Source organism: Sphaerimonospora thailandensis (assembly GCF_016863115.1).
GTDB lineage: Bacteria > Actinomycetota > Actinomycetes > Streptosporangiales > Streptosporangiaceae > Sphaerimonospora > Sphaerimonospora cavernae.
Genome location: NZ_BOOG01000017.1, coordinates 1 through 109230, shown reverse-complemented (window position 1 = coordinate 109230; position 109230 = coordinate 1). Strand labels below are relative to the sequence as shown.

General features: G+C 69.3%; 120 protein-coding genes, 3 tRNA genes and 6 pseudogenes (1 of these 129 only partly in view). 58 read left to right on the top strand and 71 right to left on the bottom strand.

The genetic code is table 11. From position 1 onward, the window contains the following. Window positions 1–667, bottom strand: the 5' portion of a protein-coding gene (locus tag Mth01_RS10345) for an alpha/beta hydrolase family protein (RefSeq protein ID WP_204015068.1). The gene continues 617 nt to the left of window position 1, outside the view; only the first 667 of its 1284 coding nucleotides appear in the window; its start codon is at window positions 665–667; its stop codon lies beyond the left edge, outside the window. A gap of 80 nt (window positions 668–747) precedes the next feature. Between Mth01_RS10345 and Mth01_RS10340 the strand changes: the two genes are divergently transcribed. The 3 genes from Mth01_RS10340 (at window position 748) to Mth01_RS10330 (ending at window position 2376) form a co-directional block, all read left to right on the top strand. Next, entirely contained in the window at window positions 748–1302 is a 555-nt protein-coding gene (locus tag Mth01_RS10340) for a helix-turn-helix domain-containing protein (RefSeq protein WP_204015066.1), read from the top strand. A 264-nt stretch (window positions 1303–1566) separates the two neighbouring features. Beyond that, window positions 1567–1809 (top strand): hypothetical protein, encoded by a 243-nt coding sequence (locus tag Mth01_RS10335; protein ID WP_239089534.1) that lies wholly within the window; start codon window positions 1567–1569, stop codon window positions 1807–1809. A 171-nt stretch (window positions 1810–1980) separates the two neighbouring features. Then, window positions 1981–2376: a ChaB family protein gene (locus Mth01_RS10330; RefSeq protein WP_204015064.1), complete on the top strand. Its 396-nt coding sequence runs from the start codon at window positions 1981–1983 to the stop codon at window positions 2374–2376. Between the two features lie 158 nt (window positions 2377–2534). Here the strand turns inward: Mth01_RS10330 and Mth01_RS10325 are convergent, their stop codons facing one another. The 4 genes from Mth01_RS10325 to Mth01_RS10310 all read right to left on the bottom strand — a co-directional run bounded on the left by Mth01_RS10325 (window position 2535) and on the right by Mth01_RS10310 (window position 6077). Continuing rightward, window positions 2535–3542 carry an SDR family oxidoreductase gene (locus Mth01_RS10325; RefSeq protein ID WP_204015201.1) on the bottom strand — a complete coding sequence of 336 codons (1008 nt, stop codon included), beginning with the start codon at window positions 3540–3542 and terminating at the stop codon, window positions 2535–2537. Between the two features lie 39 nt (window positions 3543–3581). Then, window positions 3582–3869 (bottom strand): hypothetical protein, encoded by a 288-nt coding sequence (locus Mth01_RS10320; protein WP_204015062.1) that lies wholly within the window; start codon window positions 3867–3869, stop codon window positions 3582–3584. Between the two features lie 9 nt (window positions 3870–3878). After that, window positions 3879–5330, bottom strand: coding sequence for a D-glycero-beta-D-manno-heptose 1-phosphate adenylyltransferase (rfaE2, locus tag Mth01_RS10315; protein ID WP_204015060.1), 1452 nt, complete (start codon window positions 5328–5330; stop codon window positions 3879–3881). Window positions 5331–5495: 165 nt separating this feature from the next. After that, window positions 5496–6077, bottom strand: a complete 582-nt coding sequence (locus Mth01_RS10310; RefSeq protein WP_204015057.1) for a Uma2 family endonuclease — start codon at window positions 6075–6077, stop codon at window positions 5496–5498. Between the two features lie 192 nt (window positions 6078–6269). On the opposite strand from Mth01_RS10310, the gene Mth01_RS10305 reads away from it, so the two are divergent. Continuing rightward, entirely contained in the window at window positions 6270–7202 is a 933-nt protein-coding gene (locus Mth01_RS10305) for a TIGR03619 family F420-dependent LLM class oxidoreductase (protein ID WP_204015054.1), read from the top strand. A gap of 93 nt (window positions 7203–7295) precedes the next feature. Here Mth01_RS10305 and Mth01_RS10300 read toward each other — a convergent pair whose 3' ends face one another. Continuing rightward, window positions 7296–8336: an aldo/keto reductase gene (locus Mth01_RS10300; RefSeq protein WP_204015050.1), complete on the bottom strand. Its 1041-nt coding sequence runs from the start codon at window positions 8334–8336 to the stop codon at window positions 7296–7298. 125 nt (window positions 8337–8461) lie between these two features. Between Mth01_RS10300 and Mth01_RS10295 the strand changes: the two genes are divergently transcribed. The 3 genes from Mth01_RS10295 to Mth01_RS10285 all read left to right on the top strand — a co-directional run bounded on the left by Mth01_RS10295 (window position 8462) and on the right by Mth01_RS10285 (window position 10624). Next, the gene (locus tag Mth01_RS10295) at window positions 8462–9499 is read left to right on the top strand and encodes a DNA topoisomerase IB (RefSeq protein ID WP_239089533.1); all 1038 of its coding nucleotides are present in this window, start codon (window positions 8462–8464) and stop codon (window positions 9497–9499) included. Window positions 9500–9653: 154 nt separating this feature from the next. Further along, complete coding sequence (locus Mth01_RS10290; RefSeq protein WP_204015047.1) at window positions 9654–9899, top strand: BON domain-containing protein; 246 nt, start codon at window positions 9654–9656, stop codon at window positions 9897–9899. Continuing rightward, the gene (locus Mth01_RS10285) at window positions 9896–10624 is read left to right on the top strand and encodes a metallophosphoesterase family protein (protein ID WP_204015044.1); all 729 of its coding nucleotides are present in this window, start codon (window positions 9896–9898) and stop codon (window positions 10622–10624) included. Before Mth01_RS10290 ends, Mth01_RS10285 begins: the two co-directional genes overlap by 4 nt. A 94-nt stretch (window positions 10625–10718) precedes the next feature. Here Mth01_RS10285 and Mth01_RS10280 read toward each other — a convergent pair whose 3' ends face one another. Further along, window positions 10719–10868 carry a GPGG-motif small membrane protein gene (locus Mth01_RS10280; RefSeq protein ID WP_204015040.1) on the bottom strand — a complete coding sequence of 50 codons (150 nt, stop codon included), beginning with the start codon at window positions 10866–10868 and terminating at the stop codon, window positions 10719–10721. 70 nt (window positions 10869–10938) lie between these two features. After that, on the bottom strand, window positions 10939–11442 hold the full coding sequence (locus Mth01_RS10275; RefSeq protein ID WP_204015037.1) for a DUF1360 domain-containing protein: 504 nt from the start codon (window positions 11440–11442) through the stop codon (window positions 10939–10941). A gap of 55 nt (window positions 11443–11497) precedes the next feature. Here Mth01_RS10275 and Mth01_RS10270 point away from each other — a divergent pair, with 55 nt between their 5' ends. Then, a complete protein-coding gene (locus Mth01_RS10270) occupies window positions 11498–12094 on the top strand; it encodes a nucleotidyltransferase family protein (RefSeq protein ID WP_204015034.1) in 597 nt (198 codons plus the stop codon). A gap of 123 nt (window positions 12095–12217) precedes the next feature. On the opposite strand, the gene Mth01_RS10265 is transcribed toward Mth01_RS10270, so the two are convergent. Beyond that, window positions 12218–12598, bottom strand: coding sequence for a PRC-barrel domain containing protein (locus tag Mth01_RS10265; protein ID WP_204015032.1), 381 nt, complete (start codon window positions 12596–12598; stop codon window positions 12218–12220). A gap of 180 nt (window positions 12599–12778) precedes the next feature. On the opposite strand from Mth01_RS10265, the gene Mth01_RS10260 reads away from it, so the two are divergent. From Mth01_RS10260 to Mth01_RS10250, 3 genes are all read left to right on the top strand, one after another. After that, window positions 12779–12852: transfer RNA gene (locus tag Mth01_RS10260), tRNA-Lys, on the top strand. 380 nt (window positions 12853–13232) lie between these two features. Continuing rightward, on the top strand, window positions 13233–14627 hold the full coding sequence (locus tag Mth01_RS10255) for an APC family permease (RefSeq protein WP_239089532.1): 1395 nt from the start codon (window positions 13233–13235) through the stop codon (window positions 14625–14627). Further along, window positions 14624–15262, top strand: coding sequence for a GOLPH3/VPS74 family protein (locus Mth01_RS10250; RefSeq protein ID WP_204015029.1), 639 nt, complete (start codon window positions 14624–14626; stop codon window positions 15260–15262). Before Mth01_RS10255 ends, Mth01_RS10250 begins: the two co-directional genes overlap by 4 nt. Before the next feature lie 25 nt (window positions 15263–15287). Here the strand turns inward: Mth01_RS10250 and Mth01_RS10245 are convergent, their stop codons facing one another. The 3 genes from Mth01_RS10245 to Mth01_RS10235 form a co-directional block, all read right to left on the bottom strand. Continuing rightward, the gene (locus Mth01_RS10245) at window positions 15288–15950 is read right to left on the bottom strand and encodes a potassium channel family protein (RefSeq protein WP_204015026.1); all 663 of its coding nucleotides are present in this window, start codon (window positions 15948–15950) and stop codon (window positions 15288–15290) included. Next, window positions 15943–17301 carry a TrkH family potassium uptake protein gene (locus tag Mth01_RS10240; protein WP_239089531.1) on the bottom strand — a complete coding sequence of 453 codons (1359 nt, stop codon included), beginning with the start codon at window positions 17299–17301 and terminating at the stop codon, window positions 15943–15945. The genes Mth01_RS10245 and Mth01_RS10240 overlap by 8 nt, the downstream gene beginning before the upstream one ends. Window positions 17302–17391: 90 nt before the next feature. Further along, on the bottom strand, window positions 17392–17808 hold the full coding sequence (locus Mth01_RS10235; protein WP_204015023.1) for a VOC family protein: 417 nt from the start codon (window positions 17806–17808) through the stop codon (window positions 17392–17394). Between the two features lie 111 nt (window positions 17809–17919). On the opposite strand from Mth01_RS10235, the gene Mth01_RS10230 reads away from it, so the two are divergent. Next, entirely contained in the window at window positions 17920–18360 is a 441-nt protein-coding gene (locus Mth01_RS10230) for a pyridoxamine 5'-phosphate oxidase family protein (protein WP_204015020.1), read from the top strand. Window positions 18361–18407: 47 nt separating this feature from the next. On the opposite strand, the gene Mth01_RS10225 is transcribed toward Mth01_RS10230, so the two are convergent. After that, the gene (locus tag Mth01_RS10225; protein ID WP_204015018.1) at window positions 18408–18878 is read right to left on the bottom strand and encodes a CBS domain-containing protein; all 471 of its coding nucleotides are present in this window, start codon (window positions 18876–18878) and stop codon (window positions 18408–18410) included. 298 nt (window positions 18879–19176) lie between these two features. Between Mth01_RS10225 and Mth01_RS10220 the strand changes: the two genes are divergently transcribed. Both Mth01_RS10220 and Mth01_RS10215 read left to right on the top strand, forming a co-directional pair. Beyond that, window positions 19177–19737 (top strand): dihydrofolate reductase family protein, encoded by a 561-nt coding sequence (locus tag Mth01_RS10220; RefSeq protein WP_204015007.1) that lies wholly within the window; start codon window positions 19177–19179, stop codon window positions 19735–19737. Window positions 19738–19972: 235 nt separating this feature from the next. After that, a pseudogene (locus tag Mth01_RS10215) lies at window positions 19973–20369 on the top strand (hypothetical protein); the annotation flags it as partial. 236 nt (window positions 20370–20605) lie between these two features. Here Mth01_RS10215 and secA2 read toward each other — a convergent pair. Continuing rightward, window positions 20606–22930: an accessory Sec system translocase SecA2 gene (secA2, locus tag Mth01_RS10210; protein ID WP_239089530.1), complete on the bottom strand. Its 2325-nt coding sequence runs from the start codon at window positions 22928–22930 to the stop codon at window positions 20606–20608. A 248-nt stretch (window positions 22931–23178) separates the two neighbouring features. Here secA2 and Mth01_RS10205 point away from each other — a divergent pair, with 248 nt between their 5' ends. The 3 genes from Mth01_RS10205 to Mth01_RS10195 are packed head-to-tail and all read left to right on the top strand — an operon-like array spanning window position 23179 to window position 26120. Next, window positions 23179–23538, top strand: coding sequence for a VOC family protein (locus Mth01_RS10205; protein WP_204015004.1), 360 nt, complete (start codon window positions 23179–23181; stop codon window positions 23536–23538). A 51-nt stretch (window positions 23539–23589) separates the two neighbouring features. Further along, entirely contained in the window at window positions 23590–24567 is a 978-nt protein-coding gene (locus Mth01_RS10200; protein ID WP_239089529.1) for a DMT family transporter, read from the top strand. An 8-nt stretch (window positions 24568–24575) separates the two neighbouring features. Further along, on the top strand, window positions 24576–26120 hold the full coding sequence (locus Mth01_RS10195; protein WP_239089528.1) for a DUF2079 domain-containing protein: 1545 nt from the start codon (window positions 24576–24578) through the stop codon (window positions 26118–26120). Window positions 26121–26153: 33 nt separating this feature from the next. Here Mth01_RS10195 and Mth01_RS10190 read toward each other — a convergent pair whose 3' ends face one another. From Mth01_RS10190 to Mth01_RS10180, 3 genes are all read right to left on the bottom strand, one after another. Further along, complete coding sequence (locus Mth01_RS10190) at window positions 26154–27305, bottom strand: FAD-dependent monooxygenase (protein ID WP_204015001.1); 1152 nt, start codon at window positions 27303–27305, stop codon at window positions 26154–26156. Window positions 27306–27337: 32 nt separating this feature from the next. After that, window positions 27338–27937 carry a GNAT family N-acetyltransferase gene (locus tag Mth01_RS10185; RefSeq protein ID WP_204014998.1) on the bottom strand — a complete coding sequence of 200 codons (600 nt, stop codon included), beginning with the start codon at window positions 27935–27937 and terminating at the stop codon, window positions 27338–27340. 115 nt (window positions 27938–28052) lie between these two features. Then, window positions 28053–28646: a TetR/AcrR family transcriptional regulator gene (locus Mth01_RS10180; protein WP_204014995.1), complete on the bottom strand. Its 594-nt coding sequence runs from the start codon at window positions 28644–28646 to the stop codon at window positions 28053–28055. 181 nt (window positions 28647–28827) lie between these two features. Between Mth01_RS10180 and Mth01_RS10175 the strand changes: the two genes are divergently transcribed. From Mth01_RS10175 to Mth01_RS10160, 4 genes are all read left to right on the top strand, one after another. Beyond that, entirely contained in the window at window positions 28828–29613 is a 786-nt protein-coding gene (locus tag Mth01_RS10175; RefSeq protein WP_204014992.1) for an NERD domain-containing protein, read from the top strand. A gap of 72 nt (window positions 29614–29685) precedes the next feature. After that, a tRNA-Lys gene (locus Mth01_RS10170) sits at window positions 29686–29759 on the top strand. A gap of 95 nt (window positions 29760–29854) precedes the next feature. Next, window positions 29855–30742 carry a hypothetical protein gene (locus Mth01_RS10165; protein WP_204014989.1) on the top strand — a complete coding sequence of 296 codons (888 nt, stop codon included), beginning with the start codon at window positions 29855–29857 and terminating at the stop codon, window positions 30740–30742. Window positions 30743–30850: 108 nt separating this feature from the next. Next, window positions 30851–31306, top strand: a complete 456-nt coding sequence (locus Mth01_RS10160; protein WP_204014986.1) for a DUF488 domain-containing protein — start codon at window positions 30851–30853, stop codon at window positions 31304–31306. Here the strand turns inward: Mth01_RS10160 and Mth01_RS10155 are convergent. Continuing rightward, complete coding sequence (locus Mth01_RS10155) at window positions 31284–32147, bottom strand: hypothetical protein (RefSeq protein WP_204014983.1); 864 nt, start codon at window positions 32145–32147, stop codon at window positions 31284–31286. The genes Mth01_RS10160 and Mth01_RS10155 overlap by 23 nt on opposite strands. Window positions 32148–32414: 267 nt before the next feature. Here Mth01_RS10155 and Mth01_RS10150 point away from each other — a divergent pair, with 267 nt between their 5' ends. From Mth01_RS10150 to Mth01_RS10140, 3 genes are all read left to right on the top strand, one after another. Next, the gene (locus Mth01_RS10150) at window positions 32415–33050 is read left to right on the top strand and encodes an ABC transporter ATP-binding protein (RefSeq protein ID WP_239089527.1); all 636 of its coding nucleotides are present in this window, start codon (window positions 32415–32417) and stop codon (window positions 33048–33050) included. Further along, window positions 33047–34441, top strand: coding sequence for a DUF6297 family protein (locus Mth01_RS10145; protein WP_204014979.1), 1395 nt, complete (start codon window positions 33047–33049; stop codon window positions 34439–34441). The genes Mth01_RS10150 and Mth01_RS10145 overlap by 4 nt, the downstream gene beginning before the upstream one ends. A gap of 234 nt (window positions 34442–34675) precedes the next feature. Continuing rightward, on the top strand, window positions 34676–35242 hold the full coding sequence (locus Mth01_RS10140; protein ID WP_204014977.1) for an alpha/beta hydrolase: 567 nt from the start codon (window positions 34676–34678) through the stop codon (window positions 35240–35242). Between the two features lie 11 nt (window positions 35243–35253). Here Mth01_RS10140 and Mth01_RS10135 read toward each other — a convergent pair whose 3' ends face one another. From Mth01_RS10135 to tnpA, 3 genes are all read right to left on the bottom strand, one after another. Next, entirely contained in the window at window positions 35254–35460 is a 207-nt protein-coding gene (locus Mth01_RS10135) for a type II toxin-antitoxin system PemK/MazF family toxin (RefSeq protein ID WP_204014975.1), read from the bottom strand. 32 nt (window positions 35461–35492) lie between these two features. Next, complete coding sequence (locus tag Mth01_RS10130) at window positions 35493–36401, bottom strand: SWIM zinc finger family protein (RefSeq protein WP_204014973.1); 909 nt, start codon at window positions 36399–36401, stop codon at window positions 35493–35495. A 100-nt stretch (window positions 36402–36501) separates the two neighbouring features. Further along, window positions 36502–36930 carry an IS200/IS605 family transposase gene (tnpA, locus tag Mth01_RS10125; RefSeq protein WP_204014971.1) on the bottom strand — a complete coding sequence of 143 codons (429 nt, stop codon included), beginning with the start codon at window positions 36928–36930 and terminating at the stop codon, window positions 36502–36504. A 23-nt stretch (window positions 36931–36953) separates the two neighbouring features. Between tnpA and Mth01_RS10120 the strand changes: the two genes are divergently transcribed. Together Mth01_RS10120 and Mth01_RS10115 are read left to right on the top strand one after the other, a co-directional pair. Beyond that, entirely contained in the window at window positions 36954–37733 is a 780-nt protein-coding gene (locus Mth01_RS10120; protein WP_204014969.1) for a hypothetical protein, read from the top strand. Window positions 37734–37737: 4 nt separating this feature from the next. After that, window positions 37738–37917 carry a hypothetical protein gene (locus Mth01_RS10115; protein WP_204014966.1) on the top strand — a complete coding sequence of 60 codons (180 nt, stop codon included), beginning with the start codon at window positions 37738–37740 and terminating at the stop codon, window positions 37915–37917. A gap of 38 nt (window positions 37918–37955) precedes the next feature. Here the strand turns inward: Mth01_RS10115 and Mth01_RS10110 are convergent, their stop codons facing one another. Together Mth01_RS10110 and Mth01_RS10105 are read right to left on the bottom strand one after the other, a co-directional pair. Further along, window positions 37956–38852: a diacylglycerol/lipid kinase family protein gene (locus tag Mth01_RS10110; RefSeq protein ID WP_239089526.1), complete on the bottom strand. Its 897-nt coding sequence runs from the start codon at window positions 38850–38852 to the stop codon at window positions 37956–37958. A gap of 2 nt (window positions 38853–38854) precedes the next feature. After that, window positions 38855–40474, bottom strand: a complete 1620-nt coding sequence (locus tag Mth01_RS10105) for an FAD-binding oxidoreductase (RefSeq protein ID WP_204014960.1) — start codon at window positions 40472–40474, stop codon at window positions 38855–38857. A gap of 132 nt (window positions 40475–40606) precedes the next feature. Between Mth01_RS10105 and Mth01_RS10100 the strand changes: the two genes are divergently transcribed. The 3 genes from Mth01_RS10100 to Mth01_RS10090 all read left to right on the top strand — a co-directional run bounded on the left by Mth01_RS10100 (window position 40607) and on the right by Mth01_RS10090 (window position 44064). Continuing rightward, the gene (locus Mth01_RS10100; RefSeq protein WP_239089525.1) at window positions 40607–42196 is read left to right on the top strand and encodes a glycerol-3-phosphate dehydrogenase/oxidase; all 1590 of its coding nucleotides are present in this window, start codon (window positions 40607–40609) and stop codon (window positions 42194–42196) included. Between the two features lie 49 nt (window positions 42197–42245). Continuing rightward, window positions 42246–42533, top strand: a complete 288-nt coding sequence (locus Mth01_RS10095; protein ID WP_204014955.1) for a sulfurtransferase TusA family protein — start codon at window positions 42246–42248, stop codon at window positions 42531–42533. 181 nt (window positions 42534–42714) lie between these two features. Beyond that, window positions 42715–44064, top strand: coding sequence for a DUF2786 domain-containing protein (locus Mth01_RS10090; RefSeq protein WP_204014953.1), 1350 nt, complete (start codon window positions 42715–42717; stop codon window positions 44062–44064). Between the two features lie 15 nt (window positions 44065–44079). Here Mth01_RS10090 and Mth01_RS10085 read toward each other — a convergent pair whose 3' ends face one another. Both Mth01_RS10085 and Mth01_RS10080 read right to left on the bottom strand, forming a co-directional pair. Next, window positions 44080–44553, bottom strand: a complete 474-nt coding sequence (locus tag Mth01_RS10085) for an anthrone oxygenase family protein (protein WP_308440783.1) — start codon at window positions 44551–44553, stop codon at window positions 44080–44082. 78 nt (window positions 44554–44631) lie between these two features. Beyond that, window positions 44632–45150, bottom strand: coding sequence for a hypothetical protein (locus Mth01_RS10080; protein ID WP_239089524.1), 519 nt, complete (start codon window positions 45148–45150; stop codon window positions 44632–44634). Between the two features lie 161 nt (window positions 45151–45311). Between Mth01_RS10080 and Mth01_RS29655 the strand changes: the two are divergent. Next, a pseudogene (locus Mth01_RS29655) lies at window positions 45312–45416 on the top strand (RNA 2'-phosphotransferase); the annotation flags it as partial. 142 nt (window positions 45417–45558) lie between these two features. Beyond that, window positions 45559–45675, top strand: coding sequence for an RNA 2'-phosphotransferase family protein (locus Mth01_RS30385; RefSeq protein WP_407695929.1), 117 nt, complete (start codon window positions 45559–45561; stop codon window positions 45673–45675). Here the strand turns inward: Mth01_RS30385 and Mth01_RS10070 are convergent. From Mth01_RS10070 to Mth01_RS10060, 3 genes are all read right to left on the bottom strand, one after another. Continuing rightward, a complete protein-coding gene (locus tag Mth01_RS10070; RefSeq protein ID WP_204014949.1) occupies window positions 45672–46604 on the bottom strand; it encodes an HNH endonuclease in 933 nt (310 codons plus the stop codon). The genes Mth01_RS30385 and Mth01_RS10070 overlap by 4 nt on opposite strands. Window positions 46605–46744: 140 nt before the next feature. Further along, window positions 46745–47980: an McrC family protein gene (locus Mth01_RS10065; RefSeq protein ID WP_204014947.1), complete on the bottom strand. Its 1236-nt coding sequence runs from the start codon at window positions 47978–47980 to the stop codon at window positions 46745–46747. Further along, the gene (locus Mth01_RS10060) at window positions 47977–50019 is read right to left on the bottom strand and encodes an AAA family ATPase (RefSeq protein ID WP_204014944.1); all 2043 of its coding nucleotides are present in this window, start codon (window positions 50017–50019) and stop codon (window positions 47977–47979) included. Before Mth01_RS10060 ends, Mth01_RS10065 begins: the two co-directional genes overlap by 4 nt. A gap of 571 nt (window positions 50020–50590) precedes the next feature. Between Mth01_RS10060 and Mth01_RS10055 the strand changes: the two genes are divergently transcribed. Both Mth01_RS10055 and Mth01_RS10050 read left to right on the top strand, forming a co-directional pair. Beyond that, window positions 50591–50851 carry a ribbon-helix-helix protein, CopG family gene (locus tag Mth01_RS10055; RefSeq protein WP_204014941.1) on the top strand — a complete coding sequence of 87 codons (261 nt, stop codon included), beginning with the start codon at window positions 50591–50593 and terminating at the stop codon, window positions 50849–50851. After that, window positions 50848–51282, top strand: a complete 435-nt coding sequence (locus tag Mth01_RS10050) for a PIN domain-containing protein (RefSeq protein WP_204014938.1) — start codon at window positions 50848–50850, stop codon at window positions 51280–51282. Before Mth01_RS10055 ends, Mth01_RS10050 begins: the two co-directional genes overlap by 4 nt. 88 nt (window positions 51283–51370) lie before the next feature. On the opposite strand, the gene Mth01_RS29650 is transcribed toward Mth01_RS10050, so the two are convergent. The 6 genes from Mth01_RS29650 to Mth01_RS10025 form a co-directional block, all read right to left on the bottom strand. Continuing rightward, window positions 51371–51712 carry a DNA-processing protein DprA gene (locus tag Mth01_RS29650; RefSeq protein ID WP_239089523.1) on the bottom strand — a complete coding sequence of 114 codons (342 nt, stop codon included), beginning with the start codon at window positions 51710–51712 and terminating at the stop codon, window positions 51371–51373. 80 nt (window positions 51713–51792) lie between these two features. Continuing rightward, a complete protein-coding gene (locus Mth01_RS29645) occupies window positions 51793–52221 on the bottom strand; it encodes a hypothetical protein (protein ID WP_239089522.1) in 429 nt (142 codons plus the stop codon). Continuing rightward, a complete protein-coding gene (locus Mth01_RS10040; protein WP_204014929.1) occupies window positions 52218–52496 on the bottom strand; it encodes a hypothetical protein in 279 nt (92 codons plus the stop codon). The genes Mth01_RS29645 and Mth01_RS10040 overlap by 4 nt, the downstream gene beginning before the upstream one ends. A gap of 150 nt (window positions 52497–52646) precedes the next feature. Next, window positions 52647–52856, bottom strand: coding sequence for a hypothetical protein (locus Mth01_RS10035; protein ID WP_204014926.1), 210 nt, complete (start codon window positions 52854–52856; stop codon window positions 52647–52649). 154 nt (window positions 52857–53010) lie between these two features. Further along, window positions 53011–53586 carry an ATP-binding protein gene (locus Mth01_RS10030; RefSeq protein WP_204014924.1) on the bottom strand — a complete coding sequence of 192 codons (576 nt, stop codon included), beginning with the start codon at window positions 53584–53586 and terminating at the stop codon, window positions 53011–53013. 198 nt (window positions 53587–53784) lie between these two features. Beyond that, window positions 53785–54990, bottom strand: coding sequence for a helix-turn-helix domain-containing protein (locus tag Mth01_RS10025; protein WP_204014922.1), 1206 nt, complete (start codon window positions 54988–54990; stop codon window positions 53785–53787). A 233-nt stretch (window positions 54991–55223) separates the two neighbouring features. Here Mth01_RS10025 and Mth01_RS10020 point away from each other — a divergent pair, with 233 nt between their 5' ends. Together Mth01_RS10020 and Mth01_RS10015 are read left to right on the top strand one after the other, a co-directional pair. Beyond that, the gene (locus Mth01_RS10020; RefSeq protein WP_204014921.1) at window positions 55224–55514 is read left to right on the top strand and encodes a hypothetical protein; all 291 of its coding nucleotides are present in this window, start codon (window positions 55224–55226) and stop codon (window positions 55512–55514) included. Window positions 55515–55616: 102 nt separating this feature from the next. Continuing rightward, window positions 55617–56027 (top strand): hypothetical protein, encoded by a 411-nt coding sequence (locus Mth01_RS10015; RefSeq protein ID WP_204014919.1) that lies wholly within the window; start codon window positions 55617–55619, stop codon window positions 56025–56027. A gap of 79 nt (window positions 56028–56106) precedes the next feature. Here Mth01_RS10015 and Mth01_RS10010 read toward each other — a convergent pair. The 6 genes and pseudogenes from Mth01_RS10010 to Mth01_RS09985 form a co-directional block, all read right to left on the bottom strand. After that, a pseudogene (locus Mth01_RS10010) lies at window positions 56107–56658 on the bottom strand (type II toxin-antitoxin system HipA family toxin); the annotation flags it as partial. A 27-nt stretch (window positions 56659–56685) separates the two neighbouring features. Beyond that, a complete protein-coding gene (locus tag Mth01_RS10005; RefSeq protein ID WP_204014916.1) occupies window positions 56686–56877 on the bottom strand; it encodes a hypothetical protein in 192 nt (63 codons plus the stop codon). 46 nt (window positions 56878–56923) lie between these two features. Then, on the bottom strand, window positions 56924–57226 hold the full coding sequence (locus tag Mth01_RS10000; RefSeq protein WP_204014914.1) for a hypothetical protein: 303 nt from the start codon (window positions 57224–57226) through the stop codon (window positions 56924–56926). A 38-nt stretch (window positions 57227–57264) separates the two neighbouring features. After that, window positions 57265–58002: a hypothetical protein gene (locus Mth01_RS09995; RefSeq protein ID WP_204014911.1), complete on the bottom strand. Its 738-nt coding sequence runs from the start codon at window positions 58000–58002 to the stop codon at window positions 57265–57267. Between the two features lie 13 nt (window positions 58003–58015). Then, complete coding sequence (locus tag Mth01_RS09990; RefSeq protein ID WP_204014908.1) at window positions 58016–58906, bottom strand: HipA domain-containing protein; 891 nt, start codon at window positions 58904–58906, stop codon at window positions 58016–58018. A gap of 77 nt (window positions 58907–58983) precedes the next feature. After that, on the bottom strand, window positions 58984–59211 hold the full coding sequence (locus Mth01_RS09985) for a hypothetical protein (RefSeq protein ID WP_204014905.1): 228 nt from the start codon (window positions 59209–59211) through the stop codon (window positions 58984–58986). A 307-nt stretch (window positions 59212–59518) separates the two neighbouring features. On the opposite strand from Mth01_RS09985, the pseudogene Mth01_RS09980 reads away from it, so the two are divergent. Together Mth01_RS09980 and Mth01_RS09975 are read left to right on the top strand one after the other, a co-directional pair. Beyond that, a pseudogene (locus tag Mth01_RS09980) lies at window positions 59519–59751 on the top strand (3'-5' exonuclease); the annotation flags it as partial. Between the two features lie 89 nt (window positions 59752–59840). Further along, window positions 59841–60137: a Fe-S cluster assembly protein HesB gene (locus tag Mth01_RS09975; RefSeq protein ID WP_204014899.1), complete on the top strand. Its 297-nt coding sequence runs from the start codon at window positions 59841–59843 to the stop codon at window positions 60135–60137. 58 nt (window positions 60138–60195) lie between these two features. On the opposite strand, the gene Mth01_RS09970 is transcribed toward Mth01_RS09975, so the two are convergent. The 3 genes from Mth01_RS09970 to Mth01_RS09960 form a co-directional block, all read right to left on the bottom strand. Beyond that, entirely contained in the window at window positions 60196–60417 is a 222-nt protein-coding gene (locus Mth01_RS09970; protein ID WP_204014896.1) for a hypothetical protein, read from the bottom strand. Window positions 60418–60514: 97 nt separating this feature from the next. Further along, the gene (locus tag Mth01_RS09965) at window positions 60515–60673 is read right to left on the bottom strand and encodes a hypothetical protein (RefSeq protein WP_204014893.1); all 159 of its coding nucleotides are present in this window, start codon (window positions 60671–60673) and stop codon (window positions 60515–60517) included. Between the two features lie 80 nt (window positions 60674–60753). Then, complete coding sequence (locus tag Mth01_RS09960) at window positions 60754–61092, bottom strand: hypothetical protein (protein ID WP_204014890.1); 339 nt, start codon at window positions 61090–61092, stop codon at window positions 60754–60756. A gap of 104 nt (window positions 61093–61196) precedes the next feature. Between Mth01_RS09960 and Mth01_RS09955 the strand changes: the two genes are divergently transcribed. The 3 genes from Mth01_RS09955 to Mth01_RS09945 all read left to right on the top strand — a co-directional run bounded on the left by Mth01_RS09955 (window position 61197) and on the right by Mth01_RS09945 (window position 63247). Beyond that, entirely contained in the window at window positions 61197–62021 is an 825-nt protein-coding gene (locus Mth01_RS09955; protein WP_204014887.1) for an SDR family oxidoreductase, read from the top strand. 264 nt (window positions 62022–62285) lie between these two features. Further along, complete coding sequence (locus Mth01_RS09950) at window positions 62286–62879, top strand: hypothetical protein (RefSeq protein WP_204014885.1); 594 nt, start codon at window positions 62286–62288, stop codon at window positions 62877–62879. Next, window positions 62876–63247 carry a type II toxin-antitoxin system PemK/MazF family toxin gene (locus Mth01_RS09945; protein WP_204014883.1) on the top strand — a complete coding sequence of 124 codons (372 nt, stop codon included), beginning with the start codon at window positions 62876–62878 and terminating at the stop codon, window positions 63245–63247. The genes Mth01_RS09950 and Mth01_RS09945 overlap by 4 nt, the downstream gene beginning before the upstream one ends. 187 nt (window positions 63248–63434) lie before the next feature. On the opposite strand, the gene Mth01_RS09940 is transcribed toward Mth01_RS09945, so the two are convergent. Next, window positions 63435–64025, bottom strand: a complete 591-nt coding sequence (locus tag Mth01_RS09940) for a Dps family protein (protein WP_204014881.1) — start codon at window positions 64023–64025, stop codon at window positions 63435–63437. A gap of 223 nt (window positions 64026–64248) precedes the next feature. Here Mth01_RS09940 and modA point away from each other — a divergent pair, with 223 nt between their 5' ends. The 3 genes from modA to Mth01_RS09925 are packed head-to-tail and all read left to right on the top strand — an operon-like array spanning window position 64249 to window position 66921. Next, window positions 64249–65007, top strand: a complete 759-nt coding sequence (modA, locus tag Mth01_RS09935; RefSeq protein WP_204014879.1) for a molybdate ABC transporter substrate-binding protein — start codon at window positions 64249–64251, stop codon at window positions 65005–65007. A gap of 4 nt (window positions 65008–65011) precedes the next feature. Beyond that, window positions 65012–65806: an ABC transporter permease gene (locus Mth01_RS09930; RefSeq protein ID WP_204014877.1), complete on the top strand. Its 795-nt coding sequence runs from the start codon at window positions 65012–65014 to the stop codon at window positions 65804–65806. Next, a complete protein-coding gene (locus Mth01_RS09925) occupies window positions 65803–66921 on the top strand; it encodes an ABC transporter ATP-binding protein (protein ID WP_204014867.1) in 1119 nt (372 codons plus the stop codon). The genes Mth01_RS09930 and Mth01_RS09925 overlap by 4 nt, the downstream gene beginning before the upstream one ends. Window positions 66922–66970: 49 nt before the next feature. Here the strand turns inward: Mth01_RS09925 and Mth01_RS09920 are convergent, their stop codons facing one another. The 3 genes from Mth01_RS09920 to Mth01_RS09910 are packed head-to-tail and all read right to left on the bottom strand — an operon-like array spanning window position 66971 to window position 68295. Next, complete coding sequence (locus tag Mth01_RS09920; protein WP_204014864.1) at window positions 66971–67342, bottom strand: hypothetical protein; 372 nt, start codon at window positions 67340–67342, stop codon at window positions 66971–66973. 12 nt (window positions 67343–67354) lie between these two features. Further along, window positions 67355–67723 (bottom strand): roadblock/LC7 domain-containing protein, encoded by a 369-nt coding sequence (locus tag Mth01_RS09915; protein WP_204014860.1) that lies wholly within the window; start codon window positions 67721–67723, stop codon window positions 67355–67357. A gap of 41 nt (window positions 67724–67764) precedes the next feature. Next, window positions 67765–68295 carry a hypothetical protein gene (locus Mth01_RS09910; RefSeq protein WP_204014842.1) on the bottom strand — a complete coding sequence of 177 codons (531 nt, stop codon included), beginning with the start codon at window positions 68293–68295 and terminating at the stop codon, window positions 67765–67767. Window positions 68296–68548: 253 nt separating this feature from the next. Between Mth01_RS09910 and Mth01_RS09905 the strand changes: the two genes are divergently transcribed. Continuing rightward, a complete protein-coding gene (locus Mth01_RS09905; RefSeq protein ID WP_204014839.1) occupies window positions 68549–69064 on the top strand; it encodes a DUF523 domain-containing protein in 516 nt (171 codons plus the stop codon). On the opposite strand, the gene Mth01_RS09900 is transcribed toward Mth01_RS09905, so the two are convergent. Beyond that, on the bottom strand, window positions 69036–70262 hold the full coding sequence (locus Mth01_RS09900) for a DUF4032 domain-containing protein (RefSeq protein ID WP_204014836.1): 1227 nt from the start codon (window positions 70260–70262) through the stop codon (window positions 69036–69038). The genes Mth01_RS09905 and Mth01_RS09900 overlap by 29 nt on opposite strands. Window positions 70263–70333: 71 nt before the next feature. Here Mth01_RS09900 and Mth01_RS09895 point away from each other — a divergent pair, with 71 nt between their 5' ends. Next, the gene (locus Mth01_RS09895) at window positions 70334–70591 is read left to right on the top strand and encodes a 4a-hydroxytetrahydrobiopterin dehydratase (protein WP_204014833.1); all 258 of its coding nucleotides are present in this window, start codon (window positions 70334–70336) and stop codon (window positions 70589–70591) included. Between the two features lie 6 nt (window positions 70592–70597). Here the strand turns inward: Mth01_RS09895 and Mth01_RS09890 are convergent, their stop codons facing one another. After that, complete coding sequence (locus Mth01_RS09890; RefSeq protein WP_239089521.1) at window positions 70598–71440, bottom strand: spermidine synthase; 843 nt, start codon at window positions 71438–71440, stop codon at window positions 70598–70600. A 33-nt stretch (window positions 71441–71473) separates the two neighbouring features. On the opposite strand from Mth01_RS09890, the gene Mth01_RS09885 reads away from it, so the two are divergent. Together Mth01_RS09885 and lat are read left to right on the top strand one after the other, a co-directional pair. Next, on the top strand, window positions 71474–73144 hold the full coding sequence (locus Mth01_RS09885) for a penicillin-binding transpeptidase domain-containing protein (protein WP_204014830.1): 1671 nt from the start codon (window positions 71474–71476) through the stop codon (window positions 73142–73144). A gap of 179 nt (window positions 73145–73323) precedes the next feature. Beyond that, the gene (lat, locus tag Mth01_RS09880; RefSeq protein ID WP_204014827.1) at window positions 73324–74619 is read left to right on the top strand and encodes an L-lysine 6-transaminase; all 1296 of its coding nucleotides are present in this window, start codon (window positions 73324–73326) and stop codon (window positions 74617–74619) included. Between the two features lie 133 nt (window positions 74620–74752). Here lat and Mth01_RS09875 read toward each other — a convergent pair whose 3' ends face one another. From Mth01_RS09875 to Mth01_RS29640, 6 genes are all read right to left on the bottom strand, one after another. Then, window positions 74753–74977, bottom strand: coding sequence for a helix-turn-helix domain-containing protein (locus Mth01_RS09875; protein ID WP_204014824.1), 225 nt, complete (start codon window positions 74975–74977; stop codon window positions 74753–74755). A gap of 99 nt (window positions 74978–75076) precedes the next feature. After that, window positions 75077–75571, bottom strand: a complete 495-nt coding sequence (locus Mth01_RS09870) for a DUF421 domain-containing protein (protein ID WP_204014821.1) — start codon at window positions 75569–75571, stop codon at window positions 75077–75079. A 54-nt stretch (window positions 75572–75625) separates the two neighbouring features. After that, the gene (locus Mth01_RS30125) at window positions 75626–75748 is read right to left on the bottom strand and encodes a hypothetical protein (RefSeq protein ID WP_275408913.1); all 123 of its coding nucleotides are present in this window, start codon (window positions 75746–75748) and stop codon (window positions 75626–75628) included. 285 nt (window positions 75749–76033) lie between these two features. Beyond that, window positions 76034–76106, bottom strand: a tRNA-His gene (locus tag Mth01_RS09865). Between the two features lie 95 nt (window positions 76107–76201). Continuing rightward, window positions 76202–76798, bottom strand: coding sequence for an oligoribonuclease (gene orn, locus Mth01_RS09860; protein ID WP_204014818.1), 597 nt, complete (start codon window positions 76796–76798; stop codon window positions 76202–76204). Window positions 76799–76818: 20 nt separating this feature from the next. Beyond that, complete coding sequence (locus Mth01_RS29640; protein WP_239089520.1) at window positions 76819–77607, bottom strand: hypothetical protein; 789 nt, start codon at window positions 77605–77607, stop codon at window positions 76819–76821. 81 nt (window positions 77608–77688) lie between these two features. Between Mth01_RS29640 and Mth01_RS29635 the strand changes: the two genes are divergently transcribed. Then, window positions 77689–77910, top strand: a complete 222-nt coding sequence (locus tag Mth01_RS29635; RefSeq protein WP_239089519.1) for a hypothetical protein — start codon at window positions 77689–77691, stop codon at window positions 77908–77910. Window positions 77911–77952: 42 nt separating this feature from the next. Here Mth01_RS29635 and Mth01_RS30380 read toward each other — a convergent pair. The 3 genes and pseudogenes from Mth01_RS30380 to Mth01_RS09845 all read right to left on the bottom strand — a co-directional run. Continuing rightward, window positions 77953–78054 (bottom strand): annotated as a pseudogene (locus Mth01_RS30380) (DUF2510 domain-containing protein); the annotation flags it as partial. Window positions 78055–78073: 19 nt separating this feature from the next. Continuing rightward, the gene (locus Mth01_RS09850; RefSeq protein ID WP_204014812.1) at window positions 78074–79570 is read right to left on the bottom strand and encodes a protein kinase family protein; all 1497 of its coding nucleotides are present in this window, start codon (window positions 79568–79570) and stop codon (window positions 78074–78076) included. A 19-nt stretch (window positions 79571–79589) separates the two neighbouring features. Then, on the bottom strand, window positions 79590–81278 hold the full coding sequence (locus Mth01_RS09845) for a serine/threonine-protein kinase (RefSeq protein WP_204014809.1): 1689 nt from the start codon (window positions 81276–81278) through the stop codon (window positions 79590–79592). Window positions 81279–81488: 210 nt separating this feature from the next. Between Mth01_RS09845 and pdxR the strand changes: the two genes are divergently transcribed. After that, window positions 81489–82898 (top strand): MocR-like pyridoxine biosynthesis transcription factor PdxR, encoded by a 1410-nt coding sequence (gene pdxR / locus Mth01_RS09840; RefSeq protein ID WP_239089518.1) that lies wholly within the window; start codon window positions 81489–81491, stop codon window positions 82896–82898. Between the two features lie 8 nt (window positions 82899–82906). Here the strand turns inward: pdxR and Mth01_RS09835 are convergent, their stop codons facing one another. Then, entirely contained in the window at window positions 82907–83509 is a 603-nt protein-coding gene (locus tag Mth01_RS09835; RefSeq protein WP_239089517.1) for a hypothetical protein, read from the bottom strand. Window positions 83510–83691: 182 nt separating this feature from the next. Then, the gene (locus tag Mth01_RS09830; RefSeq protein WP_239089516.1) at window positions 83692–85518 is read right to left on the bottom strand and encodes a substrate-binding domain-containing protein; all 1827 of its coding nucleotides are present in this window, start codon (window positions 85516–85518) and stop codon (window positions 83692–83694) included. A 168-nt stretch (window positions 85519–85686) separates the two neighbouring features. Here Mth01_RS09830 and Mth01_RS09825 point away from each other — a divergent pair, with 168 nt between their 5' ends. Then, a complete protein-coding gene (locus tag Mth01_RS09825; protein ID WP_239089515.1) occupies window positions 85687–86505 on the top strand; it encodes a TrmH family RNA methyltransferase in 819 nt (272 codons plus the stop codon). A gap of 6 nt (window positions 86506–86511) precedes the next feature. Here the strand turns inward: Mth01_RS09825 and Mth01_RS09820 are convergent, their stop codons facing one another. From Mth01_RS09820 to Mth01_RS09810, 3 genes are all read right to left on the bottom strand, one after another. Then, the gene (locus Mth01_RS09820) at window positions 86512–89868 is read right to left on the bottom strand and encodes an AfsR/SARP family transcriptional regulator (RefSeq protein WP_239089514.1); all 3357 of its coding nucleotides are present in this window, start codon (window positions 89866–89868) and stop codon (window positions 86512–86514) included. A 173-nt stretch (window positions 89869–90041) separates the two neighbouring features. Continuing rightward, window positions 90042–91127 (bottom strand): lysylphosphatidylglycerol synthase domain-containing protein, encoded by a 1086-nt coding sequence (locus tag Mth01_RS09815; RefSeq protein WP_204014803.1) that lies wholly within the window; start codon window positions 91125–91127, stop codon window positions 90042–90044. A 105-nt stretch (window positions 91128–91232) separates the two neighbouring features. Beyond that, window positions 91233–92030 (bottom strand): PIG-L deacetylase family protein, encoded by a 798-nt coding sequence (locus tag Mth01_RS09810; RefSeq protein ID WP_239089513.1) that lies wholly within the window; start codon window positions 92028–92030, stop codon window positions 91233–91235. Between the two features lie 158 nt (window positions 92031–92188). On the opposite strand from Mth01_RS09810, the gene Mth01_RS09805 reads away from it, so the two are divergent. Together Mth01_RS09805 and Mth01_RS09800 are read left to right on the top strand one after the other, a co-directional pair. Beyond that, window positions 92189–93328: a glycosyltransferase family 4 protein gene (locus tag Mth01_RS09805; RefSeq protein ID WP_204014801.1), complete on the top strand. Its 1140-nt coding sequence runs from the start codon at window positions 92189–92191 to the stop codon at window positions 93326–93328. Between the two features lie 366 nt (window positions 93329–93694). Further along, window positions 93695–94672, top strand: a complete 978-nt coding sequence (locus Mth01_RS09800; RefSeq protein WP_204014799.1) for a malate dehydrogenase — start codon at window positions 93695–93697, stop codon at window positions 94670–94672. Window positions 94673–94770: 98 nt separating this feature from the next. Here the strand turns inward: Mth01_RS09800 and Mth01_RS30375 are convergent. From Mth01_RS30375 to Mth01_RS09780, 4 genes and pseudogenes are all read right to left on the bottom strand, one after another. Further along, window positions 94771–95172, bottom strand: a pseudogene (locus tag Mth01_RS30375) (DUF998 domain-containing protein); the annotation flags it as partial. Between the two features lie 422 nt (window positions 95173–95594). After that, entirely contained in the window at window positions 95595–95798 is a 204-nt protein-coding gene (locus tag Mth01_RS09790) for a cold-shock protein (protein ID WP_204014797.1), read from the bottom strand. Window positions 95799–95956: 158 nt separating this feature from the next. Then, window positions 95957–96916 carry a phosphotransferase enzyme family protein gene (locus Mth01_RS09785; protein WP_239089511.1) on the bottom strand — a complete coding sequence of 320 codons (960 nt, stop codon included), beginning with the start codon at window positions 96914–96916 and terminating at the stop codon, window positions 95957–95959. Continuing rightward, window positions 96913–98370: a helix-turn-helix domain-containing protein gene (locus Mth01_RS09780; RefSeq protein WP_204014794.1), complete on the bottom strand. Its 1458-nt coding sequence runs from the start codon at window positions 98368–98370 to the stop codon at window positions 96913–96915. The genes Mth01_RS09785 and Mth01_RS09780 overlap by 4 nt, the downstream gene beginning before the upstream one ends. A 337-nt stretch (window positions 98371–98707) precedes the next feature. On the opposite strand from Mth01_RS09780, the gene Mth01_RS09775 reads away from it, so the two are divergent. After that, on the top strand, window positions 98708–99052 hold the full coding sequence (locus tag Mth01_RS09775) for a hypothetical protein (protein ID WP_239089510.1): 345 nt from the start codon (window positions 98708–98710) through the stop codon (window positions 99050–99052). Between the two features lie 155 nt (window positions 99053–99207). Here Mth01_RS09775 and Mth01_RS09770 read toward each other — a convergent pair whose 3' ends face one another. The 3 genes from Mth01_RS09770 to dapD all read right to left on the bottom strand — a co-directional run bounded on the left by Mth01_RS09770 (window position 99208) and on the right by dapD (window position 101619). Then, window positions 99208–100221 carry a cation diffusion facilitator family transporter gene (locus tag Mth01_RS09770; RefSeq protein ID WP_239089509.1) on the bottom strand — a complete coding sequence of 338 codons (1014 nt, stop codon included), beginning with the start codon at window positions 100219–100221 and terminating at the stop codon, window positions 99208–99210. Between the two features lie 113 nt (window positions 100222–100334). Beyond that, entirely contained in the window at window positions 100335–100520 is a 186-nt protein-coding gene (locus Mth01_RS09765; protein ID WP_204014791.1) for a hypothetical protein, read from the bottom strand. A 115-nt stretch (window positions 100521–100635) separates the two neighbouring features. Beyond that, on the bottom strand, window positions 100636–101619 hold the full coding sequence (gene dapD / locus Mth01_RS09760; RefSeq protein ID WP_204014787.1) for a 2,3,4,5-tetrahydropyridine-2,6-dicarboxylate N-succinyltransferase: 984 nt from the start codon (window positions 101617–101619) through the stop codon (window positions 100636–100638). Between the two features lie 232 nt (window positions 101620–101851). Between dapD and Mth01_RS09755 the strand changes: the two genes are divergently transcribed. The 4 genes from Mth01_RS09755 to egtD are packed head-to-tail and all read left to right on the top strand — an operon-like array spanning window position 101852 to window position 106305. Further along, window positions 101852–103024: a glutamate-cysteine ligase family protein gene (locus tag Mth01_RS09755; RefSeq protein ID WP_204014784.1), complete on the top strand. Its 1173-nt coding sequence runs from the start codon at window positions 101852–101854 to the stop codon at window positions 103022–103024. A 32-nt stretch (window positions 103025–103056) separates the two neighbouring features. Continuing rightward, entirely contained in the window at window positions 103057–104385 is a 1329-nt protein-coding gene (gene egtB / locus Mth01_RS09750; RefSeq protein WP_407695931.1) for an ergothioneine biosynthesis protein EgtB, read from the top strand. 51 nt (window positions 104386–104436) lie between these two features. Continuing rightward, a complete protein-coding gene (locus Mth01_RS09745) occupies window positions 104437–105252 on the top strand; it encodes a class II glutamine amidotransferase domain-containing protein (RefSeq protein ID WP_204014781.1) in 816 nt (271 codons plus the stop codon). A 39-nt stretch (window positions 105253–105291) separates the two neighbouring features. Then, entirely contained in the window at window positions 105292–106305 is a 1014-nt protein-coding gene (egtD, locus tag Mth01_RS09740) for an L-histidine N(alpha)-methyltransferase (RefSeq protein ID WP_204014778.1), read from the top strand. On the opposite strand, the gene Mth01_RS09735 is transcribed toward egtD, so the two are convergent. Continuing rightward, window positions 106289–108064 (bottom strand): hypothetical protein, encoded by a 1776-nt coding sequence (locus Mth01_RS09735; protein WP_204014775.1) that lies wholly within the window; start codon window positions 108062–108064, stop codon window positions 106289–106291. The genes egtD and Mth01_RS09735 overlap by 17 nt on opposite strands. Before the next feature lie 150 nt (window positions 108065–108214). Here Mth01_RS09735 and Mth01_RS29625 point away from each other — a divergent pair, with 150 nt between their 5' ends. Continuing rightward, on the top strand, window positions 108215–108586 hold the full coding sequence (locus Mth01_RS29625) for a hypothetical protein (protein ID WP_308440784.1): 372 nt from the start codon (window positions 108215–108217) through the stop codon (window positions 108584–108586). The last annotated feature ends 644 nt before the right edge of the window (window positions 108587–109230 follow it).

The window sequence follows — 109230 nt, the reverse complement described above, 5'->3', positions numbered from 1 at the left end:
ACCAGGCGAGCGCGGCCCGCGCGTCGTCGACGTTGTCCTGCAGTCCGGTGGCGAGGAAGGTGCCCTGCGACTCCCCGACGCCGCGCTTGTCGTAGCGGAATGATGCCACTCCGGCGCGGGCCAGGGCGTGCGCGAGGTCACGGCTGACCCCGATGGGCAGCTTGGGGTGGTTCGCGTCCCGGTCGAGTTCGCCGGAGCCGGTGATGATCAGCGCGGTGGGGTACGGCCCCGGCCCGTCGGGGAGCGCCAGTGTGCCGCCGAAGGTCAGGTCACCGGAGCGGAACGTGACGCGCTCCTCGGCCACCTGCGCCGGCAGGCCGGCCGCCTCCCGGATGTGGGTGGCGACCCTCGGCGCCTCCGGGACGCTGACGAGCAACTCGCCGAAGTCGGCGCCGTCGGCCAGCCTCACCCTGACCGCCGGCGTCCCGCGGCGTACGACCATGAACGCCGGTCCACCGGGCCTCCGCCAGGTTCCGATCTTGGTCCGGGTCGGTATGGCCAGGCCGGGGGCGCGCAACCCGCGGGCGTTCGCCACGCCGTCCGCCACGACGGAGACGTCCTGGACCGCCGAGAGCGGCACCCGGATGTCGCCGTGCAGCCCCGCGAACTTCTCACTTTGGCTCAGCTCCAGCGTCAGCTCGCTCCCGGTCACCTTGATCGTCGCCATGATGTGTCGTCCTTTCCGCTTCGTGCGGAAGTGAGTATTCTCAACTTTGAGATTGATGTCAACTATGAGAAGGTTGGATCATGGGGATCTCGAAGACGACCACGAAAACCACGTCAGTCGACCTGCTCCTGCACCCGGTGCGCCTGCGCGTCGTCCAGTCCCTGCTGGGCGATCGCCGGATGACCACCGCCGCCCTGGCGGAGGAACTCTCCGACGTCTCCCCGGCCACGCTCTATCGCCACGTGGCCGCGCTCGCGAACGCCGGTGTGCTGGAGGTGGTCGACGAGCAGCGGGTGCGGGGCGCGGTGGAGCGCACCTACGCGCTGCGTCTGCCGGCCGCGCAGGTCACGGAGGAGGACCTCGCCGCGATGTCGCCGGACGACCACCGAAAGGCCTTCATGGCCTTCGTGGCGGGGCTGCTGACCGACTTCGACCGTTACGCCGACCGGGACGACATCGACCTGCGCCGCGACGGCGTCGGATATCGCCAGGCCGCGTTCTGGCTCACGGACGACGAACTGACCGAGTTCATGACCGATCTCCGAGGCGTGTTCGAGACATGGATGAGCCGGGGCCCGGCGGAAGGACGGGTGAGAAGGACGCTCACCACCGTCCTGATGCCGTCCACCTCATGACCTCCTCGGCCGGCCGTGGACTGTGATGCTTCGCCGCGCGAAGCGCGGACCAAGAGGAGATCACGGTGTTCAAAGGGGCGGCATGGGCCGGTGCGGGGGGCGCCCGCGGGATCAAAGCCCGACGAAGTGATCACATCGAGCGGGAGATCTTCACCTGGCGGACGGTGAGCCGGGCGCCGGGCGGGGGACACCGTCTCTCACTACCGTTCGTGTCCGGGCGATTGCTCTCGTTCCCGGCCGTCGAAGCCTGGAGGTGGTGACGAAGTGCGAGTCTCAGCCGAGGACGCGGTCTGGAGACAACTGCGCGGGGAATACGCGGGCCGCTGGTCGATCTGGCGGAGCGATGCCGGGCGCTGGTATGCGACCAGGCTGACAAGGTCCCTGTCCCGTGCGGAGATGGATCGGGGCCTGATCATGACGGCGTCCGGCGAGGACGCGGACGAGCTCCGCGAGTTGCTCGCCGCCCAGGAACAGTTGGCCGCCCACCCCCTCACCTCCTGGCCGTGATCTTGCGAATACTCGCATGCAGGGGCCAGGAGCAGGCATTTCGCGTTCGTGATCTTGCAGTTTCTCGCAAGCTGAGCCGTACCGTTCGCAGTTCCTCCCGCGGTCCCCGACGTTTGAGACACGCGGGGAGGAAAGAGCAGAAAGGAGGAGCCCTGAAGGGGGGAACCGGCCATGCCGGCACGTGAGGAACTCCCGTCGACCCTGGCGCGCTCGCCGAAGAAGGCCCAGGAGACGTGGATCAAGGCGCATGACTCGGCCGTCGAGACGTACGGCGAGGGCCAGCGGGCCCACCGTACGGCGTTCGCCGCGCTCAAGCACTCGTTCGAGAAGGTCGGCGACCACTGGGAGGAGAAGGGCGGGCGCGGCCCCTCCGATGAGCAGGCGAAGAAGGGCACGCCCAAGCCCGGCGAGACCGCCGAGGGCGTGGACGCGAACGCGTCCAAGCAGCACCTTTACGATGTCGCTTCCCGCCTCGGCATCGAGGGCAGGTCGAAGATGAGCAAGGACGAGCTGGTCGACGCCATCAAGAAGGCCAACCGCCAGGCCACCGCCAAGGCCCGCGAGTAGGGGGACGCCCCTCAGCCGGTGGCGCGCTTCACCAGGCCCTGTACGGCCAGACGGATCGCGTGCCGGTCGTCGAGTAGGCGTCGATCACGGTCACCGCGATGCCGTCCTCATCAAGCAGGTCGGCGGCGGCGAGGGCCATCCATCCCTGTCAGGTCATTTCACGGCAGCCGCTTCGCGGCGGACCACAGGGCGAGGGCCGCGGCGGTGGCGAGGCCCGCCGCTCCCGTGGTGACCAGGCGCCGGTGCCGCGACAGCCACGTCTGGACGCTGCGCGGGTGGGAGCGTTCGTCGAAGCCGCCGTGGGCGCCGTAGTCACGGTCGGTGTCCGCCGGCTCCCAGAGGTTCGACACGCCCGAGGGCGGCTTGCCGTCGACGAGCTGGGACCGCACACCGGTCCTGGCCAGATAGCGGTCGAGCAGTGCGGGGGCGATCCGCTGCCCCAGGATCGTGGCCGCCGTGCTGCCGCCGACCCAGTACTCCTTGCGCTCGGGATGCTCGGCCGCGAAGACCAGTGCCTCGGCGGCCACCTCCGGCTGGTAGATCGGCGGTACGGGCTGCGCGTGGCGCCGCATCCGGGTCAGTCCCCAGTCGAACTGCGGGGTGTTCAGCGCGGGCAGCTGCACCATGGTTATCCTCACGCCGGAGTCGTCGGCCAGCAGCTCGGTCCGCAGCGCCTCGGTGAACCCCTTGATCGCGTGCTTGGCCCCGCAGTACGCCGACTGCAGCGGGATCGACCGGTGGGCCAGCGCGGAGCCCGCCTGCACGATCACGCCGCGGTCGCGCGGCCGCATCAACTCCAGCGCCGCCCGGGTGCCCCACACGTAACCCAGATAGGTCACCCGGGTGACGCGTTCGAACTCCTCTGGGGATATCTTCATGAACGGCGCGAACACCGTCGTGAACGCGACATTGATCCACACGTCGATCGGGCCCAGCTCGACCTCGATCTGCTGGGCGGCCTGCCGTACACGGTCGTAGTCCGCGACGTCGACCTCGTACACCTTGGCGACGCCGCCCTCCACGCCGACGTCCACCGACGCGCCGGCGAGCCCGGCCTCGCCGCGGGCGATGAGCGCGACCTTCGCCCCCTCGGCGCCCAGCCGGCGGGCCACCGCCCGGCCGACACCGCCGCTCGCTCCGGTCACCACCACGACCTTGCCGTGCAGGCTCACCCCGGCATTCTCCCTTCCGGTTTCATCGGCTTGTCAGCCTCTCGACTCGGGACCGCCGCCCAGTTTCCGCTGCTTGCGTACGGCGAACGCGATGCTGATGACGACGCCCAGGGCGATCACCGCCACGACCCCGGTCAGCCAGAACTCACGGCTGGCGGCCGACAAGATCCCCACCGCGACGCAGAAGAGTAGGACGAACGACGCGATCCGGATGCGGATCACGTCCATCGGCGTCGCCTGCACCATGGCCTTCCCGGTGGGCGACACCTGTTCTTCACCCCAGCTCGGTTCCTCACCCCTACGCGTTGGTTCCTCACCCATATGCGCCCCCTACCCCCGAATCCGGTTCACTATCGCGGTCGTCGAGCGTTCCGGCACGTAGCTCAGCACGCGGACCTCGCCGCCCAGCCGCCTGACCAGCTCCGCCTCCGGCAGCAGGTCGGGATGGTAGTCGCCGCCCTTGACGTAGAGATCCGGACGGACGAGCGTGAGCAGCTCGGCGGGGCTGTCCTCCTCGAAGACGGTGATGTAGTCGACGCAGCCCAGCGCCGCCAGCACGGCCACCCGGTCCTCGCAATGGTTGATCGGCCGGCCCCGTCCCTTCAGCCGGGCCACCCCGGCATCGCCGTTCACCGCGACGACGAGCACGTCGCCGAGGCGGGCCGCCTCCTCCAGGTACGCCACATGGCCCCGGTGCAGCACGTCGAAGCAGCCGTTGGTGAAGACGATCCGCCGGCCCTGCTCTCGCTCGCGCGCCAGGCAGGCGACGAGGCGATCGGGCGGCAGCGCGGCGTCGGGGCGGAGGGCACGCCTCAGATCGTCGTGCGCGCAGACCGCCGTACCCGCCCGCCGGACCACGACGCTCGCCGCCGCCTGCGCGATGTCGGCCGCCGCCTCCGGGGCCGCGCCCGCCGCCAGGCCCAGGGCGAAGGCCGCGGTGAACGTGTCACCGGCGCCGATGCTCATCGTGTCCGGCGCCGGCGTGGCAAAGGTCCGGTACGGCTCACGCCCCCGCCGGTGCAGCAGCGTCCCCTCGCCGTCGAGCGTGGTGACCACGAGCTCGGCGCCGGTGGCCGCCAGCAGCCGATCCGAACGGGACGACAGGAAGGCCGGCCGGTCGCCGTCCCCGCTTTCGCCGAGGAGGCGCTGCACCTCCCGGTAGTTGGGCAGCACCACGCTGGGGCGGCTGTCTCGCCAACTGGCCACGTCGTGCGCGTCCACGACGAGCACCCGCCCACCTGCCGCCGATTCACGCGACGCGGATTCACGCAGGGCCTGCCGTACCGCCGGGGTGCACACGCCGCCGCCGTAGTCGCAGGCCACGACGACGTCGGCGTTCGCGACCAGCCGGGTGATCCGTTCGATGAGCTCGTGCTCGGCCGACTCGGGGATCGGCGAGCAGTCCTCCTCGTCGTACCTCGCCACGATCTGGCCGTCGGTTAACACGCGGCGCTTGACCGAGGTGCGCCGGCTCCCCACGACCACCAGGCCGTCCACGCCGAGGCCGCCGAGGATCGCGCCGAGCGTCGCCCCGGCCGGGTCGGCCCCCGTCACCCCCACCATGTGCACCCGGGCGCCGAGGGCGGCCAGGTTGGCGGCGGCGTTGGCCGCGCCGCCCGGCTGCTCCTCGATCTCCTCCACCGAGACCACCGGCACCGGGGCCTCCTGGGCCATCCGGCTGCTGTGGCCGCGCAGCCACGAGTCGAGCATGACGTCCCCGACGACGACAGCGGTGACGTCGCCGAACCTGTCCAGCGTCTCTTCCGCCCTGAAGTCCGTCATGTCGGGCCGTTACCCCGAGAAGCAGTCAAGAAACAGCCCGTGACATCCCCCCTGTCCGGCCTGTCCGCTCAACAGTGCTGCCTGGGGCTTTCCGGCTTCGCCGTGGTTCCGGCGCCGTGACCTTGCCGATTTCCCGAGGACCTTGCTTCGCGCCCGGCGGTGAGCTCAGAGGGTGTCGATTTCGGTGAGATCGAGGTCGATGTCGAAGGGGAGGGTGAGCTTGAGCCGGTCATGGTGGATGCCGGTGAGGGCGTAGGCCTTGGTGGCGGGGTCGAGCTCGTACACGTAGACCGTGGGGCGCCCGGCGTTGTTCTCCACCCGCCAGAAGTGCGGAATGCCCGCCTCGGCGTAGAGCTGCGGCTTGCGCTTGCGGTCGCGCTCCTCGGAGTCCGGTGAGACCACCTCCACTGCCAGCACGACGTCGGCCGCGGCGTAGGCGGTCTGATCGAGGGCGCGGTGGGCTGCGCTCCTGATCACGACCATGTCCGGCTCGGGACGCTGGCGTGGGCCGAGGATGACGCTCATCTCGCGCCGTGGCCGCAAGTCCGGAGGCGCGGAGTCGTGCAGCGCCCGCTCCAGCAGGAACAGAAACAGAGTGTGGAAGGAGGCTTGGGGACTCACGAACACCAAGCTTCCATCAATCAACTCTGTGTGCGCAGGCAGATCCGGAATGTGATCGAGGTCCGCCGCGGTGAACCCTTCCGGAGGTGGGAACACCCAGTCGGGCAGGCGCGGAGAGTCACTCATCGCTTCACACCGTACCTCTGCGGTCATGCGCCCACGGTAGCAACGCGGGGTCGTTTGACGCGGAGATTCCCCACAGGGCGTGTGTCCAGACACGCCCAACCGCATCTCCTGGCAAGGCTCCCTTGGCAGGGGATGCCCGTCGACCGTACGCTGCGCAGGTCGTACGGATACAAACGATTGGAGAAGTCGACTGTGACGCCGCGGATGTTGCTGATCCTCAGCGAGAACTGGACGCTCACTTCGGGCCGCGACCTGCCGACCCTGGTGCGCTGGGCCCGGGAGGCCGAGGACGCGGGTTTCGACGCGGTGATGATCAGTGAACACGTCGTGCTCGGCGAAGACGCCTGCGACAAGGGAGTGATGGGCAACCCGCGTGAGTACGCGATGCCCGGCAACCAGGATCCCCTCACGCCGTGGCCGAACTCGCTGATCCTGCTCAGCGCGATCGCCTCCGCGACGACCCGGATCCGGCTGGTGGCGGGGGCGATCCTCGCCCCGCTGCGGCATCCGCTGCTGCTGGCGCGCGAGATCGGCACGTTGGACCTGATCAGCGAGGGGCGGCTGGTCGTGCAGCCGACGGTGAGCTGGAGCCGCGACGAGTACGCCGCGCTCGGGGTGCCGTTCGAGCGACGCGGCGCCATCCTCGACGAGCAGCTGGCGATCATGGATCTGCTCTGGCGGCGGTCGCCGGTCGGCTTTCGCGGTGAGTTCTTCTCCTTCGAGGACGTCTACTTCGAGCCCAAGGCGTACCGGCCGGACGGGCCGCGGATGTGGTTCGGCGGGCAGCGGCTGCACGAGCCCCTGCTGCGTCGGCTGGTCCGCTACGGCCACGGGTTCCACCCGCTCGGCCAGCCCTCCCGGGACGACCTGCGCCGGTTGGGCGAAGCGATGGCCGCCGCGGGCCGGGACATCGCGGAGCTGGAGATGATCGGCGGCACCCGGGCGGTCTTCCCCGACGACACCTCCTGCGCCGACCTGGGCGCGGCCATGGCCCCGATCGCCGAGCAGATCGCCCAGGGCTTCGGCACGTTCTGTGTCAAGCCCGGCCAGTTCACCGACGACCCGAACGGTGTCGGAGCCCTGTGCCGCGAGGTGATGCGCCGCGCCGAGGCCCTGGCCTCCTGACGACCCGATCAGGGCGCCGACCGCTCGTCGGCCCGGATCAGTCGGCTCGGAGCAGTCGGCCCGGATCAGTCGGCCCGGATCAGTCGGCCCGGATCAGTCGGTGGGGATCACCGCGTACTTGGCGGGATCGTCGTCCGGCACCGACGACCAGGAGCTCGCCGGGTCGACCCGGCCCCGGTCGAGCCAGTACGGGGCCAGCAGCTCACGCAGCCGGTCGGCGCCGACCCGTGCCAGCAGGTCGAACGCGCCCAGGTCGTCGTTGATCTGCTCGCTCGTGCGCGCCCCGACGACCAGTGAGCACAGGTCGTCGTTGGTGAGCACGTACGACAGGCACAGCTGCGCGAGCGTGCAGCCCAGCTCGTCGGCGAGCGCTCGCAGCTTCGGCCGAGCCTCGTCGACGAGGCCGTGGATGTCGCCCGGGTCGTTGCCGGTCATTCGTTGCCCGCGCTTGCCGAGCAGGAAGCCGCCGTCGAGGGCGTCGGATGCCTGCACCTTCAGCCCGAGGTCGGCGATGACGCCGCGGTACGGCTCGCCCTCGGCGATCGAGCGGCGCACCAGGCCGTACTTCAGCTGCGCGAGCGCCGGCGGGGCGACGCCCGCCTTCTCGGCCGCCGCCGCGACCCGTCGGATCTCCGCGGCCGACCAGTTGTTCACGCCCCAGTGGCGCACCCGTCCGCTGCTCACGAGTGCCGCCGCGCCTTCGGCGATCACCTCGTACGGCACGTGCTCGCCGACCAGGTCGCCGAAGACGACGATCTCCGCGCGGTCCGTGCCGATCCGGAACACGGCCTGGTCGAACCGCGCCACGATGTCGCCGACGGTGCCGCTGGGCCCCACCCAGCTCTTCACCTGCAGCACGTAGTCGTCACGCGCGACCCCGGCGGCCTGGATCGCCCGGCCGAAGATGACGTCGGTGGGGGAGTCGAACTGGCCGGGGTGCATGGCGCGGTAGACGCCGACGTCGAAGTACGCCGCCCCGGCGTCCACCGCGGCGCGGATGACGTTGACGGTCTCCTCGAACGTCGTGCGGTCCCACGTGTGCCAGGACCCGAGGGCGAGTGCGGCAATCTCGAAGCCGTCGCGCCCCAGCGGACGGGTGAACACCTTGGCCATGTCGGCCCTTTCTCTGGTCAAGCTGGAAACAGGAGAGATCATATATAATTTCAGATATAATCACACGTCCTCGAGGCCCTGGTTTGCGAAGGAATGTGGCGGGTAATCCGCATTGACGTGTTCGCGCAGGTATGGGGATTCCGGAGATGAGCCGTCGGGCGGCGGTGGCCGCGCTGAAGGCCGAGCCGGTGAGCCTGCGGCAGAGTGATCCGAACGAGCCGGGGATCGGGCGGCGCCGTCGAGGGCGGGGGTTCGGCTACACCTGGCCGACCGGCCGGGCCGTACGGGACCGTGCCGCACTGCGCCGGATCAGGGCCCTGGCCGTCCCGCCCGCCTGGACCGACGTGTGGATCTGCGCGACCCCCGACGGGCATCTGCAGGCGGTCGGCACGGACTCGGCCGGGCGCCGCCAGTACCGATACCACGACCTGTGGCGGGTGCGGCAGGACCGGGCCAAGTTCGATCACGTCCTGGATGTGGCCGAGCGGTTGCCCCGGTTCCGCGAGCGGGTGGCCGAGGATCTGCGGGGTGAGGGGCTGCGCCGCGAGCGGGTGCTCGCGACCGCGGCCCGCATGCTCGACATCGGGTTCTTCCGGGTGGGCGGCGAGGAGTACACCGACTCGTACGGCCTGGCCACGCTGAGGGCCTCCCACATCAGACGCGGTGACGGCGAGGTCGTCTGCCGCTATCCGGCCAAGGGACGCAAGGAGCGCGAACACGTGCTGACCGACGCCGACGTGTGCGCGGTCCTGGGCGAGCTGGCCAGACGGAACCGGGGGGAGCTGCTGCGCTACCGCGCTGACGACGGTGGATGGGCGGACGTGCGCAGCGCCGACATCAACGCCTATCTGAAGGAGGCGTTCGGCACCGAGGTCTCCGCCAAGGACTTCCGCACCTGGCACGCCACCGCGCTGGCTGCGGTCGGGCTGGCCGTCTCCCGCCCGGCCCGCCGGACGGTCGGGCGCAGGCGGGCGGTGGCCAGGGTCATGAAGGAGGTCTCCGAATACCTCGGCAACACTCCGGCCGTCGCCCGCGCGTCGTACGTGGATCCCCGGCTGATCGAGCTCTACGAGAGAGGCAGGACGATCACGCTGCTGGGCCTCGGTGCGGACACCGACCGGGGGAGCCCGGCCACTCACGGCCCGGTGGAGCAGGCCGTCATCGCACTCCTGCGGGGCAGCTGACCCTTTCCGTACGGCTCACGCAAGTCACGACTGGGGCGTTCGGGCGGTGTTTCGCCGGGAAGGCGGCGGGCAGCGGTAGCCGTACGGGACCCTGCCGTACGAACTGGAGCAGGCCGGTGCCAAGTGGAAACCGGGAGGAGACCAGGGGGACGCCATGGAGACTCCGCACTATGTCGCGGCCCGCGTGCAGCGGGTGCTCGCGGAGGACGACAGGACCACAGAACTGGGTATTCGGGTGGACGTACGGGGGGAGCACGTGTTTCTCCGTGGCCAGGTGCCCTCTGAGAAGCGGCGGCGTGTGATCGAGGAGGTCGCACGTGAGGCGACCCCCGGCCTGCGGGTGCACAACGAGATCACGCTCGTCGAGGTGAGAGAGCCGGGGGAGGAGGAGCACTTGTGACGGATCTGCGGATCGCCGCCGTCGCCGACATCCATCTCGGATCGGACCTGAGCGGCCAGTACCGCAAGCGGCTCGAGGACATCGAGCACCGGGCCGACGTGCTGCTGGTGGGGGGTGACCTGACCAGGCACGGCACGGCCACCGAGGGCAGGATCGTCGCCGACGAGTTGCACGGTCTCCCCATCCCCGTCATCGCCGTGCTCGGCAACCACGACTACCACTCGGACGCCGACCGGAAGATCGTTCAGACCCTGCGGGACGCTGGGATCACCGTACTCGACGACGACGCGATGACGATCACGGTCAACGGAGTGCGGCTCGGCATAGCCGGCGGCAAGGGCTTCGGCGGAGGCTTCGCCGGCAAGTGCGCCAGCGAGTTCGGCGAGCCGGAGACCAAGGCGTTCGTCCGCCACACCCGGGAGATCGCCGACCGCTGGCGCCGGGCGATGAAAGACCTCGACGCCGACCGCACGATCGTGTTGAGCCACTATTCGCCCGTCAAGGAGACCCTCATGGGCGAGCCGCCGGAGATCTACCCGTTCCTCGGCAGCTACCTTCTGGCCGAGGCGGCGGATGCGGAAGGCGCTGACCTGTTCATTCACGGCCATGCTCACGCCGGTATGGAACAAGGCGTGACCCCCGGCGGGGTCCGCGTACGGAACGTGGCGCTCCCGGTCATCAAGCACGCCTACGCCGTGTACTGCCTGGACGGTGAAGGCCAGTAGGCCCGGCAGGTCTCCCTCACGAGCGACGACAGTGCGGTCCGAATCGAACAGCCGGGCCGCACCTTCGTCGTAATCGCGATCTGCCATGAGGGGGCTAGGGATTGAAGATGCTGACGCCGCCGGGGCCGATGAGGAAACCGAGGACGATGAGGACGATCCCCCACAGGATGTCCCGGCGGGCCAGGATGACGTAGATTCCGGAGATGACGAGTACGACGGCGATGATCCACAGTAACGTAGCCATATCCGTCAACTGCCCTGACGGTCCGCCCCGTAACATCGTCGAGCCGCGGCCCTGACCCGTGAGGGCGGCGTCACTCGTTCGCGGCCTTCATGAAGCGGCTGTAGGCGAGCTGCAGCCAGTCGGAGGCCGCCACGGCCGCCATCGTCGCGCCCGCCATACGGGTCACCCGGGGGGCGAACACCAGCCCGGCCGCGTATCCGGTGGCCACCCACTGGGACAGACAGAACGGGCAGGTGAGCAGCTCGCCGAGGGCGTGGCGCAGCCCCGACCCGCGGACTCCCTCCTTCAGCTCGGAAGGGCCGGAGACGCCTTCGTATCTGGTGAACGGCGCACGGATCGGGCTGGTGACGGTGTCCTTGGCCAGGGTCCGGGAGAGCCGGTGCGTGAACAGGCCCATCAGCGCGATGTCCATCACGCTGATCTTCTCCGGAGCGTGGCGCCGGCAGAGCCGGGCCGCCGCCAGTAACACGGAGACGGCACCGCCGTACGCCGCGAGGACCCGGGTGTACGACTCGAGCGGGCGCTCTTCTTCACCTTCGTAGGCATGCTGGATGTCCTTGAGGGTCTCGGTCATGCCCGCGCTCTACCCGGGATTGTTTGCGGCGAACATGTGCGGGCAAGCGAGATGAGTGGGCAGTCACGGTCATGCGGTCACCGACGCCATCCTGGAGACGCTGAAGCGTGCCGGCGCCGGTCTCAAGGAGGCCGGGGTCCGGTTCGCCCTGGCCGGAGGCTGCGCCGGGTACGCCAGAGGCGCCGCGCCATCGCTTCACGACGTCGACTTCGCACTCATGGAGGAGGACGTCCCGCTCGCGCTCAAGACGCTGGACGGTCTGGGCTTCCGGACCGCGAAACCGCCGGAGGACTGGCTGGTCAAGGCGTTCGACGAGGAGGGCGTGCTCGTCGACATGATCTTCTCGGTCGCCGAGCGGCCGGTCACCGAGGAGCTGATCGCGCGAGCGCAGTCGATCACCACCGCGGCGATCAGCCTGCCCGTGCTCGAGGCCACCGACCTGGTGGTCTCCTGGATCCTGCCGCTGTCAGAACACAGCTGCGACTACGGATCGCTGCTGCCGATGGTCCGGGCCATGCGGGAGCAGGTGGACTGGGACCGGGTCGCCGCCGTCGTGGCGCCGTCGCCGTACGCGTCGACGTTCGTCACGCTGCTCGAACGGCTGCGCGTCATCGCGCCGACCTCGCCGACCTCGCCGGTCCACTGGCCGTGAGTGAGCCGGGAGGCCGGTAGAGCGGTAAAAGGGCCGCGCCGTACGGCACGGCCCTTCGTGGACGTCTGTCTGCTGCTTTGGATTTTTGGATGGGGATCGGCGGTGGCGGCGGGTCCGCCCTGGCTACATGCCCATGCCGCCCTGCATGCCGCCGGGGCCCTGGAAGCGCCCGTAGTAGTCCGCCACGCGCTCGCGGTAGCCCGCCTCCCGGTAGGCCGCCGAGTCGAACTCCGGCGCACTCTTGATCTCCTGCTTGGTGCGGCCGACGAAGACCTTGCGCTCGCGCATGTCGATCTGGGTCACCACGCTGGCCGGCAGCATGACCTTCTTTCCGAAGATCCAGGGGCCGGTGTCCACGACGATGAAGCTCTGGCCGGCCTCGTTGCTCGCCTCGTCGACGGACCCGATCTTGCCGTCCGTGGCCTCCACGGCGTATCCGGCGATGTCGAGGCCCTGCCCGGTCTCCTGGATGCTGGCGGGATAAGACCAAAGGTCCGGTGTCATGATCTATCTCCCTTCGTCATCGGGATCCGTACCCGGGGCGACAGGGGGCAACATCCAGGACACGTAAGGGTCAGGACAGGCTCTGATTGCCTTCCACGGGTCTTCTCACGTCCGTCAGTGCCGTACGGCCGAGGCCCTCTGGCGTAGAGCACCTCGAGGTGCCGCTACTCTGGAGAGGACGCGCCGCTAGCTCAGTTGGTCAGAGCAGCTGACTCTTAATCAGCGGGTCCGGGGTTCGAGTCCCTGGCGGCGCACCGAAGGAGAGACCCCGGGCCGCAGGGTGCCCGGGGTTTTTCGACCGCCCGTTCAATGGCCTGTTCCTCCGCGGGGAAGTGCGTCTCGTCCGCGGATCGTGGAAGAACTCGATGGCCCCCGCACAGTCGGGAAGAACGTTTCGATCACATCGGCCGCCTGTCGAAGATTTCTACTCTCTTCACCGTGTCTCCTCGGTGGCCGGCACCGGGTGCTGCCGTTCGAGGTCGTGTCTGTTGGCCTATCTGTGGCTTGCGGCACGACGTTCCCTAGAGGAGGATCATCCCCTATGGCCCGGTCGATGGAGCGCATTCGCGTGCCATCGGCTTGCAGGCAGGACGAATTTTGCAGCTTGCGAAACAACGAAATATAGGAGGCTGCCGTGCAGCCACAGGAGACTGTCGAGCGGTTCGGATACCGCCAGGAACTACGCCGCGGTATCGGCCTGGCCGACATGGTGTTCTACGGCCTGATCTTCATGGTGCCGATCGCGCCATTCGCGATCTTCGGCGAGGTCTACCGTGTCTCGAAGGGCATGCCGGCGCTGGCGTACCTGATCGGGATGGTCGCGCTGCTGTTCACCGCGGCGTCCTATGCCCAGATGGTCAGGGCCTTCCCGCTGTCCGGTTCCGTCTACAGCTACGCGGGGCGCGGCATCGCGCCCCCGGTCGGGTTCATGACCGGGTGGGCCATCCTGCTGGACTACATCCTCGCTCCCACGCTGCTGTACCTGATGGCGTCGATCGCGATGAACGCCACAGTGCCGGCGGTCCCGGTGTGGATATGGCTGATCATATTCGTGATCGTGAACACGGTGATCAACCTGCGCGGCATCCGGATGACCGTCTCGCTCACCAAGATGATGATCGTCGTTGAGCTGGTCGTCCTGGCCTTGTTCATCATGGTCGGCCTGTGGGCGATCACACAGGGAAAGGGGCACGGGTTCAGCCTCGATCCGCTGTTCAACTCCGACAGGTTCTCCATGTCGCTGGTTTTCGGCGCGGTCTCCTTCGCGGTGCTCTCCTTCCTCGGCTTCGACGGCATCAGCATGCTCGCCGAGGAGTCCAAGGGCGGCTCGACCCAGGTGGCCAAGGCGATGCGCCTGGCCCTCCTGCTGGCCGGTGTGCTGTTCATCACCCAGGTGTGGGTCGCCGCCCTGCTGGTGCCGGATCCGGCCGCCCTGCTGAGCGGCGAAGACAACGGCACGGCGTTCTACGACATCGCCGCCATCGCGGGCGGCGACTGGCTTTCGAACCTCACATCGGTCGCGACCGCGGTCTCCTGGGGGCTGGCCAACACGTTGGTCGCGCAGGTCGGCGTGTCCCGTCTGCTCTACGCGATGGCACGCGACCGGCAGCTGCCGGCCTTCCTGGCGAAGATCTCGGTCAAGCACTCGGTGCCGGCCAACGCCACCCTGTTCGTCGCCGCGTTGTCCGTCGTGCTGGGCGTGTGGATGGCCAATATCGAGGACGGCGCGAATCTGCTCGTCAGCCTCATCAGCATGGGCGCGCTGATCGCCTTCATAGTCCTGCACGTGTCCGTTATCGTCCATTACCTGGTCCGGCAGCGCTCGACCGATCTGTGGTCCCACCTGGTCATGCCACTGATCGGGATGGCGATCCTCATCTACGTGGTGATCAATGCCAGCATCCTGGCCCAGTGGCTGGGGCTGATCTGGCTGGGCATCGGCGCACTGATCTTGGTCATTCTGTACGCCATGGGCCGGCGCCCCAACCTGTCCGGCTTCGCGCAGCAAGGGAGTACCCCGACGTCATGAACCGGCTGCCGCTCCATCAGGAGTTGTACCTCATCGCCCACGACGACGATGGCAAGGCGTTGATCCAACGGCCGTCCCTGCGCCTCGGACTCGCCGGCGCGGTGCTGCTCGATCTCACGCTGAGCGGCCGACTCAGCGTCACCCAGGGACAGCTCGCCGTCTACGATCGCACCCCTATCGGCGACACGGTCGCCGACAGCCTCATCCCCGCGATCCTGAACGATCGGGCCAACCGCGATCTCAAGATCTGGATCAAACAGATCGCCGAGGACATCTACGACCGCACCTGCGGAAGCCTGATCGCCGCCGGCGTGCTCACCAAGGTGAACAAACGCCGCCTGGGCATGCTCGCGCAGACCCGTTACCAGCCGGTCAACACCACTGCGGCCGTACGCGCGCGCGCCGGGGTGCGTGCGGCCGCCGACCGCCGGGAGGAACCCGACGCCCACTGCGCCGCGCTGTGCGGGCTGGTCGGTGTGCTGCACCTGGAGTCGGTGCTCTACATCGATCAGCCGTCGAGCCAGCTCATCGGGCGCCTGCGCACCATCGCGGGCGAGTACTCCCGGTCGGTTCAGGAGATCGTCGCGACCGTCGACCTGCTCATCGGCGAGGCCGCGGTGGCCGTCTACCGGTGAGAGCGACGGACGGCCGGATCCAGGCTCAGGGCAGCTCGGCGAAGCGTTCGACCTGCTCGGTCCGGCCGGAGACGATGATGACGTCGCCGTAGCCGAGCTCGGTGTCGGCGGTGGCGTACGTGAACTCCTCGCCCGGGCTCTTGACCGCCACGACCGTCACGCCATGCTTGCGGCGCAGGTTCGACTCTCCCAGCGGGACGCCCACGTACTCCTTGGGCGGGCGGGTCTTGATGAGGGCGAAGTTCTCGTCGACCTCTATGTAGTCGAGCATCCTGCCGCTGACCATGTGCGCGACGCGCTCGCCCATGTCGTGCTCGGGAAAGACCACGTGCTGAACGCCGATCCTGCTGAGGATCCGGCCGTGCTGGCGGCTGATCGCCTTCGCCCAGATGTCGTCGATCTCCAGCTCCACCATCAGCGAGGCGGTCAGGATGCTCGCCTCCAGATCGCCGCCGATGGCCACCACGGCCCGGTAGAAGTCGGGCACGCCGAGTTGACGCAGCGCCTCGATGTCGGTGGAGTCGGCCGTGACGACATGGGTGATGTGCCCGGCCAGGCTCTGCACGACCTTGGGCCGGCGGTCGATGGCGAGCACCTCGGTGCCGCGCCGGGTGAGCTCCAGCGCGAGCGACGTGCCGAAGCGGCCGAGCCCGACCACGACGACCGGCTCGCTTGTCCTGTCAGCCAACGATGATCCGCTCCTCGGGTAGCTCGTAACGCCTGGTGCGCTCCTTCAGGGCGAGCGCGGAGCCGAAGGTCAGCGGTCCGATCCTGCCCACGAACATGAGCAGGACGAGCAGCGCGTGCCCGGCCGGGCTGATGTCGGAGGTGATGCCGGTGGACAGGCCGCACGTGGTGAACGCCGAGACGACCTCGAACATTACCTGGTCCAGGCTGTGCGGCGTCAGCACGAGCAGGATGTAGGTGGCGACGACGATCACGGTCACGCTGATCACGGCGATCGTGACGGCCTGGCGCTGCGCCGACTCGGGCAGCCGCCGGTGGCCGATGTTGACATGGGTCTCCCCGCGCAGCTCGGACCAGATGACGAAGGCCAGCAGGCCGAACGTGGTGACCTTGATGCCGCCCGCCGTGCCCGCGCTGCCGCCGCCGATGAACATCAGCAGGTCGGTGGTGAGCCAGCTCGACGGGTACATCTGCGAGATGTCCAGGCTGTTGAAGCCGGCGGAACGCGGCATCGCGGCGGCGAAGAACCCGGCCAGCACCCGGTCGGACTCGTCCAGCGCTCCCAGCGTGTGGGGATTGCTCCACTCGGTGCCGAGGAAGAGCAGGGTGCCCAGCGGCAGCAGGACGGCGGTGACCGTCAGCGTGATCCTGGTCAGCAGAGACCACCTGCTCGGACGGCGCCAGCAGCGGAGCAGTTCGAACACCACCGGGAACCCGAGCCCGCCTGTGATCACCGCGGCCGCGATCGTCAGGCAGATCCACGGGTCGGCCACGAACCGCATCAGGCTGTCCGGCCACAGGGTCACCCCGGCGTTGTTGAACGCGGTGACCGCGTGGAAGACCCCGAGGTAGGCCGCCCGGCCGGGCGGTTCGCCGTACCCGGTGGCGAACCGTAGCGTGAGGATCACCGCCACGACCGCCTCGGAGGCCAGGCTGAACAGCACGACCCGCCGCAGCAGGTGCCGCACGTCCGCCATGCCGATGGCCTTCCGCTCCTCCTGAGCGAACAGCCGGGCGCGCAGGCCCAGCCGGCCGGAGACGAGCACGGTGAACAGGGAGGCCAGGGTCATGATGCCCAGCCCCCCGATCTGGATCAGCACGGCGATCACGACCTCGCCGAACACCGACCAGTGCGCCGACAGGTCCACGACGGCCAGGCCGGTCACGCACACCGACGAGGTGGCGGTGAACAGGGCGGTGAGCCAGTCGGCCGACTCACCCGACTCGGTCGCGAACGGCAGGGCCAGCGCGGCGGTGCCGAGCAGTACGGCGAGGCCGAAGGCCGTCACGATCATCTTGGCCGGATGTTGGAATCCGCTGAGAACGGCCGACGCCCGCCTGGTCCGCCTCATCTCGGCGACTCCCTCGGGTGTTGGGTCATCTGAGGATTATGACCCTACGCGCAGGTTGACTTTGTGCGGGGCGGGCCCGGGTTCGCGCGATCAAAGGTCGATGGACCGGCGGTCCCGGCGGAGTGGGTGGCCTTCGGGGATCTGGACGAGCACTATGGGCGTGCCGTCCGGGTCCTCGATCCACATCTCGATCAGCCCCCAGGGCTCCGTGAGAGGCGGGCGCCGTACGGGCACCCCCGCGGCCACCAGCCGGTCGTGCTCCGCCCGGACGTCCCGGACCTGGAGCCAGATCTGGAGGTGGGCCGCGTGCGAGCCTTCCGAGACCGTGTCGGTCTCAGGGGCCGGGGAGACCTCGAGAAGGCCCTGTCCGAGGAAGAACACCACCCCGGGGTCGTCGGCCGGCCCGAACTCGCGGTACACCGCCAGCCCGAGCACATCCCGGTAGAACCTTCGGCTGGCGTCCGGATCGGCCGGGCGCAGGAGCATCCGGCTGCTGAGCACTTCCATTCCGTTCGGCCTCCTCAGGAACGATGTGTGATGATCGTGCCCGGATCGGGCATGCGGATGAAGGAAGAAGCCGGAAAGTCCCGAAACGGCGGCGATCACCGGGAGGTACCCATGGCAGAGGACGCCGACTCCGGCCGGACCCGGCTGGAATGGCTCGACAAGGACGAATGCCTGGAGCTCGTCGCCTCGGGCGGCGTGGGCCGGGTGGCGTTCAACAGCCCGACCGGACCGGTGATCCTGCCGGTCAACTACACGATGGACGCGGGCACGATCCTGTTCCGTACCGCGCTCGGCGGACCCCTCGACACCGATCTCCGCACCGGGGTCGAGGGCGCCGAGTTCAAGGTCGCCTTCGAGGTCGACCGGATAGACGAGGCGCGCCGGGAGGGGTGGAGCGTGCTCGTACGGGGCGGGGCCCACCACATCACCGGCGAGGAGGAGCGCGCGCAGGCCGCCGCCACCGGCCTGGAGACGTGGGCGGGCGGCGAGCGGGAGCTGTTCATCAGGATCGCGCCCGTCGAGATCACCGGGCGTAGGATCACCCGCGGCTAGAACACGACCTGGGCACGCCGGCCGGGTGGACGGCGCCGTCGTGCTGATCACGGATGCGGCGGCAGTACCGGCTCCAGGCGGAACAGCCCGCCCTTGACGTCGGCGTCCTCGCGGCGCGGAACGCGTCCGGCGACCGCCAGCAGCACGTCCCTCGCGGTGATCAATCCCTCCAGGGTGCCCCGGGGGCTGACCACCGGAACGGCGCCCGCCGCCGAATCGATCATCTGGGCGACCACCTCATCGAGCGGCGAGGTCGGCGCCGCCTGTGGTCCGGGCCTGTCGGGCAGGAGTTCCCTCACCCGCACCCGGGACTGTTCCGCCGGACCTCCCGACCAATGAGAGGACAGGTCCTCCCGCCCCAGCACGCCGACGATCCTGGACTCGTCGTCCACGACCGGCAGGTGGTGCACACCCGCCCGCCGCATGAGCTCCCATGCCATCAGTGGTGATTCGTCCGGCTCGACCGTGACGAGGGTCCGGCTCATCACGTCTGCCGCGATCATGGTCTCGACACCCATCGCTTTCCTCTGATCATCCGTTCGTTCCGTGCCGGTCCCAGGTCGTGTTCCAGCCGGGCCGATCACGGTCTCCGCAGCGATGCGGGCAGCTGTCCTTCCGGTGCTTCTGAGTACCTATGACCCGCCCCAAGCAGGTCATTCACACTTCGCCGACCCATCTGGCTCCGCATCTCCAGCCGACAAATATTTATGCCTTGACAAAAAAAATCGTCGGATGCCATGATGGAGACCGTTCGGCCGACGAGGCGATCCGGACCCGCATTCCGCCAAGTCGGAAGCCATGGAAAGGAAGCAGCTCATGCGCAAGTTCAAGCTCCAGACCCAGGTCAGCGTCGACGGCTACATGGCCGGCCCGAACGGCGAGATGGACTGGATGACGGGCGCGTGGACCGACGACATCGGCACCTACATCAAGGGGCTGATGGAGCCGGTCGACCGCATCGTGCTGGGCCGAAAGCTCGCCGAGGGGTTCATCCCCGCATGGGAGTCCAGGCCGGAGGGCGAGCCCGAGGAGACCATCGACTGGATGAACAACACGCCCAAGGTCGTGGTCTCCAACACGCTCACCGAGTCACCCTGGAAGAACACCGTCGTCGCCGGCGGCGACCTCGTCGAGATCGTGAACAAGCTCAAGGCCCAGCCGGGCGGGGACCTGATCGCGTACGGCGGCGGCACGCTCGTGTCGAGCCTGATCGCCAATGAGCTGCTCGACGAGCTTCACCTGTTCGTCAGCCCGATCGCGATCGGCGCCGGAATGCCGGTGTTCGCGAGCGGCGCCTACCGGCGGCTCCGCCTTGTCGCCGCTCACCCGTTCGAGTGTGGGGTCGTCGCGCTGCACTACGAGCCGAAGCGCGCCTGAAGGCGAGGCGGCAGCCACGGAGTCCGTACCAACCGGGCGGGGCCGGTCGATGACCGACTCTCGCACCCGATGTCCTATTTGAGATAGATCATGGCGATATGGGCGGAAGGTAAAATTTCGTCGCTAAACGTAGTAAAAGTGCATGATCCTGACTTAGTGTCCGATTACCCATTCGTGACCACGTCAGGAGACCCCCATTTCCAGCAACGACGTCACCTGTCCCGTCGAGAACGGCGTGCAGGTGCGGTACAAGGGCAGCACGACGGCCTCGTACTTCTGGGACGACGGCTCCGGCATCAACGGTGACACGGGCGCCCCCGCGTCTGGCCTGCCGATGCAGAAAGGGCTCGCGGCCAGCCCGAGTTGGCCGATGGGCACCAAGGGTTACGTCACCTACCAGGGGAAGAAGGCCGAGTTCTTCGTCGGAGACCGCGGGCCGGGAGTGCCGTCGAACAACGGCATCATGCTCGATCTCGACGGCAAGACGTTCGCCGAACTGACGGGCGGCGAGTGGAACACCTCTTCGTACACCGTCGACGGTGTCGGCGGCATCGGTCACATCCCCGTCGAGTACGTCATCACCGAGTGGGGGGCGGGCCCGGGCAAGAAGGGCGCCCCGCAGCCGTTCTCAAGCGGGGCCTACCGCGTGGTGGACGACGCGCCGCCGCCGTGCCCCACTCCCACGGCCACCCCGGAGATCTCCGCCGCGGTGTTCGTGGGCGCGCTCGCCGCAGTCGGGGTGAAGGCGCTGTTCCGCCGCCGTCCCCGGCCGCTCGCCATGGTGAGCGACCTCCTGAGGAACAGCAGAGACTAAGCCCAGGCCAGACCCTGGTGTTGGGTGTGTTGGGTGTGTTGGGAGAGGAGGGGCTCAGCGCTTGCGGCGCTTCAGGGCGCCGGCGACCCGGCTGAGGATCCGGTCCCACTCGGAGCCGAACGGGTTGTCCTGGACGAGGTAGGTCCAGGTCGCGCTGGGCCGCCGCAGGCCCTGTTCGTCGAGATCACGCGTGAGGTCGGCCTTCTCGAAGGTCTCGATCGACCGTCGTTCGATCTCGTCGAGCATGGCGCGGTAGGCGGGGACCGACTCCTTGTTGAACTCGTCGAGCGGGTTCAGCCGGCCGAGTGCCCGCAGGTGGATGCCCTCGCGGAGGTCGGACAGGAAGCCGAGATGCTCGGTCCAGCACCGGTCCAGATGGAACAGCACGATCTGCCGGGCGGCCCGTTGGACCGCGTCTGCCCCCACCGCCTCGGTGAGCTCCCGGTAGCGCTCCGGGCAGGCGGCCAGCATCGCCCGGGCCGCCGTGTCTCCGTGCAGGACCTTGTCCCGGCGTTCCATGAGCTCCCCGCGCTGCCGCTCGAGCAGGCGGGTGTACCGCCAGGTGTTGCGATGGATCTCGAGGTTGACTCCCTCGGCCACACGTTGGGCGTGTGAGATGAGATAGGCGGCGTGCCTGTCGCGCACCACGCCGTCCGCGTCGGTCGCAGGCAGCGACTCGTCCGCGAGGTAGGCGGTGAGCAGCGTGTCCTGCCCGCTCACGAAGAACACCGAACCCCCGGGGTCGCCCTGCCGTCCGGCCCGCCCACGGAGTTGGTCGTCGAGCCGGCTGCTCTCGTGCCGGCCGGTCCCGATGACGTAGAGCCCGCCGAGCGCGGCCACCTCCCGCTCGCGTTCCTCCGCCCGGCCGCCGCCGAGACGGATGTCCGTACCGCGCCCGGCCATCTGGGTGGAGACGGTGATCGCGCCGCGGGCCCCGGCGCGGGCGACGACCTCGGCTTCCCGCGCGTCGTTCTTGGCGTTGAGCACCACGGGATCCAGCCCCTTGGCGCGCAGGGCCTCGGCGAGGCGCTCGGACTCGGCGATGTCGAGAGTGCCGACGAGGACGGGCCTGCCGGTGGCGTGCCGCTCGGCGATCTCCTCCAGCAGCGCCTGCTCCTTGTCCTCCGCCGTGGCGAAGATCCGGTCGGGCTCGTCGACTCTCACGCATGGCTTGTTCGGCGGGATGACGGCGACCCGCAGGTCGTAGAACTCGCGGAGCTGGTCGGCGACCGCAAGCGCCGTACCGGTCATTCCGCATATTTCGGGATAACGCCGGATCAGGGATTGGATCGTCAGCGAGTCGAGGATCTCCCCGGTCTCCGAAGCGGCGAGCATCTCCTTGGCCTCCACCGCGGCCTGCAGGCCGTCCGGCCATCGCTGCAGCATCGCGACCCGGCCGCGTGAGGCGTTGATGAGGTGCACCCGTCCGTCCCTGACGATGTAGTCCACGTCCCGGGTCAGCAGGGCGTGGGCGTGCAGGGCGAGGTTGACCTGGGTGACGACGCCGGGGTCGGCGTAGAGGTCGACGCCGAGCGCCTTCTCCACGGTGTCGGTGCCCTTGGGCGTCAGGAAGACGTTGCGGCCCTCTTCGTCGATCGTGTAGTGGTATCCCCTCGACAGCCGCCGGACCAGCGCTGCCATCTCCGGCAGGGCCACCCCCTGATCGGCCGAACCCGCCAGCACCAGCGGCACCCGCGCCTCGTCCACCAGCACGGAGTCGGCCTCGTCCACGATCGCGACCTGCGGGGCCGGTACGACCAGGTCGGCCGGATCGGTGCACATCCGGTCGCGTAGCACGTCGAAGCCGAGTTCGCTCACCGCCGCGTAGGTGACGTCACTGACGTACGCGGCCCGGCGCTCCTCGGGCGTCGAACTCTCGGCGATCCAGCCGACGGTCAGGCCCAGTGCGCCGTACAGCGGCGCCATCCACTCGGCATCCCGCCGGGCGAGGTAGTCGTTCACCGAGACCACGTGCACCCGCCTGCCGCGCAGCGCGAACCCGGCCGCGGTCAACGCCCCCACCAGCGTCTTGCCCTCGCCGGTGGCCATCTGGACGACGTGGCCGTCGAGCATGGCGAGCATGCCGGCGAGCTGCACGTCGAAGGGACGCTCGCCGAGCGCGCGGCGGGCCGCCTCGCGTACGACCGCGCAGAACTCGGCGCTGCCGATCCGATCCGCGCCGATCCGATCCGCGCCGATCCGATCCGCGCCGATCCGATCCGCGCCGATCCGATCCGCATCGCTCGGCATGATCTCGGTCCGGTCGCGCAGACCGGCCTCGAGTTCTCCGGCCTCCGCCACGATCCGCTGGAACGGCGCCAGATCGACGCTCCCCGGCTTGTCGAGGAGGCGCCTGATCCAACCGGTCACCCGCGCCATGCCCACGCCCTCCCGCCAATCTTCGCCCGTCGCTCCAGCCTGCTATGCCGGTCACCTCGCGCCGGTCGACATGAACTGGGCAGGGCACTCGCTTCAACGTCCGGGCCGCCGGACTGGTTCCGTCTGCCCGAGTTCCGTCGGCCAGAGTGCCATCTGCCCGGTTCATGGTGCCACCACCCCGTGACTGCTCACGCCGCGCCCGCCGTACCTGACACGCTCTGACAGGTACGGCGGGCAGCATGGCGGGCATGACAACGATCGCGAAGTTCCTCGCCGTGACCATCGACTGCGCCGAGCCGAAGAAGCTCGCCGAGTTCTACTCGAAGATCACCGGGTTCGAGGTGCAGTACGCCGAGGATGAGTACGCCGGCATCGGCGACGGCACCGTCAGCATCTACTTCGGGCGGGTGCCGGACCGGAAGCCGGCCGCCTGGCCCGGCCCGGACAAGCAGTTCCACCTGGACTTCCGGGTGCCCGACGTGGAGAAGGCGGTGGAGGAGTACCTCGAACTCGGGGCGACCAAGCCGGAGTTCCAGCCAGGCCAGGGCTGGATCGTCCTCGCGGATCCCGAGGGCCACCTCTTCTGCGTCTGCCCCGAGCGTTCCTGATCGCCGCCGACCCCCGGCCTCCGGCTGCGAGGATCGCCTGGGGACCTAGTCTTGGTCGGTGACTTCTTCCGCAGAAACCGGTCGGCGCCCATGATGTGGGTGGGAGTGCTGATCGCCCTCGTCGGGGCGCTGGGGTACGCGCTGGGCGCCGCCATCCAGCAGTTCGAGGCCGTAAGAGACGGTGCCACGCTCACGCTGATGAAACGGCCGCGCTGGTGGATAGGCGGCTGCATCGGCTTCGCCGGGGCGTGCCTGCACGCCGTGGCGCTGAGCATGGCACCGCTCGTCGCCGTGCAACCGGTGAGCGTCACGACGCTCGTCTTCGCGGTGCCGTTCGCCGCGCTGCTGCATGGCAGACGACCCCGGCGGCCCGAGATCATCGGGTCGGTGGCGGTGGCAGCCGGGCTGCTTGGCCTGATGCTGCTGGTCCCCGCGCACGACACGACCCCCGTGCTGTCGGACGGATCCGCCCTGGGCCTGATCGGGTGCGTCGGCCTGGTGGTCGCCGTCACGTTCCTGGTGGCGCGATGCCTGCGCGGCCCGCTCAAGGCGCTGTTCATGGCGATCGGCGCGGGCTCGGTCACCGCGACCGTGTCCACGTTCGTCCGGGTCGTCGGCGGCGGTCTCAACGGGGACCTGAGCCGTCTGCTGCACTGGTTCACGCTGGTGATCCCGGCGCTGCTGGTCTTCGCCGTCGTGCTGCTGCAGAAGTCGTACGCCGTGGGCTACTTCGGCATCGCCTACGCGGGGGTCCAGGTGATCGATCCCATCACGTCGGTGGCCGCGGGAGCCGTACTGCTGGGAGAGTCGCTGCCGACCGGCGCGGGCAACGTGATCCCGGCGCTGCTGGCCGCCGGCGTGCTGATCGGCGGCACGATCACGCTGGGCCGCCTGACCCCCGATCACACCCGTGCCGCCCCGAGCCCGACCGATGAGCCGCCGGTGCCTGTCGGCAGCCAGGTGGACAGTCAGGTGGACGGCCAGGTGGACGGCTCTGTCGGCGGCGCGTTGGGCGCGGGGCGAGTCTGAGTGCGCCGGTGACAGAGCAGACGCGGACGATCGACCGCGAGCCGGCCGGCCCGACCGAGCCGACCGGCTCCCCGCCGAGAGCCGGCAGAGCGGTGCGGCGGCTGGATCGGCATGTCGTCGGGGTGGCCGCGATCACCGTGTCGGCCATCGGGGTCTACACGCTGCTCGGACTCGTCCGCTTCTACCTCTACCGGGCGACCAGCCTCGACCTCACCCTGTTCGATCAGACGATCCGCGGGTTCGCCCGGCTTGGAGCGCCGACCAGCCCGCTGCGCGGGGTGGACCTCGGGGAGGGCGTCGACTTCGTCCAACTCGGCGAGCACTTCTCGCCGATCCTCGCGGTGCTCGCCCCGTTCTACTGGCTGCACGACGGCCCCGAGACGCTGATCGTCGCCCAGGCCGTGCTGTTCGCGCTGGCCATCCCCCCGATCTGGGTGTTCACCCGGCGGGTGCTCGGCACGGCGCCCGCCTATTTCGTCGCCGTCGCGTACGCCCTGTCCTGGCCGGTGGCGCAGGCGGCCAACTTCGACTTTCACGAGGTCGCGTTCGCGCCCGTGCTCACCGCCCTCGCCATCGAACGGTTCCACGCGGGCAGGCGTCTCGCCGCGGCGGTGGCGATCTGCGCGTTCCTGCTGGTGAAGGAGGACACCGGCCTCATGGTCGCCGGGTTCGGCTGCTGCCTGCTGGTGACGCGCGGCCGACGGCTCGACGGGCTCGGCTACCTCGGGCTCGGCATTCTCTACACGGGCCTCGCCAGGGGGATCCTGATCCCGGCGGTCGGCGGCGATCCCGGCCTCTACTGGGCCTACGACCACCTGGGCAGGAGCGTGCCGGAGGTGCTCGCCACGGCCGCCGGTGATCCGACGCGCGTGCTGGAGATGCTCGTCGGCCCCCAGGTGAAGATCGACACTTGGGCGTTCCTGCTCTGGCCCGCCCTGTTCACCTGTCTGTTCTCGCCGCTGACGCTGATGGCGCTGCCGCAGATCCTCGAGCGGATGCTCTCGGACCGGGAGATCTGGTGGGGCGTCGACTTCCACCACAGCGCCTTCACCGTGGCGGTCCTGCTGTGCGCGGGGGTGGACGGCGCGTCCAGGTTGCTGCGGTGGGTCCGGCGCGTGTGGCCGGATCCGCGGGCGGGTGCGCTCGCCTGGGCGGCCGGGGTGTGCGTGGTCGCGCTCACGCTCGTGCCGCGCTTCCCGCTCGACCAGCTGATCCGGCCCGAGTTCTACGAGACTCACCCGGACGTGGTCGCCGCCGGGCAGGCGGTCAGGATGGTGCCCAGCGGTGTGGCCGTCGAGGCGGTCAACCACGTGGGACCGCACCTGTCCGCCCGGACGACCGTGCTGTTGTGGAACGACCGCCCGCCGGTCGCCCAGTGGATCGTGGCGGACACGGCCAGGGGAGCCTACCCGTGGGGGTCGGTGGACCGGCAGCGGGAGCGGGTGGAGGAACTGAAGACGATGGGCTACGAGGTCCTGTTCGACCGCGAGGGATACGTGGTGCTGTACCGGAGTGCTCCGCCGCCGGGCGCGGCGGCCGAGTTGGCCAGGTGACCGGGGCCTGGCTTCCGTGCCGATCCCTTATGGTCAGCGGTCGGGGCTCGCCGGACGGTTGAAGACGTCGTCGAACTGGCGGAAGGCCACATTCGTGCCGAGCGCGCCGATGGCCAGCAGCATCGCGTCGCGTACGGCCACGGCCGGCCCGCGGCGCCATCGGGTGAGGCGGCAGATCGCCCGAGACCTGCGGACGATCCGGGTGGTCCGCGCCACCCTCGCCCGGCTGTAGGCGGCCAGATCGACGGCGGTGCCTGCCTTGACGGCCGCGCCCGCGTTCCGAGCCAGCACGACGGCGTCCTCGATGGCCTGGCAGGCGCCCTGTCCGAGATTCGGCGTCATCGGATGCGCGGCGTCGCCCACCAGCGCGGTCCTGCCCCGGTGGAAGGCGGGCAGCGGCGTGTCGAGGCTGTAGATGTCATGGCGGAGCACCGCGCCGGGATCGGCCGCGGCCAGCAGTGCGGGGATGGGGGCGTGCCAGTCACCGAACAGCCGGATCAGCTCGTCCTTCTCACTCGACGCGCGCAGGCCCGGCGGCACCGTCGCGGTGGCGTAGCAGTACACCTGGCCTCCGGCCAGCGGCATCACGCCGAAGACGGTGCCGGCGCCCCACGTCTCGGAGGCTCTCGGCGAGTCCGATCCCGGGCCGACGACGCGCCAGCTCGTCACGCCCGCGTAGCGCGGCTCCGGATGCCCGGGGAACAGCGTTCTCCTGGTCGCCGACCGGATGCCGTCCGCGGCGACGATCAGGTCGCCCTCGATGGTCCCCTCGTTCGTGACGACCCGGCCCGCCGCCGGATCGACCGACTCGACCCGGCGGTTCAGGTGCAGCGCGCCGGCGGGCAGCCGTACGGCCAGCAGGTCGACGAGCGTCGCACGCAGGAGCAGCACGACCGGGTCGCCGTACCGGGCCATCATGGCGTCGGTGTCGGAGCGGGAGAGCCATCGGCCGTCCGGGCGGCGGATGCCGCCCTCGCCCTGGATCGCGGACAACTTCCGGACCTCGTCGCCGATCCCCATCGTGTCGAGCGCCCGCAGCGCGTTCGGGGCGATGGCCAACCCCGAGCCGATGGGATCGATGGCGGCGGCCTGCTCCAGGACGGTAACTGTCCAGCCCTCCTGCGAAAGGGCCACCGCTGAGGTCAACCCGCCGATGCCCGCCCCGATCACCACCGCGTGCGACATGCCGTGCTCCCTGCCTCTCGGACGGAACGCGCCTACTCTAGATCGGGAACCGGGCGGTCGAGGAGGCGGGCCCGGTGGGGCGGCCACTCATCGTCCAGGATGGAGTAGCAGGGGCTGTCGCGCCAGGTGCCGTCGGGCCGCCGATACTGCCGCCTGAGCACGCCCTCCCGGACGCCCCCGATCCGCTTGATGGCGGCCTGCGACCTCAGGTTGAGGATGTCGGTCTTGAACAGAACGCGGGTGAGGCCCAGAGTGTCGAAGGCGTGGTCGAGCAGCAGGATCTTGCACTCGGTGTTCACCGCGCTTCGCCAGTAGGCCCTGCCGTACCAGGTCGAGCCGATCTCCACGCTCTCGTCGAAGCCGGAAACGTCCCAGTAGCCGGTGGAGCCGACGGCCCGCCCCGTCTCCTTGAAGACCACGGCGAACTGCGTGGTCGCCGGTCGGGCCAGGAGCGCGGCGACGTGACGCCGCATGTCCTCCTCCGAAGCGGGAGCGGGGGCGGGCCGCCACCGCCACACCTCCTCGTCCCCTCCCAGCGCGGTGAACAGGTCGGGCACGTGGTCGAGGGTCAGCGGCGCGAGCCGTACGACCCGGCCCTCGAGAACAACGGGTTCCGGCATCTTGGCGGTCATGCGCCCGACGTTATCCGGCGCGTACGGCACCGCCGTATGGCCACTTCGAGGTGATCCACGGGGACCACTTGGCCGGTGGAGAGGCGATGTCGACACCCATACCGGCTGGTATTTGTCAGGCATTCCCCAGCGACCTGAGGAGGAGGTCGGCGAAGTGACGGCCGATCTCGGGGCCGGACAGCGGGCCGTCGGGGTGATACCAGGTGCCGAGATGGTGGACCGAGCCGAAGAAGAAGCCGACCACGATCTCGGCCGGGATGTCGTCGCGGAACACCCCGGCCCGCTGACCTTCGGCCACCAGGTCACGGAAGCGCTCGTGATAGCGGCGGCGCTCGGCTCTGACGGTCTTGTATACCTCGGGCGAAAGCTGGTGCATCGACCGGAAGAAGACCTTGGAGTCGTCGAGGTTGTCGACCGTGGTGACGACGACGTCCGTCGCCGCCGCGTGCAGACGCTCGGCGACCGGGCCGGCCGCGTCGGCGAACATCGTCAGCCGTTCCGTCTGCATGCGCAGCACACGCCCGTAGATCTCGTGCAGCAGATCATCTTTTGAGGCGAAATAGTGGTACATCGCACCCTTGGTGACTCCGGCCGCCGCCACGATCTCCTGTACCGACGTGCTCTCGAAGCCGCGCTCGGCGAACAGCCGGGTCGCCTCGGCCACCAGGCGCTGCCGTACCGGCTCCTCGGTGGTCGTGCCCCGCGCCATCCGTGCCTCCTCGTGTGTCGCCGACAAGCGTACCGACTGGTCGGTCAGGACAGTGTCGACTGGCGGAAATGCGCTACTTCCATCACCTTAGGAGAGCTGGGATTCCCGATCGGGTATCCCTGGAGAAACCGCCGCCGGGGCCGGGCGCCACCGCCGGCGGCGACGAGTGGGGGGAGTTCGCGTGCCCAGTGGGTCGATCTATGTCCCGCAAGACGAGAAGTTCACCGGGGCCTCACCGCAGAACCTCTATGTGACCTTCTGGTATGCCGGACGCAAGAACAGGCTGCGCATCCGTGCCGCCATCGCCGTGGCCGGGTTCGTCGCGGGGAACCTGCTGGCCGCCCGGTTCGGGCTCGACGCGTTCGCCACCGGCCTGGTGCTCGCCGCCGCGGCGGCCCTCACCGACTTCCTCATCGCCTGGCGGTCGTACGAGCGCACGGCCGTGTGGCGCGGCAAGCGCCGGGGCGAGGTGCGCACCGGCCGGCTGCTGCGCAGAGGCCTGCGCAGGTACGGCTACCGCGTCATGGACGGCCGGGCCGTACCGGGCGAGGCGTCGATCGACCACCTCGTCATCGGTCCGGGCGGCCTGTGGATCGTGGACAACGAGGCCTGGTCGCCGGACACCGTCATCGCGCGATATGGCGAGCGGCTGTTCTTCGACGAGAAGTTCGGCACCTCGGCCGCGAAAGGGCTCATCGACGCCGCGTCGTCGATGGCGGCGCTGCTGAGCAGGGAGACCGGCATCGACGTGTCGATCTCGCCCGTGCTCTCCGTACACAGCGGCAAGATCGTGCGGGACGGTGCGATCTGGGGACGCGGCGGCACGATCACGGGTGAGGGCCTGACCGTCGCCCATCCGCGCCGGATCGCGCGCTGGATCCGCTCGCAGCACGACGCCGAGCTGACGGAGGAGCAGATCGAGCTGCTGGCGCGTACGGCGGCCCGCATCCTCCGCCGCATGTCGTGACCGGATCGAGTCCGGGTGCTCGCTGATCCGATTTTGAGTGGTCTGGGCGGTGCGATACTCTCTAAGAGCTCTGCGCCGCTAGCTCAGTTGGTTAGAGCAGCTGACTCTTAATCAGCGGGTCCGGGGTTCGAGTCCCTGGCGGCGCACAACATGAAAGCCCAGGCCACCATGGCCTGGGCTTTCTTTGTCGGTCGCGGTGTCTATCGTCGGTCCCCTCCTGAACGCGTGGAAAGGACGGGGCATGGCAGAGCCGCTGCGGAAGTTCAAAGACTCGATCACCGTGGAGTACGGGAGCTTCGAACTGGCCGACTCCGGATTGGACCTACAGGGTGAAGAGCTGGACGATGAATGCCTGGAGACGATCGGCCCCGGCTGGATCCGCGTCCGCTGCCACGTGAATCACGGCTCGGCCAATGTGTGGATGGAGGCCTGGGATGCCGAGCCGCCCGTCGCCCAGGCGCCGTGGGCCGAGGCGGGAAAAGGCGCCTACCTGAGCGGCTCGGGGATCGTCGGACTGCACGACACCGATGGGGGCCGGTCCACCGACCGCCTTGTGCTGGGGCCGTCGTTCTTCCTGTACGGCGTGCACGCCTACCTGGTCCCGCCGGCCTGGAGGGCAGACCATGAGTTCTGGGAGGATCCACGAACAGTGAATGTTCTGCTGCGTTTCTGGCCGATCAGGGATGCGTTCGACCCGATCCCGCATGCCCGGCCTGATTCATGGCGAGGAACGCCCCCATCCGATTCGGCCCCATATCGCCCCTCGACGGACTGGCCGCTCCTGCGTCGTCCACTCGCCGGAGCACCCGGTGAAAACGGGAGGTGCGGCCGGGAGGAAAACGAGGACGAGGCAGCCTCCGCGTGGGCCGGCGACCTGTGGAAGGAAGCCGAGCGCAGGGTGCGGTCGCGTATCGCCACAGAGCTCAACCCCGGCGGAGCGCCCACCTTCACAATCCGCAGGGAGGAGTTCGCCGCGCCATGGCGAGCCGCTCCCGGACTGAGCGGCCGAGCAAAGGGTCTGTCCGAGGTCGTCACCATCCTCGATGAGGAGGACGGTCTCCTGACGGTCCGTGACGCCACTGCTGCCGAGGCCGCCCGAGTGATAGCCGCCGACCTCACCTGGCGCTAACCCGCCCTTACAGAAACAGAGATGTGTCTTGGCCATCGCCGCGGGCACGGTCGTCCTCGGCCTGCGCGTTTGCGTGACGTCCACGACCAGGCGTGGGAGAGTCAGAGCATGCTTATGATCGAGCAGCCTGTGCGATTGACCGGAATCGGCTACGAGGGGTGCGACCTCGACGAGTTCATACGACGGCTTCGCCGTGAAGGTGTCAGCCTGCTGGTCGACGTGCGCCTGAATCCGATCTCACGCAAGCGCGGTTTCAGCAAGACCGCGTTGAAAAACGCACTTGCCGATGCGGGGATCGCCTACGAGCACATGCGTGAGCTCGGCAATCCCAAATGGAACAGGGCAGGGTTCGGCGGCGGAGCGGCAGACTTGAGAACGGCCCGTGGCGTCTACGCCGAACGGCTCTTGGACACCGGTGCCCTTGAATGTCTGGACCGAATCGCCGACTCCGCTCGTTGGCAGGTGGTGGCGGTGATGTGCTTCGAAGCCGATCAGTATCGCTGCCATCGTGATCTAGTGATTGAGGGCGTACGAGAGCGGCTCAGGTCTGCGGTGTCGGCTTAATCCGCTGGGGATAGACCACGCCCAGGACGATAAAACTCTGGGGATGGGCCTGCTGGTTGCCTACGTAAAAGATGGTATCGCGATCAGGCGCGCACATCAGATCCCAGAACTTTTCACGGATGACCTGCTTAACGCTTTCATCGTCGCGGGCCCCAACGGTGCGCTGCAGGGCGACCAACTCCCAGTCGTAGATCCCTTGACGATGGCCGTTGCAACCCGAGGCGTGGCACCGGTAGCGATACCAAGCCTTGAAGCGGGGTGCTTGAAGCGCGGTGCGAGGTGTGTTGTCGAAGAGGCCGAGTTGCTGGACGTACTGATCGATCTTCCTTTGCTCCGCAGGTGTCCATCCGGGATGGGATTCGATGTCGAGCGTCAGAATCTCCCTGGGACGGATGGCCGCCAGCGACTGGGCCGAGGGTCGCTCACGGACGGCGGCGATGAGATCGCACATGGACAACTCGATGTAGTCGTCGATGTAGGCCATGCGTTTCGGCCAGCCGCCGAGGTGTTTCTCCACCCTGAAGCTGTCGATTCGGGGTCGCCAGCTCTCTGCTCGGGGATCACTCGGACTTGGCTTAGCTTCCAGTGTGACGACATCATATTTCCGGAATTGGCTATCGCCATCTAACTCTCGGAAGTTGATCGGATAGAGCCGTATCCAACCCGCTTGATCCAAGTCGAGGCGCAACGCCGCTACGCATACCGTTTCCCCGTAAGTATCCGAGGGGTTGGGGGCTGCCTTGACCGTTATAAGTACTTTCATCCGCTCGAAGTGGGTTCCATGGGGCTTAGTTTGGATCGCTCCAAGTGTGGGGCCAAACAGGGAAGGCTGTTGTGTCATGGAACCTCCGCGCCGATCGCCTTGCCGCTTCCGAGCTTAGCTTTACTCGGACATTAGATCTGTGTATCGCTGCTAGATGTCCATAATTGGACGAGTTGCCGTAGGGTGATCAGGACATCTGTGACCTGGCCCTGGCCTGGAGGTGGTGCTGGTCGTGTTGGGGCTCACTGGTTCGGCCGGTCCAGCGTCCACGTCATCGAACTCGACCCGGCAGCGCTCACGTGGATGCACGATCACCATGACCGCCGGGGTGGATATCGTGACGGGGTGTCGATAGCCGTAGCCAAGGGCGTCCGCGTTGTAGTGGGCGCGACAACGGTGCTGGATCACACTGACCTCGACGTGGCTCGGGGCGAAATCGTCGCGCTGATGGGCGAGAACGGGATCGGGAAATCCACCTTGATCCGCTGCCTCGCCGGACTTCAGCGGACGACGGAGGGCGTGATCCTGGTCTTCGGCGCCCCGCCGAGCGGTGATGCCGCGTTCTGGCGTGATGTCGGTCTGGTCACCGACGATCAGGCGTGGTACCCGTGGCTCACGGTTCGGGAACATCTGGAGTTGATCAGAAAGATTCACGAGCCCGCCGACGACCCGCGCATGGAACCCGACGCGTTGCTTGAGGCGTTCGGTCTGCTCGATCGGGCCGATGCCGCGCCGGCGACTCTCTCGACCGGCCAGCGGCAACGCCTGTCCATCGCGAGCGTGCTGGCCCGGCCCAGCCGCCTCCTCCTGCTGGACGAACCCGAGCATGGGCTCGACGCGGACTTCCGCGAACGACTCGCCGTGATGCTGGGGAACTACGCGAGTGACGGTGGCACCCTCATCATGGCCACGCACGACCGTGAGTTGGCCAGTGCGACCGAGGCTCGCGTGATCGCTCTCGAGGCCGGGACACGCGCGTGACCACGATCGCGCAGATGACCCGGCGTCGCGGCCGCGACCGGGAATCGGGCTGGCAGCGCGCCTATTACCGTCTGGTGGCCGCGGGTCTCACCGCGGCGATCGGCGGTCCCCAGATCGCCCGGCTCACCTCCTGGCTCTTCGACGGATCCGGCATCGGGAGTCATCCCCTGGGGCTTGCCCTGCTGCTCGCCGCCTTCGCCGGTGTGATGATGCTCGTCTCCTGGGCGGGGCCGATAGTGGTCTCGCCGGCCGACGTACGCTGGCTGGTCCTTTCCCCGCTGAATCGCCGCCGCACTCTCGCCCGTAGCGCCCTCATCCTGCTGACGCTGCTGACGGCGGCGGGAGCGACCATAGGAGTCCTCGGCGCGGCGGTGTTCGGACGACCCGGGGAGTTGCTCTTCGGCGTGCTGCTCGGCAGCGCCGCCATGGCCGCCGCGGGTTCGGCCGCCGTCCTCCTGCAGGAGGCCGAGGCAAAGCTTGACTGGATCCGCCTCGCCGCGATCTCCCTGGTCGCGGTGGCGGGTGCGCTGATCTGGCTGCGTCCGGAACTGCCCGGCCTGTCGACGGCGCAGGTCGCGGGCGCGGCCCTGATCGCCGCCGGGCTCCTGATGCGCCTCGCCTGGCGGGCTCTGGCGAGCTTCCCGGCGCGTGTGCTGGTGAACGCCTCCGCGCGGATGGTCACTGCGGCCGCGGCATCCCTCGGCCTCGAACCCGCGCTGCTGGCCTCCGTCGCCGAGGAGCGCTACTGGCGGCACAGACGGCTGCGGTCCCGGAGGTGGCCGCGCGACGGCCGGTGGCTGATCGTGCGATCGGACCTGCGGATGCTGAGCCGCCGTCCCGGCAGGCTCACCGTCCTGGCCGGCCTGACCGCACTGCCCACCATCGTCTGCCTCGCCGGGGGAACCCTGAGCATTGCCGTGGCCGTACTCCTCGCCGGAGGGCTCTCTGCGGCGACCACGGCGGCAGCCGGGGCCCGATGGGAGGCGCAGAACCCCGAGATTCCCCGCATGCTCGCCATGCGCGGGCTGTCCGCCAGAGCCGTCGTGCCCGCCGCCCTCGTCGCCCTCTGGGTGGGTACGGCCTTCGCGATCCTGTCTCTTGCCGGTTTTACCCCTATCTGGTGCATTCTGTATGGCCTCGCGGCGGCTCCCGGGTTGACGGCGGGAGCGCTGCGCATGGCCCGGCGTGGCCCCGTGAATCACGCGATGCCGGTCATCGATCTCGGTCTCGGAGGGATCCCCACCGGTCCCTTGTTCTGGGCGATCGCGGGGGTGGACATCGCCGCTCTCGGCAACGCGCCCCTGCTGTTCGGCATGACCCCGCTCTCGCTGGCGGTCCAGGCGATCCTGGGCGCCGCCCTGCTGGCCGCGTACCTGAACCACAACCGGTGATCGGCAGGACTGCGATGAGAGAAAACCCGTTGGCCGGGTTGTGAAAGTAACGAGACTGAGGCCATGGAGCCTGTTTTCGTGTTGCTGCACAGTCCTTCGGTCAGTCCCACGACGTGGCATCCGGTCGCCGAGGCGTTGAGGTCACGTGGCCGCAGAGCGGTGGTTCCATCCCTTACGCGGCTAACCGAGGGAGACCCGCCCTACTGGTCACGGGTGGTCGAGATCGTCACAGCCGTGCTTCCACAGGAACCGCTGGTGCTCGTACCGCACAGCAACGCGGGCCTGTTCATCCCGCTGCTCGTCGAGGCACTGGGCGAACGGGTGACAGGATGCCTGTTCGCGGACGCCGCGCTGCCACCTTCGCACGGCGCGGTTCAGGCGGCCGAACCCGAGTTCCTGCCGTTTCTGCGGGGTCTCGCCGACGATGCCGGACTGCTTCCCAGGTGGACCGACTGGTGGGACGAGGACGCCGTGGCCGCCCTGCTCCCCGACGAAACCGTCCGCCGGTCGGTGGTAGGCGAGCAGCCTCGGCTCCCGCTCGCCTACTACCTGCAGGAGGTCCCCGTCCCCTCCGGCTGGGACCGGGCCCCCTGCTCCTACCTCTGGTTCAGCACGCCGTACGGAAAGACCGCGGCGGAGGCCGCCCGGCGAGGCTGGCCGACGCACCGGATCCCCGGCGAGCATCTCCACCAACTCTTCGCCCCCGAAGCGGTGGCCGACTGGCTGCTGACCTCTTCGCCCGCTGATGCCGCTTCCGCCTCCCAGAAGGGGAGCCCTACCAGCGGAGCGGACGAGAAGTGAAAGGGGACAAATCACCAGAGCGGGCCGAAGACGATGCGTAGAGCCGCATCGACTTGGCTGATCTCTTCAGGCGGCAAGCGCCCGGCGAAGTCGCCGAGACGTTGGGGATCCACCGCGGTCGTCTGGTCGAGGAGGACTCTGGTGTCCTTGTCGTTGATCTCAACGGTGGGCCGGAAGTCGGCCTCTCTCGCGCTTGTCGAGGTGGGGGCGATCAGCACTGTGGAGAAGATCTTGAGTAGATCGGATTGGACTACTCGCGAGCGAGGGATTCGCGTAGAGTGCGCAGCTTGTAGTCAGCGATCTTGTTTCCGTCCATCAGTTCGCGACAACGGCGCAGGCCCTGATCCCCGAGGACGGGGGAGTAGTCGGCCAGCGAGCGGTCGAAGGAGCACCAGCCGCTGGTCAGCGTCTTGCCGATCAGCCATTCGGCGAGCCGTACCGGATCGGGGGATCCGGTCAGGCAGGCGTCCAGATGCATGCCCTGGACGCGGGTGAGAGCGTTGAGGAGTTCTTCGCCGTAGACCTTCTCGGTGTCCATCGCCTGCTCGATCAGGTCGATCGCCCGGACGATCAACTCCAGGGCGATGTCGGGCTCCTCCGCGATGAGCTCGTCGATATCGTCGAGGATCTCTTCCAGGTCCCCGGTGTCGGGATACCACGCATCGCCGTACCAGTCGTCGTGGTCGTGCTGCTCGGCCTCCTCCAGGAGATCGGCCATGACCTGTTCCAGATCGGCGCGTAGGTCGGCCAGTTCGTCGACGGCGCTGACCTGTTCGGCCTCGGCCAGCAGCCGGACGGCGAGTGCCTGGTCGTTTTCGGCCAGTTGGACGAGCCGGCGGGCCAGCCAGTCTGCGTCGCGAACTCTCAACGCGGCGTACAGGTCGGGAGCGGGGCGTTCTTCGCCGGTGCGGACCCAGGTCAGCGCGGTGGCGACCGCGTGTGGGCAGGGCGAGGGCGCCTCGCAGGCGCAGGTGCCTTCGATGCCCGTCTTGGTGATGACGACGGTGACCGCACGGCCGTCCACCATGGCGGATATGGACGCGCCCCGCTCGTTCAGGGCGGTCACCAGACCCTGATCGGCCAGTGCCAGCGCAGCGGTGAAGATGGATTCGCCGGCCTGCCGGCGCAGGGAATCTTCGGTGACTTCGACGATCGCCATGCGTTGATTGTCCCGCGATGCCGCCCCTGCCATGACCAATCCTGCGTGCCTGTTAGGGCGCGAGCGTGCCCTGGCCTTCCGCGCCTGTGAGCAGGTCGGCTCACACGGGTCGTTTCTGCTGTTCGATGTACTGCTTGAGTACCGTGAGCGGTGCGCCGCCGACTGATCCGGCGAAGTAGGACCCGGACCAGAAGTGTCCACCCCACAGGTACTGGCGGACGTGCGCGGCGTACTCCTTGCGCAGGAGCCGTGCCGAGACGCCCTTGAGACTGTTGACCAGTTTGGACAGGGCGACCTTCGGCGGGTAGTGGATCAGTAGGTGGACGTGGTCGTGTTCGCCGTTGAACTCACGCAGCTCGACCTCGAAGTCGGCGCACACCTCCCGCATGATCTCCTCGCAGCGGGCCAGTATCTCGTCCGTGAACACCCCCCGCCGATATTTCGTGACAAACACCAAATGCGCGTGAAGGTGCGAGACGACATGACGTCCCGTCCGGACGTCAGGGTTCGGTTCCCACCGCGGTGACATAAACCAAACGATACGATCAGCGGGTGGAGTTGGTGAAGCAGACCCGGGCGCACGTGGCGCGACTCGACCTCAGCGCGGCCCAGGTGGCGGTGCTGGACGGTCAGGCGCACACCGCCCGCGCGCTGTGGAACCTGCTGCACGAGTACTTCACCTTCCGGCAGGGCCGGTTCGCGACGTTGAAGGACTGCGATGAGGCGATCCGGGCGGCCCGCCGCGAGATCGACTGGATGGGCCGGCTGCCCGCCCAGGCGGCGCAAGCGGTACTGAAAACGTATCGGCAGGCATGGGCGAACTTCTTCAACCCCGACCACCCTGCCGGACGCCCCACGTTCAAGGCCCGGTTCCGGACCCGGCCGGCCGTAGACGTGCCCCAGGCCCGCGACCTGCAGATCACGCGGGTCAACCGGCGGTGGGGCGCGGTCAACCTGCCCAAGGCCGGGCGGGTCCGGTTCCGGTGGACCAAAGACCTGCCCGGCGTCACCAGGGGCGGCCCCGCCGGGCGGATCACCGGAGCCCGCCTGGTCAAAGAAGCCGACGGCTGGCACATCGTGTTCCGGACCGAAACCCTGGTCGCGCCGGCCCCGCCCGCCCGCCCGGGCCGCACGGTAGGGCGGCCCGTGGCAGGAGCCCGACCTGCCGGACCTCGGCTTCGCTCCCGAGGACACGATCGCGGTCCTCTTCGACGAGGAGGACGGGCTGAGCTTCTACCCCGGATTCGACATCGCACAGGAGGCCTTCGCCAATCCCGATCTCGTCATCCGCCAGCGGTACCGCGATGTGGTGTCCGGTTATCTGCGGGGTGACGAGGTGAGCCCCGCACCCCTGCGCCGTCTGACCGCGCGGGATCCGGAGCAGGCCAGTCAGGTCTTCCGTAAGCTGCTGAAGAACCCCGGGTTCTCCTGGAAGCGGGACGGCGAGGCCCTGTTGCGTAAGCACAAGCCCGGCTGGTTCGATTCCCCGCGGCTGCCCAGGGTCATTCCCGTCTGAGACTGCGATCACCTCGGCCGAGCAGGGGTGAGCCCGTTTCAACGGGGTGCGATCAGTTTCAGCGCGCCGGGGAGGAGCCGTACGGTCGCCGGCAACGACGTGCAGACCTCGTCTCCGTCGGCGTACAGCGGCACGGGCCGGTCGGCGTCGATGGTGACGGTCGTGGCGGTGGACAGGTCGACCTCCGGCCGGTGGATATGGGTGCCTTTCTTCGCCTCGGTCATGAACCTGCCGATCGCGACCTTCGGCGTTTCGGCACGCACCACCATCACGTCGAGCAGGCCGTCGTCGAGCACGGCCACCGGTACGATCCGCAGGCCGTGGCCGTACGCCCCGGAGTTCGCGATCACCACGCTGTTGGCCGAGACCCGCCGTGCCACGCCGTCGATGGTCACCGTGAACGTCGGCGCGTGCCAGGTCGCGATCGCCAGCACGCCCGAGAGCCGGTAGAGCAGCAGCGCGGGCATCCGGCGATATCGGTTGATGATCTGGTTGGCGCGTGAGTCCACGCCGGCATAGACGTTCCCCGGCACGATCACGCCGTCGACCTCCAGGACGTCGATGATCCTGGTGGGGCCGTCCAGGAGGAGCCGCGCCAATCCGGGGAGCGCGGCGTGACCCGGCAGGTCGGCGGGGAGGCCGAGGGCGCGGGCGAGGTCGTTACCCCGACCGGCGGGCAGGATCGCCATCGTCCCGCCGCCCGGGACCACCCCGGTGGCCACGTCCCTGACCAGCCCGTCGCCGCCGACGGCGACCACGACGTCGCCGCGCCCGGCCGCCTCGGCGGCGAGTTCGATCGCGTGCGTCCGGCTCCGCGTCTCCTCGGTGGTGACGCTCACGCCCGCTTCGGTGAGCAGCGCCGCCACCGGCTCCCAGAGCGTACGGCTCGCGCGCCGCCCGGAGATGGGGTTGAGCAGGGCGGTGAAGGAACGCATGGTCAACCTCCAGGTGGGGGGAGCAGCACCCCGGGGTTGAGGATCCCGGCGGGATCCAGCGCCTGCTTCACCGCGCGCAGCGCCGCCACCGCCAGCGGGCCGATCTCCTCCGCATAGGCGGCCCGATGGTCGGTCCCGACACCGTGGTGGTGGGTGATGGCCGCCCCGCAGGAGCGGATCGCCCGGTTCGCGGCGGTCTTGGCGGCCGCCCACTGGGCGAGGGGATCGGCCGCCTGGGCGCAGACCACGGTGAAGTACAGCGAAGCGCCGGTCTCGTAGACGTGCGATATGTGACAGAGCACCACCGGCGGCGTCCCCCGGCCGGTCAGCTCGGTGGTCAGCGCCTCGCTCACGGCGGCACGCAGCCGGTGCAGGCCGGACCAGAACGTCGCCGTCTCCAGCGTCTCCACCAGGCCGCCCGCCGCGAGGATCGGGTCGCGCAGGTACGGCGCGCGGAAGCGGCCCTCGCGCCAGGACTCGCCGGGCCCCGGCCCGAGGGCCGTGCCGCCCGCGGCCAGGAGCGCCTCGGTGGCGGCGGCGCGCCGGGCCGCCACCTCGGCGGCGCCGCCTTCGTACCCCGTGATCGCCAGGCAGCCGCCGGGGCCGTCGCCGAACCCGGCGGCAGCGGGGTCGGCGAGGTTGATCGCGGTCTCGAGCTCGTCGGAAAGCCGCAGCACGGTCGGCAGCGGACCATCCTGAGCGAGTTGGCGCAGCGCGTCCGCGCCCGCCTCGAACGACGGGAACCGCCACCCCTCGAAGACCCGCTCGGCCGGCACGGGCCGTACGCGGACCCGGACCGAGGTGATGACGCCGAGCACGCCCTCCGAGCCCAGGACGAGCTGGCGCAGATCGGGACCCGCGGCGGACTTCGGCGCGGTGCCGAGCTCGACGGTGCCTCGCGGGGTCGCCAGCACGAGACCGACCACCATCTCGTCGAAGCGGCCGTATCCGGCGGAGGACTGCCCGGCCGACCGGGCCGCCGCGTAACCGCCGATGCTCGCGCCCTCGTACGACTGCGGGAAGTGGCCGAGGGTGAGGCCGTGCTCGCGCAGCAGCCGCTCGGCCTCGGGCCCCCGCAGACCGGCCTGCAGCACGGCGGTACGGGAGACGGGGTCGACCTCCACGAGCGCGTCCAGGCGGCGCAGGTCGAGCGTGACGACTCCGGCGAATCCGGCCCGAGCCGGGGCGAGGCCGCCGACCACGGAGGTGCCACCCGAGTAGGGCACGACCGCGATCCGGTGCTCGGCGCAGACGCGCAGCACCGCGACCACCTCGTCGTGTGAGCCGGGGAACACCACGGCGTCCGGCGCGTCGGCCGCGTCGCCGCCCCGCAGCCGGAGCAGATCGGGAGTGGACCAGCCACGGGTGTGCGCGAGACGGGCGTCATGACCGGAGTCGACGTGCTCGGCGCCGACCAGCGACTCCAGCGCGGCGCGTGCGGAGTCGGGGAGCGCGACCGGCGGCAGCGGCACGGATGCGGGTTCGGCGGCGGGCCGGGCGGGGGCGGTCACCCCCAGGGCGGACAGCGCCGCGAGGATCGCGGGGGACAGGCCGCCGTGGTGCGCGGGGTCCCCCCACAGGTACGGATGGAAGCCGACGACGGGCAACTCGGTTTCAGGCACTGAAGGTCCGCAACTTTCACCGGGAAAGGTCGCGGTCGAGCTTAGACGTCGCGGTCGAGCTTGAACATGGCCGGACCACGGAGTGTCCCTCTGGACAAGGTGTCACATAAGGGAGGTACTACCCTGGCCAACGTGACCGACGGCGCCAAGTCCACCTCCCTGAACGCGCGACGCCGTACGCGCGACCTCGATCACCTCAGCGGCGCGCCACGGGTCGACCTCCTGGTCATCGGGGGTGGTGTGACCGGGACGGGGGTCGCGTTGGACGCCGCGTCCCGAGGCATGTCCGTCGCCCTCGTCGAGAAGCACGACCTCGCCTTCGGCACGAGCCGGTGGAGTTCCAAGCTGGTCCACGGTGGGCTGCGCTATCTCGCCACCGGTCACGTGTCGGTCGCCTACGAGAGCGCGGTCGAGCGCGGCATCCTCATCGAACGCACCGCGCCGCATCTGATCCGGGCGCTGCCCAACATCTTCCCGCTCCTGCCGTCGTTCGGCGTCAAGGGCGCGGCGATGATCCGCGCCGGACATCTGGCCGGAGACCTCCTGCGCGCCGCCGCCGGCACCTCGCCGCACACGCTGCCGCGTTCGCGCCGCCTGTCGCGGGCCGAGGTCCGCGCGTACGTGCCCACCGTCCGGGAGGCCGGACTGCGGGGCGGTCTGGTCTTCTGGGACGGCCAGCTCGTCGACGACGTACGCCTCGTGGTCGCGCTGGCCAGGACCGCCGCCCGGCACGGCGCCCGGGTGCTCACCCGGTGCTCGGCCGTCGAGGCGACCGGCCGGGGCGCGGTGCTGCGTGACGAGCTGACCGGCGCGACGTTCGAGCTGGACGCCGAGATGGTCGTCAACGCGACCGGGGTGTGGGCGGGCACATTGACCGCCGGTGTCGCCATGCGGCCCAGCCGGGGCACCCACCTGGTCCTCGCCCAGCAGTCCTTCGGCGGGTCCACCGGGTTGACGGGGGCGCTCACGGTGCCCGTGCCGGGTGAGACGAGCCGGTTCGTGTTCGCGCTCCCGGCCGCGGGCGGCCGGGTCTATGTCGGTCTCACCGACGAGGAGGTCGCCGGCGAGATCCCCGACGTGCCGGCGGCGACCGAGGGAGAGATCGACTTCCTGCTGAACACCGTCAACGCGGCGCTGCGCGTCCCCCTCACCCGTGCGGACGTGCTGGGGACGTTCTCCGGACTCCGGCCGTTGATCGACAGCGGCGACTCGGGCGCCGGCGGGTCGCGTACGGCGGATCTCTCCCGCGACCACCTGGTGCTCACGGGCGCGGACGGCCTGGTCACCGTGGCCGGCGGCAAGCTCACCACATATCGGCGGATGGCGCAGGACGCGGTGGACACGGCGCTGGCGGTCGCCGGGGCGCGTTCCGGCCGGCGGCAGGTGCGGGCCGGGCCGGTGCGCACGCGGCGGCTGCCGCTGGTCGGCGCGGCGAGCCGGGCCGCGCTGGCCGCCGTCCAGGCGCCGCCCTCGATGGTCGGCAGGTACGGCACCGAGGCCGCCGGCGTGCTCGCCGAGATCGAGGGCGATCCGGCGCTGCTCGAACCGATCGCGCCGGGCATCGACACGACCATGGCCGACCTGCTGTTCGCCGTACGCCACGAGGGCGCGCTCGACGTCGACGACCTGCTCGACCGGCGTACCCGCATCGGTCTGAGCGCCGCCGACCGGGCCCGTGCCGTACCGGCGGCCGAGGAGGCGCTGGCCCGCGCCGCCGGCTGAGCCGTACCGAGATCGATTGAATGGACTGACGAGAAGGGAGCTGGGTCCGATGAGCGAGGTGGGAGGTCCGGTGGTGCTGGACGGCGGCGACCGCCGCTGTGTCCAACTGCTCATCGAGCTGCGCCGCCTGGTCGACGACCTGTCACCGGGCACCGTGGTGCACGTGATCGCCACCGACCCGGCCGCGCCGATCGACCTGCCCGCCTGGTGTCACCTGACCGGCCATGCCTACCTCGGTCCCGTTCCCGCCGGCGACCGCCCGGCGTATGCGGTGCGGGTGGAGGCCGGCGCCCGCGCCACGCGGGCCCAGGCCCCCTGGCACGTCGCCGACCGGTGAACGGTCATTGCGTCAGTACGGCTCGGGGCCTGTGGATAACGTCATCTCGGTGGTCGGCTCGCTGGAAGAATCGCTCCATGACCAACGGCCCCCCGTCCGCACTGCCATACACCCATGAGGTGCCGTGGAGCCTTCCCGGCGGTGGTCGCCCGTTACGAGTGATTTACGAGGAGCGAACCTGATGGGCAAGGCGAACCGGGAGCGGCGCAGGGCCAAGGAGAAGGAGCGCAAGCGCCGGCGGCAGGGTCCGAGCGGTCAGACCGGGGACGCCTGGGGGTTTCCCGGCTGGCAGCCCCAGCCCCAGCCTTCGGCCGAGGAGATCGTCGCCGGATTGCTGTCCGCCGCGCTGGACGCTCGGCTTGACGGGGACGACGGGCAGTTCTCGCGGTATGCGGCGGCACTGGCCGAAACCCCGGCCGAGCTGCGACCGGCCGTCGACCGGATGCTGCTCGGCGTGCTGAACCAGAACGTGACGTTCGCCTGGCGCAACGGCTGGCAACCCACCGATGTGATCAGACTTGTGGGGCGGGAGCTCGGAGCTCGGCACGTGCGTCTGGCGACCGACGCCATCGCCTCGGAGATGTGCGCCTATGCTCCGGCGACCGTGGACGAGCGCTGGCTGGACCAGTTGGCCGCGTTGGACGCGAAGGTCTGGTGGCAGCGAGACGACGAATACCTGCGCGAGGACGGAGACCGCCTGGGGATGGTCACCTGCGCCCTGCAGGTCATCTCCCTGCTGGCCGGCCTGCCCCGGCTGGAGCGGCTGTGCCCGCTGCCCGGCACGGCCCGCCGTACGGCCAGGCCCGCGGGCCGCGCGGTCGATGAGCGGATGCTGGCCCGGGTGCGGGCACTGCTGGCGAAGGCCGAGTCGACCGAGTTCGAGGCCGAGGCTGAGACGTTCACGGCCGCCGCCCAGTCGTTGATGAGCAGGTACAGCATCGACGCCGCGCTGCTCGCCGCCGAAACGGAGGACCGGTCGGCGGCCGACGGGCCGGAGGGACGCCGGTTGGGGATCGACGCGCCCTACGAGGCGCCCAAGGCGGTGCTGCTGGACGTGATCGCCAAGGCCAACCACTGCCGGTCGGTCTGGAGCAGGCGCCTCGGGTTCGCGACGGTGCTGGGCTTCCCGGCCGACCTCGCCGCGGTGGAGGTGCTGTTCACCTCCCTGCTGGTGCAGGCCACCACGGCGATGCGGCTGGCCGGCTCCCACCGGGACGTCCTGGGCAGGTCCAGGACACGCTCGTTTCGGCAGTCGTTCCTGGCCGCTTACGCGCAGAGGATCGGGGAACGGCTCAGCGAGGTCGCCGGAGAGGCGGTGCAGCAGGCGGCGGCCGAGACCGGCAAGGATCTGCTGCCGGTGCTGGCGGCCAGGGACCGGGTGGTCGAGGAGAAGGTCGAGAAGATGTTCCCCGATCTGAACATGGTCGGCGCGGGTTCGATCAACAACCGCGAGGGCTGGCTCTCCGGCCGGGCCGCCGCCGATCAGGCCGTCCTGGACGTACGAACAAAGATCGCGGAAGCGACCTCCTGAACCGGGACGCCCCGCTCAGACCCAAAGGGATAGAGCCCAGCACAGGCAGCCGAAGGCGGCGACGGAGGTGAGCGTTCGGGCGAGGTTCCAGCGCACCCAGCGCATCTCGAAACCCCGGCGGACCAGGGCCGGGTCGGCGAGCTGGCCGGGATCGCCGGCGGCGTCGAGCCGGTTGTTGAGCGGGATGTTCACCGCGAAGGTGATGACCAGCGTCAGCACGTGGAGCACCAGCCCCGCCACGATCAGCGGCATGACCGGGCCGCCGTCGAGGTTCAGCACCAGGGCGACAGCGGTGAGCAGCGGCCCGCCGACGAAGCCGAGGGCGAACCAGCCGTTCTGGATCGCCGCGTTGATCCGCCGCATCACCTCGATGAAGGCCCGGTCGTCGACCCGGCGCAGCGCGAGCATGACCGAGCAGGAGTACGCGTAGAACAGCCCCGCGATCAGGCCCGTCGCTACCGTCGCGAGCACCAGCACAAGACCCGCCATCGATGACATCCGTCCTCCGGCTGTTCGAATCGCCCGTCAAGACATGATCACCGATAACGCGATATTACTCAAGCTCGATCAATTGCGGGTGTCGGCCTGCCGTACCGGACGGATGGCGGACAGGTAGCCCAGGATCAGCTCGGCCGGGTCACGGGCGACGCCGTCGAGCTCGCGGGTGAGCAGGCCGGCGTCGGACTCGCCGAGTTCGAGGAGTGGGCGGCGCAGGCGGATCGACCAGGCGTTCTTGTCGGGAAAGGCGGCCAGCCGCGGCACGAGCGGGGCCAGTTCGACCCCGGTGAGGTACGGCGTGAGCGCGCGCAGCCCGATGTCGCAGCCGCGGGTGAAGTCACGGCCCGCGATGGTGACCGGCCGGTCGTACGGGACGACCGGCGAGGTGACGGTCGCCAGGCCGATCACGCGGGTGCGGTCCCGGGTGGGGTTGTGCCAGCAGCCCCGGGTGGTGAGGACGAACAGCTCGTCCCCGACCTTGAGCCGGTTCACCTCGCTCCGGCTGGTGGGCGGGAACGCCATCCGCGACTCCCGCAGCACCCACGCGACGGCCTCACGCTCACCGAGGATCAGCAGGTACGCACTCACGATCGGCACGTTATCGGATGCCGCACCGCATATCGCATCTTCACGACGGGATGGGCCGCAGATCCCAGAGAAGGCGGCAGGGAAAGATCGTCGCGGCCGGAAATAAGCCAGTCGTCGGCGGTTACGGTGGCACTGGTTGATGACGACTGGCGGGGAGGGCGATGGACGAGCGGCGGCTGGTGAAGATCTCGAAGTATCTCGCCAAGCATCTGCGGCATGAGCCCGGGCGCATCGGCATCGAGTTGGACGCGCACGGCTGGGTGAGGGTCGACGTGCTGCTCGCGGCGGCGGCCTCCCACGGGTTTCCGATCTCCCGGCCGGAACTGGAGCAGGGGGGTGCCATCATGTCCACCTGTCCCCGGATCGGGGGCCGCCACCAGGGTGGGAGCGCGCAGGGGAAAGCCGGTCGTGCTTGTCGTGGACGCCGGTGCGATGCACGCGGCCAGGTACGAGTTCCGCCTCAGCGCCAACGGCGTCTGGCTGGTGGACCACGTCCCCGCGGACTTCATCCGCTTCCCCGGTTAACTCCTGAGGAACACCTCATCGAGATGCCATTCGAGGGCCTCACGATCAGGCCGGTCGCGTGGTCGGTCCGGAACGTTGATCTCCTGTCCGGCCCGGCGGTAGAACTCCTCGCCGTTGCCGAACTCCTCGCGCAGCCGCGGGCTGACCACCAACCGATGCCTGGGATCGACGGCCAGGTAGCCGCGGTCGAATAACGTGTGCACATCCGAGCGGAGCAGCAGCCCGTTGTCCAGACGGTGCTCGCCGCCATCCGCGACCGGGCGGATGTGGGCCGCCTGCAGCACCGGCCGGATCCGGTCGCCCGTGATCGCGCAGCGCCGCTCGTAGGCGTGCAGGACCACGGCCTGGAACGCCTGCTGGCCGAGCCTGCGCGGGGCCAGGCGCGGGTCGCCGAAGACGGGCCCGTCGCGGTGCCACGGCTCGGACAGGTCGAGTTCCACGCCGATTCCGATCCGGCCGAGCAGATCGTGGAAGTAGCCGGCGGCCGGGTGACTGGCCAGGTCGTAGCTCTTGCCCTGCACGATGTTGGGCGCGAAGTCCGGCGGCGGCCCGGCGATTCGGTCGTCCGGAAAGAAGAAGACATCACGGATGATGACGCAGCCGATGACCGGGTCCTCGCCGAGAGCCATTGGCTGCGTGCGGTACTTTCCCACCCGTTGCCGCATTTCGACCAGGCTTGCGGCGCCGTTGCCCTGGCCGAAGAGCTCCCACGCCTCAGACACGGGGAGAGGCGCGAAGCCGCTGAAGAAGCCGCCGCCGACCACGCGGTTGTGCGGATGATGGGTCTTGAAGAAGAACGGCTCGCCGTGGTCGATCGCCCGAAACTCCCGGCCGCTCGATGGCCGCCAGAAGTTCACCTCGGTGAGATCCGGGCGCGCGGCCAGAAATCGGTACCAACCTGCGTCAGTCACCCCGACGTATGCCTTCACACCGGCAATTGTGCCCACACATGATCAATCTCGCCAGAGGTTCGTACATAGGAGCGGAGGACTCCTGGGTGGCAGAGTGTGATGTCGCCTCCTCGGGCGGACAAATCGCCTGGTTGGGGGGTCTTCTGAGCTACGCGCGCTCACCGAGAGCGAGCGGCCACAAGCTCGGCATCGTGCCGGGTGATGTTCGCCGCCAGCTCCGCTACGGCGGCGAGCAGCTCAGTCGGGGGCAGGGTCAGGTCGAGGGCATGCCGGCTGATCTCGATACCGGCCCGGCGCACCACGTGCCGGTACGGCTCGGCGTCGCCCTTGGCGTACACGAGATGGCCGCATGAGAGGCCGAGCACGGTGCAGTAGGCGAGCATTTGGTAGAGATCGCCGTTGTGTCCGTCCGGGCCGGCAGAAATCTTGTACTTGGCGTCCACCACGGCGGCGGGCTGTTCGATCCCGCCGGGTCCGACCGCATAGCGGACCAGATCGGGCCGCAGCGCCACCCGCCGATCCTCGTCGAGGTGGTGGAGCCGGTCCTGCGGGCTGCTCCGCCCGCCGTACGGCTGGAAGGCCTCCGACAGCGCCACGGTGACGAAGTCCTCGAAGACCCGCCACATCTCGAAGAGCAGGCCGTCCACCCGCACCGCCGTGCCGTCGTCCAGTTCGTACGAGCGCCCGCGCAGCACGAGCTCGGCGAGCCGCAGCGCCGTGTGGTAGCGGATGTTCAGCCGGTTCGCGTGCCATGTCGGGAGCGGCGCTCCGCGCACCAGGGGCGAGACGCCCGCGAGACGCGCCAGCACGTGCCGCAGCGTCTTCCGGGTGGGTTCGGCGAGGCCTGGCAGGCACAGCAGCCGGGTCGTGGCCGCCAGGAGCAGCCGGTTCTCCGCGATGTCCACGGTGAACTCGTCATAGCGGACCTCCATCGGCAACGGCAGGCCGTACCTGCGCCTGATCTGTTCGGCCTCCCGGATCCGCCCCCGGACCACCTGGGCCGACTCCTCGATCTCGCGGTACCCCTGCAGCATGCCCCGGTCCAGTGCGCGTCGGGCGCCCCGAGCGAAGGCATGCGCGAGCGCGGGCAGCAGGTCCCGATGTTCACCGGCGTGGACCTCCTCCTGCCGCCAGCCCCGCAGGGACCGGCTGTAGCCGAGGAGGAAGAGCAGCCGGTCGATCGGCGTCTTCGGCCTGATGCTGACCTGGACGCCGCCGATCGCCGCGGCCCCTACGTAGCCGTTGTCGCGGATCCACCACAGCCCGGCGCGCGGCCCGGGCGCCACCTGTACGGCCTTCGCCGCGGCAAGGGTGGCCGCCTGTTCGGCCGTGAGCGCGAACTCACGCGGCGGAGCGCCCTCGACAAGCGCGACGACGGGGACCGGGGATGTCATGAGAGCGTTCGCCGCAGCGTCTCCAGTCCGTACCGCTCGGCCACGTCGATGCCGTCGCCGTAGTGGTGCTCTTCGAGCAGCGGCAGGATCTGCGTGCGCCAGACCCGGTCGAACCCCTTCGCGTCGCGGTAGATCCCCGGGCGCATCAGGTACGACGGGCCGATCTTGAAGTCGCGGTCCTCGATCCGGGCGTTCAGCTCCTCAAGCAGGCGGGCCGCCTCGATGGGAAGCTCGCGGCTGACAAGCCAGCGGTGCAGGATGTCCGAGGTGGGTTTCTCCTCGGGGTGCAGTTCCACGAAGGCGAACCGTCGCCGCATCGCTGCGTCGACCAGGGCGATCGACCGGTCGGCCGTGTTCATGGTGCCGATGATGACCAGGTTCTCCGGCAGTGTGAACGGGGTGCCGGATTCGTCGGCCGAGGAGTACAGCAGGTCGATGGCCTTCTTCCGGTACTCCAACAGGAAGTACAGCTCGCCGAAGATCTTGGCGATGTTACCTCGGTTGATCTCGTCGATGATGAGGACGAACGGCTCCTCCGGGCGTTGCCGGGCGGCGTCCACCAGCCGCAGCAGCGGGCCGGGCAGCGGCTTGAACACCACCCCTCGCTCATCCGGCGTCTGGACCGGACGAAAGCCCTCGAAGAAGTCCTCGTAGGAGTACGCGGGGTGAAACTGAACAAGTTTCACGTTCTGTGGCTTGCCGCCCGCGAGGTGCTGGGCGAGATGCTGCGCGATGTACGTCTTGCCCGTCCCCGGCGGGCCGTACAGGATGAGCTGCGGCCGATCCCGGAGCAGGCAAACGCACTCCTGCAGCCACTCCTGGTCGACCAGCAGTTCGTCGGCCAGCTCCGGCATGACGTCCGGAAGCGTGAACTCCCTGGCCGGCGCCGGCTGCGGCCCGACGAGCCGCTCCAGGTCGTCGATGAACTCGGTGAGGTCGAGCACGTCGTGCTGGGTGGCCAGCTTGGCGGACATCTCGTCCGGTAGGTCGTCGAAGTCGAGCGGCGAGTCGCCGTTCAGCCAGCTGACCGGCCGCTGCAGGTTCGCCCGGTTCTCAACGCTGGCACGGAAGGCCGGCTCACCGCGGAGACGGCCGATATAGATCTTCCCGCCGTCGTTGCAGAGCACCAGGTCGCCGTCGCGCATCCGGGTGAGGAACGCGTAGAACTCGTTGGTCTTCTTCAGCTTCTCGTTGAACGACCCGTGGGCGTAGTCCTCTTCCACGGCCGCCCGGATGGCGTCCAGCGGCGAGCCGGGCGGCAGCTCCGGCAACTTCGACGCGGGCAGCGAGCAGAATCCCTCGGTGAGCCAGTCGCGCAGCAGGCTCCCGCCGTACATCCCGAGTCCACGCACCAGCCACGCCCTCCGGGTCCGACTGTCCGGGTTGTCAAGCATGAGCTGCCGTAGGTCCGCGCCTGAGATCCGGCGCGTCAACGAGGCCCGGCCGGTCACGAAGGACAGACCATCCTTTTCGAGGAGCCGATACCAGCGCTCCTGGAGTTCCTCGTCAGCGCGCACGGCGTCCGGCACACCACCGTCCCCGTCGAGCACCCGGTGCCATCCCTCGGGACGCTCACCCTGCAGCCACTGCACAAGGCGCATCTCGTCCAGGCCGGTCTCCACCGCGAGATCGCGCGCCGCCACCCAGCTTCCCTCCGGTACGGCTTCCAGCAGCTGCTTGGCCATCTCGAACCCGGTCCGATGCTGCTCCCAGTACTGATAGGCGGCGTGGGCGGCCGCCATGAACGGCGACACGTGGGGGTGCTCGCCGAGTGCGATTCGGCCGAGCGGGGTGAGCCGCCAGCGGCCCTGAGCCTTGACGACCCAGCCGGACTTGACCAGGCCGCCGCTCTTGTACCCGAGAGCGATCTCCGGCGTGTTGCTCGCGACGCCACCCGGTTTCCACTCCTCTTCCAGGCCTGGTAACCGATCCCTGACGAGCAGCCAGAGCTCGCGGGTCGGTACGCCCTCGGGACGCTCGGCCAGCACCTGGGCGGCGGTGAACAGCATCTTCCTCGTGAGTTCCGTCCGCGACGCCATCACCAGTGGATCGTTCCTTCCGGTCCCGAGGTCACCATCACGATCACCGTAGCGACTTCGCCGCCCTCGCATCCGTTGAACAGATGGCCGGCTCTGGCCACCGGCCTGGTGACTTGCCCGCAGCGTCGAGAACAGGGACGGATGGACTTCCACCGGGCTTTTGCCGCAAAGCTCCGCCAACTGCGCGATGACCGAGCATAAATGTAACCGGAGCCCGGGGAAACGTAACCAGAACCTGGCGAGGCGTAACTGGAATCCGAGGAAATGTAACCAGGACCGCAGCAAATGTAACTCGCCTGCGGTTACACTTGCTCGCGGTCGCCGCCTCGATGGAGATCAGCCGGTCGGCAGGGCTGGGCCCGGAAAGGCTTGCTCTTCTGGGGAGACGAAAGTGGCCCAGACCAGGTGCCTCAGCTCGTCGGATCCCTCGTAGCCGACGGCGTCGGCGAGGGTGGCGACGACGCGGCCAGACCCCGGCGGTGCTCAGCTGTCGTACGGCAACGCATACCGAAGAGGGGAGTCCCATTTCGGAGGCGCTCGGCCGATCATATGGTGGTGCTAGCATAGGCATATGGCTTTGAAGAGGACGACCGTCATGGTCGACGAAGAAGACCTCCGGCTCGTCAAGCTGGCGGCCGAGCGCGAAGGCAAGCCCGAGGCGGAGCTCATCCGGCGAGCGTTCCATCTCGTGGCGATGTCCACACGCAGCTGGGATGAGCCGTTCTTCGAGCGGTCCCTCGATTTCGGTGGACCGGTCCGCGAAGAAGAGATCCGCGAGGCGGTGGCCGAAACGGTCGCCGGGAAGCGCGGCGCCGCCGGCAACGCCGCGTGATCGTCATTGGGGACACCTCGGGTCTCATCGCCGCGCTCAATCGCAGCGATCCCGAACACGTCCAGGCCGGCATGGCACTCGACAGGGCCGGGCTGCTCGTCATCTCCCCGTTGACCGTCACCGAAGTCCACCAGGTGACGACCATCCGGGCCGGTCGGCGCGCCGCAGATCTGGCCGTCGACATGCTCATGGAGCGATGCGGGCAGACTCGCGCCGTGCTCGCCGAGGTCACCCCCGAGACCGTGCAGCGAGCTCTTCGACTCCGTGTCCGATATCAGGAACTGAACCTCGACCTCGTCGATGTGGTCAACGCGGTCCTCGCGGCGCTGTATGAAACCGACTGTCTGCTCACCCTGGATCGCCGTGACTTCCGTGCCGTACGCCCTCTGACCCGGCACAAGGCGTTCCGGTTATTGCCAGACGACCTCTGACCGCGCATAGCCGGCCCGGGAGCGGGGTCGGTGGGGTTGCAGATAGTGGGCCTGCTGGGCGACATGTCGCCGAACGGCGTTCCACGGATCAGCGGCTCCTGACCAGGGCAGGGGTCTCCGGAAGCGACTCGGGGCCGATGTTCAATTCCGAGATCAATCTTTCCGCGACATCGAGCAGTTCGCGAAGGTTTGAGACCACATGTACGCCGGGCTTTTTCGCGTAGTCACGAGCCCAGTTGTGCTCAAGTAGTTGATCGGGCATCACCACAGGCCGCCCATGCTCCAGTGCCAGCCTCGCCTGGATCCGTGCCCCGCTCTTCCAGAGAGCCTCCACGACGACCGTGGCCGCGGCGTAGCCGCTCATCACAGCGTTTCTCATCGGGAAGTTACGCTGGTGGGGCGGTGAGTCCGGCCAGAACTGGCTGATCACCAAGCCCTCGCGGGTGTCGATCCCCTTGGCGAGCCCACTCACTACGAGTCCCCGTAGGGGTGATGAGGGCCGGGGCCTTGTCACAGGTCGGGGTCGGTGACCTCGATTGTGAACAGGTGGTTGTCCAGCGATCGTGACGCCTCGTTCCACCGGCCGGCGTCGAACGTCAGGATCGGGCAGATCGAGACGTCGGCGATCGCAGCGGTGTGCGCCTCGCAAACGTCCAGGCCGGTGGCGACGGCCACCAGGGCGAGGTTCTCGGCCTGTTCTGCGTCCTTGAGAGCCGCGACCATGACGTGCTCCATCGCGGCCAGGCCGTGCATGGCGTCGGCGGCTTCCTCGTTACGTGCTTCGATGAGCGTCGCAGTGATCGCCAGGGCGGACACGACCATGGGTTGCCCGTCGGCGTCGTAACCCTGGATGAGACCGATGGTGCCGACCTCGCCGCGGGCCAGTTCATGCAGGACGGTGGTGTCGAGGATGAGGGGTGTCGGGGTGTGGTCGCTCACGCGCTGTCGCGCTCCTGCTCGAATCGGCGGAGCTGTTCGTCGATGTGGGCGCGCATCCTGGTGATTCGGGTGTTGCAGGCGGGGTCGGCGGCGGCTTCGGCCGCTTTGGCGCTCCACCAGCGGCGGGCGCGCCGGTCGCGCTGAATCCGCTCGGCGAGCGCGTCGTTGAGTACGGCGGAGACAGAAGGGGCTTTGCCGGTCTCGACGAGCCGTTCGGCATAGGCGGCCAGGTGAGGGTCGACAGTGATCGTGATCCGGGCTTTCTTCTCGCTCATACTGGAATCATACTGTGGAAGTTCTCGGCCGGTCAGGAGAACGGCGAGGGCCGTACCGGTACACGGCTAACGTGCCGTATGGGGGCCTCATGTCGTCCTCCGCACGCAACTTCTTGATCTCCACCAGCGCCTGCTCCGAGACCAGCCCCATCATTCCGGGTCCTCGAAGCCGAGGAGGGGGCGGAAGGCGGGAACGTCCAGCACCCGCCGCAGGTAGGCGAAGGAGAAGCCTCTGGGGACTTCGTCGAGGACGCCGATCGGCGTGATCAGGCCGTCTGGGGTTCGCCGCGTCACCAGCAGCCGGGACGCTGTCAGCGTGCTCCCCGCAGGCGCGGACACGGCCCGAGCCGAGCTAGGCACCTGGCAACCTCCTTCTGCTGGTGTCCACCAGTTCCACCGCGAACCTACGCGCCGCCTCCGACATCTCCGACGCGGACTCTCCGGATGCATAGGGGCGTCGATCTTGACCAGCTTCGTGCGGCGGAACTGGTAAGCGTCGCTTCCGCCGTACGACTCAATCAGTCGGCGAGAGCGGGCTTGGGGAGGCTCGCTGTTCTGGGGAAAGCAGTGTTGCCCAGACCAGGTGCCCGAGTTCGTCGGATCCCTCGTAGCCAATGGCGTCGGCGAGGGTGGCGACGACGGCCAGGCCCCGGCCGCGCTCGGCTGTCGTACTGCAAGGCACGCCGAATCGGGGGACGCCGCCCCAGCCGCAGTCGTACACCGCGACGCGGACGCTTTCCAGCGTGCGGGTGATCTCGACGATGAAGGTGCCGCCGGCCCCGCCGCTGCCGGTGTGCCGGATGGCGTTGCCCGAGAGCTCGGTGACGATCAGCTCGGCGTCGTCCCGGCACCAGGCGTCGGCCAGGAGGAACCGTACGAAATGGCGAGCGTGCGGGATCTGATCGGGCGCCCCCAGGAAGGTGCGCCGCCAGATCAACCGGCCGGGCGGCAGGTCGATCATCACTTGCACGTGCTCCGGAGGCACCTCGCCGGGGGCGGCGAGTGGGGAGCCCCGCTCTCGCTGCTGCGGCATGAACGGGACAGCGGGCTCCTCAACAAAGGTGTCGACGAGACCGGAGATTTTCGGCATCTCGGTGCGTGCTGCAGGTCGAGCTGCTGCTCTCCGCTGAGCTGCGGCATGGTCGGAGCGCCAGCCGGGAGACTCCCCTCGTGCCCCTTCAATGAGGGGATATGTGATTGCTTCATCACGCAGAGTTGACATGGGTGGGACGGTAGATCGGCCAGGCCGTACCTGGCCGAACCATAGGGGACGAACTTTCAGTTCGTGTCAGGCGACGATGCGGTGACGGTCGGCGAGCTGCCGTACCTCGGGGGCCCAGGAGGGCCGGGCCCGCTGGGTCAGGGAACGCACCATCTCCCGCAGCAGCCGCTTGTGATCCAGCTCCTCGGGGCATTCGCGCTCGATGCGTAGCAGATGGACCAGGGTGGCGGCGTCATCCCCCAGGTCCTCACATGCCCGGGCGATCTGCCCGAGATGAGTGACCCGGCGCTCGATGGAGGGTACACGGCTCACATCGATGTCGTCAGCGGCCCGAAGCGCCGCCTCGGGCCGCCGCATCTCGCACTCGATGCTGGCCATGTGGATGGCGACGTTCGTCGTACCGAACACCAGCCCGAAGTGATTGGCCTGCTCGTCGACCCGCTGCGCGAGTGACGATGCCGGCCCGCGTAGCAGTTCACGTGCCTGCTCATCGTCTCCGGAGCGGGCCAGCGCGATCACCGCCACCAGATGCAGACCCCCGAAGACCGATGCGTGCCGGTCATCGCCGTCGGCCAGGGCGGGCTCGAACATTTCCATGCCCCGTCGCGCGACGTCATAGGCCACGTCGTGCATGTCGTCCGACAGCATGGACTGGCCGAGATTCCAGTGCGCCCACGCGACCATCAGCGGGTCCTCGGTCTCCTCCGCGTACCGCATCGCCCGGTCGGCCGCCAGGTGGGCGAGGTCGATCCGGCCGAGATGCTTCAACACGCTGCGGCCCAGGATGTAGGTGTCCGCCGCCACCCGGCACGCCGATCGGCGCTCCTCCGGCCGACCGTCTGTGTCCAGTACAAGCCGTTCCGCATCGCTGATCAGTTGCGGGAGAGTGCGCATCAGGATGGAGTACTTGTTGGGCGAGGTGAACCAGGCGCCCCGGGCCGCGGTGACACGCTCGGTCAACTGCTCGGCGTCGGACGGCTCGATGTCGGGTGCGAGGGTCTTGTAGGTGAACAGTGCCCGTTCGAGGTCGCAGATCTGCGGGCGGCCAGTCTCGTGTGAATCGCGGGGATTCTCACCGAGAAGCACAGCAGAGCGCACGCCCAGCACCTTGGCGATCTCGCGAAGCAGGGGCAGCGAAGGAGTGCGCTTACCCTGCTCTATGAGCTCGATGTGGCGAGTGGTGCATCCCGCCTGGGTCGCGAGGCCGGTGGTGCTCATGCCGCGTCGCTCGCGCTGAAGCCTGATCATCTGCCCTGTGCTGATCTCGCTCATCGGCGTCGACCTTTCGGTAGCACTCGACGCCATCAGGCTATGACGCGATCTCCTCCTTGGCGAGGGCTTGACCGTACGCCTGTTGGCGAACGGCGTTCGACACGCTCGGCCGAGGAAACCGGGATTCACCTGCGGCGTGAGGGTGGATAACTTAAAGTTCCAGTCTGGTTGCACTATGTTATCTATCTTGAGTGACATGCGAGCTTCCGCATTTACTGCCAGGAGGAGTGCCTGTGTTTGACGATGATGACGACGTCCCCGCGATGAAGGCGCGTTTCGAGGCCGCCGCGCTTGCCCTCGCAAAACGTGTGGATCCAGGTCGGATGAGGGAGCTTGCGGAGCGTATCGAGCGGACCGGAACGTTCTCCTGGATGGTGGAAGCCGTGCCGCCTGAGCACGAGGAAGCCGCGAGGGCGGTGCTTGATATCGTCTTCGATCTCGAAGACTTCAGCACGCAGACCGCTGGCGCCTACCTTCGTGGCATCGCCGCCGGCTTCGAACATCACCAGGCCTGCTGTCGCTGACCGTCACCACGACCACCCGGTTTCATCTAGGGATGGGGCGGCCCCCCGGAGTTCCCGGTCATCACCGACCCCGTTGAGGCGGGCGGGGACCTCGAACTGGCCGTGCTGTCGGTCATCCACCACGGCGACACGCCGCAGGGTCCCGACATCGTCAGTGCCCTGCTCACCGCACTACACAATCTCGACCACGACCAGGCGGGTATGTACGCTGACATGGTGCGTGCGGCGCTGCCCCGAGAGGTCTGGGATCAATTGGAGAAGCAGTTGAAGACCGAAACCTACGAATACCTCAGCGACTGGGCTCGCGACAACATCGCCAAAGGCAAGGCCGAAGGACAGGCCGAGGGTAAGGCTGAGGCGATCCTGGCGGTTCTGTCCGCTCGCGGCATTCAGGTGCCTGACAGCTTCCCAGACAAGATCAGGAAGTGTCACGACCTCGATCGGCTCGACGCCTGGATTCGGGCCGCCGCGACCGCTGAGTCCGCAGAAGCCCTGCTGACCGACGACCTCTGATTCCAGGCCGACCTGCCGGATTGCCCGATGAGCAACGTCCGTGGTGATCCGGCGTCTGCCTGCTGGAGTCGGGGATCCACTATTGGGTGGGGAGCAGGGTACGGCTCCGGGCGTCGATGGTGGCGCTCACGGCCTTGAGGATGTCGGGGGTGCCACTCAGCAGTTCCGCGCACTCGGGCCATGCCTCGTGAACCCGCGCCACCAGGTCCGCGACGACGTCACCCAGCCCGGCCTCGGTGGCGCCAAGCCGTCGCTCTAGCCGTTCGAAAGTCCACACCGTGATCTGGTCGAACCGCTTGGTTCCGGCGAACTTCAAGCCGAGCGTTTCGCCGTCGCCCATGTAGACGCCGGTGGAGACCAGGTCGTAGGCGGGCGACAGGGCGGGCACCCGCGGATCGCGGTAGATCAGCGACCAGTTCTTCAGGTGCGCGTCGCCGTTGGAGATGAGCACGTTGAAGGCGAGTCGCCGGGCGAACTCCCGGAGCGAGGCCACGTCGCGGCGGCGGTAGACGAGCGCTGCCACCGTCTCGTAGTTCCCGAGGTACTTCTCGTTCGGGTAGACGCCACGCGCCTGCGCGAGGTCCTCGATGTGGATCGCGCCGCGTCGATCGTCGCGGTCGAATCGCCGTACGGCATAAGCCCATTCTTCGCTTCCGGGTCACACGCCGGAGGGTAGGGTGTCCAACTCCTCTCGCTGGTAGAGCCGGACCTCCGGCACCTCGATCCCGGCGAGCATGGAGAACTTGAGCGCCCATGCCGGCCAGGGAGAAACGCAGCTCCGGATGGCCGCCACGATCGGGCCGCTCCACGGGAGGCTCGGCCCCCGGGTCAGGTTGCAGGCCGTCCCCATTGTCCTTTAGGCCATCGCGGTCAGCACATCGCGACGGCCGGTAGGTTCAGCGGGCGTGGCCGGTGAGCAGGCGGTGCCACCAGTCGTACGCCTCCGGACGCCGCCAGCCGCCTGTGAACGAGACGGTGGGTACGCCGAGGCGGGGCAGGGTGGTACGGCGGATGCGGTAGAGCCTGCTGTAGGCGAGCAGTTCGAAACAGGTCGACTGACACAGGCAGCTGTACGCCACCACCTGGCCGTGACCAGGGGGACTCGTAAACCAGAGCAGGTCGATACGGCCCGGGACGGGTGCTGCCGGATGCAGGAAGAGGCCCGGGCACAGGCCCAGATCGTCGTCTTCCTCCGCCACCCGTGGCGGTTGCGTCAATCGATCGACCGCGGCCTTCGTCAGGCGGTCGTGGCCCAGTCCTCACCGTGGAAGGGCAGATAACCCTCCGGCGTGCAGCCCTCGAGTTGCACCCTGAGCCGAAGATTAGGCGGGGTATCCGCGCCGTTAACCTGCGCGACCCGAATCGTCATTTCGCCTGTCTCGCGGACCCGGTGCACGTAGTCGAGGAGCAGATCCGGGATCCATCCAAGTTCCTCAGCGTTACGGGTCACCAGCAGTGCGCGGGGATTGACCGGATTTTGTAGGTCATCGCGCAGAGCGAGCTGCTCGCCCTTTCGCAGGGTGGCAACGCGCGGCTCGGCTCCGGCCCGGTGGCGTAGCCCGTGCACGAAGAAACTCGCTGAGGTTCGACCTGAAGCATCTACCTCGGGTTCGGCGACCAGTGTGATCGCATCTCCGGCACGGCGGCCCTCTGACCTGCCCAAGACGACCATCGGCGAGGCGCCCTCAGACAGGCCCAACACGGTGAGATACCACTGATAGTCGGTCCGACGAGGATCCATCAGACGCTGACTGAACAGCGGGAACAGTTCAGTTGAGACATAGCGACGTTCTAGGTCCTCGAAGCCGAGGAGAGGGCGGAAGGCGGGAACGTCCAGCACCTGCCGCAGGTAGGCGAAGGAGTAACCGCCGGTGAGCTGGTCGAGGACACCGATCGGCGTGATCAGGCCGTCTGGGGTTCGCCGCGCCACCAGCAGTCGGGGCGCCGTCAGCGTGCTCCCTGTAGGCGCGGACACGGCCCGAGTCGAGCTAGGCATCTAGCAACCTCCTCCTGTTGGTGTCCACCAGTTCCACCGCGAACGTACGCGCCGCCTCCGACATTTCCGGGATGGACTCGGCCAGGGCGACCATCTGATCCTTGTTGTAGCTGCTCAGCTGGTCAAGCCAGTATTGGCGAGCGTCCGCGCGGAGGAGGCTCAACCCCTGTACGGCGAAGTCGACCAAGCTGAGTCGGCGGCAGCCCTCGAACCGGTGTGCGGTCCCCTTCTTCAGGAAGGCTTCCCACTCTCTCTGATGATTCATCCTACGGATGCGTTCCTGGTCAGTGAGGCTGAAGCCGAGGCTCGTCGCATGATCGAAGGACGGGGACAGCTGTTGATCTTTTTTGGTTGGCCCACGAAGCACTGCCCAGTTCGCCGGATGCCGGTCACGGTTGGCGATCAGCGCGTCGAGTACCAGGTAGCCGACGAAGACATCGAACGCGGTCATGTCCGAGGGGCCGGCGAATCCTCCTGGTTGGTCGTAATCATGGAGGACGATGCGGATGTTGGTCAGGGTGTGCCCTTGGTGCTTCTTATCCATCGGATCGTGCCGACCGAGCAGATGAGTAAGCAGCACCCAACCTGGCTGCAACTCCCAGTCACTCGGCGTGACATCGTAGGAGAGGCAACCACGCTGGCCGTTCCGAACAGCGAGGTCGATCCTGGCGGCGGGTGTGCCTATCTGGCCCGCCAACTCAGACGCGAGCTTCTCCGGCCAGTGGTCTGCCTGCTCCGCGTTGTCATGCCGCAGGTTGGGCTTGAACAAGGCGCGTCTGCCGGTCTTCGGCTCAGTCAGCCAGACCTTCTCCTCCGATCCTCCGGCCTCGAAAAGCTCCACAAGCCAGTCCGTGGCATCAACCACGGCAAAGCACTCCGCCACCCGAACACGGTATCCAATCGACTGTCAGTGGGTAATGAAGTTGCCACTCAAAGCGACCGAGCGAACGGGTACCCAGATCATCTCGTGGGATGGCGGGGGCCGTGGCCGGGGGGTGGGTCGAGCGGCGTCTGGTACGGCTTACGCCCCTCGACGGCATCCTGCATCGCGTCGTAGATCTCCAGGATCGCCTTCTTGGTCTCCGCGAACAGGCCGGGCGTCACGTTCTGGAAGGCCCGGAAGGTGTCCATGATGTAGTCGACATCATCGCGGGACACGCCATAGAGGTGGAAGTAGGCAGCGTCCAACTCGGCCCGTATAGGTATTCCAGCATTACGTAGTTGGTCAGCAGGATGTCCGGCTTCTGGGCGAGGATACGAGTGCGCCTCTCCTCGCTCTCCTGACCCGTGTACCGGGCGAAGCTGACCGGACGTGCGTCCCGGGGAAGTCCCCACTCGAGAAATCGCTCCAGCTCGTGAAGCTGGCTGTTGGCCAGCGCGTTCATCGGGTAGACCACGAACGCCTTGACCCGGCCGGGCTCGGGGCCGCGCAGGATGGAGTCGACGATCGGCACCATAGGCACTGGCGAAGAAGTACACCGACACGGCGATGGGAGTGGGCACCATGCACCGGATGAAGGGCATGGAGTTCCGTTGCGTCGCGTCATCGGGGTCGGCGAGCACGCGGTGCCCCCGGCCTCAGCGATCACACCGGCGGTCGTGGATCTGATCGCGCACCACCAGGACCTGCAGCGGGAGCGCTGCCTGCTGTTCGTCGCCGCCACCCGTGCCCGCGAAGAGCTCACGATCTCCTGGCACGGTGCTCCCAGCGTGTTTCTGCCCGCCTGACGCTGCCATCACAGCCCGGGCGTGCTTTTTGCCGACATGCGGGTAGGGGGTGGTTCTGCGGGGTGGTCCGAGTAGTCGAGGAGTTGGCCGTGCTGACGGTGACGGAGAACGCCGTGGAGGCGATTCGCGATCTGATGGTGGGGGAGTCCCTGCCCGAGTGGGCCGGGCTGCGTATCGCGGCGAAGCGGGACGAAACGAACGCGCTCGAATTCTCCCTGGTGAGCACGGCCTCGTCAGGAGACGAGGTCGTCGAGAAGGCGGATGTCCGGGTTTTCGTGGAACCGGAGGCGGTGGCGATCGTCGGGGACAAGGTCCTCGACGCGAAGCCTGACGCCGCAGGGCGGCGGACCTTCCGGCTGGTCGGGCAGCAAGGGCCGCGGGAATAATCCGCGTCACCGCGGGGGCGGCCCCTCAGGAGGCGTTCCTTCGGGGCCGCCTTTTCGGTCACCGCTGCCAGGCCGGCTCCGATTGCCGGTCGTAGTGCTCGAAGGCCGTGGCGAGCCCCTGGCACACCTCGGTCGCGGTCTCGAACAGCGCCTGCGCCTTCGGCTCGTCGATCTTCAGGACGTCCTCCCGGGCATGATCGGCCACCTCGGTCAGCATGTCGTGCAGCCGGGCCGTGCGGCGGCGCGGGTCGTTCTCCGGGTACGGCGCATGCTCGGTCATGGCGATCTCTCCCTGGACCTCTCCTCGGACGGACGATGCCGAAGGCGTCAGGCGGTGCTCAACTGTGTTCAGCCGCGGTTCGTCTGGCTGGTCCTGCTCATACGGCGGTTTCCGCCGCCGCCGTCTGGATGTTCTCGACAGCCTGCTCCGGGCTGATCTCCGCGGCCTCGGCCGCGAGTCGCAGATCCTGCCGGGTGATGTTGGCCGGGTTGCCGTGGTCGTTGTCGGGCTCACCGCAGCCGCAGCTCAGGCACATCCTCAATCGCTCCTTCCGGTCGACACGCATCCGATGTACCCGGCGTACGGCAGCGAAACGGCAACGCGAAAGGCAGGACCTCATTGGCCTCGCCGGGGTTCGCCGGGCCCGCCCGGTTCACGGCGTCCGGCGAGTCCACTGGTTTCGCCGGTTTCGTCGGATGGTGCGTCCTCGCTGCCAAGGGTCGTGTCGGCGAGCACCTGGCCCGTTGGCGGTTCGCCGACCGTTCCGCCGGGACCACCGCCGCCGGTGGTGCCGATCCCGCCGACCCGGCCGGCGATGTCGGCGTCCGCCTGCTCCTTCGAGCCCTTGCGGGTCGCCCGGATGCCGGGCGTGCGGTTCTTGAACCGGGGATCGTCCTGCGCGTTCGTCGCCAGTTCCTCGGCGAGTTCCTTCGGGCTCTTCTTCTCCTCACCCATGTCGCCGCCCCTACCCGGTGCCTGTCCCACCATGCCCGGGTCCGCCGCAGGATGGAATCCCCTCGCCGGGGAATGTGTGACGGCGGTGGAAGGGGGAGCGTCGCATGAGCAGCACCTCCGCGCCGGTGGCGCGTTTCGACTACGACAGAGTGGCGATCGTGACCGGCGCAGACTCGGGGATCGGCAAGGCGACCGCGGTGGCCCTCGCCGCCCAGGGGTTCGGCGTCGGCATCACCTATCACTGTGACGAGGACGGTGCGCGGGACACCGCCGCACAGGTGAGCGCCGCCGGGCGGCGCGCCGCCGTACGACGACACGACCTGACCGATCCGGTGACCGCCGCGGGAGTGATAGACGAACTCGCCGAGGAACTGGGCGGACTCGGGGTGCTGGTGAACAACGCGGGCACCGGTACGGCGGAGCCGCTGCTGGAGATCGACTACGACCGGTGGCGTTCCGTGCTCGCCGTCGACCTGGACGGCCCGTTCCTGTGTTCGCAACGGGCGGCCCGGAGGATGATCGAGCGCGGGGCGGGGGGACGGATCGTCAACGTGACCAGCGTCCACGAGGAGTATCCCCGGCTCGGGGCCGGGCCGTACTGCGCGGCAAAGGGCGGCCTGCGGCTGCTGAGCCGTACGTTCGCACTCGAACTGGCCAGGCACGGCATCACGGTCAACACGGTGGCGCCGGGGGAGATCGCCACCCCGATGACCGGCCAGGAGGACCGGCCGCCCAAGCCGGACAGCCGCCCGGGATATCCGCTGGGGCGCCCGGGCGACGCCCGCGAGGTGGCGGCGGTCATCGTCTTCCTCGCCGGTCCCGCCTCCTCCTACATCACCGGCGCGACGCTCCTGGTGGACGGCGGGCTCGTGATGATGGGTCCGCAGGCCGCCGGCGACATCGAACAGGACATCTGGTCCGCGGGCTGACACCTGCGGACGGAGACCGCAGCGTTCAACGCCACTTCAGCGTCGAGACTCCTCAGAGTTCCGCGATCCGGGGAAGCCGGAAGCCGACCACATGGTGACTCATCGATGTCATGATGTAGCTCTCCGTATCCGCTCTCTGGAGAGGGAACGGCGTGGGAATGTCAGGCGGCCATCGGGGGTACCGTGCCGATAGAGGAGATCAGGGGAGGAACGGTGGTCGCCATGGTCGAATCACCCACCCTCCTGGTCAGTGCGGTCCTGGCCGTGCTCAAGACGGCGCAGGAGATGGGCTTCGAGATTACGAAGGTGAAGCTCACCGAACTTCTCTACCTCGCAGATCTGAAGGCGGTCGAGGAAGGCCTCTCCCAGCTCAGCGGAGCGACTTGGCGGTGGGATCACCATGGGCCCTATGATCACGCGATCAGGCGCGCCGAGGAGTTCGTGGTGGAGAGCGAACTCGTGGAGCGCGATGACAGCACGGCCGTCGAACTCGGCTCCGGCGTGCTGCGAATGAACGTCGACATCGACGATCCGCTGGACGTGATCGGCATGATGCTCATCCGCGATGTCGTACGCATGCACGGTGCGAAGAGCGCGACGGCGCTCAAGGAATTGTCGTACGCGACTGCCCCCGTGATCGAAGCGCAGGTGGGGGGGGAACGCGGGGTTCTCCTCGACCTCAACCGGGCGCGACGCCGGAAACAAACCGCGGCGCTGATCCGGCGGGTCAAATCCAGACGGGCACGACGGCCGACGGAAGCCGGTGACCCGGGGGCAGGAGAAGCTCTGAAATCGGAGTTCTTGGAAGGTCGGGAGGCCCTGCAGCGGGCCAACTCGAGAGCACTCGGTGAGCAGTGAGGGGATCCATCCGCAAGGGCGGCGTGTACTACGTCTCTGACCGGTCGCTCACCTTGCCTCCCAACGACAAACGCAACTACCATCCGAAGCGGCCTGTGATCGTGTTAAGCAACGATGCCAATAACGAGCAGGCCGACTGGCCGTTTGTATACGTTGTGCCGACTTCCACGGCGACCACGCTGAGGACAGAGTACTGCGTCAAGATCGCTCAAGGTTTTGGCAATCTGCCCAGCAAGTGCTGGGCCCGTACGATCTGCGCGCAGCCTTTTCTCAAAGAGGAACTGGGAGACTACCTGGGGCAGCTCCCGCCCCAGGTTATGGGATTAATCGAGGAGAATCTGCTCGGCTACATCGGGCTTGTGGACTAGCGGTCGGGATGCGACGGCTTGGCAGTCCTTGAGCATGAGCGGTGATGGGGGGAGGCCGATCCCACTGCCGGCGTCTGCCTCGGCATCGTTGTGGCAGGCGCGAACGGCGATCCGGTCATCGAGGATGCGCTACGGCCCGTGAAGACCGGCCCCATGATGTCAGCTGTGCTGATCCGCTCCGTGCCGCTCAGGCGTGCACGAGCGGGGTCTCGACGAGGTGCTCGGCGAGGAACCACGCCTGGAGCTCCCCGGTGCGGATGACGTCGGAGACGAGCAGGTCGTTGGTCCCGTCATCGCCCTTCTCCGCGGTTCTGGCGGCGGCGTCGTGCGCGGCGACCAGGATCGTCTCGTGGGCCTCGAGGAGCCGGGAGATCATGGCGGGCACCTCCTCCACGCCGTCCGGCGGCCGGGGGATCACGGTCATCTCCGCCACCTGCCGCGGATCGCCGACGGCCACGCCGCCGAGGGTCTGGATCCGTTCCGCGATCTCGTCGATGATCTTGAGTTGTTCGCCCGCGTGCTTGTCGAGCAGCAGGTGGAGCTGGTAGAAGGTCGGGCCGCGCATGAGCCAGTGGTGCTTCTTGTAGAGGCTGTAGAGGATCTGGCTGTCGGCGAGGATCTGGTTGAGCCGCTGGCAGGAGTAGTCTCTCGTCTCCCGGCTCAGGCCGACCGGAAAGTCGCGTACCGTCCCGAATCCCTGGATCTCGACCCCCTGCTGGTGCAGCCACGGCTGGCTGTCGCCGCGCTGCTGGGTATGGGCGGAAGGTTTGGCGGCCAAGGCGTCTCTCCTCAGTTCGGGGGTGGGCGATGCACTTAGTGCCCTCCCCACATGTATGCAGGACCCCTGCTAAGTGCCCTGTTGTAGGCGTTTATCACGCAATGGGGGATTGAACTCCGGTCAAGTCGGGGAGGTCACCGGCCGTCCTGGCGTAGGCCCCACGCGGAGGCGGCCCGTACTGCGGTTAGATTTGCTGCATGCGGCAGGACCCGAGCGAGCGACGATGGTGAGGCCGAGGATCGGCAGGCGGTCGCTGTCGGCGCCGGCGATCCTGGTGATCTTGTCGATGCTGTGCGTGACGGGCTGCGGCGGAGGTCAGAAGGACGACACGTTGACGGTCTTCGCCGCCGCGTCCCTGTCGGAGTCGTTCTCCGCCATCGGCAAGCTCTTCGAGCAGGGCCACCCCGCCATGAAGATCAGGTTCAGCTTCGGCGGCAGCGCGACCCTGGCCCGCCAGATCAAGCAGGGCGCGCCGGCCGACGTGTTCGCCGCGGCCAACATGGAGACGATGCGCCAGTCGGAGGCTCCCACCTTCCGGATCTTCGCCCGCAACCGGCTGGAGATCGCGGTGCCGAAGGGCAACCCCGCCCACGTGGCCGGGGTGAGCGACCTGGCCAGGCCCGGGGTGAAGGTCGCGCTGTGCGCCCCGCAGGTGCCCTGCGGCGCCGCCGCCGCGACGGCGCTGGCCGCCGCCGGTGTGACGGTCGAACCCGTCACCCAGGAGCAGGACGTCAAAGCGGCGCTGACCAAGGTACGGCTCGGCGAGGTGGACGCCGGGCTGGTCTACCGTACGGACGTGAGATCGGCCGGCGGCGAGGTCGAGGGCATCGAGTTCGCCGAGGCGGACAAGGCGATCAACGATTATCCGATCGCGGTCGTGCCGGGGACCCGCCGGCAGGTGGCCGCGAAGGAATTCATCGACATCGTCCTGTCCGACCAGGGCCGCCGGGTGCTGTCGGACGCCGGCTTCACACTCGTCTGACAAAATGATCAAATCGGATCGGCGTCTCGGGCAGGGCCTGCCGTGGGGGCTGGCCGTGCCCGCGGCGGCCGGGATGCTGTTCCTCGTCCTCCCGCTCGCCGGGCTGCTCGCCCGGGCCCCCTGGCCGGCGCTGCCCGCCCGGCTGGCCGAACCGCGGGTGCTGGAGGCGCTGCGGCTGTCGCTGGTGACGGCGACGGCGGCGACGGCCCTGTGTCTCGTGCTCGGCGTGCCGCTGGCCTGGCTGCTCGCGCGGGCGGAGTTCCCCGGCCGCGGGCTGGTGCGGGCCCTGGTGACGGTGCCGCTGGTCCTGCCTCCCGTGGTCGGCGGCGTCGCGCTGCTGCTGGTGTTCGGCCGGGGCGGCCTGATCGGGCGATGGTTCGGCGACGTGCTGTCGCTGCCGTTCACCACGGCGGGAGTCGTCGTGGCCGAGGCGTTCGTGGCCATGCCGTTCCTCGTGATCAGCGTGGAGGGCACGCTCAGAGCCGCGGATCTGCGCTACGAGGAGGCGGCCGCCACGCTCGGGGCTTCCCGGTGGACGGTGTTCCGGCGGGTCACGCTCCCGCTGGTCGGGCCGGGGATCGTCGCGGGAGCCGTACTGTGCTGGGCGCGGGCACTCGGCGAGTTCGGGGCGACGATCACGTTCGCCGGGAACTTCCCCGGCACCACCCAGACCATGCCGCTCGCCGTCTATCTGGCGCTGGAGACCGATCCCGAGGCGGCGATCGTGTTGAGCCTGGTCCTGCTGGCCGTCTGCGTGGCCGTACTCGCGACCCTGCGCGACCGCTGGATCAAGGCATGACCGGGCAGGGCATGCTGAACGCCCGGCTGATGGTGGAGCGGGAGCGGTTTCTCCTCGACGCCCACCTGACGGCCGCGGCGGGTGAGGTCATCGCGCTGCTCGGCCCCAACGGCGCCGGCAAGACCACCGCGCTGCGCGCGCTCGCCGGTCTCGTACGGCTCACGCGCGGCGAGATCATTCTGGCCGGGCAGCCGGTGCACGAACTGCCGCCGGATCGGCGATCAATCGGGATGGTGTTCCAGGACTACCTGCTCTTTCCACACATGTCGGCCCTCGACAACGTGGCATTCGGCCCCCGCTGCCGGGGGATCACCAAGGCCGCGGCCCGGGCCCTGGCCCGCGAGTGGCTCGGACGGGTCGGGCTCGGCGATCATGTCGACGCCCGCCCCCGGGCGCTGTCCGGCGGACAGGCGCAGCGGGTCGCGCTCGCGCGGGCCCTGGCCGTACGGCCCAGGCTGCTGCTCCTGGACGAGCCGCTCGCCGCCCTCGACGCGCACACCCGGCTGGAGATCCGCGCGGAGTTGCGCCGCCACCTGGCGGAGTTCGACGGTGCGGCAGTGCTCGTCACCCACGACCCGCTCGACGCCATGGTGCTGGCCGACCGGCTCGTGGTCGTGGAGAACGGCTCGGTCGTACAGCAGGGGTCGCCCGCCGAGGTCGCCCGACATCCCCGTACGGACTATGTCGCCCGGCTGGTGGGGCTCAATCTCTACCGCGGAGTGGCGGACGGGCACCGGGTCACGATCGGCGCTCCCGGCCCCGCCCCGGAGCCCGGCCCCGCCCCGGAGCCCGGCCCCGCCCCGGAGCCCGGTCCCGCCCCGGAGCCGCTGGTGCTGAGCGCGGCCGAGATGCTGTCCGGACCGGTGTTCGTGGCGTTCCCGCCCTCGGCCGTGGCGCTCTTCCGCAGCAGGCCGGACGGCACCCCTCGGAACCTGTGGTCGGCCACCATCTCGGGAGTCGAACGGCACGGCGACCAGTTCCGGGTCGGGCTCGACGGCCCGGTCAGCGTCTCGGCGGACGTGACCGCGGCCGCCGTCGCCGATCTCGACCTGCTGCCCGGTCAGCGGATCTGGGTCGCCGTCAAGGCGACGGAGACCCACGCCTACCCGGCTTGAGACGACCCGCGCCTACCCGGCTTGACGCCGATCCCGGAGAGAGCCAGGGTCAGACCTCCAGCTGCTCCTCGATCGCGCGGAGCTGGTGGCGGGCCATGGCCAGGTTGGAGCGGCCGCGGTCGAGGGCCAGGTAGAGGAAGAGCCCCTTGCCGCTCCGTCCGGTGATCGGGCGGATGAGGTGGTACTGGCCGCTCAGCGTGATGAGGATGTCCTCGATCGCCTCGTTGAGTTTCAACGCCTCCATCGCGCGCAGCTTTGCCTTCACCACCTCGGTGTTGGCCGCGGCCGCGATCTGGAGGTCGAGGTGTTTGCCGCCGCCGAGCGTGCCCAGTGCCATGCCACTGCCGTAGTCGACCACGGCGGCGCCGATCGCACCGTCGATGCCGAGCATGTCCTTGAGTGAGATGTCGATGTTCGCCATGTTCTTCTTCTCCTATTCGGGTTCGATGATGGCGGCGAGTTTGGCCGCCGTCTTCCGGCCCTCGATCCGGAGCAGGCCGAGGTTGGCCCCCGGCCCAGCGAGAACGGTGAGGACGAGCTTGCGGCCCGCGGCGTAGCAGGCCGTGTGGCCTCGGCTGCCGGAGATCAGGGTCTCCTCGAACTCGCCGACCCCGGCGAGCTCGGTCATCCGGCGGCTCAGTGAGAGCAGCGCGGAGGTGAGTGCCGCCGTCTGTTCGGTCTCGGCGGCCAGATCCGTCGTCACGAGCATGCCGTCCACCGTGCAGGCGAGCACGCCGGTGATCTCGGGCGTACGGTTCCTGAGCAGGACGAGCTCTTCGTGTACGTCGCGGCGCAGATCCATCGGGACAGCCTTTCCGGGTCGCTTCAACCAGGTGCGCACGATCACGGCAGCGCCTCCAGCGCGGCGCGCAGCCTGAGGAGCAGTTCCACGTCGGCGGGGACCGCTCCGGCGATCCCAGATGGCGGCGGCCGCGGGACGCGCCGCGGGAGCACCAGGGCGGTCTCGGCCTCATGCGGCCGGCCGATGTCCACCTCGTGGGCGAGCGTTCTCAGCCGCAGCCGGGCCAGGGCGAGGTTGGCCCGCTCCATGTCGAGGCGCAGACAGAGCAGCAGCGGCCCGTCCACCGCCATCTCCAGGGGCCGGATGAGGTGGTAGCTCGTCTCGGTCGTGATGATGGCGTCCTCGATCCGGTCGCGCCCGCCCGCGGACGCCAGCGCGATGCCGTCGAGCATCGCCCGGAACGCCTCCGTCATCCCGGCCGCCGCCCGTGCCGGGTCCGGCGTCCCTTCCGCAGCCCCCTCCGCCGCCCCCTCCATCGCCACGGCCGTGCCGCTGGCATGGTTCACGAGAACCGCGTGCAGGGCACCCGGGATGGACATGGCCTCCGACAGGCAGTCCTCGATCCGGATCACCGGCAACTCCTCGCAAATGCGCCGATTCAGCCCAGCCCACATTAGAGGAGTATCCGGAGGTGACCCGATGATCGAGAATGCGATGAGATAGACCCTTTATTCACGAAGGATGAGGATTGTTATCCCGGGAATGGAAATTCATATTTCCTGAATTATCTTCATATTTTGCTGAGGCCGGGATCGCACGGGCCGGCACCAGGGCCGGACGTGGGCGGCAGCCGTACAGAAGCGGCAGCCGTACAGAATGGGAGACATGGAGCGGATTCTGGTCAGCGCGTGCCTGCTCGGCAGCCGGGTGCGGTACGACGGAGGGGCCAAGACCAGCGACGACGAACTGCTCGCCAGGTGGCGGGAGGAGGGGCGGCTCGTCCCGTTCTGCCCCGAGGTCCAGGGCGGGCTGCCGGTTCCCCGGCCTCCCGCCGAGATCGAGGGCGGCGCCGGCGGCGCGGCGGTGCTGGAGGGCGCCGCCCGCATCCGCACACCCGCCGGTGACGATGTGACCGACGCCTTCCTGCTGGGCGCGCGGCGGGCCCTGGCCGCCGCGACGTCGGCCGGGGCCAGGCTGGCGATCCTCAAGGAGGGCAGCCCGTCGTGCGGATCCCTGCGGATCTACGACGGCACCTTCGGCGGCCGGACGACGCCCGGCCAGGGGGTGACCACCGCGCTCCTGGAGCGCGGCGGCATCCGGGTCTTCGGTGAGGACCGCATCCCGGACGCCGCCGCCTACCTGGCCCATCTCCTCACGGCGAGAGGGGGTCGGAGGTGGTGATGACGGCCTTCTCATCGGGTTTGAACACCAGGACGTTGTCCACGTAGGACCGTACGGCCGCGGCCAGGCCGACGTCGTGGCCCGCCGCCTCGGACATGAACCAGCGGTGGTCGAGAACCTCATGGAAGAGCTGGGCCGGCTCCAGCTTGCGTCGCAGGTCGGCGGGGGTCGCGTGCATCACCGGCTGGAACACCTCGGCGAGCCACCGGTGGGCCACGATCGCCTCGTCCTCGTGGCGCAGGCCGTTCGACACCCGGAACGCGTCGAGGTCGTTGAGCAGCCGCCGGGCCTGGTTCTCCTCCACGTCGAGCCCGGTCAGCCGCAGCAGGCGTCGCTGGTGGTGCCCCGCGTCCACCACCTTCGGACGCACGATCAGACGTGAGGTGCCCGCCTTGCGGCGCACCATCATCTCGGCGACGTCGAAGCCGAGCGAGTTCAGCCGGCGGATGCGCTGGTCCACCCGGTGCCAGTCGACCTCGTCGATGATCTCGTCCTGGGTCAGCTCGGTCCACAGCCGTTCGTACCGCTCGACGAGCTGATCGGCGAACGTGAGCGGGTCGACGGTCGGGTGGAGCAGCCCGCCCGCCTCCAGGTCCAGCATCTCGCCGTAGATGTTGACGTGCGCCACTTCGATGTCGTGCGCCCGCAGGCCCTCGCTGATGGCCGGGTGGAGCTCGCCGGTCTCGGCGTCCACCAGGTACGCGGCGAAGGCCCCGGCGTCCCGCCGGAACAGGGTGTTGGACAGCGAGCAGTCGCCCCAGTAGAAGCCGGTCAGGTGGAGCCGTACGAGCAGGACCGCCAGCGCGTCCAGCAGGCGGGTCAGCGTGTCGGGCCGGACCGTCCCCGACAGCACGGCCCGGTAGGGGAGGGAGAACTGCAGGTGTCTGGTGATCAACGCGGAGTCCAGCTCCGAGCCGTCGGCCGCGGTCCGCCCGGTCACCACCGCCACCGGTTCGACCGACGGCGCGTCGTGGCGGACCAGGTCCCACAGCAGGCGGTACTCCCGCCTGGCGTACCGTTCGCTGATCTCCTTGATCGCATAGACGCGCCCGCCCAGCCTGGCGAAGCGCACGACGTGCCGGGAGATGCCGCGGGGCAGGGCCACCAGGTGATGCTCGGGCCACTGCTCCAGCGGGAGATCCCACGGGAGGCGGATCAGATCGGGATCGCCGGGTGCGCCGATCATCTGCAGGGGCATCGACCGCTCCGTTTTCTGTTGGGGGATTGATGGGTTGGCAGGTTTTCCTGGTCCATGGTGTCGTGGGAGTCATGAACGATGTTTCCGACTGGCGGCGGGACGGCGACACCATCCGCAGGACCGTGGTCGCCCCCGACTTCCGTACGGCGATCGCGATCGTGAACGACATCGCCGAGCAGGCCGAGGCGATGAACCACCATCCCGACATCGACATCCGCTGGCGCACGCTGCACCTGGCGCTGACCACTCACGACGAGGGGGGCCTCACCGATCTCGACTTCACGCTCGCCGCACGCATCGACGCCATCGTCGCCGCCCATCAGGCCTGATCAGGTCTAATCGAACAGGTCGGGCGGCGGCACGGGGGTGAGCACGGCATCACCGTCACGGATGGGGCGCGCGCCCGCGACCAGCCGGGTCAGGTCCTCACCGGACACGCACCTGGCCTGTACGGCGCCGCCGGCGGCCTTCCTCGTGAGCGGCCCGACGGGCAGCTCGACGGGCGAGGCCGCCACGATCAGGTTGCCGAAGCGCCGGCCCCGGAAGACGCCCGGCTCGGCCAGCAGCGCGACGTGCGGGAAGGCCTCGGTGACGGTGGCCACGACCCGCTTGGCGAAGGCCAGGCCCTTCCCGTCGGCCACGTTGATCAGCAAAGTGCCGTCCGGTCGCAGGATCCGGGCGACCTCCGCCATGTACTGCGTGGTGGCGAGCTCAACGGGCATCGTCGCGCCGGAGAAGGCGTCCAGCACGAAGAGGTCGGCGAACCGGTCCGGAAGCCCGGCGGCGGCGGCGCGGCCGTCCAGGATGCGCACCTTCAGCCTGGGCACCGACTTGAGCCGGAGCTGGTCGCGGACGAGCTGCACCAGCCCGGCGTCCGGCTCCACCACGAGGTGCCGCGACCCCGGACGGCGCGCCGAGATGTAGCGGGGGATCGTGCAGGCGCCCCCGCCGACGTGGACGGCGTCGAGGGGGCCCTCGGGCAGGCAGTCGATCACGTAGGCCAGCAGTTGGACATAGGAAAAGTCGATGTAGGTCGGATCGCTCAGATCCACGTACGACTGCGGGACGCCGTCCATGGTGAGCATCCATCCATCCGGCCGATCGAGGTCACGCAGGAGCTCGACCTCCCCGAAGGTCACCGGATAGCGGCCCGGAAGGGGTTCTTTCTCCCTTGCCACCCCATATCTCCTCTCACGTGATATGAGAACCGTATGCGGAACCGGGCCCTGCTCGCCCTGATCACGGTCGCGGCCACCATTTTCGTCTCCGGCGTGGTCGGTCTCATCGTGTCAGGCAGGCAGAATTCCACGGCCGCCCAGTCCCCGGCGGGGTCCCCGGCCCCGACCGCAGACCCGGCGACCGCCACCTCGGCGTCCCCGCCGACGCTGGAGCTGCGGACCGAGCCCGACGGCTCAGCCCAGGAGGTCGCCGACGGCTACCTCAGGGCATGGTCGCGGGGCGACTTCGAGGCGATGCGAGAGATGGTGGACGACCCGCCCGACGACTTCGTCGCCAGGCACCGGGACTTCGAGGACGCGCTGCTGTCGGCGTCCATACGGCTCATGCCTGAAGCGCCCGTCACGACCGGCGACGACACCGCCGAGGTCCCCTTCAGCCAGGAGCGCGCGGAGCCGGGCTACGGCACCTGGCGGGTCCGGTCCACGCTGCGCCTCGCCGTACGGGACCTCAGCTGGAAGGTCATCTGGACGCCCGCCGTCCTGCACCCCGATCTCGCCGAGGGCGGGCAGATCGCACGGGCCACGGGTCCGGCGCCGACGCAGGGACCGGTGACCCGCGAGGGACGCCCCTTCCCGCGGGACAGCTGGGCCGACGAATACGTGTCCCGACTGTCGGCCGCCATGTCCGGGGGCGTCGCCGTGCCGACGGAGGGGACGGACGCGGCCTGGGCGATCCGCCTGGAGAACCCGGGCGAGCCGGCCAGGACTCTGATCGAGCACAGGCCCCGGCCGCCGAAGCAGATCAGGACGACGATCGAGTGGGCCGTGCAGGCGGCGGCGGCGCGGGCGCTCGATGAGGTCGGGCATCCGGCCGCCCTGGTCGCGGTGCGGCCGTCCACGGGGGAGATCCTCGCGGTCGCCGACCGCCTGGGCGGCCCCACGCCGCGAGGGGCGTTCGAGCGCAAGTACGCCCCGGGGTCGACGTTCAAGACGATCACCGCCGCCGCGCTGCTGAACGCGGGAGTCACCCCTGACACGCCGGTGGAGTGCCCGGCCGCCTACCAGATCCCCGGATATCGTTCGTTCCCCAATTACAAGAACGAGGACCACGGCACGGTGACGCTGCGGCAGGCGTACGCGCTGTCGTGCAACACCTCGTTCGTGCGTCTGACGATCGAGCGGCTGAACGCCGACGCGCTGGTCGAGCAGGCCCGGCGGTTCGGGTTCGGCGTGCCGATCGACACCGGCGCGGGCGGCACCTGTGGCGGCATCGACCATCCCGAGAATCCCGACGCGCTCGCCGCGGACTCCTTCGGCCAGGGCAAGGTCGAGGCGACCCCGCTCTGCATGGCGCTCGTGGCGGCCGCCGTACGCAGCGGAGAGTGGCATCCGCCGCGGCTGCTCCTCGACACCGCCGAGATGGCGGCCGTCCAGCCGGAGACCGTGACCCTCCGGCAGGACGTGGCCGACGGGCTGCGCGCGATGATGAGCGCGGTGGTGACCGTGGGAACCGCGAGCGGCAGAGGACTGCCCGAGGGGACCGCCGGCAAGACCGGTACGGCCGAGGACTGGCAGGGCGGCCAGGACCACGGCTGGTTCATCGGATATCGCGGCGACCTCGCCTTCGCCGTCTTCATCCAGAACGGCGGCACCGGCGCCGGCGCCGCCGTCCCCATCGCCGCCCGCTTCCTCCGGGCGCTGTAGCCGCCCTTCATCCCCCCGGGGCTTTGCCCGGCCATGCCGTACGGCATGGCCGCGTCGTCAGCTCCTTCCCCTGAGGTATGGAAAATGTTCGCCAGAAGTCACATCTGGCTAGAAAGTCTTCACTATTAACCCCGTATGTGAGGGAATAGTGTTGTCAGCGGCGTAACGGTGGAGGTGACATGGATCCCAGTGCTGTGCATGGCGCACTCTCGCGGCATCTGCTCGTCGACGGCTACCGGCTGGTGCTCGATCTGGACAGGAGTGCGGGTTCCTGGCTGGTCGACGCCCGGGACGGCCGACGATATCTGGACTTCTATACGTTCTTCGCGTCGGCACCCCTCGGTATGAACCCCTTCGCCGACGACCCGGAGTTCCTGGAGTCGCTCGGCCGCGTGGCCGCGAACAAGCCGGCCAACTCCGACCTCTACACCGTCCACCTGGCCGAGTTCGTGGAGACGTTCCAGCGGGTGCTCGGCGATCCCGAGCTGCCGCATCTGTTCCTCGTCGAGGGCGGCGCGCTGGCCGTCGAGAACGCACTCAAGTGCGCCTTCGACTGGAAGAGCCGCTGGAACGAGGCCCACGGCCGCCACCCGGGGCTCGGCACCAGGGTGTTGCACCTGACCCGGGCCTTCCACGGCCGCAGCGGCTACACGCTCTCGCTGACCAACACCGACCCCGTGAAGACCGAGCGGTTCCCCAAGTTCGGCTGGCCCCGGATCGACGTCCCCGCGATCCATTTCGGGGACGTCGAGCGGGCGGAGGAACGCGCGCTGGCCCAGGCACGTGAGGCGTTCGCCCGATTCCGCCACGACATCGCCTGCTTCATCGCCGAACCCATCCAGGGCGAGGGCGGCGACAACCACATGCGCGCCGAGTTCCTCCAGGCCATGCAGGCGCTCTGCCACGAGAACGACGCCCTGTTCATCCTCGACGAGGTGCAGACCGGCGTCGGCCTGACCGGCACGCCCTGGGCGTACCAGCAACTCGGCCTCGCCCCAGACATCGTCGCCTTCGCCAAGAAGGTGCAGGTCGGCGGCATCATGGCAGGACGCAGGGTCGATCTCGTGCCCGACAACGTCTTCGCGGTCAGCGGCCGGATCAACTCCACCTGGGGCGGCGGGCTGGTCGACATGGTGCGCTCCCGCCGGATGCTCGAGATCATCGAGCGCGATGGGCTGATCCCGGGGGCGGCGATCCTCGGGGAGAAACTGCTCGGCGCGCTCCAGGGCCTGGAGGCCGACGGCCTCATCGTCAACGCGCGCGGACGTGGGTTGATGTGCGCCTTCGACGTCCCCGATTCCGCCGTCCTGGATCAAGCGACGCTGGTCGCCCGGCTCCGTGAGGAGGAGGGCATCCTCGTCCTGCCCTGCGGCGCTCGATCCGTACGGCTGCGCCCCGCGCTGTCCGTCCAGCCCGACGAACTGGAGCACGGCCTGGCCGCTCTGCGCCGGGCGCTGAGCCGTACCGGCCGCTGAGCAGTACGGCCGTACACCGTACGGCCGTACACCATCGAGGACACCATCGAGCGGATGCCGGGGCTCGGCTGTGCCTACCCGAGCGCCCGGCACCGGAGCGTCCCGGCACCGGAGCGTCCCGGCATCTGGGGCGTCAGGCGTCGTCGCTTCGCGTCGTCCCCAGCCAGCGGCCGATCGCGGTGTCGCGCGACTCGACGCCGAGCTTGGCGTAGATGCGGTTGACGTGATTCTTCACGGTCTTCTCGCTGAGGAACAGACGCTGGGCGATCTCGCCGTTGGAGTGACCGGTTGCGATCAACTCCATGACTTCGGCTTCCCGCTTGCTGAGTCCCATTCGGGTAGGGTCGTCGACTCTCATCAGGCCTCCGTCGAGAGGTCAAAGATCGCCTGCCCCCCGCGCGGCCGTTGACAGCGAGCATAACCCTCATTTCCCAACTTTGGGGGCAATGCGGCCTGACTAACTTCCGTAAGATCGCCCGTCGTCCTGTCTGCGCACGCTCACCCGTCCATCGGGTTCCAGCACCACGTTCAGTTCGCTCACATCATCGGTTCCCTGCTCGCGCAGGTGCGCCATCAACTCGTCCTCGGTGATGAGCTCGCGCCGGAGATTGCGCCGGTCAAGCCTGCCGTCCCTGATGAGGACGCGTGGCGGCGGCTTGACGACACGGGCGATGACGGGCCAGCGGAAGGCCGCGGCGTCCAGCACGATCGACCAGCCGATGATGGTCGCCACGAGGAGCAGTCCGTCGGTGATCGAGTGATATTTCCCGGCCATCGCGTTCTGGGCCGCGTCGGCGATGATGACGATCACGATCAGGTTGGTGGTGCTGAACGAGCCCACCTCGCGCCGGGGCGTGAAGCGAAGCATGAAGAAGATCGCCAGGTAGACGACGGTGCCCCGGACGAAGATCTCCGGTAGCGGTGTCTCCGGCAGGAAGACCTCTTTCCACATCTCCCCCCCTTTCCCCGATGGGCGGCGGTCAAGTCAGGGGAGATCGGCGGGCTTTCACCGGTCTTCGGGTGCGGGCTCGGCGACCTCCACCTCGAAGGTCACGTACCCTTTGCCGCCGCAGTCCTGGCAGGGCTCTTCCACGCCGGCGGTCCCGATCCGGCCGCCGGCGACCGCCATCCGATAGATGATGACCCGTCCGGGGCCGTGACAACCGGGACATATCGCGTTGTGTTGCCTGTTCGGCATCGGTTGCCGCTCTCCTGGGGCGATTCGAGCAGAGGGAAATCTCGAGCAGTGGGAACAAGCACAGAGTAACCGTGGTGAAGTCGGGATCGCGACCGAACGCGATCGGCGCATGACCCAGAGTGCTTCCGCGAGCTGCCCTTCCCGGCCCCCGTACGGGGATGCGGGATACGAAAAAGGCGGTGGCCGGTCCAGTCGGGACCAGCCACCGCCGCGCCGGGTGAGTGATGGGACTTGAACCCACGACATCCAGGACCACAACCTGGCGCTCTGCCAGCTGAGCTACACCCACCATGTCCGCCCCTTGCGAGGCGTACGAAAGAAGTGTAGCGGCATTTTGGAGTCCGTGTGCTCACCGGTTCCGCCGGCCGGTCTGGAAACCTGGGGTCAGGAGGCGGAGACGGCCTCGGCGACTTCCCGGGCCGTGGCCGAGTCGGGGCCCGGCTGGGGCACGAAGACGGCCGCCCGGTAGTAGCGCAGTTCCCGGATGCTCTCGACGATGTCGGCCAGGGCCCGGTGCCCGCCCTGCTTCTCGGGCGCGGCGAAGTAGACCCGGGGATACCACCGGCGGGCGAGTTCCTTGACGGAGGAGACATCGATCATCCGGTAGTGCAGGAACGCGTCGACCAGCGGCATGTCCCGCGCGAGGAACGCGCGGTCGGTCGCGATCGAGTTGCCGCACAGCGGAGCCTTTTTGGGCTCGGCCACGTAGGAGCGGATGTAGTCGAACACCATGGACTCGGCCTCCGCGAGCGTCACCCCGGCCGCCAGCGCACGCAGCAGGCCCGAGGCGGTGTGCATCTCCCGCACCACCTCGGACATCTGCTCCAATGTCTCGGCCGGGGGCTTGATGACGACGTCGACGCCCTCGTCCAACCGGTTGAGCTCGCTGTCGGTGACGACACAGGCCACCTCGACGAGCGCGTCACGGCCGAGGTCGAGCCCGGTCATCTCACAGTCGATCCAGACCAGTGGGTCATTCATGGCTCAAGAGTAGTCGGCGTTTACCTGGCTTCGAGTGAGTCCAGCACGCGCTTGTACGCCGACTGGTCCAGATTGTCCGGAATGGAGATGTGCAGCAGGGCAGGAGACTGTCCCTGGCCCTGATCGACCAGGACGAACGCCGCCTTCTCGGCCTTCCACTCCAACGCGCTCACCTCGGAGACCTTCGAGAAGTCCATCTCGAGCTCCACCACCCAGGCCTCACGATCGCCCACCTTCATCGCCTCGTTGCGTACGATCTTCCGCGCGTGCGGCAGGGGGTAGAAGACCGGCTCGTAGACGGACAACAGGGCTCCGGCGAGACCTTCGAAGCTCCCGGGGCCGTTGTACGGGAAGACCTGGGGGAGGCGGCCGGTGGAAATGGAGCCCATCCAGTCGCTGCCCCGGCCGTCGTAGTTCCGCTGGGACATGACCAGGCAGGCGCTCGTCCACAGCGGCCGGTTGGGGTCGCCGGGATTGTTGATCTCTGCCGCCTTGGGCACGATCCAGGAGTCGCCGGGATAGGCATAGGAGAGCCCGGTGACGGGATCGCTGATCCGCTCTCCGGACGGCTGGGGCAGCTCGGGCATGGACGGCGGGGACGTCGGCTCGGTCGACGGGGGGACGGTCTCGTCCAGCTGTGGCGTCGACACCGGCTGCGGCCGGGACGCGGTGGACTCGGCGCCCTTGTTCACGAAGAACAGCACGCCGCCGATGACGAGCGCGAGCGCGACGACCACGGCGACGCCGCCCAGGGCCCACGGCCACATCGAGGACCGCTGTGGCGGCGGCCCGAAGTCCGGCACCGGCATCTGGGCGGTCTGTCCGAGATTCCCCCACTGCGGCACGTCGGAGACCGGCTGTCCCGGCTGCTGGTGAGGCTGGTGAGGCTGGTGAGGGACGCTGTGCTGCGGGCCGGGCTGCTGCCAGAGCTGTCCGGGTCGGCCGGCCTGTCGCGGTCGGTCTGGCTCTTCGGGACGGTCTGGCTCTTCGGGCTGTTTCGGCTGTCCTGGCGGGTCCGCCGGCTGCGCGGGTTCCCCGGCGTACGGCGCCTGTGCCGCGGGAAGGGGGTCGCCGGGTCGTACGGGATATCCCAGGTGAGGGGACTGCCGTAATTCATCCGGCGCACCCGGCCGGCTCGCCTGACCGGGCTGCTGCATCCGCGCATGAGTGGCGTCGGTCCACTGCGTGCCGTCCCACCAACGGAGGTCGGGGGAGCCGTACGGGTCGGGGTACCAGCCGGCGGGGGTCGTCGTCATGCGGGCCACACTAGTGAAGTCAGCATTTGTAGGAAAAACTAGCTTTATCCTGCAGAAGCTTCCCCGTCGCGCTGGGGGACAGGACGCGCAGCGTCGCGGTGCCGCGGAAGGACCCGGAGCCCTTCACCGTCCAGTGCAACGGGAAGTCCAACGACGTGGTCCCCGAGCCCACCGACTGCTCCTGCTCGATCTTCTGGCCGTCGCTGCGCAGCCACTCGTAGCGGATCGTCCCGCGGCCGCCGTTAGTCGTGACGACCCCGACGAAGTCGGCCCTGCCGCCGCAGCGCACGGTCTTCTTCGGCGGCTTGACGTCCACCTTCAGCACGGCGAGATCGGGGCCCAACGGGGACATCCGCAACCAGAGGATCACGGCGGCGATGAGCATCGCGAGCAGCAGCGGCCCGGCCCACACCGTCGTCCGCCGCTTCCGCCGGCGTGGGGCGTCGCCGATCACTTGAGTGTGGACGGTGGACGTCCGCCCGGAGCGCCAGATCTGCTCGGCGGTCGTCTCAGTCGGCACCCCCGGCCCGAAGCGCATCATCACGTCATGGTCCGGCTGTGCCGTACGGCCCGCCGGGGCGGCCGGGTCGGCCGGGGCGATGTCGTGCGCGCCGGACAGGTCGAGCAGCGTGACGGCCTCGCCGGCGGCGGGCGTGACGGGACTCATGTCGGCGGCGGGCGGGGATGCCGGGGTTGGGGATGCCGGGGCGCCTCCCGAGAACCACAGGTGGACGGTCCCGGCCAGGGTTGTGCTGCCGGGAGGAAGCATGTCGCGTCCGGCGAGCAGGGTCTCCCGGGCGGCGCCGAGCCCCTGGGCCAGGGCCACCGCGGCGGCGCGGTCGAGGAGCGCGGCGGCCATCCCCTGCGCGGGACGACCGTGTGCGGAGTCCTGCGCGAAACGCGCTGCCAGACCTCGGGCGAGTGCCGCCCAGGCGGCCGTATCCGCCGCCGTGCTTGCCGCCGTGCTCTCCGCCGTGCTTCCCGTCCCGAACTCGTTCGCGTTTCGGTGCGTGGACGCGTCGCGGAGCGCCGCGAGCAGCCCTCGTTCGGCCAGGAGCACCGATCCGTCGTCCCCGATGACAACCGTGCCGGGATGCACAGCGCCGTGCGTGAGCCCCGCCGCATGGAGGGTGAGCAGCGCCTGCGCGGTTTCCCGGAGGATCGAGGCCGCCCCGGCGGCGTCGATTCCGGCCCCGGGCACGGTGCCCCCGAGCAGGTCGGCGAGGGTCGGCATGGCCCGGCGTATGGTGATCAGCCAGACCTCGCCGCGCGCGGTCACCAGGTCGGCGACGGGCAGGAGCACCGGTGGGCCGCCCTGCCGGAGCAGCTGAAGATCCGCTTTCACCGCGGTGATCAACCGTTCTCTGGCCCGGGCTCCGCCGATCAGGTGCGGATCGAACCGCAGCACGCCCGACGGGGCTCCCGCCGGGGAGATCGCGTCGTGCCAGGTGCCGAGTTCACCCGTCCGGGTGCGTCCGGTCAGGCGATGCCCCGCGATCGTCGCGCCCTCGTTCATCCATCACCTCGTTCATCCATCACCTCGAGTCCCGCCGACGGAGCCTTCCGGTCGCCCGCTTCACCGCCAGTGTGGCGGGCACCAGGCCGGTCGTCATCAGGCCGATGGCGAAGACGCCCACCGGAACGGCGCTTCCGTCCGGAGCCTCGGGTGAGGCCGTCAGTCTCGGCGGCGGGTCTTCGCCCGGCGTCCCTTCGCCCGGCGGGGTCGAGGACGGCGGGGTCGAGGACGGCGGGTTCTGAGGGGTGGTCGGTCTGGACGTCGTGGGCGGGGTCGTACTCCCCGGCGTCGTACTCCCCGGAGCCGGACTCTTCGGGACGGGGAGCGTGATCGTGGTGTCGGGCTCCGATTGGGTCGGCGATGGCTTCCTCGTCGGCGTCGGGCTGGGCGTCGGGCTCGGTTTGGGCCCGGCCGTCGGGCTGGGGGTCGGTCTCGCGGTCGGGGTGGCAGTGGGCTGCTGGACGGGACCGCCGGTCGCCGTCGGCCTGGGCCGTACTACCGGGGTGCTCGACGCGGTCGGCTTCGGATCGTCGGCCGAGCCTGTTTCCGAGAGCGTCTCCGTGGGCGTCTCCGTGGGTTCGGCCGTCGCCTCGTCGGTGGCGGGGGCGACCGTCAGCGGATCGGCGGGCGAAGTGCTCGGTGTCGTGATCGTCTCGTCGGCCTGGAGCGTGGTCCCGGTCAGGGAGCCGACCAGGGCCGCCGTGCCGCCCGCGACGGCTGCCATGACCACGACGGTCAGGCCGATCTTCGTGCTCACCTTGCCGAGCAGGCCGCGGCCCAGGTTCGTCTCCGCGATGGACGTGCCGACTTCGGGAGCCTCCTCGGCGAGGGGGAAGAACTGGACCAGCAGGCCGGCCAGAGCGGCGAGCCTGCGCCGTCCCCGCTCCTCCCAGGCCGGGCCGTACACGTCGGCCGCGACGAGCTCCAGTTCCTGAAGGAACTCCAGTGCCGACCGCGGCCGGTCGGCGGCCCGCTTGGCCATGCCGCGCTCCACCAGCCCGCGCAGCGAGGGCGGCACTTCCTCCACAGGGGGAGGGGTGACCTGGTGCTGGCGGGCCAGCGCCGCCATGTTCTGCGCCCGGAACGGGCGGCCGCCGGTGAGGCACTCGAAGAAGACGACGGTGGCCGCGTAGACATCGGTGGCCGGGCCGGCAGGGCCGCCCGACCACTGCTCCGGCGCCATGTACGGCGGCGTGCCCGAGACGGCGCCGCCGCCCTGACCGATCTGCGTGGCGATGCCGAAGTCGACGAGCTTGCTCATGCCGTCGGCCTCGACCATCACGTTCTCGGGCTTGTAGTCGCGGTGGACGACGCCGACGCCGTGCGCCGCCGCGAGGCCGAGCAGCGACCCCTTGAGCACGACCAGTGCCGCCTCCGGACCGGTCGGGCCCTCGGAGCGGAGCATCGCGCGCAGCGAGACGCCGTTGATCAGCTCCATCACGATGGCGGCGCCCCGTGGCACCTCCACGTATTCATAGAACTTGGCCGCGTGCGGGCTGGGGTCCATCGACGCGAGCAGGCGCGCCTCGTGCCGGAACCTGGCGACGAAATGCAGGTCCGACATGAGTGCGTCGGACAGGTACTTGATGGCCACCAGGATGTCGTCGGCGTCATGCCGTGCGAGCACGACTCTGCCGGCGCCACCCCTGCCCAGCTCGCGAATCTCCGTGTAGCCGGGGACTCGCCAGGCATCCGTCTGGCCGTGCATACGGTCTCCTCATCGCCCTGGGCCCCCGCCATGACGAGACCGTAGCTTAGTGACCATCGACGCCGTGAGTAGAAAAATCAGGAAATAGCCGAGCAAACGTGTCAAACAACCGGAGCCCGGCTGCACGCGGTCGTGGAGAGCATGTCCGTTACGTTAGGCGGAAGTGGACATGTCGAATGTGTCCACTTCCGGCTGCCGTTGGGAGACCACTTGCGCGGGCACATCGACATTCCGCTGGCACTGGACCGGTCGTCGCCGGCGCCGCTGACCGTGCAGCTCGTGGACCTGCTCAGGGACGCGATGCGCACGGGCGGGCTGAGGGCGGGTGAGCGGCTGCCGTCGAGCCGCGGGCTCGCGGCCGTGCTCGGCGTCAGCCGGACCGTCGTGATGGTCGCCTACCAGCAGCTCTACGCCGAGGGCTGGCTGGAAGGCCGGCACGGCTCCGGGACGTACGTGGCGGACGGCGCACTGCCGCTCGATCCCGTACGGCGGCCCGCGCGACCAGAGCGGCGGCCGGATGGTCCGGTGAGGACCGGAGCGGCGGACCGGGTGGTCGATCTGCGCCCCGGACGACCCTGGGCGTTCGCGTACGACATGGCGGCATGGCGGCGGGCCTGGCGGGCGGCCGGCGCCGTCGCGCCCAGCGACTCTCCGGATCCCCATGGGCATCCCGGGCTGCGCGAACTCCTCGCCGAGCATCTCCGCCGAGCGCGAGCCGTACCCGTCGTGGCGGACGACATCATGGTCACGAGGGGCACCGGCAACGGACTCGATCTCATCGCGGCGGTGCTGCTGCGGCCCCGGCCGGGCGAGTCGCCACCGAGGGCCGGGGTGGAGGAGCCCGGCTACCGGAAGGCCAGGAGCGTCTTCGCGGCCCGGGGCGCCGAGATCGTGCCGTGCCCGGTGGACGAGCAGGGCGTGATCGTCGAAGCGCTGCCGGATGACCTGCGGGTGCTCTACACCACACCCGCCCACCAGTACCCCAGGGGCGGCAGGCTGCCGATCCCGCGCAGGGAGCGGCTGCTCGCGTGGGCGCGCCGCACCGGCGCGATCCTCGTCGAGGACGACTACGACGCCGAGTTCCGCTACGACGTCGCGCCGCTGCCCGCGCTCTATGGTCTCGACCCCGAGCGGGTGGTGCTGCTCGGCACGCTGTCGAAGTCGCTCAGCCCGGATGTCGGCCTCGGCTGGCTGGTGGCCTCCGGGGACCTGCTCGACCGGATCGCCCACGTCCGGGTCGAGCTGACCGACCGCACGCCCGGGCCGGTGCAGGCCGCGGTCGCGGCCCTGCTGGAACGCGGCGACCTCGACCGGCACCTGCGCAGGATGCGGCTGGAGTACGCCCGTCGACGCGCGATCATCGTCGAGACGCTCGGACCGCTCGGGCCGCTCGTGCGCGGGGACACCGCCGGGCTGCACGTGATGGTCGAGCTGCCCGCCGAGGTCGTCCCGGGGCTGGTCGAGCGGGCACGGCGGCATGGCGTGCTGCTCGACACCGCCGACCGGCACCATCACGGGCCGCCCCGCGTGCACGGTCTCGTGCTCGGGTACGGCTCGGCTTCGCGGGCCGACGTACGGCATGGCTGTGCGGTGATTCGACGGCTCCTCGCCGCACAGTGATCCGGCCGTCAGATCACCTGCTCCAGCAGCCGCAGGTCGTCAGGCGCGGGAGGGGCCTCCAGCTTCGCGGGAGCCGTCCCGAGGATCCTGGAGATGTCGATCGAACCCGGATCGCCCTCCCGGGTCCCCGGCACCTGGGAATGGCCGAAGTGCCCGCCGAGGGCCCACAGCCGGCAGCTGCGGTCGGCCATGAGCGAGTGCGGGTACGGCAGAGGCGGTCCGCACGGCCAGCGCCGGGGGACCTCCCAGGAGTCCAGCCACTCCAGGATGTCGTCCAGGCCGTCGAGCTTGGTATCGGTGAACGGTTCGTGCGTCGATCCGATGACCCGGATCTGCACGCAGACGCGTCCGTTCCGGCCCCGGTCGCCCACCAGCCCGCTCGCCGCCCTGGTGGGCGGGAGGAGCTGGACGATCTCCCCGGTCACCGGGTTCCACACCAGGTGGGAGGGGCGATCGAGCTGGATGAGCCGTTGTGCGACGGACTTGGCCGAAACCGCCTGAGGGTCCGCGGGCCAGATGAACCAGACGGTGCGCGGAGCACCGCCCAACATCGCCCCGGAGTCCTCAAGGGAGGGAAGCCGGCTGGTGCCGGGCAGCCATGCTTGGGCCACGATGCCCCCTCAAATCCTCGGTCGGGTGGATTTCTCCCCTTTCGAACTCCCGCTAACACCTGGCGAATCCTGATTGTTACTGGCGAGTGCTATTTGCTGGCAAAGCGGAGCGCATTCGGGGCATGGTTCCGTAATCTCCAGTGAAAGCGCAGTATTTGCGATAAAGGAGAGAAATTCGAGGACTACTGCGCCGAACCTCCACAGTTCGGCGCGCACAGACGGCGGGCGATGCCCTTGAGGAAGATGTCGCGGACCTCCAGCACCGTCTGGGGGAAGTAGGCGGCGCCACCGGTGGCCTTGGCGATCGCGGCCATCTGTGCCCTGTCGTCGTCCTGCGTCGTGTTGAACGAGACGATCAGGATGCTCACCGGCCGCTTGGGGTCGTACGCCTGCTTCAGCTTCTGAATGATCTCCTTGTTCTCGATGCCGCCGTTCGGGTCGTCGTTGCCGACGCCGTCGGTGAACAGGAGGATCGTGTTGACCTTGTCGGGCTGATATTCCTTGGTCATCTTCTGGTAGGCGGCCCACAGTGTGTCGTTCAGCCCGGTGTTGCCGGTCGGGATCGCCTGCGTCCGCTGCATCGCCTGGATGATGCGGTCCCGCCGGGTGACGCCGTTGACCTGCTGGGCCAGCGGACCGATCGAGATGACGGGCTTCCAGTCGACGCCCGGGCCCTGCAGGTTGTCGGAGAACGCCCAGATGCCGATCTCGGTCTTGTCGGGGAACAGCTTCAGCCCTTCGATGCTGGTCTCCGTGATGGCCTTCATGCGGCTGACCCCGGTGCTGTCCGCCGGCTCGGCCATCGTTCCGGAGATGTCGATCAGCCCGAGCATGCGGGTGCCCAGCTTGATCTGCCGCCACGCCTGGGCCAGCTTGTCGATCGACGACTGGTCCGGCAGTTTGATCTCAGCGGGCTTCTTGGCGCTCACGCCGTTCTCCGGCTTGAGCAGGCCGCCGCCCTTGCCGTCCGGCGTGCGGAAGCCGTAGTCCTGCACGGTCTTCTTGCCAGAGGCCGAGGTCAGCTCGGCGGCGAAGGCGGCCGCGGCCTTGCGTACCGCGCCGGCCTTGGCCCTGATGACGATCGGGTAGTCGAGGCTGACCGTGCCCTCGGTCGGATAGAGCGCCACCGCGGGGCTCGACGGGGAGGTCTTGGTGTTGAACGACCAGACCGCCTGCTCGGAGGCGACGCCGACCGGGATGCGTGCGGTGGTCTTCGTCAGCGTGGCGAAGAGATTGTCGGGGGACGGCACGGTGGATTCCGACAGCTGCCGCAGCACGCCGACGAGGAGTTCCTCGCTGCCGCCGCCCGCTTTGAGCACGCTCGCGCCGGCGAGCAGCGCGCCCAGCCCGGCGGCGTTCTGCGTGGGGTCGAGCGCGAGCACGCGCACCTTCCTGGCCAGGCCGTCGGGGTTGGCGGCGTTCGCGGCGCTCATGAGCCCGGTCCAGCTCGCCGGGCTGAAGGCCGAGCGCAGCTTCTCCGCGCCGGACTTCGACGTGGTGAGCACGACGGGGGAACGGGCGGCGTTGCCCGCCAGCTTCGCCGTGCCGTCCGTGGGCAGGCCGGTGGTCCAGAGCTTGGAGTCGGGGATCCAGACATCGGCGTCGGCCCCGGACTTGTCCTCGGCCTGGGCCTTGGTGGGGCCGGATCCCGTGATCGCGTTGGCGACGTCGGCGGACTCCGCCGCCTTGACCGTCACCGTCACGCATTTCCCGTCGACCTTCTTGCCCGACTTGGCGAACTTGCCGGCGACCTTCTGCACCGCCGGCTGAATGTCGGGCGAGGCCACCACGGTGAGACCGATCTTTTCGCCGGCGTCGTTCCCCGCTTCTCCGCACTGGGGATCCTTGTTGACGACCACATAGGCGGCCACACCGCAGAGCACAGCGAGGGCGACCGCGCCGGCCAACGGGACGAACACCTTGCCCGGGCCGCTGCGTCGCCTGGGTGGCGGCTCGTGCTGGGGGTTGAAGTCGCCCTCGAGTTCGTCTGTGCGGTGCCGTCCGCCCACGGTGCCCTCTTCGGTCTCGATTTGGCTCTCCCCGGACGCGCCGCGGATGGCTCTCGGGGAGATTCTCCGTAATGCTTACGGAACGATACTGGGCATCGCGAAGAGGGCCAAACGTCGTTTTTGGTGCACCGATATCGGGGCGCGCCGGCGCCGCCGTACCCTTGGCAGGTGCTCATCCAGGTCGAAGACGCCGCCGATCCGCGCCTCGCCGATTACGTACGGCTGCGCGACATGGACCTCCGCAAGAGCCTGGAGAGCGAGCACGGCCTGTTCATCGCCGAGGGGGAGAAGGTCATCCGGCGGGCCGTCGGGGCGGGGCACCCGGTGCGCTCGATCCTGACCACGGCCAAGTGGGTCGAGCGTGGCCTCCCCGACCACATCGCCGACGTCGCCGGGGAGACCACCGTCTACGTGGTCTCCGACCAGGTCATGGCCGGCGTCACCGGTTTTCCCGTGCACCGGGGTGCGCTCGCCTCGATGGGACGTACGGCGCTGCCAGAGGTCCGCGAACTCCTGAACGGGACGCGTCGGATCGTCGTACTCGAAGACCTGACCGACCATGGAAACGTCGGGGCCATCTTCCGTTGCGCGGCGGCGCTCGGCGTCGACGCGATCGTCCTGTCGCCCCGATGCGCCGACCCCCTCTACCGCCGATCGGTGAAGGTCTCCATGGGGGCGGTCTTCGCGATCCCGTACGCCCGGATGATCGACTGGCACGGCGGCCTGGCCGAGATCCGGGCGGCCGGATTCCGGACGCTGGCGTTGACGCCCGATCAGTCGGCCACGCCGCTCGACGAGGTCGTCATGGCGGAGCGGGTGGCGCTGCTGCTGGGCTCGGAGGGCGATGGCCTGTCGTCACACTGGCTCAAGGAGGCCGACCAGCCCGTCCGCATCTCGATGAGCCCGGCCGCCATGGAACTGGGCGTGGACTCGCTGAATGTCGTGGCCGCCGCCGCCATCGCCTGCCACGGCCTGCTCCGCCGATAGAAGGCGTCATGGGTGCCGGGGCTGGAGGGCGTGGCGGGCATCGGCGATCCATCGGGGCACGTTCCCCCTTTCGGCCACGGCCAGCGCCTTCTCGTAGTGCTCCCCGGCCGGCAGGCCGAGCCGTACCGCGAGATCGCCGAGCGTCCTGGCGACCGGCCAGAGGGCGACCACGCCCGTGCCCGCCCCGGCGATCCTGTCGTGGAACGGCAGCAGCTTCTCGTACGCCTCCCGCATCCGGCTCTCGTCGTCGAGCAGCATGCCCGCCAGCGCCCGCCAGATGAGCGCGAGCTCGTAGAGGAAGTCGGTACGGACCGGCTCCCGGGCCACCGCGACCGCCTGCGCGTCCTTCACGTGTCCCGCGTAGAACAGCGCCACCACGTACGCGTCGAGCGTCCACTTGGCGCCGCGCTGGTGGGCCTCGCCCAGCGGCTCGACGATCTCGGCGGCGCGGCCGTCGACCAGGTGGAGGCAGAACGTGGCGATCAGCGGCAGGTCCTGACGGCCTTCGAGCATGCCGGCCCGCGCCGTCAGCCGGGCCGCGTTCCGGTAGGCGCGCTCCGCCGCGTCGTAGTCGCCAGTGATCATCAGTCGCTGGCCGGCGTACCACGCGCCAATGGCGGCCGGGGCGGGTAGATCGTAGCGCCGGCCGAGCCGCTCGGCCTGCGCGAGGTGCTCGTCGGCCTCGGCGAAGTCGCCCCGGGCGGCCGCGCATTCCAGCAGCACCAGGTGGGCCAGCGCCTGGACCGCGATCTGGCCGGACTCCGCGCCGACCCGCAGCAGTTCCCGGCCGATGGTCTCGCGCTCGTCCACCTGTGTCAGCGTGTACGACTGGCGCAGCCTGCCGCTGAGCGCCATCGCCAGCAGGGCGGGATCGCCGCTCGACCTCGCCAGCTCCTCGGCCTCCAGCGACGCCTGGTAACCGCGCTCGGTGGCCGAGCCCTCCAGTTCCAGCGCCAGCGTGGCGAGCAGACTGGCCCGCAGGGACTGCTCGCTCGGCGGCAGCTCCTCCAGGGCCTTCTCTGTGACGTTGACGATCTCCCAGGCGGTCCGGGTGAAGTCCCGGGCGATGCCCTTGTGCGGGACCGCGAGCGCGGCCGCCACCCGCGCGGTCAGCTCCAGATCGCCGAGCGGCAGGGCCACGTCCATGGCGTCCCGCCGGTGCGCGCGGGCCGCGGTCATGTCGCCGCCCAGCGCCAGGGTCCTGATCAGCCTGAGCCGCAGCTCCAGCCGCTCCTTCACGGGACCGCCGCCGGGGCGGGCAGCCGGGTGGGCACCTGGGTGGGCAGCCGGGTGGGCAGCCGGGTGGGCGCGGTCGAAGGCGGCGATGGCCTTCTGCCACAGCGAAGCGGCCTCCCGGTGCGCGAACCGCCGCTCCGCCTGCTCGGCGGCCAGGCCGGCGTACCGCTGCGCCTTGGCCGCGGTCTCCGCGGTGCCCGCCGCGTCGTAGTGATGGGCCAGGGCGGCCACGTCGTTCGGGTCGCGCTGCTCGATGACCGACGCCACCGCGCCGTGCAGCCGCGACCTGCGCAGCCGGGAGGCGTCCGAGTAGATCGTGTCCCTGATCAACGCGTGGTCGAACCTGAGCAGGCCGGGACCCGGCTCGGTCACCAGCCCGGCGAGCAGCGCCGCCTCGACCGCGTCCACCACCGAGTCCTCGTCGCCGGACACGTCGACCAGCACGTCGACGTCCACGTCACGGCCGATCACGGCGGCCTGCAGCAGCACCTGCTGCGCCCGCTCCGGCAGCCGGGCGATCCGCCGCCGCAGCACCTCGCGCACGCCCGAGGGAACCTGGGAGATGTCGGCCTCCGCCTCGAACAGGCGGGCCGTCTCCTTGACGAAGAACGGGTTGCCGCCCGCGCGCTCCACGATCGCGCCGATGACCTCGTCGTCCACTTCGTGCACGCAGGTGGCGCGGATCAGCTCGGCCACCGCCGCGTCGGCCAGCCCGCCGAGGCCGACCCGTACGGGATCCAGGCGGGCGAGCGCGGCCAGCACGTCCTGCTGCCCCGCGTTCAGCTCGCCGTCCCGGCACGTGACCACCAGCAGGACGCGGCTGGCCGCGAGCAGGCTCGGCAGCGCCCGCAGCAGGGCCAGGGTCTGGTCGTCCGCCCACTGCAGATCCTCCAGGAGGATCAGCAGCGGCGCCTCCCGCGCCACTCCGGAGAGGTAACCGCCCACCGCCCGGTGCAGCCGGAAACCGCCGGACGCGTCGTCGTCGCCGGTGCTGTCCGGGGCGGCGTCGTCCAGCAGCGGCGCGAGCAGGGCCGCGTACTCTCCCGCCCCCCTTCTCGTGACGAGCGCGCGCAGCACCTCGACCCAGGCCCAGCCGGGAGGGGTGGCGGTGCTGTCGGGACAGGAGCCGGTGGTCGTCGTCCACCCCTCGCCTTCCAGGCGTTCGGCGAGCCGCCGTACCAGCGTGCTCTTCCCTGCGCCCGGATCGCCGCCGATCACCGCGACGGTGAACCGGCCCGCCCGTGCCCGCGGCGGCGCCGCGGCGAGCGCGGTGAGCTCGGCCTCCCGCCCCACGAACGGCTCGGGCCGAAGGGGAGGTACGGCTCCCGCCTCGACCGGCCGGGGCGGCCACGTCGCGGCGGCCTCGACCGGCCGCCGGGCGGGCAGGACCAGGTCGAGACCGGGATCCTGGGCGAGGATGTCCGACTCCAGCTTCCGCAGCGCGGGCCCTGGATCGATGCCGAGCTCGTCGGACAGGATCGTCCGGGCCCGGCGCAGCGCGGCCAGCGCGTCACCCTGCCGCCCGCACCGGTACAGGCCGAGCGCGAGCAGCCGCCAGCCCTCCTCGCGCAGGGCGTGCTCGGTGGTCAACGCCTCCAGGTCGGGCACGGTCTCCGCGTGCAGCCCCAGCCGCAGGCCCGCGTCGGCGTACCGCTCCCGCGCGACCACGCGCAGTTCGCTCAGCCGTGCCACCTCGGCCTCGGCCCACGGCTGCTCGGCGAAGTCGGAGTACGGCGTGCCCTGCCAGAGCGCGAGTGATGCCTCGAGCATCGCCCTGGCCTCGTGGGGGAGGCGGTCCAGCCGTTCCCCGGCCGAGCGGACGTCGGCCTCGAAGCGCAGCGCGTCCACGTGCTCGGGGGCGGTGCGCAGGGCGTAGCCGGACGCGACGGTCACGAGCAGCCGGTTCGGCCCCCCGCGCGGTCTGCCCGGCTCGAGGACGCGGCGCAGCCGTGAGACGTACACCTGCAGTCCTGATTGCGCGCCCCTGGTCGCGTCGTCGTTCCACAGGTCGAACAGCAGGGTGTCGACCGGGACGACCTGGCCGCGTGCCACCAGCAGACGGGCGAGCACGGCGCGCTGCCGTAACCCGCCGAGGTCCAACTCGCCCGTGCCGTCATGCGCACCCACGGGCCCGAGAACCCGGAACGCCACCGAGCTCATTGGCCGCCGCCCATCCGATTCGTCACACCGCGCTCAGCGGCCGCCGATCGCTGATTCATGTCACGCGCAACGGTATGCGCGCCGGTGAATCGGAGACAAGCGTTTCGCCGACGACGGCATTCTGTCTTCGCGCTGCGATCTTAGGGGGTGTCTGATAGATCGTGCCCCGATATGGGGGAGGCGGCTCGCGCGGCGCGGTCGCCGCCGCGCCTGCGCAGCAGCGTCCAGCCGCCCAGCGCGAGCCCGCCCCACGGGATCTCGATCGTGTACGTCCAGAAGCCGAACAGCACGGCCGCCGCGGTGGCCCCGCTCGCGGGCTGGCCGAACGCGCCGATCAGCAGGGTGGCCACGCCGCCCTCCATGATCCCCGCGCCGCTGGGGGTGACGAGCGCGGTGGTGAGCACCCGGCTCAGCGCGAAGACCGCGACGGTCTCGGCCGGGCCGGGATAGGACCCGGTGGCGATCAGGCAGCAGGCCATGATCAGGCATTGCAGGCCGAGGAACGCGATCATCCCGAGGGACAGTCCCGGCCACCGCCGGTGGATGATCCCGGCGGTGTCGCGGCGCAGCCGCTCGATCGCCGCCGAGGCCGTGTGCTCGCCGGGCCGGACGCGCCGGGGCAGGATCCGTACGCTCGCGTCGAGCACGCGCCCGAGGACGGCGGCGGCCCGGTCCCAGTAGAGCGCGGCGGCCACGACGGCCACGAGAACGAGGATCGAGACCGCGCCGGCCCATCCGGCCTGTGCGACCGTGGGGTTGGGCGCCCTGCCGGCGATCAGCAGGCACACGATGCCGACGGCGGGCAGGATGAAGCGGAACAGCGTGTTCCAGATGCCGGTGACGAGCGTGTAGACGACGATGGGCCGGTTGGCGAAGCCCCAGCCGCGCGTCATGCCGAACGTCAGCGCCACCCCGGCGGCGCCGCCGAACGGCAGCAGGTTGCTGACCGCGCTGCCCGCCGCGTTGAGCGTCAGCGCCTGCAGGTGGGTGAGCCCGGGCAGCGCCGAGGTCATCACGAACGTGTACGCCCAGAGGCTGGCCAGCCATAACACGGTCATCAGCGCGATCGTCGACACGTCCATCCGGCCGAACTCGTGGCCGATCTCACGCCAGCTGACCTTCGCCCCGGTCAGCGCGTGCACGATCTGCGGGAGATAGATCACCAGTGCGGCGGCCAACGCGAGCGAGACCACGGACAGCGTGATCTGCAGCCACTTCCTGTTCACCCGCGATGTCCCCCGTCGTACCCCGTCGTCGTCATCGAACGCTTTCCACCCAGTCTGCCGGGGCAGCCGGCCCGTGGGCTCCTCCTCCCGGAGGATCGAGGCATCCTACGGATTGTCGAACGGGTGTCGCAGGCGGGTGCCGGGCGGCAGGCCCCGGCGGACGTACCACTCGGTGCCGAAGACCATCCGGTAGAGCGGATAAGGGATCTTGAGCATGGCGCCCAGGGTGCGGTCGCCGTCGCCGCCGGTCGTCTGCGTGCCGTGCGCGGCCATAGCCGCCCGCTTGGCCCTGGCGAACCTCCGCACGTTCACCCGATGAGTGATCGCCTCCCCGGGGGAGTAGGCCCGCTCGAAGCTTCTGACGTCGAGCGACGGATAGAAACGGGCCGCCAGCCGTACGCCCTTGAGCAACAGGTCCCGGTTCACCGTGGCCTCCAGGACGACGGGCGTCCCGGCGATCTCGGCCGCGCGGGTGCCGACCCGATACACCTGCACGTGATCCGGGTGGCCGTACCCGCCGGCCGGATCGTAGATCGTGATGAGGTCGGCGGCCTCCTCCTTGAGTACGGCGGCGAGCCGCTGCGCCGCCTCCTCGACGTCGGCGTCGATGAACGCGTCGTCCGGCCGGTCCTCCGCCACGCCGCCGTCTATGGCCAGGCCGGAGTCGCCGTAGCCGAGCTGCACCACCCGCGCGCAGCCCAGCGCCGCCGCCGAGACGCGCAACTCGTCCATCCGGGCCCGGCCCAGCTCGTCGCCGTGCGGGAGGTCGGCGAGGCCGCGCTCCCCGGCCGTCGCGACGACGAGCACGACCCGGTGCCCCTCGTGCGCCAGCATCGCCATGGTCCCGGCCGTCAGCAGCGCCTCGTCGTCCGGATGGGCGTGAAAGAACACCGCGGTGCTCATCGTGCCTCGTCGAAGGTTCTCATCTGCCTCACCCGCGTGTCGTACCTCTTCCGGCCATGATCCCACGGGCAGTCGTACGGCGTGCCGCTCGTCCGTGGACGGGAGATGTTCGATAGGAGGCGTTTGATGGGGACCGGCCACTCTGTCAGTCTTGGCCGGTGAGGATTCTTCACGTCAGCGACTGCTACCTTCCCCGGCTCGGGGGCATAGAGGTGCAGGTCGCCGACCTCGTCAGAGCGCAGCGCGAGGCGGGCCACCTGGTCGAGGTGGCGACGGCGACGCCGGGGGCCGCCATCCCCGGAGTGCACCGCGTGGTGGCGCGCCTCCCGTTCGACCTGCCGGTTCACCCGCGCGGCACCGGCCACCTGATCCGGCTCATGACCTCCCGGCGGCCTGACGTGGTCCACGTGCACACCGGCGCGGTCTCGCCGTTCGCCTGGATGGGCGTGCGGGCCGCCGTACGCTCCGGACTGCCCGTCGTGGTCACCGTGCACAGCATGTGGGATCCGGTCACACGCGGTGTTTACCGGGCGCTGCAGGCCACGTTCGACTGGCGGCGCTGGGGCCTGGTCGCGACCGCCGTCAGCGAGGCCGCCGCCCGCCCGGTCCGGGCGGTGACCGGCCCCCGGGTCCCGGTCCGGGTGGTGTCCAACGGCCTGGACGTCTCCGGTTGGCGCCCCCACCAAGCACAGGAAGAAGCACAGCACGACGGCGCGCCGCCGGAGGCCGTGCATGGGGACGCCGTGCATGGAGACTCTGTGCATGTGGTGGCCGTCGGCAGGCTCGCGCCGCGCAAGCAGCCGCTGCGGCTGCTCAAACTGCTGGAGGCCGTACGCACAAGGGTGCCGGGCCAGATCGCGCTGCGGGCCACGATCGTGGGCGACGGCCCGGCGCGTGGACGCATGGAGCGTTACCTGAAGGCCCGGCGCCTCGACTGGGTGTCGCTGCCCGGACGGTTCAGCCGGGAACAGATCAAGGAGCTGCTCGCATCCGCCGACGTCTTCGTGGCCCCGGCGCCGCGTGAGTCGTTCGGGCTGGCCGCGCTGGAGGCCCGGGCGACGGGTGTCCCCGTGGTCGCCCGGGCCCAGAGCGGGGTCGCCGACTTCGTCACCACCGGCAAGGAGGGCCTGCTGGGCCGGACGTTCGACGAACTGGCCGCCGCGGTCGCCCGGCTCGCCGGGGACGCGGAGCTGCGTCGCTCGATCGCCGCGCACAACCGGGAGACCGAGCCGGTGACGTGCTCATGGGCGGCCGTGCTGGAAGGCTTCGGTCGCTGCTACGAGCTGGCCAGAGCCTGATCAGTCAGAACGGCAGGACGCGCCCTGAGGGGGTACGCAGGTCAAGGGACTGGGGGGTCTTCGACGGCCGCGGTCGCGACACAATCCGCACCTTCTTCAACTGGGCCCCTCCTTCCGTGGGGTTCCGCTCAACCGGTGTCATCATGATTCCCAAGAAACCGCCGGACTTACCCTCCGCCGGTCAGTTCTTCTTGTTCCGTCTTGCTCTTCGCGCGACGCACCGTCCGGGACACCTCGGGCCGGGACACCTCGGGCCGGGACACCTCGGGCCGGGACACTTCGGGCCGGGACGCCACCTCCCCACGGGAGGATCATCGTGGCCGGATAGCATCCGGGAGACACACAGATATGCGAATGGGGATCGTCATGACCGTCAAAGTGACCGTCACCGGCGCGGCCGGCCAGATCGGTTACGCGCTGCTCTTCCGCATCGCCTCCGGCCAGCTTCTCGGGGCGGACACCCCCGTGAAGCTGAGCCTTCTGGAGATCCCACCGGCCGTCAAGGCGGCCGAGGGCACCGCGATGGAGCTCGACGACTGCGCATTCCCGCTGCTGGAGGGCATCGAGATCTCCGATGACCCGGCGAAGGCGTTCGACGGCGCCAACGTCGCACTGCTCGTGGGCGCCCGTCCTCGCACGAAGGGCATGGAGCGCGGCGACCTCCTCGAGGCCAACGGCGGCATCTTCGGCCCGCAGGGCAGGGCGATCAACGACCACGCGGCCGACGACATCCGCGTGCTCGTGGTCGGCAACCCCGCCAACACCAACGCCCTCATCGCGCAGTCGGCCGCGCCGGACGTGCCCGCCGAGCGGTTCACCGCGATGACCCGCCTCGACCACAACCGCGCGCTTTCCCAGCTCGCGGCGAAGCTGCGCGTCCCGGTGACCGAGGTCAGGAAGATGACGATCTGGGGCAACCACTCGGCCACGCAGTACCCGGACCTCTTCCACGCCGAGGTCGGCGGAAAGATCGCGGCGGAGCAGGTCGAGGAGGAGTGGCTGCGCGACACCTTCATCCCGACCGTCGCCAAGCGCGGTGCCGCGATCATCGAGGCGCGGGGCGCTTCCTCGGCGGCGTCCGCGGCGAACGCGGCCATCGACCACGTCCACGACTGGGTCAACGGCACGCCGGAGGGTGACTGGACCTCCGCCGCCATCCCGTCGGACGGCTCGTACGGCGTCCCGGAGGGTGTCATCTCCTCGTTCCCGGTGGTGTCCAGGAACGGGCGGTGGGAGATCGTCCAGGGCCTGGAGATCGACGCGTTCTCCCGGCAGCGGATCGACGCCTCGGTGAACGAACTGGTCGAGGAGCGCGACGCGGTCAAGGACCTCGGCCTGATCTGACGTTCCTCAGGACGGCCCTCAAGCGGGTGGCGCAGCGGTACGAGAAACAGGGCGGCCACCTCGGTGATCACAGTCAGGCGCTGGGTGAGCCCGGCGGGCACGGCTCCCGGGTCGACACCCAGCGCCCTGATGACGTACGGCACGGCCACGAGCACGAGGGAACCGAGCGCGACCACGCTCAGCGTGCGGATGAGGTTCGAACCGGTGATCCTGGCGATGATCAGCCCGGCGGCCGGCACGCTGAGAAAAGCTACGCACGCCGCATACCTGTGGATCTCGCCGGAAACGGACAGCGACAGTCCGGGCCGGTCCGTGGGAAACCCGGCGACCAGCAGCAGGCAGCAACTCCACACCCCGATCAGGAACGCGGCCCCCCGACCCAGCGGGTCAGGGTGCAGGCGGGTCAGCCACACGGCGAGCACGGCCGAGCCCGCGGCGATCAGCGTGAGCGAGACGGGCAGCAGCCAGCCGTACGGTGCGAAGACGTACTCACTGATCATGCCCTGGAGCGGGTCCAGACCCGACACCAGGTGCAGGACCGCCATCCCGGCCGCACCGGCTCCGATCACGGCATTCCCGAGCAGCATCCTCATGCCTCATCACTGTGACCGCGATGAGGACGCCGGCCCATCGGAGATCAGCCGGACTCGTCCCTGACCCATCCCTTAGGGATGTGGTCGCGTTTTCCCGGGTGTGTCTCCGGAATCGGCCGGGGCCGCCTCGGGAGTGGAGGCCCGGAACCAGCGGCAGCCGTACCTGCCGGGCTTGAACCGGGGGCCCGCGCCGCCCGATTCGGTGCGGCGCGGGCCCGTGGTCGTAGGAACGCGGTCGTAGGAACGCGGTCGTAGGAACGCGGTTTTAGAAACGTGGTGGTAGAAACGCTGTTATCGAGACGCTGATTATCGAGACGTTGAGGCGATCGCTACAGCGGCGTGACCTGCTCGGCCTGGGGACCCTTGGTGCCCTGCACGGTCACATAACTGACCCGCTGGTTCTGGTCCAGGCTGCGGTAACCACCCGAGTTGATCGCCGAGTAATGAACGAACACGTCAGCGGTGCCGTCGTCCGGAGCGATGAATCCGAAACCCTTTTCGGCGTTGAACCACTTGACGGTGCCTTCAGACAACTGCTTCTCCTTTTCGGGAGCCTCGCCGCGCCACCAGGAAGCATGCATGCCCGCGGCCGGCAATCCCCCGATTGCGCTGTATCGAAATATCCGTCCTGAAATGACGACCGCGACACCTCCTCGCAGTCGTCTCGAAATGTACCCCCGAATGTCGGGCACTATGCGGGCGCCGCCATGTACCAGCGCGCGTGCCCGTCACCACGAGCGAGCGAGTCGAGCCGGCGGGGCAGTTCCTGGCGTGAGAACGGGTCGCCGACCGCGTTGCGGATGTGGACGCCCACCGCGTACATGTCCCTGACCTCCATCAGGGTGCCGTAACCGGGCCACTGCCGCAGGTCGGAGCCGTACGCGCGGGCGAAATCGTCCACGTCGGCGGCCGACAGCCCGAACCGGCGCTGACCGTGGTAGGTGTGCACAAGGTCCCACTCACGCGGCCCGACGGCCACGCCGTCCCAGTCGCACAGCATGACGTGCCCGTCATGAAGGCGGAGCAGATTGTCGATCCAGGCGTCGCCGTGCAGGAGAACCGGGGAGCCGGTGTCCAGATCCAGCCAGCGGCCGGTGAGATCCTCGATGCGGTCGCGCAGCCAGGTCCGCTGGTCGCCGGTGAGCACCTCGGAACTGTCCCCGACCGCGTGCTCCACCGCATGCTCCACCGCGTGCCGCACCTCGGCGAGCGGGTCGGTGAGCCGCCGCAGCGCGATCGGCGGCACCGGCTCGCCGTGCAGGCTGCGCAGCACCCGGCCGAGTTGTCTCGTGGTCGGCCGCCCGGTGGACGGGACATACCGCCAGAAGGTGACGGTCCGCCCGTCGTGCACGATCGGCTGGCCGGGGATCTCGTCGACGGGCCGTACGGCGGGGAAGCCGCGGTCGGCGAGCCAGCGGGCGACCGCCAGCACCACCGGCAGCCGGGTCACCGCGTCGGGGGCGGTCGTGATCCGTACGACCATGTCTCCGCGCAGCTTGAACACCGCGTTGCTGCGCAGCCGCAGGAGCCGGGCTCCTGTCACGTCGACGCCGAGCCGTACGCACACCTCGCGCAGCACCTCGGACGCCTCGTCGGCCAGTCGGCAGTCGCTCGCCGTCACCCCCCTCGCGCCCGCCGCGCCCCGGTTCACAGCCGCGTGTCCGTGGGCAGTCCGGGCGACGACTCCGCCAGCACACTGCGCAGGTGCCGTACGGCGGGCAGGCCCGGATCGACCTCGGACAGCAGGGCCGTGGCCCGGGTGACGACGATCGAGGTGCGGTGTTCGGCGGGCACCTGCCCGAGGGCCTGCGCCGCGATCCGGCACGCCTCCTCCTGGTCACCCTGTCTGGCCAGATGAGTGGCTTGATCGAGCAGGATCAGGGCGGGATCGATCGTGTGGAATCCGGGAGGATAGGCGTCGATCCCCTGGATCTGCCGGGCGTCCCCCAGCTCGATGAGCGTCCCGGTGCGATAGAACTTCATCCGCTTCTCGGTGAAGACGAAGGCCAGATCATCCTGGGTGATGCCGCGCATGCGGGCGAAGATCTGCTCGGCCTCCGCCAGCGCCGCCCTGGCGCCCTTGCCGTCTCCCATGCGCGCGAGCGCGCGGGCCTCGGCCGCGGCCGCGAGAGCGGCGGGGGAGCTGGGGGCGGAACCGGCCAGCATCCGCGCTTCGCGGGCCAGCCGCACCGTCTCGCCGGGGTCCCCGTAGTAGTAGAGCAGCATGGTCTGCTGCGCCCGGACCAGCGCGCGCAGCCGCAGGTCTCCCACGTCGTCCGAGGCCGCGCGGGCGGTGCCGTACCAGGCGTGGGCCTGGCGCGTGTCGCCGAGCTTCATCAGCGCGTCGGCGGTCAGCAGCGCCAGCATCGTGGTGGCGGTCAGCAGGCGGCGCTGCACGGAGAACGGCTGCCGGGCGGCGCTCAGCCTACGTACGTCGGAGATCTCCAGCATGACCCGGCAGAGCATCGGCAGCGGCGGGGTGACCATGTATTCCCTGCGGTAGCGCAGGACCAGCTCGTCCAGCAGGTCGAGTTGGTCCTCGGTCACCGACCCGGCGGCGAGCGTACGGTCGAGATCGTGCCGGGTGCCCTCGACCTCGGCGAAGAACCGGCCGTCCGGCATGCTGAGAAGCATGGCCTGATGGAAGAGCGCCCGGCGCTCGGCGTCGTCGGCCATGAGGTCGGCCATGAGCTCGTCGAGCCGCATCGGCTCGTCGCCACTGGCGTGGCTCACCACGATGACGCGCTGACCGCCGGGGTCCTCGCAGTAGTCGCCGGCCAGGCCGAGCCGTACGGCATTGGCTCTGTAGAGCCGGGCGAGCAGGTCGATGGTCTGCGGGCGGGGCCGGGCCCGGTTGTTCTCCCAGGCGTTCAGCAGGTCGATGCTGGCGCGGGGCAGGCCCAGCGACTCCCGCTCGCAGAGCGACTCCAGCTCCTCGATCGCCTGCCGTGCCGACCAGCCCCGGGCCAGCCGGTGGGCCTTGAGCAGGCTCGCCCCGCAGCATCCGTGGATGGCCTGGGCGGTCTGCCAGAGCGTCCACTGCCGCGCCCCGGCCTGTTCGCGCCAGCGGCGAGCGCACGCCGGTGAATGCTCTCCACGGGCCATCGGCGCCCCCCTAGAAGGTCCTGTCCCGTAGATCTTCTTGCCTACCGCGGTGCCCGTACGGGCGCCTCGCTACGGCAAAGATCCACGGGCACTCCCAAGCCGGCCCATCTGCAGTGCAGTCTCACCCTTACGGTTATTCCCCCAAGGTAAAGCCGTATGCGCCCAATCCGTATCGACTGTGTCGGGTTCGTGGCCGCGGTTTCCGTGGCTGTTCCACGGAATCCCGGTGGATTCCCTGGTTGTCACACGGTTTCGCGGGTGGCGGCGATTGCCCCGCCGGTCCGCGTGGGGTCACCCTGACCGGTGACGGGTCCCGACATCCGCCTTGGAGGACAGTGTGTTGGATGACGCCGTGTTGGACGGCGCCGTGTTGGACGATGCCGTGTTGGACGATGCCGGGTGCGCGGATCCTGGTGAGGCGCTTGACCATCTGCAACGGCTCGCGGCCCAGCTCGAGGCCCACGCGTTTCAGGTACGCCTGACGGCCCCTGCCGGGCGTTACCCACGCCTGCGCGTGGTCAATCCGATGGAGCCCTCGGTGGCCGAGGACGTGCTGGCGTCCGACGAGACCGACGGCGAGTGGTGGTACTGGCTGTCGTGGGCCGGGCGGATCGGCCACGCCTCCGACGTCGTCACCGCCGCCGAGCGGATCGCCAGCGTCCTGCACGTCATACGACGGTAGCGGAATAGCCCGTCGCCCGTCGACGCTCGGCATGCTGATCGACACCTCCCGCAACGGCTGGGGCGGTACGGCCCCCGGTCACAGAGTCACCGAGTGACCGATCAGCGCGGGCCCTGCCGTGCTCCGGCGGCGGAGCCCGCCCCTTTTCCTGGATCTCATCTTCCCGAGTTGCCCGGATGAGACGGGCCATGGGGATCGCGGCAGTGCGGTTCCGCCGCGCCGACCCCGCCGGTCTCACAGGAGGAGCGGTCGATTCGTCCGATTTCGAGTAGCCGGGCAGGGGCGTGATCCACCTGGAGCGTCGTGTGCTCGATGCCGTACCCATCGCGCAGCACCACCTCGATGGCCTGCCGTACGGCATGGCAGTCGGCCTCGGGGGCGACGAGCACATGGGCCGAGAGCGCGGCGTATCCCGAGGTGACCTCCCAGACGTGCAGGTCGTGGACCTCGGCGACCTGCTCCATCGCGGCCATCCTCCGGCCGATCTCCGCCGGTGACATCCCCACCGGGGCCGCCTCCATGAACACGCGGCCGGAGTCGCGCACCAGCCGCCAGCCCGCCTTGAGCATGAGCGCGGCCACGACGAGGGCCGCGAGCGCGTCGGCGCGGACCCAGCCGCTCATCCACACGACCAGCCCGGCGATGGTCGTGGCGATGAACGCGTAAAGGTCGCTGAGGATGTGCTGGAAGGCGCCCTCGACGTTGAGGCTCGCCCGGTTGGCCCTGCTGAGCAGCCAGGCCGCCGCCATGTTGACGGCGATGCCGGCCAGGCCGGTCGCCAGCACCGGCGCACCCTGGACCTCGGGTGGACTGATCAGCCGGTGGACCGCCTCGACGACGAACAGGATCGTGAGCAGCAACAGCGTGATGCCGTTGAACTGGGCGCTGATGATTTCCGCCCGTTTCAGCCCATAGGTGAAGCCCCCGGCAGGCGGGCGCGCGGCGATCCGCATCGCGACCAGGGCGAGACCGATGGCCGCCGCGTCGGTGAGCATGTGCCCGGCGTCGGAGAGCAGGGCCAGCGAATGCGCGAAGACGCCGACCACGATCTCCGCGGCCATGAAGGCGAGGATCAACAGCAGGGCCGTGATGAGGAACCGTCGGTCGGCATCCGCCCGGACGCCGTGCCCGTGCCCGTGCCCGCCTCCATGCTCTCGGGCGTCGCTCACGCCCTCGCACCTGAAAGCTCGCTCATAGGTGAAAGCGTACGGCCGGCCGACGTGCGAGGCGGGCAGTCCTCGGTCGGCCGGACAGTCGCCGTTCGGTCAGCGGGGCGGGTCGGTCAGTGCCCGTAGTGACCGGAGCGGCTGCCGCTGGAGCGTGTGATCTTGAGGATGACGGAGATGATCAGCGCGATGGCCCCGATGATCAGGATCCACTTGAGCGCGCTGACGACCAGTCCGATCACCGAGCCCAGGAGGATGAAGCCGACGACGACGAGTGCTGCGATGAAAAGAATTCGTGCCATGTCTCAACCGTACGAGCCGTCCGCCCTGGAATCCCAGGGCGGACGGCCAAGTTCAGGGCTGTCTCAGGGACATCTCAGGGTGCCGTACGGCTCGTGGCGCCACACCCCGAGAGTCTCAGTCGTTGGCGTGCAGTTCGGCGTTGAGCTCGATCCCGACGCCGCCCCTGGACACCGCCTCGACCGTGCCGGTGGTCGAGTTGCGACGCAGCAGCAGGCCCGACCTGCCGGACAGTTCCTTGGCCTTCACCACGCCGCCGTCGGTGAGGGTGACCTTGGTCCCGGCGGTCACGTACAGTCCGGCCTCCACGACGCAGTCGTCACCCAGTGAGATGCCGATGCCGGCGTTGGCCCCGAGCAGGCACCGTTCTCCGACGGAGATGACCTGCCTGCCGCCGCCCGAGAGGGTCCCCATGATCGAGGCGCCGCCGCCGACGTCGGAGCCGTCGCCGACGACCACGCCGGCGGAGATCCGTCCCTCCACCATGGACGAGCCCAGCGTGCCGGCGTTGAAGTTCACGAAGCCCTCGTGCATGACGGTCGTCCCGCTCGACAGGTGGGCGCCCAGCCGTACACGGTCGGCGTCGGCGACCCGGACCCCCGAGGGGAGCACGTAGTCGACCATCCGCGGGAACTTGTCCACGCCGTAGACGGTCACCGGTCCCCGGGCCCGCAGGCGCAGTCGCACGTTCTCGAAACCCTCGACCGGGCACGGCCCGTGGTTGGTCCACACGACGTTGGTCAGCAGTCCGAAGATTCCGTCGAGGTTCACTCCGTGCGGCCTGACCAGGCGGTGCGACAGCAGGTGCAGCCTGAGGTAGGCGTCGTGGGTGTCCACCGGTGGTTCGGAAAGCAGGGCGATGCCCGTCCGCACCGCCACGACCTCCACTCCGCGGGCCGGGTCAGGGCCGAGCAGCGCCACCAGGTCCGCCCCGTCCGGATATGCGGCCAGATCCTCGGCCGTCAGCCGCTCAGTGCCCTTGGCGGGAGGCTCGCCCAGCGAGGGCGAGGGATACCAGGTGTCCAGAACGGTGCCGTCCGAGGTGATGGTCGCCACACCAATGCCGTGCGCACCCGTGGTGCCGGGATCGATAGTCGTCATGTCACCCAACGCTACCGGCAGGGTGGGTCACCAGGGCATACGAGCCCGGCCTCGTACGCGTATCACACCACCTGGGCCCGATCACGCAACCGGAGCCTGGCCAGCAACTGCTTTCAGTCGCTGGGTGATTTGTCCTAATTTCTGCTAAATAGATCTATTTATGGCTATCTAGGTTGAATGTGAGGTGTGTGGGAAGAAATTCGATTCGGCACGGCTGGCCGATGGAGGGCGGATGACGGACGTTCAGGCGTACGCCCGCGAGTGCTTCCGCGGGGAGACCGCGGACCGGTTGGGCGTCGAATTGGAGTTCCTGGTTTACGACACCGACCTCCCGGCGGCGCAGGTGCCCATCGCCCGAATCCGCGACGCGCTCCCGCCGCTTCCCGGCAGGAGCCGCGTCACGTTCGAGCCCGGAGGGCAGCTCGAACTCTCCGGGCCGCCGGGAAGGCTGCCCGTCGCGGTCGCCGCTCTCGCCGCCGATGTCCAGGCCGTACGGCTCGCGCTCGGCCGTGCCGGGCTGTCGCTCGGCGGCATGGGACTCGACCCGCGGCGATCGCCGGTGCGACAACTGCGGGAGCCTCGCTATGACGCGATGGCGGCCTTCCTCGGCGTGCCGTATGGGCTCACCATGATGTGCTCGACGGCGTCGATCCAGCTCAACATCGACGTGGGCGACGACCCCGCGGTCCGCTGGACACGGGCGCACCGGCTCGGCCCCGTGCTGGTGGCGGCGTTCGCCAACTCGCCCGCCGGGGGATGGATGTCGGCCCGGCAGGCCATCTGGCGTGCCCTCGACCCCAGCAGGACCGCGCCCGTCGAGGCGGGTGGAGACCCGGCCGCGGATTGGGCGCGCTACCTGCTGGACGCCCGCCTCATGATGATCAGAGATGCCGGGGGCGGCTTCCGCCCGGTTCTCGACGGCACGGCGTTCCGCGACTTCGCCCGGGCGGCGGGCCGGCCGCCCGGGGAGGACGACCTCGCCTATCACGCCACCACCCTCTTCCCGCCGGTGCGACCACGCGGCTGGCTGGAGATCCGCTACCTCGATGCCCAGGGAATCGATGCCCAACGAAACGACGCGCAGGGAGCCGACGCGCAGGGAGCCGACGACTGGGCGGTCGTCACCGCCGTCGTGTACGCCCTGATCGCCGATGACCGGACGGCGGACACGGCGCTGGAAGCCGCCGCGCCGATGGAGGGCCGATGGGCGGACGCCGCCCGCCTGGGGCTGGCCGATCCCGGTCTGCGCGGGGCGGCCTCCGTGTGTTTCCGGGCCGCCGTCGAGGCGCTGCCCCGGTTGGGGGCCGAGCCCTGGCTGGTCGCCCAGGTCTCCGCGTTCGCCACGAAGCACATCGAATCGGGCCGATCCCCGGCCGTCGATCTGATGGAGGAGATGATCGCGTGACCGAGCTCAACGATCACTACGATCACTACGGCGTGACCAGCGCGGATGATCCGTACTCATGGGACGACCCGCACAGGCTGAAGGAACGGATCGTGACAGAGCTGGTGACGGTACGCGAGCGCTCACTGACGTACACGGACGCGGACGACGACCTGCTCGTCCGGCAGCATTCGCCGCTGATGTCACCACTGGTGTGGGACCTCGCCCACGTCGGCAACTACGAGGAGCTGTGGGTGCTGCGTGCCGTGGGCGGGATGGCCCCGCTGCGGCCGGAGATCGACGACATCTACGACGCGTTCAAGCAGCCGCGCAGGGACCGGCCGACCCTGCCACTCCTCCCGCCGGGCGAGACCAGGCGGTACCTCTGCGGCGTGCGCGGCCGGGTGCTCGACGTGCTCGACGGCATGGACCCCGAGGCCATGCGCCTCGACGGCCCCGACCCGCTTCGGGTCGGCGGGTACGTCTTCGGGCTGGTGACACAGCACGAGCACCAGCACGACGAGACCATGCTCGCGACACTGCAGCTGTCCGGGCATCCGGGACTGGTGCCGGAAGGCGGTCTGCCCACCGGCCGGTCCATCGGACCCGTCGCCCCGGAGATCCACATCCCCGGGGGGATCTTCACGATGGGCGCGGGCGCCGCCTCGCCCTGGGCGTACGACAACGAGCGTGTCGCCCACCGCAGGCACCTGCCGGGCTACTGGATCGACCGCTACCCGGTGAGCAACGGCGCCTTCGCCACGTTCATGGCCGACGGCGGATACGACGACCCGCGTTGGTGGAACCCCAGGGGGTGGGAGTGGATGCGCCGTTCCGGCGTGCGCGCGCCGCTGTTCTGGGCGCGGGACGGCGACACCTGGTCGCGTACGCGTTTCGGCAGGGTCGAGCCGGTGCCGGAGGACGAGCCGGTGCAGCACGTCTCCTGGTACGAGGCCGACGCCTACGCATGCTGGGCCGGCAAGCGGCTGCCGACGGAGGCCGAGTGGGAGAAGGCGTGCGGCGGGCACGCGTATCCGTGGGGCGACCGGCCGCCGAGCGTCGGGCAGGCGAATCTCGGCAATCGGGCCGCCCGCCCCGCGCCCATCGGGGCCTTCCCGCGTGGGGCCAGCCCGTACGGGGTCGAGCAGCTCATCGGCGACGTCTGGGAGTGGACCGACTCCTGGTTCCTGCCCTATCCCGGTTACCGGAGCTTCCCGTACTCGGAATACAGCGAGGTCTTCTTCGGGGAGAGCTACCGGGTGCTGCGCGGCGGATCCTGGGCCACGCATCCCACCGCCGTCAGAAGGACGTTCCGGAACTGGGACTATCCGATCCGCCGGCAGATCTTCGCCGGTTTCCGCTGCGCCCGTTCAGAGGTCTGAAGGGGACTGAAGAGGACTGCCAGAGGATCGAGGACAGAGCGGAGGATTGACGTGTGCCGTCATGCGGCGTGGTTCGGGCCGGCCCGACCGCTCTCGTGGCTGATCTCCGAGCCGGAGCACGGCCTGCTCGAGCAGTCGTACGCCCCGCGCATGCAGCGGTACGGCACGGTCAACGCCGACGGCTTCGGCATGGGCTGGTACGACCCGGTCCTGTGCGAGCCGGTGCGCTACCGCCGTACCGTCCCCATCTGGTCCGATGCCAACCTGCCCGGCCTGGCCGCGGCCGCGCGGTCCACCTGCCTCATCGCCGCCGTGCGGTGCGCCACCGTGGGCATGCCCGTCGAGGAGACGGCCACCGCGCCGTTCGCCGACGGACGCTGGCTGCTCAGCCACAACGGCCGGGTCGAGCGGGACGTCGTCAGACGGTTGGCGGTCGGTCGGGCGACCCTGTGCGAGCCGGAGAGTCTGTGTGAGCCGGAGAGTCTGTGTGAGCCGGAGAGTCTGTGTGAGCCGGAGAGCCTGTGCGAGCCGGAGAGTTTGTGCGAGCCGGAGAGTTTGTGCGACTCGGCGTGGCTCGCTTCGCTCGTGTTCACCCGGTTGCGGGCCGGCGCCTCGCTCGCCGACGCACTGACCCTCGTCGTGAAGCGGGTCGCCGCGGCCGATCCGGCGGCCCGGCTCAACCTGCTCGCCTGCGGCGGCGCCGAGGTCGCCGCCGTCGCCTGGGGTGACAGCTTGTACGCCCATGTCGGTGAGGGAGTGCTCGTGGCCAGCGAGCCGCTGGACGACCGCCCGGGATGGCGTCCGGTGCCCGACCGCAACCTTCTGTCGGCGTCCCCCGACGGTGTGCTGGTCGCCCCGATCCGTTGAGGACTCATCCGCTGAGAACCGTTCGATGAGGAGCGTCTCATGGCTGTGATCGACCGTCTCGACGACGACTACCTGCGGCAGGCGCTGGAGCACGATGTCCGTACCGGGCTCACGGCCACGCCCAAGTGGCTTCCGCCGAAATGGTTCTACGACGAGACGGGCAGCGCGCTGTTCTCGGCGATCACCCACCTCCCCGAGTACTACCCCACACGGCGAGAGCTGGAGATCCTGCGCCGGCACGTGTTCGACATCGCCGCGCGGAGCCGGGCCGACACACTCGTCGAGCTGGGATCGGGCACCAGTGAGAAGACGGTGCTGCTGCTCGACGCCCTCGCTGCGGAGGGGACGCTGCGCGCGTACACGCCGGTCGACGTCGACGTGGTCACGCTGGAGGCGGCCGCCGGTCGGCTCTCCGTCCGTTATCCCCGCCTCGAGTTGCGGCCCGTACGCGCGGACTTCGAGGCACATCTGGCGCTGCTGCCCAGCCTGCTGCCCACGCCGGGCCGCCGGATGGTGGCCTTTCTCGGCGGCACGATCGGGAATCTGCCGCCGACCGCCCGGGAGGTGTTCCTGAAGGAGTTGCGCGCCACGCTGCGGCCGGGGGACATGCTGCTCCTCGGCACCGACCTGGTGAAGGACGTCGCCCGGTTGGTCGCGGCCTACGACGACGCCCTCGGCGTGACGGCGGAGTTCAACCGCAACGTCCTGCGCGTGCTCAACCGGGAACTGGACGCCGATTTCCAGCCGGACGCCTTCGAGCACGTCGCGATCTACGACGAGGACAACGAGTGGATCGAGATGCGCCTGCGAGCCGCCCGCCCCATGCGGGTCGCGATCAGCGCGCTCGGTCTCGCCGTCTCCTTCGACGAGGGCGAGGAGATCCGTACGGAGATCAGCGCCAAGTTCCGGGAGGAGGGGGTGGCCGGTGAGCTCACGCGGGCCGGGTTCGCGGTCACCAGCAGATACACCGATCCCGCGGAGGACTTCGCCCTGACCCTCGCCTCGGCATCCCCCACGGGTTGCGCCCCGCCACCGCTCACGGCTTCAGCTTGAGCCTCTTTCTCGACGCGCCCGGGAACACGACGACCAGGTGCTGCTCCTCTCCTGCATCGTCGACCCGCACGTGGACACGGAGCCGGTAGCGGCCCTTCCCCGCGATCGCCAGATTCGGCATCGGGGCGCCCGCGCCCACTTCTCCCTCGCCCTTCTCCGGCACGGTGAGCCGGCCGCTGCGGCTGACGATCGGCACCTCGGTGACCTGATCCCACCCGGCCGTCCGTTGTGGCGGCGCGGTGCGGAAGGCCTTCACCGTGAGGCACAGATCGATGACGTCTTCGATGTGCCCGATGAGCACCGTGCTGCCGGCCACCCCGATGCGGGCGCTGTCGTCGTAGAGCTTGTCGATCGCCTGCTCCACAGCTTCCTCGGCCGCTTCGTCTTGGGGGTCGTGGACCATATAGCCGTGATCGCCGTCGGCGAACAGGAAGTAGTTGGCCGTGGCCTGGACGACACCCTTCGTCCGGGGCCACGGATCGCGGCACTTCGCGTTCTTCTCGGCGATGTAGGCGGCGTTCGCCGCCTCCGCCTCCGCGGTCGACCGCAGCAGCTCAGGATGGGTCGCGCCGACGATCTCCGGGCAGAGGTAGACGAGGTCCCACGGGTCCGCGCCCCAGGCGGGCCGCGGGCTCCCGGCCCGCGTCAGGATCGCCTTCTGCTCGTCGCGGTCCTTCGCACGGCACAACGCCCGCCCATACGCGAGGATCTGCTGGTCCGACAGGCTGTCGGGGAACATGGGCGGGACGCCGCCGTCTGTGCTCCGCGCCCGGCACAGGAACGCGGCGTCGCGTTCCGCGGGTTTCAGGTCGCCGAAGCTGGGCCGGCGATAGCAGTCCATCGACCAGCCGGTGTAGGTGAGGTGCGGGGTCTGCTCCGGGTGGATCAGCGCGATGATCGGCAGTACGGCCACGGCCGCCACCGCGATGCGGATCATGCGCCGCCGCGCGGGCGAAAGGTCCGCCGGGCGGCCCTCAGCGGGCAGTTCACGGGCGGTCGCCGCGATCCACACGATGCTGACGAGCCCCACCGCGTCCATCATGACCCCCATCGCCAGATGGCCGCTGGAGATCCTTCCGAAGAAGAAGTTGAGCGGGATCACCAGCGCGTAGGTGCCCACTGACAACCACCCGGCGGCCTGCGTGCCGCGGCTCCACCGGCCATCCCGCCGCTGCCCGACAACTGTGATGATGGTCGCCGCCACCGCGCCCAGCATCAAGCCCAGGTCGACGATGCCGCCCGATCCGAGCTCTGGGAGGTCGAGTTCGTCGAGCAGTTCGTTGGCCATCCCGGCCAGCTCGACCGCGAACATCGCTCCGGCCGCCGCGCACAGCGCGCGGGACCGCCAGCGGATGACGAGCAGGTAGAGGACGTCGATGGCGGTCCACAGCGCGAGCTGGAATGCCGCATCGACCGCGTCGGGGAGCAGCGCGATCGGATACCACAGCACGAGGGCGTACGCCACCGCCAGATACAGCAGTCGGCGCAGTGCCTTCGCCCGGCGGTCCAGCGGTCCCGGCGCGGGCGCCCGCAGGATCAGCCACAGGAGCGCGGCCTTCACCAGGGCGGCCACGAGCAGCGCCACAACCGTCAGGGTGTCGAACCCGCCGCGCGCGTAGAACCACGCGTAGGTCGGCGGCGACCATTCGACGGCCACCCAGAGCCAGGCGTCGCCGAGCACCAGGCCCGCGACCGCCGCCGCCAGAACCAGACCTACTAATCCGATCCGGATAAACCGCCAGAAACTATCCGGAAGCACGGGACGCGATCTTAGTACGGCACCGCCGTACAGGCGGACCAGCGAAACGAGCGGCCCCGCTCCGCCGATCAGACTCCATGATCTCCAACGCGATGCGGTTTCGATGGTGAGGCGCTGGGCGCCTCCACGGTCGAGACTCGGTGATTCGAGATCCTCGCGTTCCCGCGGACCGGGATCACCAACGCGGGTTCCGAGGGCGCCAACCGGGTGATCAAGACGGTCAGGCGGGACGCGTACGGCTTCACGGTCAGGCGGGACGCGTACGGCTTCCGCAACCTCGAGGCCCAGCGGTTACGTACCCGCTGCGCACACCACTCGCAGGAGCCGTGGGCATCGCAACCTCGCTTGGCTTCGAAGAGGCACTATCCATTTCCGACATTAGGAACATCTAAGTCATTCGCCATTTACTTCTCGTATTTTATTTGGAATTTGATGGTCGAAACTATTGTCGTTGCCGGATTGAGTGTGAGAGAATTCAGACAGGTTTTCGAAATGACAGGTTCATGGGGAGGGGGGCGATGAAGCCGGACGCGACGGCACGGGCGACGAAACCCGCCGGGCTCTTCGATCCGGATCCGCCGCCTTCCCGAGCTCGGCCGCTGCTGGGACCGCGGTGGTGGGCCGCGGTGCGGGCCGAGGCGGAGGCGCGTGCCGCCGCCCGTACCTCGGGTGGCCGTGTCACGGGTGTTTCGGTGCGTTCTAAGCAGTGGTCTGATTGGCCCGACTGGCTTGCTGCCGTTCCTGGTACGCCCTCCGACGCCTCTCTCCCGGGCGTCGCACCCTCGGACATCGCATTCCCGGGCCACGTGGATGCGGGTAGCTTCGCGGACAACCGCATGGACGCGGATGTGGACGCGGGCACCCATACGGACCACGTGGAGGCTGACGACCGGACGGGTGGGGATGGCCACGCCGATCGCGCGGGAGCGGATGGCTGCGAGAGTGCGGGCGAGCGCACGGCCGGCCGAGAGGGTGGATGGACAGCTCCGTCGCTAGATGGCCGCGCAGATGGCCTCGGCACCAGTGAGGCGGCCGAGGAGCAGCCTGAGACGGCCGAGCCTGAGACGGCCGAGCCTGAGACGGCCGAGCCTGAGACGGCCGAGCCTGAGACGGCCGAGACTGAGACGGCGGAGGCTGGGGCTGGGCCGGAAGGGGCTGAGTCGGCC

What these genes read in the sequence shown, in the direction of transcription:
- Mth01_RS10025 (WP_204014922.1), bottom strand. Translation starts at nt 54,990, where the DNA reads ATGAGCGAGATCAGCACAGGGCAGATGATCAGGCTTCAGCGCGAGCGA.
- Mth01_RS10110 (WP_239089526.1), bottom strand. Translation starts at nt 38,852, where the DNA reads ATGCGTTCCTTCACCGCCCTGCTCAACCCCATCTCCGGGCGGCGCGCG.
- egtD (WP_204014778.1), top strand. Translation starts at nt 105,292, where the DNA reads ATGGCTGTGATCGACCGTCTCGACGACGACTACCTGCGGCAGGCGCTG.
- Mth01_RS30125 (WP_275408913.1), bottom strand. Translation starts at nt 75,748, where the DNA reads ATGGCGGTCGCCGGCGGCCGGATCGGGACCGCCGGCGTGGAAGAGCCC.
- Mth01_RS09955 (WP_204014887.1), top strand. Translation starts at nt 61,197, where the DNA reads ATGAGCAGCACCTCCGCGCCGGTGGCGCGTTTCGACTACGACAGAGTG.
- Mth01_RS09810 (WP_239089513.1), bottom strand. Translation starts at nt 92,030, where the DNA reads ATGAGCACCGCGGTGTTCTTTCACGCCCATCCGGACGACGAGGCGCTG.
- Mth01_RS10180 (WP_204014995.1), bottom strand. Translation starts at nt 28,646, where the DNA reads ATGGCGCGGGGCACGACCACCGAGGAGCCGGTACGGCAGCGCCTGGTG.
- Mth01_RS10155 (WP_204014983.1), bottom strand. Translation starts at nt 32,147, where the DNA reads ATGACACAACAGCCTTCCCTGTTTGGCCCCACACTTGGAGCGATCCAA.
- Mth01_RS10310 (WP_204015057.1), bottom strand. Translation starts at nt 6,077, where the DNA reads ATGAGTGACTCTCCGCGCCTGCCCGACTGGGTGTTCCCACCTCCGGAA.
- Mth01_RS10225 (WP_204015018.1), bottom strand. Translation starts at nt 18,878, where the DNA reads ATGGGTGTCGAGACCATGATCGCGGCAGACGTGATGAGCCGGACCCTC.
- secA2 (WP_239089530.1), bottom strand. Translation starts at nt 22,930, where the DNA reads ATGGCGCGGGTGACCGGTTGGATCAGGCGCCTCCTCGACAAGCCGGGG.
- Mth01_RS09780 (WP_204014794.1), bottom strand. Translation starts at nt 98,370, where the DNA reads ATGGCCCGTGGAGAGCATTCACCGGCGTGCGCTCGCCGCTGGCGCGAA.
- Mth01_RS09930 (WP_204014877.1), top strand. Translation starts at nt 65,012, where the DNA reads ATGATCAAATCGGATCGGCGTCTCGGGCAGGGCCTGCCGTGGGGGCTG.
- Mth01_RS09970 (WP_204014896.1), bottom strand. Translation starts at nt 60,417, where the DNA reads ATGACCGAGCATGCGCCGTACCCGGAGAACGACCCGCGCCGCCGCACG.
- Mth01_RS10130 (WP_204014973.1), bottom strand. Translation starts at nt 36,401, where the DNA reads ATGGCGATCGTCGAAGTCACCGAAGATTCCCTGCGCCGGCAGGCCGGC.
- Mth01_RS10190 (WP_204015001.1), bottom strand. Translation starts at nt 27,305, where the DNA reads ATGTCGCACGCGGTGGTGATCGGGGCGGGCATCGGCGGGTTGACCTCA.
- Mth01_RS09925 (WP_204014867.1), top strand. Translation starts at nt 65,803, where the DNA reads ATGACCGGGCAGGGCATGCTGAACGCCCGGCTGATGGTGGAGCGGGAG.
- Mth01_RS09870 (WP_204014821.1), bottom strand. Translation starts at nt 75,571, where the DNA reads ATGTGGAAAGAGGTCTTCCTGCCGGAGACACCGCTACCGGAGATCTTC.
- Mth01_RS10185 (WP_204014998.1), bottom strand. Translation starts at nt 27,937, where the DNA reads ATGACCGCCAAGATGCCGGAACCCGTTGTTCTCGAGGGCCGGGTCGTA.
- lat (WP_204014827.1), top strand. Translation starts at nt 73,324, where the DNA reads ATGGATCCCAGTGCTGTGCATGGCGCACTCTCGCGGCATCTGCTCGTC.
- Mth01_RS09850 (WP_204014812.1), bottom strand. Translation starts at nt 79,570, where the DNA reads ATGAACGAGGGCGCGACGATCGCGGGGCATCGCCTGACCGGACGCACC.
- Mth01_RS10160 (WP_204014986.1), top strand. Translation starts at nt 30,851, where the DNA reads ATGCTTATGATCGAGCAGCCTGTGCGATTGACCGGAATCGGCTACGAG.
- Mth01_RS09900 (WP_204014836.1), bottom strand. Translation starts at nt 70,262, where the DNA reads ATGCCCCTGCAGATGATCGGCGCACCCGGCGATCCCGATCTGATCCGC.
- Mth01_RS09965 (WP_204014893.1), bottom strand. Translation starts at nt 60,673, where the DNA reads ATGTGCCTGAGCTGCGGCTGCGGTGAGCCCGACAACGACCACGGCAAC.
- dapD (WP_204014787.1), bottom strand. Translation starts at nt 101,619, where the DNA reads ATGACGACTATCGATCCCGGCACCACGGGTGCGCACGGCATTGGTGTG.
- Mth01_RS10235 (WP_204015023.1), bottom strand. Translation starts at nt 17,808, where the DNA reads ATGGAAGTGCTCAGCAGCCGGATGCTCCTGCGCCCGGCCGATCCGGAC.
- Mth01_RS09755 (WP_204014784.1), top strand. Translation starts at nt 101,852, where the DNA reads ATGACGGACGTTCAGGCGTACGCCCGCGAGTGCTTCCGCGGGGAGACC.
- Mth01_RS10330 (WP_204015064.1), top strand. Translation starts at nt 1,981, where the DNA reads ATGCCGGCACGTGAGGAACTCCCGTCGACCCTGGCGCGCTCGCCGAAG.
- Mth01_RS09765 (WP_204014791.1), bottom strand. Translation starts at nt 100,520, where the DNA reads ATGGCACGAATTCTTTTCATCGCAGCACTCGTCGTCGTCGGCTTCATC.
- Mth01_RS10030 (WP_204014924.1), bottom strand. Translation starts at nt 53,586, where the DNA reads ATGCCGAAAATCTCCGGTCTCGTCGACACCTTTGTTGAGGAGCCCGCT.
- tnpA (WP_204014971.1), bottom strand. Translation starts at nt 36,930, where the DNA reads ATGTCACCGCGGTGGGAACCGAACCCTGACGTCCGGACGGGACGTCAT.
- Mth01_RS09920 (WP_204014864.1), bottom strand. Translation starts at nt 67,342, where the DNA reads ATGGCGAACATCGACATCTCACTCAAGGACATGCTCGGCATCGACGGT.
- modA (WP_204014879.1), top strand. Translation starts at nt 64,249, where the DNA reads ATGGTGAGGCCGAGGATCGGCAGGCGGTCGCTGTCGGCGCCGGCGATC.
- Mth01_RS10005 (WP_204014916.1), bottom strand. Translation starts at nt 56,877, where the DNA reads ATGGGGACGGCCTGCAACCTGACCCGGGGGCCGAGCCTCCCGTGGAGC.
- Mth01_RS09895 (WP_204014833.1), top strand. Translation starts at nt 70,334, where the DNA reads ATGAACGATGTTTCCGACTGGCGGCGGGACGGCGACACCATCCGCAGG.
- Mth01_RS10085 (WP_308440783.1), bottom strand. Translation starts at nt 44,553, where the DNA reads ATGGCGGGTCTTGTGCTGGTGCTCGCGACGGTAGCGACGGGCCTGATC.
- Mth01_RS10230 (WP_204015020.1), top strand. Translation starts at nt 17,920, where the DNA reads ATGGCAGAGGACGCCGACTCCGGCCGGACCCGGCTGGAATGGCTCGAC.
- Mth01_RS10340 (WP_204015066.1), top strand. Translation starts at nt 748, where the DNA reads ATGGGGATCTCGAAGACGACCACGAAAACCACGTCAGTCGACCTGCTC.
- Mth01_RS09885 (WP_204014830.1), top strand. Translation starts at nt 71,474, where the DNA reads ATGCGGAACCGGGCCCTGCTCGCCCTGATCACGGTCGCGGCCACCATT.
- Mth01_RS10055 (WP_204014941.1), top strand. Translation starts at nt 50,591, where the DNA reads ATGGCTTTGAAGAGGACGACCGTCATGGTCGACGAAGAAGACCTCCGG.
- Mth01_RS10275 (WP_204015037.1), bottom strand. Translation starts at nt 11,442, where the DNA reads ATGACCGAGACCCTCAAGGACATCCAGCATGCCTACGAAGGTGAAGAA.
- Mth01_RS10090 (WP_204014953.1), top strand. Translation starts at nt 42,715, where the DNA reads ATGGGCAAGGCGAACCGGGAGCGGCGCAGGGCCAAGGAGAAGGAGCGC.
- Mth01_RS10280 (WP_204015040.1), bottom strand. Translation starts at nt 10,868, where the DNA reads ATGGCTACGTTACTGTGGATCATCGCCGTCGTACTCGTCATCTCCGGA.
- Mth01_RS10165 (WP_204014989.1), top strand. Translation starts at nt 29,855, where the DNA reads ATGGCAGAGCCGCTGCGGAAGTTCAAAGACTCGATCACCGTGGAGTAC.
- rfaE2 (WP_204015060.1), bottom strand. Translation starts at nt 5,330, where the DNA reads ATGACGGACTTCAGGGCGGAAGAGACGCTGGACAGGTTCGGCGACGTC.
- Mth01_RS09800 (WP_204014799.1), top strand. Translation starts at nt 93,695, where the DNA reads ATGACCGTCAAAGTGACCGTCACCGGCGCGGCCGGCCAGATCGGTTAC.
- orn (WP_204014818.1), bottom strand. Translation starts at nt 76,798, where the DNA reads ATGAATGACCCACTGGTCTGGATCGACTGTGAGATGACCGGGCTCGAC.
- Mth01_RS09845 (WP_204014809.1), bottom strand. Translation starts at nt 81,278, where the DNA reads ATGCACGGCCAGACGGATGCCTGGCGAGTCCCCGGCTACACGGAGATT.
- Mth01_RS10295 (WP_239089533.1), top strand. Translation starts at nt 8,462, where the DNA reads ATGAGCCGTCGGGCGGCGGTGGCCGCGCTGAAGGCCGAGCCGGTGAGC.
- Mth01_RS10290 (WP_204015047.1), top strand. Translation starts at nt 9,654, where the DNA reads ATGGAGACTCCGCACTATGTCGCGGCCCGCGTGCAGCGGGTGCTCGCG.
- Mth01_RS09915 (WP_204014860.1), bottom strand. Translation starts at nt 67,723, where the DNA reads ATGGATCTGCGCCGCGACGTACACGAAGAGCTCGTCCTGCTCAGGAAC.
- Mth01_RS09905 (WP_204014839.1), top strand. Translation starts at nt 68,549, where the DNA reads ATGGAGCGGATTCTGGTCAGCGCGTGCCTGCTCGGCAGCCGGGTGCGG.
- Mth01_RS10095 (WP_204014955.1), top strand. Translation starts at nt 42,246, where the DNA reads ATGAGCGAGGTGGGAGGTCCGGTGGTGCTGGACGGCGGCGACCGCCGC.
- Mth01_RS10065 (WP_204014947.1), bottom strand. Translation starts at nt 47,980, where the DNA reads ATGACATCCCCGGTCCCCGTCGTCGCGCTTGTCGAGGGCGCTCCGCCG.
- Mth01_RS09960 (WP_204014890.1), bottom strand. Translation starts at nt 61,092, where the DNA reads ATGGGTGAGGAGAAGAAGAGCCCGAAGGAACTCGCCGAGGAACTGGCG.
- Mth01_RS10250 (WP_204015029.1), top strand. Translation starts at nt 14,624, where the DNA reads ATGAACCGGCTGCCGCTCCATCAGGAGTTGTACCTCATCGCCCACGAC.
- Mth01_RS10040 (WP_204014929.1), bottom strand. Translation starts at nt 52,496, where the DNA reads ATGAGCGAGAAGAAAGCCCGGATCACGATCACTGTCGACCCTCACCTG.
- Mth01_RS10240 (WP_239089531.1), bottom strand. Translation starts at nt 17,301, where the DNA reads ATGAGGCGGACCAGGCGGGCGTCGGCCGTTCTCAGCGGATTCCAACAT.
- Mth01_RS29640 (WP_239089520.1), bottom strand. Translation starts at nt 77,607, where the DNA reads ATGCCGGTGCCGGACTTCGGGCCGCCGCCACAGCGGTCCTCGATGTGG.
- Mth01_RS10205 (WP_204015004.1), top strand. Translation starts at nt 23,179, where the DNA reads ATGACAACGATCGCGAAGTTCCTCGCCGTGACCATCGACTGCGCCGAG.
- Mth01_RS10320 (WP_204015062.1), bottom strand. Translation starts at nt 3,869, where the DNA reads ATGGGTGAGGAACCAACGCGTAGGGGTGAGGAACCGAGCTGGGGTGAA.
- Mth01_RS10060 (WP_204014944.1), bottom strand. Translation starts at nt 50,019, where the DNA reads ATGGCGTCGCGGACGGAACTCACGAGGAAGATGCTGTTCACCGCCGCC.
- Mth01_RS09875 (WP_204014824.1), bottom strand. Translation starts at nt 74,977, where the DNA reads ATGAGAGTCGACGACCCTACCCGAATGGGACTCAGCAAGCGGGAAGCC.
- Mth01_RS10220 (WP_204015007.1), top strand. Translation starts at nt 19,177, where the DNA reads ATGCGCAAGTTCAAGCTCCAGACCCAGGTCAGCGTCGACGGCTACATG.
- Mth01_RS10265 (WP_204015032.1), bottom strand. Translation starts at nt 12,598, where the DNA reads ATGACACCGGACCTTTGGTCTTATCCCGCCAGCATCCAGGAGACCGGG.